The sequence below is a fragment of the Pseudobacter ginsenosidimutans genome (genome assembly GCF_007970185.1).
GTDB lineage: Bacteria > Bacteroidota > Bacteroidia > Chitinophagales > Chitinophagaceae > Pseudobacter > Pseudobacter ginsenosidimutans.
Window position 1 is genome coordinate 1903159 of record NZ_CP042431.1, and the last position, 115343, is coordinate 2018501.

Sequence of the window (115343 nt, forward strand, 5' to 3'; positions counted from 1 at the left end):
GTATCAAAGGAATTGGAGAGGGCGGAATACCTGGTATTGAAGTCGGGCGCTACCAGGTCCAGGTTCACCACCTGCTGCAGACCGGGATGGTTCCCGAATTGTTTCTGTAACAGGTGGCAATATTCTTTTCGCAGGTCTGTGGCTGTTAGAGTGAGGCCATGGTCAAGAAAAAAAGCAGACAGGTTGCCGATGCCGCTGCCAACTTCCAGTACTTCCCCGCGGCACCAGGGAGCAATGGCATCATAAAGCCAGCGGTTGAATTGTTTGGCCTGCGCAAATTGTTCCAGGGTTTCCAAACCTGCCGGGTCCGTATGCTGCAAATCTTCGAAACCTGTCATCTGCTGAACAGGTTATACTTCAAAATGCAATAGATGGCGCGGAACCCGTCTTTCCAGTTGATCTTCTTGCCTTCTGCATAAGTACGACCGTAGTACGAAATACCTACTTCATATATACGGATGTCTTTGATACGGGACACTTTGGCGGTAACTTCCGGCTCGAACCCGAATCGGTTTTCCTTCAATTTGATCGATTGAATAATGGGGGTACGGAACATTTTATAACAGGTTTCCATGTCTGTCAGGTTTAAATTGGTGAACATATTGCTGAGCATGGTCAGGAACTTGTTACCAATGGAGTGCCAGAAGAAAAGGATACGGTGTGAATTCCCTCCAAGGAAGCGGCTGCCGAATACCACGTCTGCATTTCCACGGAAAATGGGATGGATCAGCACATTGTATTCTTCAGGATCATATTCGAGATCGGCATCCTGTATGATAGTATAATCTCCGGTGGCATGTGCAATGCCGGTATGAAGCGCGGCGCCTTTGCCTTTGTTCACTTCGTGATTGATGAACCGGATATTCTGATCAGGGTGCGCAGACATATATGCCTGAACGGCTTCCACAGTATTATCCCTCGAACAATCATTAACGATGATCACTTCTTTTTCGATATCGTTCAATAGTTTTACTGCCGCGATCCGGTCCAGGATCAGGTGAATAGTGGCTCCTTCGTTGTAAGCTGGAATTACAATGGAGAGTTTTTGGAAGTTCATTTTTTCTCGTCAATGATTTAAGGTGATTATCAAAATGATGATAAATATTACAGGATAAACGATGGAATCATCGTCTATGGTATTCATGAGTTATTGAACAGGGAATTGGCAAAGGCGGCAATCAGGAACTGATACTGGAAGAAAAGCCAGAGGGCTTAAATCTATAAAATTTTTCTAACATAAAATATTCTCTATCTTTATTAATGTCTAAACGCTAAATCGAACCAAACATGAAAAAACTGGTTTTATCCGCTGCCTTACTTGCAGCTTCGGGCATTTTCTTCTCCGCATTCAGAAAATCTGCTCCAGCATCACTGACAACCACAAACGCTCAAAACGTTGCAACCAAATGGGTTTTGGATAAATCACATTCCAATATCCGTTTCACCGTTACCCATATGGTGGTTTCTGAAGCTGAGGGCTCATTTAAATCCTTCGACGGCACTTTCGTTGCTGAGAAAGCCGATTTTTCCGACGCGAAAATAAACTTTACAATTGATGTTAACTCCATCAATACTGATAATGAGAATAGGGATAAACACTTAAAAGGCGATGATTTCTTCAACGCAGAGAAGTTTCCCCAGATAAAATTTGAAAGCACCGCCTTCAAACCACAGGGTGGGAATAAGTATAAGCTCGAAGGCAATCTGACTGTTCGCGACATCACCAAGCCTGTTAGTTTTGATGTAACCTATGGTGGTACCATCGCCAGCGGACGTGGCGCCAAAGCGGGTTTCAAGGCCAAGACCAGCATCGACCGCTTTGAATTCGGTCTGAAATGGAACCGTATGACCGAAGCCGGCGGCCTGGCTGTAGGTAAAGACGTGGAAGTTACTGTGAACATCGAGCTCAACGAAGCAAAACAATAGTTTCGCAGCTGCTTCTTGCCCGCCTCCGGCGAGTGAGTTATTTTTTTATCGCCTCCGCCGACCAACCAGGAGTTACACCCGATTGGCTCGCCGGAGGCGAACTAATATTAGCCAGTCGCCGGGGACGAGCGACTGCTCCATGATATACGGTATCTTCGCAACTGCTTAACAAGCCAACTGTTTATTTTTTAATATATTAGAGCCTGTTTGATTATCGATACCATGAAAAAATTGTTGTTATCCTCACTATTGTCCCTGACCATAGCTGCTGCGTTTAGCCAGCAGGGTTATAATATCGGCCTCACCCTCAAGCCCTACAAAAATGAAAAAGTGTACCTCGGTTACTACTATGGTAAACTGAAAGCGCTGGCGGATTCCGCAGTGCTGGACGGCAATAGCCAGGGAAGCTTCAAAGGAACGACGGCCCTGCCCGGCGGTATTTACTTCATCGTTTCCCCTTCCAGGCAAATACTGTTTGAATTGCTGCTGGACAAGGAGCAGCAGTTCACCATCGAGGCGGATACCACACAGCTCCCGTCCGGCGTGGTTTTTAAAGGCTCAAAAGATAATGCGCTTTTTCAGCAGTACACCAGATTTGCCAACCAGACCGGCACAGCCATTCATAAGGCCAATGGAGAAATGGCCACTGCCACCAACAAGAAAGCAGTGGAAGACAAAGTAAAGAAGCTGAACGAAACCATGCAGCACTACCGCGACAGCCTCATTGACAAGCATCCTGAATCCTTGCTTGCTGCTTTGTTGCAGGCCATGAAGGAACCAGTGATCCCTCCCGCTTCAAAACATCCCGGTGGAAAATACGATTCCAATTTCGCCTATCGTTACTTCAAAGACAATTTTTGGGATGGAGTGGAATTCAACGATGATCGCCTGGTGCGCACACCCTTCTTTGAAAGCAAACTGGATAAATACTATGACAGGCTGGTATCACCCGATCCGGATTCCATCAAACCTGAAGTGGATTATATGTTGCTCTACGCCCGCTCGGGTAAAGAGATGTACAAATTCCTGATGGTGAAATTCGTGCAGCAATACATCAACCCCAAATACATGGGCCAGGATGCAGTGTTTGTGCACCTCTTCGAGAAGTTCATCAATACCGGCGAAGCTGATTTCTTTTCCAAAGAGTACAAAGAATATATGACCAAGCGGGCCTACAGTCTCATGGCCAATCAACTGGGGCTGCCTGCCGCCAATATGAAAATGGTAGATACTTCCGGCCGTCCTGCCAATCTCTATGATGTGAAAGGTGAAATGATCGTGCTCTGCTTCTGGGATCCTACCTGCAGCCATTGCAAGGAAGTAGTGCCCAAAGTGGATTCCATCTTCCAGGCCAAATGGAAAGCTCAGGGCATCAAAGTGTACGGCGTGATGGTGGATGGAGGAAAAGATCTCTGGACAAAGTACATCCGCGACAACAATCTTAAAGACTGGATACACGTTTACCAGTTGCCGGCGCAGCAGGAAGCCGAGCAGTCGGCCGGACAGCCGTCCTACCGCCAGCTCTACGATGTATTCCAAACGCCGATGCTGTACCTGTTGGATAAAGACAAACGGATCGTAGCCAAAAAACTTGACTACCTCCAGCTGAATGAAATCATCGACCTTAAACTAAAGAAATCAAATACCAACTGATCCAAATGAGACCTTCTCCGAAAGCCCTTGCAACCGCTGCCCTCATTATCGGCAGTACTGCTACCGGACTGGCGCAAACGATCTTCACCTTTGGTGGAAAGCCCGTAAGCAAAGAGGAATTCCTCAAGGCTTACAATAAGAACAATACTGCGGAACAGCCAACTGATAAATCCTATCGTGATTACCTGGATCTGTATACCCGCTTCAAACTGAAAGTACAGGCGGCCTATGATCAGCGCCTGGACACGCTTCCGGCGCAGCTGGCCGAACTAACCGGCTTCCGTAACCAGGTTGTGGACAATTACATGAATGATGATGCCAGCGTGAATATTCTCATCAAGGAAGCTGCGGATCGACTGAAGAAAGATATCTCAGTGGCCCATATTTTCGTGGCTGCCGATGAACATGCGTCTGCAGAAGTGATTGCCCGTGCAGAAGAGAAAATCAAAAACATTCAGCAAAGGTTACAGAACGGGGAAGATTTTGCTCAGCTGGCCCTTCAGGTTTCCGAAGACCCTGCCGTAAAGAGCAATAAAGGAACTATCGGTTATATCACAGCGCTGGTGTTGCCCTACGCAATGGAGAATGCCGTGTATGCTACTGCACCTGGTAAGACTTCTGCGATCGTGCGCTCTCAGATCGGTTTCCATATTTTCAAGAACCTGGCTGAAAGACCTGCCATCGGTAAAGTGACCGTTGCGCAAATCCTGCTTGGCTATCCTCCCGAAGCAACGGACCAACAAAAAGCAGCCAGTCGCAAAAAAGCGGACTCGCTGATAATCGTATTGAACAATGGCGCCGATTTCAAAGAACTGGCCCTGATGTACAGTACAGACAATACCACTTACCAGTCCGGAGGTGAAATAATGGAATTCGGCGTAGGCCGCTACGCGCCTGCATTTGAGCAGGCTGCTTTTGCGCTGGATAAAGACGGGGAGGTAAGCGCTCCCTTCGAAACCGACTATGGCGTACATATCATCAAAAGGATCAAACGCAGTCCGCTGCCCGGGGATCTGAATGATAAAATATTCCAGGAATCGCTTCGCACACAGGTGTTGCAAAGCGACAGAATGAATGTGGCAAAGAATATCCTCTATGATAAGATCAGGAAGGATGTACTTTTCAAACAACTCTCTACCGCTCCCATGCCGCAGGTGATTGCATATGGCGACAGCCTCCTGCAAAACAGGAATCCAAAAGAAGGTTCTTACCTGAAAGAAAATCCGGCACTCTTCCTGGTGAAGGATCGGGTGTACAGGTTCAGTGACTGGAAGGAATTCCTTGAATCCATGTTCCGCCTGGAGAATATGAGACACCTGCCAGCCAGTCAATTATTTGAAACATTCAGCGAAAGGACCATCTTCGACTATTACCGCGATCACCTGGAAAACTATAATCCTGAATTCGCATATCAGCTGCACGAATTCAAAGAAGGCAATCTCTTGTTCGAGATCATGCAAAGGAAGATCTGGGATGTGGCCAGCTCCGATTCGGTTGGCCTTCAACGTTACTACGAAACCAACAAGGATAAATACTGGTGGGAAGCGAGCGCTGATGCCGTGATCTTCACAGCCAACAGTGCAGCTGCAGCGGAAGACGCCAGGAAAAAACTGGAAACCAATCCCGGGGATTGGAAAGCGATTTCAGAAAACAGCAATGGCAACCTGCAGGCGGATTCCGGAAGATTTGAACTGGGGCAGATACCGGTTTTTGAGCGCACCAATTTCACCGATGGCCTGATAACAGCCAATGTGAAGAATGAAGCCGACAACACCATCACTTTCGCATATATAATAAAGGTATACAGGGATAAGAGTCCGCGCAGCTTTGCTGACGCCCGTGGATTTATCGTAAATGATTACCAGTTGATGCTGGAAGAGAAATGGATCAATGAACTGAAGAAGAAATACCCCGTTAAGATCAAAGAGAAGGTAGTGAGTTCGCTCCCGAGGCAATAACAAATAGCTGTTTTACATATAGGGCCGCAATGTAATGCATACATTGCGGCTTTTTGTTTGGAAATATCGCTGCAATACTGTCCCATTCCGGGTTTTTCTGTCTTCATGTTATTTTCATCTTCTGTTGTTTTTTTTGTACAGTTATAGCAACATCTTAAGCTTTGATTAAGTTAAGATTTGCTGGTTGGCACAGTTTTTTTTAAGAGAATGTTGTACTTAAATTTTAGCGTATGAAACGGATGAAACAATTGATCATTATTGTAGCTGCCTGTTCGCTCAGTATGGCTGCAATGGCACAACAGAGCAAAGTATTCGTAAAAGGCGGTTTGAACCTCGCCAACATTTCAAAGAATAACGACGGTGAAGTGGATGATGCCAACACATTGGCCAGCTTTCACGTAGGTTTAATGGCAGACCTTCCTGTAGGTCAGTTTTTTGCTATTCAACCCGGATTGTTGTTTACAGGCAAGGGTTCCAAGATCCAGAATGGTAATTCATCAGACAACAATTATTACAAAGCGACCACTAATCCCCTGTATGTAGAATTACCAGTGAATGCGGTGTTTAAGATCCCTCTGGAAACCAACTCACAACTCTTTGTAGGCGCAGGCCCATATGCGGCATTGGGTGTTGGTGGTAAAAGAAAGATCGAAGGAAAGGTGCTTGGAGTGGAATACAGTCGTAAAGACAATATCGAATTCAGCAATGACGATCCTACCACATTCAATGAAGAAGAAGGCGCCGGCCTTGGCGTGATGCGCCGTTTCGATTTCGGTCTCAATGCCACTGCCGGTTTGATCCTGAACAAATTCCTGGTGCAGGTTAATTATGGTTTAGGTTTAACCAAACTGCAATCTGGCGCAGACAATGGTGAAGACAACAAGAACAAGCACAGGGTGCTCAGTCTTTCAGTAGGTATTGGTTTATAGAAAAACTGTAAGAAATAATTGAAGAACCACGATGCAAAAGCAAAGGCTTCTGCCGGGTAAACGAATTACAACAATAGTGTTGTTATTCAGTTCCGGTAGAAGCCTTTATAGTATGAGCTATTTATTAAACGAGTTTTTTCACTGCGTTGTAGATCACTTTGGGCTTGCCGAGTGTGTAGTAATGCAGCACAGGAACGCCGGCCGCTTTCAGCTCTTTTGATTGTTGCAGTAACCATTCTGTTCCTACCTGTTCAACATCCGTATCTGTTTTGCATTTCATGATCTCGTTGCTGAAATCAGTTGGAATGTCTACATGGAAAGTGCGGGGGATCACACTCAGTTGTTTCTTGCTGGTGATGGGTTTCAGGCCCGGGATGATAGGAATATCGATGCCGGCTTCGCGGCAGGCTTTCACGAAATTGAAATATTTCTGGTTATCGAAGAACATTTGCGTTACCACATATTCAGCGCCGGATTCAACTTTGGCTTTAAGGTAAGCGAGATCCGTCTGAAGATTGGGGGCTTCGAAATGTTTTTCAGGATAGCCCGCTACGCCGATACAGAAATTGGTGCGGAAGCCATCGCGGATATCTTCTTCGAGGTAGATACCGTTATTGAGATTGATCACTTGTTTCAGCAGGTCGAGTGCATAACGGTTACCACCGATCTCTGGTTCGAAAGTGGTTTCATTCTTGGCTGCATCACCGCGGAGCACCAGCACATTGTCTACTCCAATAAAATTCAGGTCAATCAGGGCGTCTTCCGTTTCACGTTTGTTGAAACCACCGCAAATGAGGTGAGGGACTGCATCTACTTTATAATAGTTCATGATGGCGGCGCAGATGCCTACAGTGCCAGGGCGCTTGCGCACTTCCACTTTATCGAAAGTGCCATCGGCCTTCTTTTTGAACACGTGCTCGCTCCTGTGATAAGTAACATTGATGTATGCAGGCTTGAATTCCATCAGCGGGTCCAGGTGGTCGTAGATAGAATTGATGGTCTTCCCTTTCAAAGGGGGAAGGATCTCAAAGGAAATCAGGGTATCTTTAGCCTGTTTGATATGATCAATTACTTTCATGAGTGGTTAATTGGCCTGCAAACATATGTAAGGAAATCCGGATGGCAAATAGCTGTTAAATTCCGGTATGCGAAAGGTATTTGGATTGGGATGAGTATTTTTGTACAAATAACGTAACACTTGATCAGCGAAATTCACACTAAAGAACTGGTAAAGATCTATGGCGGCCGTACCGTTGTGAACCATGTATCCGTACAGGTTAAGCAGGGAGAGATCGTGGGTCTGCTGGGTCCTAACGGAGCGGGAAAGACAACTACCTTCTACATGGTAGTAGGTTTGATCAAGCCCGACGAAGGCCAGGTATTCCTCGACAATGAGGAGATCACGAAGCTCCCCATGTATAAAAGGGCGCAGCTCGGGATCGGTTATCTTCCCCAGGAAGCCTCTGTTTTCCGCAAACTGAGTGTGGAAGACAATATCAAGGCTGTACTGGAAATGACCAGGCTCACCAAAGCCCAACAACGCGAAAAACTGGAAAGCCTGCTGGATGAATTCCGCCTCCATCACGTACGCAAGAACAATGGAGACAGTCTCTCGGGTGGTGAAAGAAGAAGAACAGAGATTGCCCGTGCACTGGCTGTGGATCCTAAATTCATACTGCTGGATGAGCCATTCGCCGGTGTGGACCCCATTGCCGTGGAAGATATCCAGGGAGTGGTGGCACGCCTCAAGTACAAGAATATCGGAATCCTCATCACTGACCATAACGTAAACGAAACCCTGAGTATCTGTGATCGCGCCTACCTGCTGATCGACGGTAAGATCTTCAAACATGGAACTGCTGAAGAACTGGCCGATGATGAACAGGTGCGCAGGCTCTATCTCGGTAGGAACTTCGAGCTGAAACGTAAGGATTACCTTCACGAAGAAGCCCTCAGGTCTATCATTGGTGAGAATAAACAATAACAGCCTTGCTGAAACTTACCTGTCAATTCCTGTAAATTCTTTATTTTGCCGATGGTGAAACTATTGTCGCCTGCCATATCATCGCTGGCCCGCATGAGACTGTGGCGCATTGAAGGATGGAAAACCCATCCGCAGGACGCGCAAAGGGAAGTATTGCAGGACCTCGTAACTGCAGCGCAATACACCGAATTCGGCAAGAAATACAATTTCTCCACGCTCTTCAATATCCGCTCTTTCAAACAGACCGTTCCTGTGCATGAGTATGAGGACATGAAGCCTTATATCCAGCGCATCATGGAAGGTGAACAGAATATTCTCTGGAACACCCCCATCTACTGGTTTGCCAAAAGCAGCGGCACCACTTCAGACAAAAGCAAATTCATTCCCGTCAGCGATGAAAGCCTGGAAGACGGTCACTACAAAGCCGCCAAAGACGTGCTGACAATGTACTATCAGTTCAAACCCGACTCCGACCTGCTCACAGGAAAGGGACTGGTGCTGGGTGGCAGTCATACCATCAATCCTCTGAATCATGAAGCGCAATACGGAGACCTCAGTGCAGTGCTCCTGCAGAACACCCCATTCTGGGGTAACTGGCTGCGTGTACCTGATCTAAGTATTGCATTGATGGACGAATGGGAAAGCAAGATCGAAATGCTGGCCCAGAGCACGATCCGTGAGAATGTGACTTCTATCTCCGGAGTGCCTACCTGGACGTTGGTGCTGTTCCGCAGGATCCTCGAGATCACAGGAAAACAATCCATCGCTGAAGTATGGCCCAACCTGGAACTCTACATGCATGGAGGCGTTTCATTTACGCCTTACCGTGAGCAGTTCCAAAAGATCATCGGTAAGCCGATCAATTACCTGGAAATGTACAATGCCAGTGAAGGTTTCTTTGCAGCACAGGATATACCAGGTGAAGAAGGCATGCTGCTGTTTGTTGACCATGGCATCTTCATGGAGTTCATGCCGATTGAAGAATACGGAAAACAATTCCCCGATACCATCGGTCTCAGCGAAGTGGAGCTCAATAAGAACTATGCCCTCGTGATCAGCACCAATGGCGGACTCTGGCGGTATTTGCTGGGAGATACCATTCAGTTCACCTCTCTCGACCCTTTCCGTATCAAGGTCAGCGGAAGACTGAAACATTATATGAATGCTTTTGGGGAAGAAGTGATCGTAGACAATACCGATAAGGCCATTGCTGCAGCTTCTGCCGCCACCGGCGCCATCGTGAACGATTATACCGCCGCTCCGGTCTATTTCAGCGAAGGCAGTAATGGCGCTCACGAATGGCTGATCGAATTCGAAAAACAGCCTGATGATCTGGCTGCTTTCACCAGGGAGCTGGATGCCACACTCAAATCCCTCAACAGCGATTACGAAGCCAAACGGCATAAAGATATCGCCCTGCGCATGCCCATCGTGCATTCCCTCACCAAAGGAATTTTCAGCAACTGGCTTAAAAGCCGGGGCAAACTGGGAGGCCAGCACAAAGTACCACGCCTCAGCAATGAACGCACTCATCTGGAAGAGATCAAACAGTTAGCCGGGATCAACTAATTTGTTAGCGTGTGCCCAGTCGCATGCCGGAGGCGAGCGACTGCACAAACCCTGCACTGCCCCTGCATTCGCAGCCAAAATCCTTCCACCCTGCACAATAATTATTTCGCTCACGTATTGCATAAATTCACTTTATTTGTGCTCGTTTTATAAAAATTCAACCAACCATGAAACTACTCGACAATAAGGTTGCTATAGTAACTGGCGCGGCCCGCGGTATCGGAGAAGCGATTGCAGTGAAACTGGCCGAACATGGCGCAAGCATCGCCTTCACTTATGTAAGCGACAGCAGCGCAGACAAGGCAGCAGCGCTTCAACAGAAACTGGAATCACTGGGTGTAAAAGCCAAAGCCTATAAAAGCAATGCCGGCGATTTTGCAGCCAGCGAGCAATTTGTGAATGATGTGGTGAAAGAATTTGGCACTATCGACGTTTGTGTGAACAATGCAGGTATCTCCAAAGACAATCTCCTGCTTCGCATGACGCCTGAGCAATGGGACGATGTAATGAACATCAACCTGAAAAGCGTTTTCAATATCACCAAGCAGGTGATCCGCCCCATGATGAAAGCAAAGAAAGGAAGCATCATCAATATGAGCTCCATCATCGGTATCCGCGGAAACGCAGGCCAGGCAAGCTATGCAGCCAGCAAGGCCGGTATCATCGGATTTACAAAATCCATCGCGCACGAACTGGGTAGCAGGAATATTCGTTGCAATGCCATCGCCCCCGGTTTCATCGAAACAGATATGACGCATTATCTCCAGGATGGAGACGCCAGCAAGGCATTCCTGGAAAAAATTCCTCTCGGACGTTTCGGAAGTGGTGAAGAAATTGCCAACACTACTTTGTTCCTTGCTTCAGACATGAGCACCTACATTACTGGTCAGGTGTTGAGCGTTTGCGGCGGATTGAATATTTAGATCGATAAAAAACTATACTGAAGCAGGGCCGTTAACGAAGCCCTGCTTTTTTATTTGAAAGGTAGTCACTACCAGCCCTCCACTAATAAACTCGTCAATCAATGAAACTGCCTTATTGCCTGTTGCTTGCCTTTTGTCTCGGAGGGTTGTCCTGTGGTCTTTCTAATGTGAAACCAGATCCGGATATGATGAAATCCATGGAAGAAGTAGTGAACAGGTACCAGGGAAAAATAAGTTACACCTATGGAGTAAGCGCATCTTCATCGAAAAGGAAATCGAAATATTTTGAACTCACCCTTGAAGAAAGTCAACTGGTCAACTCAAGTGATGATGAATACAAGCAGGTGGCTGCCGAAGGATGGTGGCTTGTTATAGGGTCATACGCGATAAAAACAACCACTGGCTTGAACTTTACATGGATCTTTCCGGAAACCCGCCGAAGGTGACAGGAATGAAACACCTGGATTAACGGAGATACCCAATCGAAAAATATTCGGGAGCAGTTGCTCTTTATCTTATAGAGCGACTGCCCCCGGTCAATTGCTATTTTTTCACTTTCGCCTTGAATTCCTGAATTGCATTTCTTGTAAAGCTGCTCAATACCAGCTCTCCACTGATCTTTGCTCTCTCGATCAGTAACTGGTCCCAGTGTTCCGTCCCTTTCCACAAAACTTTTTTCAACTCATGCATGGCTTGTGGACTGGAGTGCGACAAAGTATGCGCCAGGCGTGCAATGGATTCATCCATATCGGTTACGCTGCTGTGCAGTTCTGCAAACAATCCTTTTCTTCTGGCCCAGTCTGAATTACGCCACATGGTGGCGTCGATGGCCAGATGTCCGAACCCGGCAGTGCCGATCTTTCTTTCTACTGCTGGTCCCACTACAAACGGACCGATGCCAACTGCCAGCTCACTTAATTTCACATCGGCGCCTTCCACCGCGATGGCATAATCAGCCGCAGCGGCAATACCTACACCGCCGCCCACGCATTTGCCATGGATGCGCGCGATAATGAACTGCGGGCATTTCCTCATGGCATTGATCACATGCGCAAAGCCGCTGAAGAAATCTAGTCCCTGCTCTTTATTCTGAATGGCAACCAGTTCATCGAAAGATGCGCCTGCACAAAATGCTTTATCACCTGCGGAGCGCAACACAATCACCCTGGTATCGCTTTCATTGCCTGCACCATGGATCACATGCGCCAGTTCTTCCAGCAGTTTGCCGGGCAATGAATTGCTCTGGGGATGAAAGAACTCGATTGTGGTAACTCCATTATGCGTTTCGGCCTTTACATGGCCCTGCTGAACTTCTTTGATCATAGATAAATATTTTATGAATTAGCCCTGATCTTTCTTTCTTACCATGGTCAAGATGGTGGCGATGGCAACAGGTTCTCCCAGTTGGTCCGTAACTTCCACCAGCCATTTCACGATCCCTTTTGCAATATCCTCTTCACTTTTCTTTTCCTGCTCCGTTTTTTCTTTACAGGTGAGTTGTACGGCGATGGTAGTACCTGCGTACACGGGTTTGAGGAACCGGCATTCTTCCAGTCCGTAATTCAACATCACGGGTCCTTTCTTCGCATCTACAAATAAACCAGCAGCTGCACTGAGGATGAAGTAACCGTGTGCTACAGGCTTTTCAAAAATGGTGCCTTCAAGTGAAGTATGATCGGTATGTGCGTAGAAATGGTCCCAGCTCACGTTGGCGAAGTTCACGATGTCCGCTTCAGTAACAGTACGCTTATGCGTGTGAAGGGTATCGCCGATCTGCAGTTCTTCAAAGTATTTTCTGAATGGATGTTTTTCATCTTCGTGAGTAGCGCCACCTTGCTGGTAAACGTTGGTGATGGCAGTTATGGCGGAAGGTGATCCCTGGATGGCAGTGCGTTGCATATAATGCTTCACGCCTCTTATGCCGCCCATCTCTTCACCTCCACCCGCGCGACCAGGCCCGCCATGCACCAGCATTGGCAAAGGAGAGCCGTGACCTGTACTTTCTTTGGCATCTTCGCGGTTCAGCACCAGGATGCGTCCGTGATGCGATGCTGCACCCAGTACAAAGTCTTTTGCAATTTTGTTATCGGCAGTCACCACAGAACATACCAGCGATCCTTTTCCTTTCTTGGCAAGTATGGTAGCTTCTTCCAGGGATTTGTAAGGCATAATGGTGCTTACAGGACCGAAAGCTTCCACTTCATGTACTTCTTTTGATTCGAAAGGTTTTTGGTTGAGCAATAACAGGGGGCTCATGAAAGCGCCTTTCTTTGCATCGGCGTCGATCACTTCAACACTGTCCAGCGAACCATAAACAATGGAAGAAGAGGCCAGCAGTTTCTGCACCTGCGCCATCACTTCTTCGCGCTGGCTTTGTCCGGCGAGAGAGCCCATGCGCACTTTTTCATTTTCCGGATTACCGATGGTGGTTTGGCTGAGCGCCTTACCGATCGATTTCCACACATCTTCCATCTTATTTTCAGGAACAAAAATGCGGCGGATGGCTGTACATTTTTGTCCGGCTTTGGTGGTCATCTCTTTTCTCACTTCTTTCACAAAGATGTCCCACTCGGGCATGTCCGGTGTAACGTCATCTCCCAGCACGATACAGTTCAGGGAATCTGCTTCCATGGTGAAAGGAACATTCTCTGCAAGTACACGTGGATGTGCTTTCAGCATTTTGCCGGTGGAGGCAGAGCCTGTGAATGTGATCACATCCTGTTCACTAACATGGTCAAGCAGGTCACCGGCCGAGCCCACCAGTAGCTGGAGAGCGCCATCGGGCAGAATGCCTGAGGCGATGATCTTTTTCACCACGGCTTCTGTAAGATAGGAGGTTACCGTTGCAGGCTTCACAATAGCCGGCATACCTGCCAGGAGGTTCACCGCTATTTTTTCCAGCATACCCCATACAGGGAAGTTGAATGCATTGATATGAATGGCTACACCTTCTTTGGGAACTAAAATGTGATGGCCCATGAAACTGCCGGTTTTACTGAGCGAAATCGGCTCTCCGTCAACAGCGAAAGTTTCATTGGGGAACTTCCTGCGCAGGGATGCGTAGGAGAATAGGTTGCCGATGCCGCCTTCGATATCCACCCAGCTATCTGCTTTGGTGGCGCCTGTCTGATAGCTCAGGCTGTATAGTTCTGGTAAATGTTCGCGGAGCATCAGTGCGAGTGCTTTGAGCATCAGTCCTCTTTCATGAAAGGTCATTTTCCGCAAAGCGGGATTGCCTTTCGTTCTTCCATATTCCAGTACTGAGGCAAAGTCAAGTCCTTTTGTGGAAGTGGTTCCCAGCGCTGCGCCGGTAACCGCATTGTATAATGTCTGCCCTTCTCCATCGCCGGAAATCCATTTGCCGGTCACGTAGTTTTCGAGTTTTATCATATAGCAAGTTAATATCACGAAAATACTGCAAAGCAATAAATCCGGCCGGAATTATCATTATTATTAACAGACATGTATTTTTGCCCGGAACGGCGGAAACTGGTAGATCTCCGCTGTGTAAAAAACACAAAGTATGATAAAAACAATTGCTTCGCTGGCAGTGATCAGTATGATGGTTCTGGCCTGTAACAATGCACAGGACAATGCTGCTGAAAGAAAAGACGGATATTCAACAGCGCCTAAAACAGAAACAGATTCGCTTTATCACCAGGTGATGGATGGCCATGATGTGGGAATGGCGAAGATGGGAGCTTTGAAAAAGTATAACGGTGTAGTGCAATCGAAAATTGACAGTACTCAGAAATTACCTGCTGCAAAGCAGGATAAAGCTTATCTCCAGGAAGTAATGACCCTTCAGCAGCAGTTGATCAATGCGGAGAAGGGAATGAATGAGTGGATGGAAGGTTTTAACCTGGATTCTGCTTCCGGGCCAACAGCAAGCATCAGTTATCTGAAGAGTGAGCTGCAGAAAGTGACCATCGTTCGTGATAATATCCTCAACAGCCTCAGCAAGGCAGACTCCCTGTTGAAAAAATAGAAAAAGCTAATAAAATATAAAAGCCTGCATTCATGATGAGTGCAGGCTTTTGTGCTTTTGGGATATCATGATCAGGCATTGATCAGCCCGAATTGTTTCAGATGGTGTTGAAAATGCTTGTACAACAATTGAACCTGTTCTTCGAAGTTGAGGTTGCCGAAGATAGGGTTCTCTATTCTCAGGCCGGGTGTGGATTCAAACACTTCGAAGAAATGGTCGAGTTCTTTTTGTACAGCTTCGATGGCCTGTTGCATGGTATTGTATTCCGTTGGGTTGGGTTCTTCCGGAAGCAATGGATTGATGGTATTCTCGCGGAAAGGTTTGTCTGTCATCAACCATGCATATGCTTTTGACATTCTTTCTTTATCGGGAAGGGCGGCATGATGTATGCGGCCGTTGGCAACTTTCAGCATTTCAGCCATGTGCTCCACCATTTGCTGTCCATTCATCTTGCCCCAGGATCCTTTGGCATCGGGCGCCAGGTGCTTCAGGTGGAAAACTGCTTCATTCTTCAGAAAATTCACTTGCTGCTGGTTCATACTATAGGTTATTTATAAATGGGCATAATAGCACAATTTACAGAAAAATTGGTGTCAGGCTGTCAGATAAACGGATTGGTTCAGCATTTGAACAGAACTGGTAATATGGAAAACGACTATCCTCTACAATTGGTTCAGCATGCTGACCAGGGTTTGCTGGATGCTTATTCCGGCACTATTACCCGCGTGGTGCACGAAACCGCAGAATCGGTAGTGCATATTGAAGTGATCAAATCGGCCACAGACCCCAGGACCCGCCAGCAGCGCGATGCGCCGGGCAGCGGCTCGGGCTTTATCATTTCTTCAGATGGTTTTATCGTTACCAATAATCATGTGATCGAACAGGCGAAAAACATCAGGGTTTCCCTCTCCGATGGCAGGAAAGTGGTGGCAGAACTGAAAGGAACAGATCCATCAACAGATATTGCTGTGTTGAAGATCTATGAGAGCAATCTGAAAGCATTGTCGTTTGCGGATTCTGCACAATTGCAACCCGGACAAATTGCCGTTGCCATCGGTAACCCGTTGGGCCTGCAGCATACTGTAACGGCCGGTGTGGTAAGCGCCCTGGGCAGAACACTGCGCGCCAGCAATGGAAGGCTGATAGATGATGTGATCCAGACAGATGCCAGTCTTAATCCAGGCAACTCCGGCGGACCACTGGTCAATTCTTCCGGGCAGGTGATCGGCGTGAATACCGCTATGATCCCCACTGCGCATGGGATCTGCTTTGCTGTTAGCTCAAACCTTGCAGCGTATGCTGCCGGTCGGTTGATCATGACCGGCAGAGTCAAGCGCGCTTACCTCGGTATTGCAGGGCAGCAGGTAAACCTTACTGAGCGGATGATGGCAGCCAATAAACTGCAAAAGCGGACCGGAGTGTATGTTTTTGAGCTGGAAGCAGACAGTCCTGCCTACAACCGTCAACTGCAGAATGGCGACATTATTGTAGCTATCGGTGAAACGCATGTTGGTTCCGTGGATGACCTGCACAAACAACTGACGGAAGCATTTATCGGTCAACGGGTGAAACTGGATATACTCAGAAGCGGGAGAAAGATAACAGTGGAAGTGATACCCGGAGAGTTGAAATAAATAAAGGCAGCATCCCTGCTAATCAGTGATGGAAGAGTGCAACTATATACAGGTATCGCGGTTAATAATAAACGAGAGAATAAGCATTACAGGGAAGAACTGATGAATTACCCTTTTCGGCTGATCATTGCAGAAAGTAAATCGGAAGAAGGCAAACAGTACTGGTTCCTGACCAATGATTTTAACTGCTCAGCCAAAGAAATTGCACAGGCATATAGAAGACGTTGGGATATTGAAGTATTCTTCCGTTTTTTAAAGCAGGAGCTTAATGTAAGCGATCTGGTCTCATTGAACAAGAACGGCATACAAGTGATCTTGTATATGACGCTAATTGCCGCTATGATGATACTGATCTATAAAAAAGCAAACAATATAGGATATAAAAAGGCCAAAAGACGCTTCGCTACGGAAGTAAGAGACCTTGCTATTGCCATGATCGTTGTACAATGCGGAGGTGATCCAGGACTGTTTTTCAAAACATAAAAAATGGTCGGAATTTTCTTCCGACCATGACTGGCATCCCTGCTGCCTTTTATAATGTTGATTATTCTTCTTCTGTGGATGCGGAGGGCCCATTGGATTTCACGGATTCGATACCGTTATCCCTGCCTTGCGCAGACTCATACATCTGGCTCTTGCCGATCACCTGGCTATTGGCGGCTTTCAGATTGAAATAGAATTTTCCGTTGCTGGATTCCAGCCTGTCGTAGTTGCCTTCATTACCGGCATTCTTTTTTACGGATTCGATACCGTTGGCGCGTGCAGCAGCCGTGGTGTATCCTTCACTTGAAAGTATCACCTGGCCGTTGTCTGCTTTGAGGTTGAAATAGAACTGGCCATCGTTTCCGGTCTTAGTGATGAACTTACCCATAGATGAATGATTTGGTTATAATAAATATAAAGGTTTACTGATACATAAAAACAAAAATCCCAGCCTGATGGCCGGGATTTTTTGAAAATTTAATGTCGTATACCGGGGATGCTTACCTGATCAGCAGCTTGGTGAGGTAGCTCTTGTTGTCGTGTTGGATCCTCAGCATATATACGCCGGTTGTGAGATGTGAGGCCTCGATGGTCTTATTGAACCTGCCCACAAATCCGGGGTAATTGTTCTCGAATACTTTTTGTCCGAGTGTATTCAGGATAGTGATATTGAGATCGGCTTTCCTGGTTACGGTGAAGTCGGTTACAAATCTTCCGCTGCTGGGATTGGGCAAAACTCTCAGACCGATGGCGGAAGGATCAATATTGGGAATGGAAGTAACCACAAAATCGATCTCATTGGATGTTAATGCGCACCCGAAACTGTTTGTAACAATCACTTTGTATTTGCCACTGGTGTTGGGCGTATAGTCTTTATCTGTGGCGCCAACGATGATGGCATTGCCATTGTACCACTGATTACCGGTTGCAGCGCTGCTGACCAATTTGTTGTTTGATACGCTGATTGTTGGCGCTGCTGCTTCGGTAGCGGTCACCTCGGTTCTTCCGGCGCTGGCGCAATTGATGAAGCGCAGCTTCATATCGTAGAAAACATAATAGAATTTCGCCGCATCATTAGAAGGAAGTTGTGAGTTGATATTACCTGTTAAGGTGAATACTCCGTTAACACCAGTGGGATAAGGGTTGGTGGTAAGATTGGTATTGCCGAAGAATGTGGCCGCATTGGCATTATCCTCTTCCTGATAGATCATAATTCCATGCGTTCCTGTAGTGGTAACGGGAAGGTTCACCTGAAATACGGCTCCATTGTCGCTTGCTGAATAAGTGGTGGAACCTGGCGTTGGATGCGTGGAGTACACATCGATCTCAGTGATCGCTTCAGGAGTAACCGAGAGCTGGTCGTTTTCATACTTCAGGTTCTTGCCAATCAATACCGATACTTTCCTGGAGGTATTCACTTTGCTGATATAAAGTTTCACGGATTCGATCATAACAGGCGCAGTGTTGGTGAAGGTCATCCAGTAAAGATTGTTTGGCCTGTAAGCTCCTGTTGTATTGAGTGTACCATTGGTGGCCGGTCCAACTTTGATATTGGCACTGTTCTTTTCAACAAAATACTTCTTGCCTGCCGTGATCACATTACTGGTGGTTTTGGAACCTGCAGCAATTGGCGTAGTGGCATTGGATGCATCATACCAGAAGTAGAGATCATTGGCGCTATTGGTTGTTTTGAAATTCACAATATTGCTATTACAGATCTCTGCCTGTGCTCCAGTTGGATTGGTACTGGCCTGCGCCATATTGATGGTGGCAACCGTTTTATTATTACTTGCATCCTGATCATTGGCCAGGGTGGTAGCGGCTTCTATTTCATAAGTGGCTCCGGCTTCGGGAGTGAATGGTGTTTGAACGGTGTACACCACATCGCTTTCTGGTTTTACTACTCCCGGGAAGCTGCCGGTGGTGTTGAGTACAGCAACCCCGCCTTTGGTGATCTTCAGTGTGAAAGGAACATTGCTTTGGTCCTGCGTGCCTGTATTGCGGATGCGGATAGACACATGCTGCGGACCTGTTGCGCAGTCATCATCGAAAGGAGAAATGATCTCAGATACACCTACCTCTTTGGAAGGTGTAATCACTTTCAGAATGAAGTCGTGCGTTTCACCTTTTGTATAGCCTGTGCAGGCTGTGATACCGGCAGCATTGCTTGTTTCAGACAATACAATCCTGGTGAGAATTGATTGGCCGGTTGTAATACCGGAAGGCAGGGGAAGACTGAAGTTGAATGTATGCGTAGGTGTACCGGGAGTAACGGCATTGCCTGTATATAATAATTCTGATGCATCGAAAGTGCCGTTGCTGTTCACATCGGCAAATACTTTGAAAGCGATTGCAGGGAGGTTCTCTCCGCCGCAGGTGCCTACAGTGAGGGTGGTAGGATAGGTTGTACCTGTTTCCACCGATGCAATGGAAGAAGTATTGTTTACATACTGTGTACAGGCACTGGTGTTGCTGGCTGTGAAGTTCAGGTTACTAATTTTGATGGCGTTGATGCGCGCTCCGTTGGCATCTGAGGGAGCGGAAGTAGCGCAGGCAGCAGTGCCGCCCACTCCGCTGACGATGAGTGAGAACGCCTGTGAGCCTCTTTCCAGTGTGCCCTTGTGCGTTACCTTGATGGTATAGGTCTGGCCTGGAACCGGATTGGCGATCTCGATCTTCTCAACATTGTCCAGTTTATTATCTCCGGTAGTTGCAGCAGCCGGCCTGTTGGTGGGATTGAGTATCCATGGGCTGAAGGTGTTGGTGGCTTGTGTTACGCGCAGGTCCAGGTCGTGCACCAGTTTGGGAGTTGCATCGTTCAGCGCATTGGCGCCCTGGATGCTGCCCTTGGGGTCTGTCCAGCTGATAGTCACCACCAGCGGTCCGCTGCCGGAGGCGATCACCGGAAACGTATAGGTATCTCCGTTATTGAGTGTTTCTTCCCTTATCACTTGTTTCTTTGGGATGCTGTTATCATCCTTTATTACGAGAGCGGCTTTGGCAACGTTCACAAGCCCCCATCCAAACATATAATCAGGGCCCGGATTGGGACCAGCTTCATCTGCTGTATGGATGGTGAGACCTTTCAGTGTGGCGGCGCGCATGAATGTGCCGGGATGCAGCTGAACGTAATATTCCTGCAACAGCAACAGGGAGCCGGTTACATTGGGAGTGGCCATGGAAGTGCCGCTATAGGTTGCATAAGCGTTGTTGGCAGCAGCAATGGATGAAGTGAGGCCAACACCATCAGCCACAACATCCGGTTTGATCCGGCCATCATCAGTAGGGCCCCAGCTGCTGAAGCTGCTCATCACTACATTGCTTGCGGATGAGTAACCAGTTGGAATAGGATTTACTGCGCCTACAGTGAGGATATTCTTCGCAGTGCCGTAAGAGGAAATGATATCGTAGCCGTTGTTGCTGCTGATCCCGGAAGGGCGTCCACCTGTGATCTTGGTCATGTCATTGCTTGAATTGTAGCGCCAGGCTTCTGCTCCAATAGCCGGACCATTTTCGTCCCTCTTATTCCCAGAAGATTTTACGATCAGGTAGTAAGGAGCATTGTAAGCGATGGAGTCCCACATCTGTGTTTCGTCTGTATACATGCCGAAGCGCGGATCTTCGTTCTGATTAAATGGTCCCCAGAACTCCCACCTGCTCTGCGTTTCATTATATTCCCATCCTGCTCTTTCTCCATAGGAGTGGTTAGACACCAGCAGGGTGGTGGCGGCATTGAGCATTTCTGAAATATGGTTATTGAAGTCGTACGCATTCATGGATTGCATCTTGTAGGCCATGCCTTTGGCTGCCGGGTTCTCACCTTTAGCCATCATGGTGCCGGCCACGTGAGTGGCATGGTCACTATTGGCAGTATTGTCGATATTGGTGATCCTTCCGGCGAGCTCTACGTGAGTGGCAAGTACCTTGCCGCCATCCCAAAGGCCCATTTTATTCTTCACTGCATTGGAGTTGCCGCTGAGGGTAAGACCGAGCGAACCTCCTTCCCATAGTTTGTTGGTGCCGATAGTGGCGGCCGCTACCTGGTTGCTTTCTGTAGTGAGATAAACCGGATTACCATAGCGGTCAGTTCCTGTAAGCAAAGCAATACCTCCGTTCTTACGACTAACGCTGACGGGCCAGTTCTTTTGTGCGGCCAGTTTCTGGAGCCTGTCGTAGCCGCTTCGTTCCTTTGCGGCCTGCTGTTCTCCGGCTTTTTGCAGCAGGTCTGTTTGCGTTCTTGTTTGAGAAAATGCCTGGCCGCTGGTCAATAACACTATCACTAATAGAGTAAATTTGTTCCGGGGCATGTAAAGTTTTTAATATGTACTGAAAAAACGATAATTTGGTTGGCGATGAGCCGATGCTCTGCCTAAATTTAATAATAATACATGGCTATGATGGGAAAAAAACTTGGGTTATCACTGCTGGCATTTTTAATGCTAACGGTCTTAAGTTCTTATACCAGCATCTTCTGCAAAAAAGGGGGGATAAAAGGCCTGATCTACCTGGTAAAAGGGAACCAGATGCCTTCACCCGGACAAATGCTTCCGCCTAAAAAGCCCTTGCAGACCACCCTGTATATTTACGAGCTGACCAATATTAACCAGGTGACCCGTGCAGAAGCCCATGCACCTTTCTACACGGCCATCAATACAAAACTGATCAAACAGGTAAATTCAGATACGAAGGGCGAATTCAAAGTGAAACTACCGCCCGGCCAATATTCCCTTTTTATAAAAAAGGACGACCGCTTCTACGCAAACCTCTTCGATGAAAAAAACAATATCGCTCCTGTAACCGTTGTCAAAGGAAAATATACCGATGTAGAGGTCCGGGCTGATTACGATGCCGTTTACTGATACGCATCCGTCATCCATCCTGCAAAGGGTATGCAATTTGCATGGCAGTTGTAAAGGATACAATTGTAAACACGTAAAGCGGATACAACGCAATGCGGCATAAGCTATTAATGAAAAAAGGATGGACACTCATGGCGCTGCTGGCCAGCTGTATTGCCGCCACAGCGCAACGAACGGCAAAGTATGACTCCGATTATTATGAATCTTTTACAGACCATGTAACAGGTCGCGTGTTTTTCTCTCAGAAATACACCAATCTTATTCTGCTTTCAAAACGCCGGGAGGATGATCTGCGTTACCGGCCCAATACTACCCTCAATTTCGGTGTGGGCGCCACTTATGGTTGGTTCACCCTCAACCTGGCCTACGGATTCGATTTCCTCAACAAGGGCGATGATTCCAAAGGCAAAACGCGTTACCTCGATCTGCAATCGCATGTATATACCCGTAAGATGAGCATCGATCTCTTCGGGCAATTCTATAAAGGATTCTATCTCTATCCCGAAGGAACAGCCGCACCTGCAAAAAACTGGTATACCCGGCCGGATATCAAGGTCAGGCATATGGGAGTGGCAGCATATTACATCCTGGATTGGGATAAGCTGAGTATGCGCGCCGCCATGCTGCAAACCGAATGGCAGAAGAAATCCGCCGGCAGTCTCCTGGTTGGAGGAGAAGTATATTATGGCGCCACCAAAGGCGACAGCGCCCTGGTGCCATCAGCCCTCGAAGCTATGTACGACCAGCGGGGCGTAACCAAATTCCGCTATTTCGATATCGGCCCGGGAATCGGTTATGCCTATACGTTCGTATGGAAGGAAAATTGGTATGCAATGGGCGGTATTACCGGCAGCTTCCCCATCAATTTCCAGAAAGATATACGATACGGAAATGCAGAGAAAAAGACCACCATTAGCCCTGACCTCATGTACAGGGCTGGCCTGGGATACAATAATGAAAGAATGAATATCAGTGTTACCTGGGTGAACAATTCCTTCCAGACCAGGGGTGAGTCCGGGAAATACAGGATCAATACCGGTAATGTAAGACTGAATGCCGCTTACCGGTTCATGCCTGGTCCAAGGCTGAAGAATAAGATCAAAATTTTCAGGTCGGATAGCTGATGGCTGGAAACTGTTAGGGAAGATGGAAGCTGTAAAAGAAATCACCCGTCAGATGTGACGGGTGACAACAGAATAAAACTTATGCAGATTGTTTTGCTTCGATCTCTCTGGTGAGTGAGTTGAAAATATCGTCGATACTTCCTTCTCCTTTCACACGTTTTACTTTTCCGAATTGGGCGTAATGGCCGGCAACAGGAGAAGTTTTGTTTTCATATTCCACAATGCGGGCGCGGATCACATCTTCATTGGTGTCGTCGCTTCTGCCGGAGGTCTTACCACGGTTGAGCAGACGTTGCACCAGTTCCTCCTGGCCCACTTCCAGTGCCAGAACGATGGAGATCTCTTCATTCAGCTCAGCCAGCAGATTATCCAACGCTGCTGCCTGCGCCACTGTACGGGGGAAACCATCGAACAGGAACCCTTTTGCATCGGGGTTGGACTTCAATGCGGAGCGGATCATACCGATCACTACCTCATCAGGGACCAGCTGGCCCTTATCCATAAAGCTCTTCGCTTCCAAACCCAGCCGGGTTTGATTGGCGATCTCTTCGCGAAGCAGGTTGCCTGTTGAAAGATGGATCAATCCATATTGGTCTATCAGCCTTTCTGACTGAGTGCCTTTTCCGCTACCGGGAGGTCCGAATAGAATCAAATTGAACATGGTACTTGCTACACTTGGTGAAGGGACAAATATAAACCATGATCGTTAGAAATCCTTTAACATCCGGGGGTTTCTAATTAAAAAAGCATTAGACAATCCGCTAACATCTGTTAATTTTCAATGCGGAAACATCCCATCAAACTTACACCCCGTAAATTTGTTATAAATACATGAACATGAAGCGAAACCTGCACAGGGCGCTGGTTCTGCCCCTTATACTCCTCATGCTGACTGCATTGCAGCAGTGCAGCTACTCTCAATCGTCACCACCCGAGAAGAAAAAAAACAATATGGATAGCACAAAAAAGAACAACCCGGCTTATTCCCGCACAGATTCCACCAAAGTGAACCTGACGGACGAAGAATGGAAAAAGATCCTGCCTTCCGAAGTGTATCACATCGCAAGACAGAAAGGAACGGAAAGACCCTGGAGCAGCAAATTCGAGCACTCCAAAGAGATCGGCACTTACTACTGTGCTGTATGCGGTAACCCGCTGTTCAAAAGCGATACAAAATTCGAAAGCGGTTGCGGCTGGCCGAGCTTCTATGAGCCTGTTACCAAGGGCAGCATCATTTATCAGCCAGACAATACCCACGGCATGAGTCGCACGGAAGTACTTTGCGGACGCTGCAAAAGCCACCTCGGTCACGTTTTCGATGACGGACCTCCTCCCACAGGCCTCCGTTATTGCATCAATGGCGTAGTACTCGATTTCGAAAAAGCCAAAGAAGCAGAGAAGAAATATAAGGAAGGACAGGAAGAGGAGTAGACCTATCTTTGCACCATGAGAAAGAAGAACATGGTATTGCAAAGCATTGCAGTTGAAGATTATGCGGCTGAAGGCAAGGCGTTATCGAGATTGGATGGAAAAGTGATCTTTATCGAAGGAGCCGTGCCCGGTGATGTGGTGGACGTGCGCCTGAGCAAAAATAAAAAAGAATGGGCCGAAGGTAAAGCGGTCCATTTTCAATCCCTTTCCAAAGACCGTGTGGATCCGTTCTGCCAGCACTTCGGCATATGCGGCGGCTGCAAATGGCAGATGCTTCCCTATGAGAAACAACTTTTGTACAAACAACAGGAAGTTACCCAGAATCTGAAAAGGATCGGTAAAGTGGCCCTCCCCGAAATGGAGCCCATCCTGGGTTGTGAGCAAACCTCCCGCTATCGCAATAAACTCGAGTTCACTTTCAGCAATAAAAGATACCTCACTACTGAAGAGATCAGCGCAGGCGCTGAACTGAAGCAGGAAGACGCACTCGGCTTCCATGTGCCACGCCTGTTCGACAAGATCATCGATATCGAAACCTGTCACCTGATGGAAGAACCGGCCAACGCCATCAAGAATACCATCCGCGCATTTGCAAAAGAACAGGGCTATACTTTTTACGATATCCGCGAACACAAGGGATGGCTTCGCACCCTCATCATCCGCGTTGTTACAACAGGAGAAGTGATGGTGAATGTCTGTTTTGGTTATGAAGATGCCAAAGAGCGGAAGAAATTGTTCGACCACCTGCTGGAGCAGGTGCCTTCCATCACTACCCTGCTCTATACCATCAACCCCAAGAAGAACGACACCATCTACGACCTGGAGCCCAAAGCGTATACTGGCAACGGTTATATCATGGAAAAACTGGAAGATCTTCGTTTCAAGATAGGCCCCAAGAGTTTTTTCCAGACCAATACCCGGCAGGGAGAAAGATTGTACCAGGTTACCCGCGAGTTTGCCGAACTAACCGGGAAGGAAACTGTTTATGACCTGTATTGCGGAACCGGCAGCATTGGATTGTTTGTGAGCAGGCTGGCCAAAAAGATCATTGGGGTGGAAGTGGTCAAAGAAGCGATTGATGATGCCCGTGAGAATGCCGCGCTCAACGATATCGGCCATGCCGAATTCTTTGCAGGAGATGTGATAGATATTTGCGACGATGCCTTTTTCTCCCATCATGGCAAGCCCGATGTGATCATCACCGATCCGCCACGGGCAGGCATGCACGAAAAACTGGTGCAGAAGATTCTGGACATGGAAGCGCCGCTGGTTGTGTATGTGAGCTGCAATCCCGCCACCCAGGCCCGCGATCTCAGCAGGCTCGGCGAGAAATACGAAGTTACCAGGGTAAGGCCCGTGGATATGTTCCCCCAAACTCACCATATCGAGAACGTGGTGCAATTGAAATTGAAAAAATAACCTTCATACAACAAGAAATCGATCCGGTTGTTAGCCCATTCAGGTAAACATGCCGATATTAGAGGAATCAAAAAGGAAACAGGAATATGGGAAATGTGAGATTTGGCGGCGGATTTCAACCATTACCGCCCGTTATCAAGAATCTGATCATTGTGAATGCACTGATGTGGCTGGCCGAGCTTACATTCAAAGATGCGTTGATAACGCCGCTGGCGCTTCACTACCAGGGCTCACCTGATTTCGGTGTATGGCAGTTGGTTTCCTATATGTTCCTGCATGATGCATCCAATTTCTTCCATCTCTTTTTCAATATGCTTATCTTATGGATGTTTGGTACACAGCTGGAAAACCGCTGGGGCGCCAAACGATTCCTGATCTTCTACCTGATCTGCGGCATAGGTGCAGGGCTGATACAGCTTATCGCCAACCAGGTGGAACTGAATATCGTGATGAGCAAATACAATAGCGGAGAGATGGCTGTCAATGTTGCGCAATACAGGGCCGCCATGATCCAGCTTATCCAGGTGGTAGGTGCATCAGGCGCCATCATGGGTGTAATGGCAGGTTTCACCTATCTCAACCCCAACCAGGAACTTTTTATTTTCCCCTTACCTTTTCCTATCAAAATGAAATATGCCATGGTAGCCTATGTGCTGATTGATCTGTTTGGAGGCATTAATCCCCGCTTCGGTGGTGGGGTAGCGCATTTCGCTCACCTTGGCGGTGCACTTTTCGGTTTTATTCTGGTGATCATTATGAACCGGAATAACCGAAGAACATTTTATTAAAAGCGGAAACATTACCAATTATCAAACGTTTAATACAATTAGCCGGCAGGTTCATGGTATTGATCTGACCGGCGTTTTGTAAATTCACGCAAAAATTAACTCCGTGCTGCGGGAAAACCGGTATAAGAAAAAGACGATTCTGGGTCAGGATGGGAATGCCCTGCTGATGTTGCTGGCGGTGATCGCCATTCTCTTCTGTATTTTCAAATTCCTCTTCCTGGTTTACAAGATGTCTGACTGGCAGGAGATTGAGTACTACACCAATATCCTGGACTGGTTCAGAATGCCAGGCAACTTCGGGTCTTTCCTTAGCAGGCCATGGACATTGGTCACTTACATGTTTGTTCATGATGGTGTGTGGGATCTCATCGCAAATGTTCTCTGGCTCTGGGCTTTTGGTTTCATTTTCCAGGACCTTACCGGAAATAACAAACTCGTGCCACTGTTCATTTACGGCGGACTTCTGGGAGGAGTGATCTTCCTCACTGTTGCCAATCTGATGCCGGCAATGGCTCCTGCACTTCCCGGGCTCAGACTCGAAGGCGCTTCCGCAGGACTGATGGCCATCGCCATCGCAACCACAATACTGGCGCCGAATTACAGGATCTTCCCCATGATCAATGGCGGCATACCGCTTTGGATACTCACACTCGTTTATATCGCACTTACATTTAGCCGCGGCATCAATATTCAGAATACACCCGTACTGTTCGCTCACCTCGGCGCAGCAGGAATGGGATGGCTCTTCGTTCACCAGCTTAAACGCGGGCACGACTGGAGTCTTTGGTTAAATGAAGCCTACGACTGGGCAACCAACCTCTTCAATCCCGATAGAAAAAACTGGAAAAAAACAGCCAAAGACGATCTCTACTACAATTCAAAAGGAACCCAACCTTACAAAAAGATCCCCAATATCACCCAAAAAAGGATCGACGAGATCCTCGATAAGATCAATCAGCAAGGTTACAGGTACCTCACTGAAGAAGAAAAAGAAATACTGAAAAGGGCTGCGGAAGATGAAGAGTTGTAAATTTAAGTAATGGCCATTCGAACCTTCGCGAGGCGTTTCTTCATTGTTAGCAATGTAATAACCGTAGCTGTTTTTCTGATGGCTTGCGCCAACGTATTCCTCCATCCTGATAAATGGTGGTTCATTGCGATCCTCGGACTGACTTTTCCCTTTCTCTTGTTGTTGACACTGATATTCCTGGTAGGCTGGAGCCTCGTCAGGTCCCGGTGGATCTTCCTTTCACTCGGTGCACTGGTGTTGGGTTATTCCAATATCCGCGCACTGGTAGGCTTTCATTTTGCTTCCGGCTTCCAGGAAGCGAAAAAGGAAAATACGATCCGCATCCTCACCTGGAATGTGAAATGGTTTGATGAACAAACCCGCGAAAATGGCCGTGAAAGCCACCGCAGGGAAATGCTTGAGTTCATCAGGAATGAAAATGCAGATGTACTCTGTTTTCAGGAATATTTTGAACCAGGTCCTCTTGGCCCTTACAGTAATTACAAAGAGATCAGGAAAATGGGTTATCCTTATTTTTACAGGGTGATCGATTATGGGAAAGAAGGAGCAAAAACAGAAATGGGCAGCGCTATCTTTTCCAAATACCCAATCCTGGATTCAAGCCGTACAATTTTCAAAGGACCTCCCCGATTACGCGGCGCTGAAAGTTTGATCTCATGTGATCTGGATGTGAATGGACAAACTATCAGGGTCTTTACCACCCATCTGCAGTCAGTGCTGCTTCAAAAGAAAGATTACAGGGATATTTCCATCATCCGTAACGCGGAAGACAGCATAGTGGAAGCGTCCAGATCGCTGATCCGCAAATTGAGAATGGCCTATTCACAACGCGGTAACCAGGTAGATATCGTTCGCAATAAACTTGACAGTTGCCCGCATCCTGAGATCATTTGTGGCGACTTCAACGACGTTCCCAACTCCTATACCTATTTCCGGATCAGGGGTAACCGCCGTGATGCCTTCATGGAAAAGGAAGGAGGTCTGGGCCGCACCTTCTCGAATATTTCACCCACCCTCCGCATCGATTATATAATGCCCGACAAGCAATTTGAAGTAGTGCAGTATAAACGAAAACTGCTTCCCTATTCGGATCATTACCCTGTAATTGCGGACCTCCGGCTGGGGTCCGGGAAATAAAATCATTATATTTGCCCGAAGACATACCTGTTATTGAACCTCTGCTGTTTTCGTATCAATAATTTTTTATGAGTGAGTTGAAAGTCCTTAATTCTTACACAAGGCAGAAAGAAGTGTTTACTCCCATCACGCCCGGTCATGTGGGCATGTATGTGTGTGGTCCTACCGTTAGTGGTGAGAGCCATCTGGGGCATGCCCGTCCGTTCATCACCTTCGATGTGATCTACCGTTACCTCCTGCACCTTGGATACAAAGTGCGCTATGTACGGAACATCACTGATGCAGGTCACTTCGAGGAGGAAGGAAGAGCAGCAGAAGACAAGATCTCCAGCAAAGCCGTGCTTGAAAAACTGGAGCCGATGGAACTGGTGCAGAAATACACCAATCTTTTTCATTGGGCCATGCTGCAGTTCAATAACCTGGAGCCAAGCATCGAGCCTACTGCCACAGGTCATATCGTGGAACAGATCGAAATGATCAAAGCCATTATCGAAGCAGGTTACGCATATGAAGTGAATGGGTCCGTATACTTCGATGTAAAAAAATACGCTGAACATTATCCATACGGAAAACTCAGCGGTCGTGTGCTGGATGAACAACTGGAAACCACCCGGGAGCTTGACGGACAGGATGAAAAGCGCGATAAAGCCGATTTCGCACTCTGGAAAGCGGCGCCGCCCGAACATATCATGCGTTGGGTAAGCCCCTGGGGAGAAGGATTCCCCGGCTGGCATATCGAATGCTCTGCCATGGCTACGAAATATCTTGGCGGTCAGTTCGATATTCACGGAGGTGGTATGGACCTTCAATTCCCTCACCACGAAAGTGAGATCGCTCAAAGCACCATCTGCAATAAGGAAGTGCCTGCACGTTACTGGCTGCATAATAATATGATCACGGTAAACGGCAAGAAGATGGGTAAGAGCTATAACAACCAGATCAAGCTCACCGAAATGTTCACCGGCACGCATCCCTTGCTGGAACAGGCTTACAGCCCAATGACCATCCGCTTCTTCATCCTGCAGACACATTATCGCAGTACACTCGACTTTGGCAATGAAGCCTTGCAGGCTGCTGAAAAAGGATTGAAGCGTCTCTGGGAAGCATATGAGAACCTCCAGAAGATTGAGATACCCGGCAATGATGCACAGCCTGATGTAGCACTCAATAAAAAAGTGAACGATCTCCTTTCCGAGATGGATGATAATATGAACGATGATTTCAATACCGCCAAAGTTCTGGCGAATATTTTCGAGATCGTTCCTGTGGTCAATTCCATTAAAGACAAACATATTCCCGTAACTGCACTCTCCATAGCTACACTCGAAAGACTGAAAAAATATTTACACGATTACCTGGAATCGATCTTTGGTCTGCGCAGTGAAAATGAAGCCGATAACGGCAAACTCAGTGGAGTGCTGGATCTGCTCATAGACATCCGCAAAGATGCCCGCTCCCGCAAAGACTATGCAACATCCGATAAAATCCGGAACCAGTTGCAGGAGCTGGGGATCTTGTTGAAAGATGAGAAAGATGGAAGCGTCGGGTATACGTTCCAGTAAGATGCAAGAATACAGCCCTGTACGCTCATCTTAAATTACCCTATGATGATTTTCCGAAAAGCATGGCTGTATTACGCCTTTGCTGGAATAATTCTGATGTATGCCTGTTCCGATAAGGAAAATGACTCGGATCTTTTGAATCCAAAATCTCTTTTTGCCAAGGGGTGGGATTCTGTGCATATCGGAACCAGACCCATTTATGATATTCAATTCCCCGACCCTCTAATAGGTTTTTTTGTTGGAAATGATGTTTACAAATCCATTGATGGAGGTAAAACATGGAATCAACTAAATGCTCAACCAACCTATTATGAAGGCTATCAATATGCAAGTTTTCCCAATGTTCTAAATGGCTGGGTTGTTGGTTACGATGGATCCATCATAAGAACCAATGATGGCGGAAAAAATTGGATGAAACTCCAGTTTTCCCCTAAGCTTTTGAAAACAGGTAAGCCTTTTCAAATCAGATTTCTGGATCAATATACCGGGTTTATTATTTGCGACTCAGGCCTTCTCAAAAGTTCGGATGGCGGAACTACCTGGGCGAAAGTTTGTTCAACCCTTGCTGGATCTGCTTTATTTTTTATCGATGAGCAAAACGGTTGGATAGCTGAAAAAGATGGGATATTAAGAACGACAGATGGGATCAACTTTACAAAAACAATTGTTGGCAAACGATTCCCTTCAATTTTTTTCCTGAACAAGTTGGACGGATTTGCTTTAGATAACAGTGGGACAGTGTTTGAAACGAACGATGGAGGTGTTACGTGGCGCCTAAAACACAAAGTAGATGTTGGGGAATTTGCTCAGGACATTCAATTCTTCGACAAGGATAATGGATATGTAAGTGGTACCGACGGAGTTGCGAAAATAAGTGGTATGAATGTAACTTCAGTTGTGCATGCTCCTGACCTTTGGCTGTATGAAATGTATTTCTTCAACCAGGACCGTGGATTTGTGGGGTCCGCCTTTAACACACTAATTCGCTTCAATGCACCCAAATAAACTCATGCTTTCCCCGCCCGCACCATTTCTCTTTTTCCCGGCGGGCCGGGAATTTTTTCAACTGTAAACCCTGCTGCCAGCATCGCCCTTCTTACATCTCCTTTGGAGCAATATGTGGTGAGAATACCGCCAGGATTTAATAGATCAAATAATTTCCGGAATACATCTTCTGTCCAGAGCTCGGGTTGTGCGGACGGTGCAAAGGCGTCATAGAAAATGAGATCAAACAATCCGGGGCTATTGAACTTTTCAAGGGTCGTATTTCTTTTTAGAAATGAAAACCTGTCTGTAACAGTATGTGTTATATCCCAGGCAGACTCATGTAACCGGAGAAACTGGGGTTGCAGCTCGGGCGCCTGCAGCTGATCGCAATAATTTAACCGGGTATAGACAACGTTTTCCAGCGGAAATGCCTCAATAGTTTCATAGTGGACAGATGAACCTGTACGGATGCTTTCCTGCAGTACCAGCAATGCATTCAGTCCGGTTCCGAAGCCCATTTCCAATATCCTCAGTGGATTATGCGTTATACCTTTCGCAAGTATATAATGCAGTCCTGCCCCAATGAATACATGCATGGATTCCTGAATGGCACCATGTTTGGAATGATAAGTTATTCCGGAGGCCGGAATGGAGATGGTTACAGACCCATCGGCAGTAGGTATGATTTGTCTTTCCATTGAAGCCGTAAAACTAGCAAGCATGCAGCAATGCCAAAAAAATAATATCTTCAATCCCTTAATGAATAATTGTATGGTGAATGGTTTTAAAGCCCTGCTTTTTGTAACAGTTACCGGAATTATGGCGGCGTCCTGCGTAAAAGGCGACAATCCCATTCAGCGGTATGAAGATCCCAGGAATCAGGGTCAGGGTGGCGTACCTGTTCTTGGTCCGGGCTGGTCTAAAGTGACCATCCCTTTGAACAGTTATGATGTTGTTTTCGTGAACGATACCCTCGGTTTCCTCGCATCATTCCGCGATGGTGTTTACAGATCCACCAATGGAGGTGAGACCTGGACCAGGACCAATGCACAGAAATCAGATTACGTTAATCTCTTCTTTCTGAACGAAAAATATGGATGGGCTGTTTCTGTCACAAAAGATATTGCCAAAACTACTGACAGTGGTAAAACCTGGGCTACTACAAACACGTCTTACGAATTCCGGGATGTTTTCTTTCGTGATGAAAACAATGGTTATGCTTCCACATACCAGGGGCTTATAAAAACAACCGATGGCGGCGTCACGTGGGCGCTCGTGCCCAATGCCCCCAAAGATGTGACTTCCGTTTATTTTATTGACGAGCAGAATGGATTTTGTGGAACCGAAGCCAATGGATATCGTCAAACAACCGATGGCGGAAGCAGTTTTACGCCTGTGAATGGCTTACCCAATGAAGTTTTTACCACGCAGTTCTTCAAGGGTACAGACGCCCAAAAAGGTGTTGTAGTTGGTAGTGACGGCTATGTAAATAAGACCACCAATAACGGCGCAACGTGGACGAAAGGGCCAAAAATAAAAGGAGATTATTTCGACTTTAATTTTAAAGACATCGATAATGGTTTTGTGATGACCATTAACAATGTATTCAAAGTGGAAGGAAATACCGTTACAAATGTCTTGTTCAGACCCGCGGCAGATAGAAATGTTCATTTCTGGGAATGTGATTTCAATGCCGATCTCACCCGAGGCTGGGTTGTTTATAACGGAGGAGAACTCTACCGCTACGTGAAACCATAAACCATGTCTTACACTATCCATCTCAGTAAAGACAAACGTTTCAAAAAACTCATGGATGGGCGGGAACCTTTTGTACTCAAAAAAAGAAAAGACATCCCTGTTTATCTCTGTGCCTCCATCATGAGCCAGCAACTGAGTACGAAAGTGGCGGATGTGATCTACAATCGATTTCTCGCTCTCTACGGAGGCAAAACTCCCAACCCGCAACAGATTATCGATACAAAACCGGAAACTCTCAGAAGTATCGGCCTGTCAAACGCAAAAGTGACTTATGTGCAGAACGTAGCCCGCTTTGCCATCGAGCAGGGACTGGACCTCAAAACGCTCAATAAAATGAGCAATGAGGAAGTGGTCGCTTATCTCACCCAGATCAAAGGCGTTGGCAAATGGACAGCCGAAATGCTGCTGATGTTCGCGCTCGGAAGAGAAGATGTATTTTCTCCCGATGATCTTGGATTGCAGAACGCAATGATCAGTATCTATAAACTCGACAGGGAAGACAAAAAAGCATTCCGCGAAAAACTCCTGAGCATCTCCGCAAAATGGAGCCCTTACCGGACTTATGCTTGTCTGCATCTCTGGCACTGGAAAGACAATACTCCACTGAAATAAAAAAACGGTACATTTTTGTACCGTTTTTTTTATGCATCACTCCAGAAAATTTATAATGTCTTCTTCACCACAACAGTGCCGGTGAGTGTATCATGCAAGGGTTCCATAAAGATGGCCAGGATGAATTCGAGTGGGATCAGGCGGCAAAGGCTACGAAGAATAACATTCTTCCAGGTAAGCAGACCACCGTCTTTCCTTACTGCCATCGTTCCTGAAACCAGTTTGCCAACTGTTCTTCCATTCATCATCTTCTCGAAAATAACATAATAACTCAGAAAGAGTCCAACCTGGATGACCCAGATAGCAATGGTCAGTCCTATCGGATATGTAAGATCGAAGTCGGATCCGGTTCTGATGTCGGAGATAAAAGCTGCGAAGATCATCATCTGGATCATGCCGCCTATAACGGAATTGATGATGGTCACAACGATCATATCGATGATGAAATTAACCAGTCGCATTCCTTTGGGAGCAGGCAAATAAGTGATCTCGTCTTCAAGGTCGTGTAGCAGGTCGGTTGTAGTGGAAGTTTCCATTTGATAGCTTTAGATTCAGCAAAAAAGCGAAAAATAATCTGGTTGGCAAATTAATAAAAAGAACAACCCCGTATGGCAGTATTGCTGACCATACGGGGCTGGTATAATTTAAGCGAAGCGGTGATTATCTCACCAGCTTCAGTTCTTTGATGATATTGCTGGCGCCACCGAGTTTATCGATGCACCAGAGCACATAACGAACGTCTACACAGATGGTCCTGTTGAATACAGGATCAAACTGGATCTTGTGGCTGAGAGCTTCATAGTTGCCATCAAATGCAAGACCGATCAGGTTTCCGTTTGCGTCGATCACGGGAGAACCTGAGTTGCCACCAGTGATATCGTTGGTAGTGATGAAGCCAACTACCAGGTCTTTACGAACCGGATCTGCATACTGTCCATAATCTTTGTTCTTCGCCAGTTCCATCAGTTTGGCAGGCAGGTCGAACTCATAATCGCCGGGTTTGTATTTTTCCAGCACACCTTTCATGGTGGTAACATAATCGTACTTCACTGCATCAGCGGGGCTGTAGCTTTTTACATTACCGAAGCTAACGCGCATGGTGAAAGTAGCATCGGGGTACATCTTTTTAGCTTTCACCGTATCCATTGCGAGTACACCTTTCAGGTAGAGACGGCCAAGTTCTGAATTCCTGGAATTGAACTGCATGAAAAGTGGAAGGTATTTTCCCTGCCAGTTCTTCATGAATGCGCTGGCCGTTGCATAAGCGGGATCGGCCTGCAATACGGTAGCGTCGGGATTGGATGTGAATGCATTCCATTTGCTGTCGTTCAGAAGCATGGTATTGTTGAACACATTGGCTGCATACTTTTTATAAGTGGCGTCGTCATCCAGACTGCCGAAGCTGCCTTTGACGCCATCATAGAATCCAATGGGGTGCTGATTCTTATCGATATTAGTATAGAACATTTTTAGCGCGGCGCCCAGAATGTTCTGATCAGATACCCGGTTTTCGCTTTTCAGGAATTCAGCCCTTGCTTCTTTTGCTGCTTCGATTGCTTTGGATATATCTGCAGAGCTTCCTTTTTTCACGATGGCATTCTCTACCTGTTGCAGGCTGGCTGCAAATCCCATGAGAGGTGAGCCCATGATACCTTCGTTGAGATAGATCTGGTGTTTGCTGTAAGGACGCCAGTTGTCGTACACTTTACTCCATTCGCTGAAGATGTTCGCGTATTCGCTTTTTCCATTTGCCCACTGCTGGAATTTTGCTTCAGCAGCTTTCTTTTGCCCATACACATCATATTTCAGCAATTGTTTGGCTTCACCGTCGAAGAATTTCCAATAGTTGGCGATGGATGCGTAGTCGCTGGCGAGAGCAAGGCGTGTGGCCGGGTCCTTCTTCATTTCTTCCAGCATATATTTCAGGCGCATATCGCGCAGGTTCACGATGGAAGGATTTGCGATATCTGTTTTTTGCTTTACACCCATAGAAGACTCGTAACGGTTGGTGCTGCCGGGATAACCATAGATCATCGCGTAGTCTCCGTCCTTCACGCCTTTGAGGGAAACGGGCAGGAAATGTTTGGGTTTCAGGGGAACGTTCCCGGGAGAATATTCCCCAGAAGCGCCGTCTTTACCCATGTATACGCGGAACACAGAGAAGTCGCCGGTATGACGGGGCCATTCCCAGTTGTCTGTATCGCCGCCATACTTACCGATGCTCTCAGGGGGCGCGCCAACAAGCCTGATATCATTGTAGCGCTGGTACACGAACACGAGGAACTGGTTGCCTTTGAACATTGGGCTCACCTTTCCGATAATATTTTTGGAAGCATCCGAGTAACGTTTGTTGATCTCTGCGATCACGGCATTCTGTTTGGCAAGACGCTCTGCTCCACTCAGGTCGCTCAGTGCGGCATTCACTTCAGCAGTAACATCTTCGATCTTTGTGAGGAAGTCTGCATACAGGCCGGCAGAAGGGATTTCCTGTTGTTTTGTTTTTGCCCAGAAGCCTTCTTTGAGGTAATTGGCAGTAACAGTGCTGGCTGTTGCAATGGCATCGTAGCCGCAATGGTGGTTGGTGAAGATCAATCCTTCATTGCTCACGATCTCTCCTGTACAAAATCCACCAAAGATGATGATGGCATCTTTCAGGGAAGCTTTGTTCACAGAATACAATTGTTCTTTCGTCAGTTTCAGGCCGCGTTTCACCATATCATTATAGACCTGCTGACCTAATAACATGGGCAGCCACATTCCTTCATCGGCCATACCGCGAAGTAACGAGCAACACAATACAATCGTTACCAGAAATTTTTTCATATAAGAATCTATTTTAAAGCGCAAACCTACTTAGAATTTTCTTATCCGGCTCTTAAAGACTGATTAATGCCGGGTTTCAGGGTACAGGCGGGAAACCAGGCCTGCAGGGGAATTTGTGTCCGGATTACGTTATTGCGTGCTGGTCAGTTCTTTGATCATTTTATTCAGGTTAGGTTGATTGGTGAGTCGATCGTCCATGCGGTTGAGGGTCATTTTAGAAATGAACCAGTTCATGGAATAAGGCGCTTCCTTCGATTTGTTTCCTTTCTTTCTATCTTCTCTTTTTTCCTCTGTGTCTTTGTACAGGTGGATAGGAATATATTTTGCTCCGGCACAGATCCCGTCATCACTGATATCGGTAAGAAAATTTTCCAGGCGTTTATCGTTCACCGTGGTCTGCATGTCATAAGCGCCCATGATGGTGAGCATGGGGCTGAGCAGATCGTTCCTGAGAGGAGGCACAGTGTTCAGGGCGGCAACGCCGGTAGGACTATTGGTGATGTGCAGGATAGTGAATTCGAGTTTCGCTACACGTTTTCTGAATGTACTGTCTTTGATGGTGGAAGATTGTAGGAGGATGGCGCGGATCATTTCCTGCACTACACCTGCTCCGGAGTTATCGAAATAACCGCCATCCACGAAATAATGGATCAGCATGCTGTCGTTCTGATTTACTCTTTGTTTACCGGGAATCACCTGATCAATCCTGCCTGCAGGACTGATATATGGAAAGCGGGCGCCGAGAATGGAAGCTGTGCTCAAACGCATGTCCAGCGTATCGTTCAGGGCTTCCAGTACATCCACGCGATTGTTGAAGATCTGTTTGCTCATTTTGATATTGGTAACAACACCCGGGTTGCCGTCCTGCATTCTGGTGGTGTTGATGCAAAGTACCGGTAATGGACAGGCGCTATCGCCGATGCTCAGCAATTCAGACATGGGTGTGGCCATGGATGGCTTCAGGGAGTCCGGTATATCATGCGAATCTTCTTCCAGTGTTTGTTCCAGCGCTCCTGCGCGATCAGGCAATGTGCGGTTGTTGATATGGAAGATGTATTTGAGATAATCAGGTCCCAGCATATGTGAGAGCGTGAAAGTGAGAAAGTCTTTTTCCAGGAATGACCTTGCGGAGCGGAGGTAGGATACATTCAGGTTGCTGTCCAGTTTTTTTCTTTCGTGCAATAAAGAAAAGAAAGTGGCAACACCCACGCCTCCTCCTGAAGTACCGGACAAACAAAAAAGATGTTTCGAGAATTGCGAGGGCAATCCTTCGGTAGTGTCTTCGAGCTTACCGAGTACTGATGCGGTCCAGTATCCTGATCGTGAAGCGCCTCCATTGGCGAGTACGAAATAGAGCGGGTATTTTCCTTTGGTGCTGTCGATTGCAGCGCCGCGGCTATTGACCCAGTTGGAGAAATACGTGAGAATGTCCTGCCGCTGGTGATAGATGCCTTTGTTGGCTGGGTTGTCGAATGATTTGGTGCGAACGAAATGCGTTTCCCGGGAGCCTACCAGCAATGCCACGAGGATCAGCAATACATGGAAATTGACACTGAGCTTTACACTGAAAGCCGCTACGATATTACCAATGCCACCCAGCACTGCAAATGCCAGCAATACAAAGGGGAATGGTCCGATCATCTTGGCGGTATGCAGGCTTATGAAAGCTGCGCAATAGATGCCGAGTCCTATGATGCAGATCAGGTTGAACCACTGGAAATATCCGATCTCTTTCCTGGGGATGCGCACCCAGTCCATGATCCGGAACATGAAGCGATGGAACATGGAATCTTTTTCATCTTCTCCATTTTCTTTTTTCCTGCTACGCAGGTTGATATAAAAAAGATAAACTGCATGCAGGAAGAGCAGCGCCCAGAGCAGATAAAGAATATCTGAACTGGGGATGATGATCACCAGCGCGGAAGCAAGCAGGAAAGCGGCAAGCAGGCAGTTGAAGACCAGTCGTTGTTTGGGACTGTTCTTCAGCGCAAATTTTTCAACGATCCTGTCGAGGCCAATTGAAATACCGATCCCCGGAAGAAAGTACCAGAGGGCTTTTCCGGGAGAGATGGCATTACTGCCCAGGGCGGGTGATTGCAGTACGGCCACTTCGATGGCTAACAGTCCGGCATAGCCGATGAGTTTGGGCCAGAGGTTAAGCCAGTTAACAGGCAGTTCGAAGTAGGTAACATTCTCTATCTTTTTTTCGGTCTGTGCGGAAGGGTGTGTTTTGATCAGTTTAAGCAGGTGTTCCTGTTGCTTTCTCAGTTTGAGGGTGGCGATGATACGGCTGGAGAACCAGGTAACATAGATCCAGAAGCCAATGGCAATCAGGAAGAAGGCTTTTGCTTCGTGGTTTTCAGAGAAAGCGATGATCAGGTCTTTCCCTTGTCCCAGTATCCAGAAACACCAGATAGCAAGTATAACGAAGATGATGCCCGGGAAGAAGAGCCAGAAGGATTTCAGCAGATGCGAGAGGAAAACGAGGAATCGTAATCCGATGTATTGCAGTCCGCCGGCGATACGTTTGATACGGTTCAACATGGAACAGGTTTTAATTCACAAAAACGCCCGTACATAATGGTACGGGCGAATCTTTTTACAAGATATAAAAACGAATTGAATCTACTAATTCTGCTGGGGTTCGTTGAGCGTTCTCCAGAGGAGGTCTTTGAGTTCCGACAATCCCTGATTGGTGGCGGCAGAGATGAACACATGCGGAACATTCTGCGGGAGCTCTTTGGATACGGCTTCTTTCAACTCATCGTCCAGCAGGTCGCTTTTACTCACAGCGATCACGAACTGCTTGTGAAGGAGCTCGGGATTGTATTGCTCCAGTTCGTTCAGCAATACCTGGAATTCTTTCATGTGATCATTGCTGTCTGCAGGCAACACGAAAAGCAGGATGGAATTGCGTTCGATATGACGCAGGAAGCGATGGCCCAGTCCTTTGCCTTCTGCCGCTCCTTCGATGATACCGGGAAGGTCGGCCACACAGAAGCTCTGGCTGCCGCGGTATTCCACCATTCCGAGCTGCGGAGTGAGCGTGGTGAATGCGTAGTCAGCGATCTTGGGTTTGGCTGCAGAGATCACAGAGAGCAATGTTGATTTGCCGGCATTGGGAAATCCAACAAGCCCTACATCGGCGAGCACTTTCAGCTCCAGCACTTTCCAGGCTTCTATTCCCGGCTCGCCGGGTTGCGCATGTTCCGGAGCCTGGTTGGTAGGAGTAGCAAAACGGGCATTGCCCAAACCGCCGCGTCCACCTCTGATCCAGACGATCTCCTGTCCGTCTTCGAGGATCTCAGCTTCCAGTTCATCGGTTTCTTCATCGCGGGCTACAGTGCCGAGCGGAACTTCGATAATAATGTCTTTACCGCTACGGCCGGTGCAGTTATTGCCACTGCCGCCTTCGCCGTTCTCGGCGAGTACGTTCTTATAATAACGAAGGTGTAATAAGGTCCAGAGGTTCTTATTCCCACGCAGGATGATATGGCCGCCACGACCACCGTCGCCGCCATCCGGGCCAGCCTGTGGGTTGAATTTGGTACGCATGAAATGCTTGCTGCCTGCGCCTCCATGTCCTGACCGGCAAAAAATCCTGATCTGATCTACAAAGTTTGACTTTTCCATTGAAGCCGCGAAGATACGATTATTGGGGTGGAGTGCGGCTTGTTATGGCCTTTGTTCATTTTTATAAAATGTTCACGAACCATGAATATTTTATAAAAATGAACATAAGATCTGAAATTGTCGTATCTTGTTCAAATAATACAAATGTTCATGGTTCGTGAACATTTTATAAAAATGAACAAAATGCGACCCGAAAGCATCCAGGCATCTAAAACTCTTGACACCGCCATTGCGGAATTGAAAAACATATCCGGCGCCGGTATAAGAAAAATTGCATCATCCAAAAACATGCATGGGAATCCGGATGCAGTCATAGAAATCAAACTGCGCAAGATCCATCAGGAATTTTTAGTTGAAATAAAGAATGAGATTCGTGAGCACATGATTGAACGATTGATAGAAAATATCGGAACAGAAAAAAATAAGTGGTTGATAGTAGCGAAATATATCCCGGGGCCAATAAAAGATTTCCTGAAAAAGCATGGTTATAATTATCTCGAAATGACGGGTAATTGTTTTATCAGCACGGATCATTTATTCATAAGTGTAAATGACAAGGGAGTAAAGAATGTATTAAAAACAGCGGAAGGGAAACTTTGGAAGGCAACAGGGCTAAAGTTCCTCTTCGTGATCCTGGAGGACCCTAATATGCTGACATATACTCAACGTGATATTGCCAGTGCGGCAGGAATTGCATTGGGGAACATCAGTAACCTGCTGGAAGAATTAAGGGATGGCGGTTATATCATTAATGAGGAAGGAGAAGAGAAACTACAACAAAGAGAAAAACTAATTGACCGTTGGGTTGAAGCATTCCATGTTACATTAAGACCAAAATTGCAAAGAGGGATGTTTCGATTCGCAAGACCTGATCAACAAAAAACATGGCGTGAGCAGAAGGTAAAAGATATCTACTGGACAGGTGAACCGGGAGCGGATTTGTACACTGATTTTCTGAATCCGGAAAATTTCGAGCTGTATTCTTCAAGAACTATAGCAGACCTGATGGTGAACATGAAAATGATTGTTGACAAGAATGGCAACATTCTTGTGCTGGATAAATTCTGGAATGACTGGAAAGCGAAAAATGACATTCCGGGGGCCGCCCCTTTATTGCTTGTATATGCTGATTTGAAAAACAGTCTGGATAGCAGGAACTGGGAAGCTGCAGAGAAAATAAAAAAACTGCTGTTGAATGCAAACTAGTATAATAGCCACGCCAGTACTTGATATGCTCAATGCATTTCAGAAAATAGTACAAAAGTTGGAGATCGATTTTTATATAGTTGGCGCAATTGCCAGGGATATCAGGCTGTCTGCTAATCAGGGGATGATGCCAAAGAGACAAACGAAGGATGTTGACATTGCCTTGTTTATTTCCAGTGAATCGCAATTCAATCAGTTAAAAGAAGAGCTACTGGCAACCGGAGAATTTACAGCTCATCCTACAGAAGCAATTAAACTATTTTTCAAACAATCCATAGAAGTGGACTTGCTTCCTTTTGGCGAAATCGAGAACAAAGCACGTGAAGCAAAGCTTGAAAAGCCGAGACTCTTTGTAATGGATGTTCCTGGCTTTTGGGAAATCTTGCCTTATGCTGAAGCATTTGATATCAATGGTGTAGAGGGGCTGAAGGTATGTACCCTGGAGGGGCTTGTGCTTCTTAAACTAATTGCCAATGACGATACTCCTTCGCGAATCAAAGATATCACAGACATTGAACATATTGTTTCCGTCTATTTTGAATTATGCATGGAGGATATTTTTTCTCACCACGCAGATGCGGCGGAGCTCTATCCTACCACGGCCAACAACTATATGGAACTTGCAGCATCAAGAATCATTGGCAGGAAGATCAGGGGTATTCTTGATCAGTCAGAAGATTTGCAGAAACGCATCTTGTCAATTCTTAATAAGAGAACAACAGGTGAATTGTGGCAGGCAATGGCTAATGGAATGCAGGATATAGAGTAGGTTTATTTCTTCAACTCATTCCAGGTCTTGTATAAACTCTCCTGCGAAGGTCTGTTGGCTGGTATTTCTCTCAACGGCTCCACTGCTTCCCAGCTTTCTCTCATTTCTCCCGGGAGGGCCTGATATAATGCGGTGCCAGTAGTTTTCCAACTGATCATTTCGTCACTCACTTCTTTGATCACTTTACCGGGATTGCCCACAATAAGACTACGGGCCGGAAATTTTTCGTTGGCTTTGATCATGGTCAGTGCGCCTACAATGCATTCGTCGCCCAGTTCTACATCGTCCATGATCACACTGTTCATTCCGATCAGGCAATTCTTTCCGATGCTGGCTCCGTGAATAATTGCACCATGACCAATATGCGCATTCTCTTTCAATAATACCGTTACTCCCGGGAACATATGGATGGTACAGTTCTCCTGCACATTGCAGCCATCCTCGATCACGATGCCGCCCCAGTCCCCGCGGATAGCGGCTCCCGGGCCAACATATACATTCTTTCCAATGATCACATTACCAGTAACGGCGGCCTGCGGATGAATAAAAGCTGATTCATGGATCACGGGGATGAAACCTTTGAATGCGTAGATCATGGTAAATGAATTATGGATGAAGAGGCTGCTACATTCCTTCGAACAAAACTTTGCCCGTTCTGAAGCAGGTTCCTTTGAACAAGGCGACCTGTTCTCCCTGTTGATTATGGATCGTGATCAGGTAAAGTCCTGTACTGCGGCCATTGTGTAATTCTTTGGCCTCTGCAATCAGTACATCACCTGCTTTGCTGGGCTTGAAGAAATTGATACTGTTGTCCTGGGCCAGTGAAAGATTGTTCCGGTTATTGCAGGAAAAAGCCAGTGCACTGTCTGCAAACGAAAAAACAATACCGCCATGAGTGATGCCGAATCCATTCAGCATTTCGGCACGAAGGGTCATTTGAAGTTTGCAGTATCCTTCTTTCACATCGATGATCTGAATACCGAGCCATTGGCTGAAGGGATCATTCTCCAATAATTTTTCTGCTATCTGTCTTGCCCTGATATCGTTGTTCATATTCGGATAGGCGCTTTGAAAGAATGAATGTCTTATTTCCCTTTGAAAACAGGAGGACGTTTTTCGATAAATGCGTTTACACCTTCGCGGTAGTCGTCTGTGTCACCGGCTTCCTGCTGGAGTTTGTCTTCCAGTTCCAGTTGCTGGCTGTAATTATTAGCGAAGCTCTGGTTGAGCGCCTGTTTGGTGAGTGCGAGTCCTCTGGTTGGCATTTGAGCCAGTGTGGTGGCCAGCTGCAGAGTGGCTGAGCCGAAGCCTTCGTCGGGGATCACTTTGTAGATCATGCCCATTTGTTCTGCTTCGGTGGCCTGGATCTTATCGCCCAGCATCGACAGTGCAGATGCTTTTTGCCAGCCGATGAGGCGTGGCAGGAAGAAAGTGCCACCGCTGTCTGGGATCAGGCCGATCTTGGAGAAGGCCTGGATAAAGGAAGCGGATTGTGCAGCCACAACGATATCGCAGCAAAGTGCAATATTGGCGCCTGCTCCGGCGGCAACGCCATTCACAGCGGCCACTACTGGTTTGGGGAGCTGGCGGATACGTTCCACTATCGGGTTGAAATGTTCGCTGAGGATCTGTTTCATGCTGAGTGCTGAAGCCCCAACGATCTCGGAGAGGTCCTGACCTGCACTGAATCCTTTACCGGCGCCGGTGATGTACACAGCGCGGATAGCGGGATTGTCTGCGCATTCGTCCAGCGTGTCCTGGAGGGCGAGACTCATTTCACGGTTGAAAGAATTAAGCTTGTCTGGCCTGTGGAGCGTTATAACACCTACTCCTTCATTGATAGTGAAAAGTATTGTGGACATGCGGATGATTTATGATGGATCAATGACACTTGAAATAGTCAAATGGTTCATGGCAGTCGTTACACTGGAAAAGACTTTTGCAGGCCGTAGAACCGAATTCGCTGATGCGGCGGGTATTCCAGGAACTGCAGTGCGGGCATTGAACGGCTTCGTCGTCGGCAAAGAGTTCCATGCTGCAAACGGATTGAGTAGGATTGGGCGGTGCTATGCCATACGCGCGCAGTTTTTCTTTTCCTGCTTCCGACATCCAGTCTGTAGTCCAGGCGGGAGAAAGAACCTGTGAGATATTCACTTGTTTGTATCCGTGAGATAACAATTGCATGCGTATACTCATGCTGATCACGTCCATGGCAGGGCAGCCGGAATAAGTGGGGGTGATCACTACGGTTACCGTACCGTTTTCCACTTTTACATCGCGAACGATGCCCAGGTCCAGGATAGTCAGTACCGGAACTTCGGGATCAGTCACTGCTTCCAGCAGCTCCCATACCTGACGGGTTGATATGTCGGTTACGTTAGACATGTTATATTACCAGGTTGCATTGGGATAGGCGCGCTGGAGGAATTGCATTTCCGCCAGCACAAATCCAAGATGCTCTGAGTGTTTTCCTTCTTTGCCACCTGTTTGCATCCAGCGTGGAGCCGGCACCGTGAGGGTGGCTTCCTGCAGGATCTCAGTAACTTTCTGCATCCAGGCATCTTTGAGGCTTACCGGATCGATGCCGAAACCTGCTTCTACAGCGGCTTTCTCAAATGGAGCCGGTTCAAAGATTTCGCCGGTAAAACTCCAGAGCTCTTCCAGGGCTTTGGTCATCTTGTTGTGACTTTCTTCCGTGCCATCACCTAAACGGATCACCCATTCGCTGCTCCAGCGCAGATGGTAAGTTACTTCTTTCAATGATTTTTCAGCAATAGCTGCGAGTGTTTGATCAGAGCTGAGCTTCATTTGCTGATACAGCAAAAATTGCCAGGAGCTGAAAAAGAACTGGCGGAGGATTGTTTGGCCCCAGTCCCCATTCGGCAGTTCAGTGATCAGGCAATTCCTGAAGTTGTACACATCGCGGAGATACGCGAGTGAATCTTCAGATGCCGGTGTAGCAGATGGATTGTCTGTGTTGATCAGTTGGGCTGCGTATTGATAGAAGCTCCTCGCCTGCCCCAGGAGATCAAGGGAAATATTTGTTAAGGCGATATCCTGTTCCAGTATAGGTCCATGTCCGCACCATTCTGCATTGCGTTGTGCGAGGATCAGGGAATTGTCTGCCAGGTACAGGCTATAGTTGATGAGTGTTTGTTGCAAGATGTGATCGGTTAATAGTGGCTTACATATGTTTCACTTCATCCGGCAGATCGTAGAACGTTGGATGGCGGTATACTTTATCATTGGCCGGTTCGTAGAATGCTTCCGCATCATCGGGATTGGAAGCGTGGATGTACTTGCTTTCCACCACCCAGATGCTGATGCCTTCCATACGGCGGGTGTATACGTCGCGGGCGTTTTCGATGGCCATCTGTGCGTCGGTGGCGTGCAGGCTGCCTACATGTTTATGATCGAGGCCCTGTTTGCTGCGGATGAACACTTCCCATAAAGGCCAGTTGGCAGAGCTTTCGGTTTGAGCAGCATTGCCGCCTCCCTTTTCCTCAGGGATATCGCCGTAATAATATTTTGTGATATTGATATTCATGATTGTTGATGCGTTTGATTGGAGTGATTAGGCTACCTGCTGTTGTTGTTTGCGTGCCGCGCGCTTTGCAGCATGTGCCTCAGCGGCTGCTCTGACCCAGGCGCCATTCTCATGCGCTTTACGACGCGTATCGAGCCTTTGCTTGTTGCAGGGACCATTCCCTTTTACCACATTCCAGAATTCGTTCCAGTCGATCTCTCCAAAATCATAATTCTTTGTTGCTTCATTGTATTTAAGATCAGGATCGGGTAAGGTCATACCGAGGATCTTCACCTGCTCTGCGATCATGTTCACGAACTGCTGACGCAGTTCATCATTGCTCTTGCGTTTGATCTTCCAGATAGTGCTCTGCTCCGAGTGAGTGGATTCACCATCTTTCGGACCGAACATCATCAGAGATGGCCACCACCAGCGGTTGATGGCATCCTGGCAAATGGCTTTCTGTTCGGGTGTTCCCTGGCTGAGCACCAGCAGAATCTCGAAACCCTGACGCTGGTGAAAACTCTCTTCTTTACAGATGCGGATATTGGCGCGAGAATACGGACCGTAACTCGTGCGACATAACATTACCTGGTTCAAAATAGCGGCTCCATCAACGAGCCAGCCGACGGCGCCGATATCGCCCCAGGTCAATGTAGGATAGTTGAAAATAGAAGAATACTTGGCCTTCCCGGAAATAAGGTCGTCCATCGTCTGTTCACGGCTGGTGCCAAGTGTTTCAGTGGCGGCATAGAGATAAAGACCATGACCGGCTTCGTCCTGCACCTTGGCCAGCAAAATTGCTTTGCGCTTCAGGCTTGGGGCGCGCGTGATCCAGTTGCCTTCCGGCAACATGCCGATGATCTCGCTGTGAGCGTGCTGACTGATCTGGCGTACCAGCGTTTTGCGATAAGCATCCGGCATCCAGTCCTTAGGCTCAATCTTGATCTCCTGATCGATCTTCTGCTGGAAGATTTTCTCCAGTTCCTGAACAGACATAATGATACATTTTAGATGAGAACCCAAAGGTAACAAAATTTCTCCACGAATGCTAACAATCGTTAGTGGTATTTCGAGGAAAAATGGCATACGCTGAATTTCACGAATTCTTAATACTTTTAGGGTACCCAAAAATGAGCTACGCGCTATTAATGCCTGCCTGTACAGGCAGTTCCCCACTGTAATGCAAACCGATGGGGCTCCTTCCGGTTCTATTTATCATCTTAAACAAAATGCACACAATGAAATTTTGCATTCTGACAGTCGTAGTATTGGGTATGGCTTCCTGCCAACAGAACAGTCAGCCCCAGGAAAAAAAGACCGGCGGAGATTCCAGCACTATCAACATGGAAGGTGTACGGGCTACTGTGTTCACCACGGCAGACAGCTCAAATTTTCGCTTGTCCGTAACTGATACCATTGCCTTCAAAGCTTTCGGACAGCCGTTGGAATCACAGCCCTGCGTGTTTGTGGATCCGTCTACTTCGTTTCAAACCATGGTGGGCATCGGCGGTGCGCTCACAGACGCTTCTGCTGAAACATTCGCCAAACTGCCGAAAGACAAACAACAACAGTTCCTCACTGCTTACTTCAGCGATAAAGATGGAATCGGTTATACCATGGCCAGAACCAATATCCATAGCTGTGATTTTTCTTCCGCTCCATATACTTATGTGAAAGAAAAAGACAGCAGCCTGTCTTCTTTCAGCATCGCACATGATCTGCAATTCCGGGTACCATTCATTCAGCAGGCCATTGCGGCTGCCGGGGGCAATCTCCCATTGTTCGCAAGCCCCTGGAGCCCTCCCGCCTGGATGAAGGATAATAATGATCTGCTTCACGGAGGCAAATTATTACCTGCCTACTATCAGTCATGGGCAAACTATTATGTGAAATTCATCCAGGCATATGAAAAGGAAAAGATACCCATCTGGGGATTGAGCATTCAGAACGAACCAATGGCAAGGCAGCGCTGGGAAAGCTGTATCTACACTGCAGAAGAGGAAAGAGACTTTCTGAAAAACTATCTCGGGCCCACACTTGAAAAAGCAGGAATGAATGATAAGAAGATCATCGCCTGGGACCATAACCGGGATCTCCTCTATCAACGCGCCAGCACTGTGCTCAATGATCCCGATGCTGCGAAATACTTATGGGGTATCGGTTTCCACTGGTACGAAACCTGGACTGGTGGCGATCCGCAGTTCCTCAACCTGCAACGCGTACACGAACAATATCCTTCCACCAATCTCATTTTCACTGAAGGCTGCAACGGCCCATTCAACAGAAATCAGATCAACCAATGGCAATGGGGCGAGATCTATGGCAGGAACATGATCAATGATTTCAACAACGGTACCTGCGCCTGGACCGACTGGAATATCCTGCTGGATGAAACAGGCGGCCCCAACCATGTACAGAATTTCTGTTTCGCTCCTGTTCATGCGGATACAAAAACTGGAGAACTGATTTTCATGAACGCTTATTACTATATCGGGCATTTTTCCAAATTCGTGAAGCCCGGCGCCAAACGCATTATCAGCTCCAGCAGCAGAAGTGAATTGCTGACCACAGCATTCAAAAATGCTGATGGAAAAATGGTGGTAGTAGTGATGAACGATAGCGGAAAGAGAATTCCCTATCACCTGTGGATAGGGGGCAAAGCGGCAGAGCTGGTGAGTTTGCCGCATTCGATCGTAACGATCCAATGGTAAAGAACTTCGTCTCTAACATTCGTGGCTAATGCCGCGTAGCAATCATAAAACAGCCGGCATGTTCTCATGCCGGCTGAGCTATTTCAGAAGAAAATTTTATCTGGCGTCGAAATCTACGATCACTTTCTCTGAACGAGGATGACTTTGACAAGTAAGAACGAATCCGCCTTCCAGCTCATCGGGTTCCAGTGCATAGTTATTGTCCATGCTCACGGCGCCTTCCACTACTTTGGCGCGGCAGGTGGCGCATACGCCGCCTTTACAGGCGAAAGGCAGATCAGCGCCCTGTTTCAGAGCTGCGTCCAGCAGCGGATCTCCGTCATAGGGAAGATCGAAATCGAAAGCGATACCATCCACTTTAACGGTCACTTTGCTCACTTTGCCGGTGAAGGCTGCTTTCTCTTCTGCTGATTTTTGTGTGCCTGCTTTTTGTCCGGGTGTAGTGAACAATTCGAAATGCACTTTCTTTTTATCGATGCCTTCCTGTTCCAGCCAGTCCTTCATTTCGAAGATCATTTCTTCCGGACCGCAGAGGAAGAAATCATCGATCGCATGTATATCGATCAGTTTTGCTGCCAGCTGCTTTCCTTTTTCTGCGTTTATACGGCCATAGTTGATAGCGGCATCTGTTTTTTCACGGCTGAGGATATGATGCACTACAAAGCGGCTCATGAATACATTCTTCAGGGCTTCGAGTTGTTCCTTGAAGATGATGCTGCCACGGTTGCGATTGCCATACACCAGAGTAAAGCTGCTGTTGGGCTCGATGGCCAGCGTTGTTTTGATGATGCTGAGAATAGGCGTGATGCCGCTTCCGGCAGCAAAAGCGAGGTAATGCTTTTTATGCGCGGGATCCAGCTCAGTATAGAACTTCCCGGTTGGTGGCAACACTTCCAGGATATCTCCTTTTTTCAATGTAGCATTGGCCCATGTGGAGAAGCGGCCGTCCTGCATTTTCTTGATGGCGATGCGAAGCTCTTTATCGCCGGGACTGCTGCAGATGGAATACGAGCGGCGAAGCTCTTCTCCATCCACCACCGATTTCAGGGTGATGTTCTGTCCATGCCGGAAACTATAGGCTTCCTTCAGGCTTTCGGGAATATCAAATACTACAGAGATACATTCGGGGGTTTCTTTTCGTATGTCTGCAATCGTCAGGGAGTGAAAATGTGTAGCCACTTATTATCTTTCTTTTGATTGGTTCAATTGTGAAGGCTAAGGTTTCTGCAAGCCGCCTACCAGGATCTCCACCATGGAGTTCTCCAGCTGGTCGCCCTCGATCTTCCTTTTGCTTCTGTGCCAGCTTTCGATCCCGCTCACTGCGTGGAGCATGATCAGTACGGCAGTTGGCGCATCGATCTTTTTAAATTCTCCTTTGGCAATGCCATCTTCGATGATCTTGCCGATACGCTGGCGGTAAGCGCGGCGCTGCCCCTGCATATTGGAGAGATAAGGATCGGTGAGGTGTTTCCATTCGCGGTCGCTCACGTAAACTTCTTCATAACGCTCTACCATCATTTTGATATGGTAGCGGAGGATGGCTTCGATCTTTTCGATCTCAGTCTTTTTACTTTGCTCCACCTCTTCGATATGCGACATGAAATTGGTAGCTACGCGGAAACAGATCTCCTGGAGGATCTCGGCTTTGGAGCTGATGTGATTGTACAGGCTGGCTGCTTCTACGCCTACATGCTCGGCCAGGTCGCGCATGGAAGTGGCGCTGTATCCTTTTTCGCGGAAGAGGATGGCTGCCTTGGAAATAATCACGTCTTTACGTGTGCTGGTGCGGTTGCTTTTAATTTTTGCCATGTGTTATTAAAGTCAAAGATAAATAAAAGCTAACAATCGTTAGGAGGAAATCTGTAGGAAGTTACAAAAAGTATCAGGAAATCCACTAACAACATTATTTGCATATATGGTGGGCCCGGAGATGTGGCGGGCGATTCAGGTTTCTGATGATGCGAAAATTCCTGTACGTTTGCGAAATTTTTTGTTCTAATTCATTAATAGTAAATCCAAATTATGTCATTGATCGCAGTAGGCACCATGGCCTTTGACGCTATAGAAACTCCCTTCGGTAAAGTGAACCAGATTGTGGGTGGTTCCGCCACCTATGTGGCTTATGCCGCCAGCAATTTCGTTCAGCCGATTCAGCAGGTTTCCATCGTGGGATTCGATTTCCCTCAGGAAGAAATGGACAGCCTCACCAAAAGAGGAGTTCAGCTCGATGGCGTGGTAGTTGTGCCGGATAAGAAATCTTTCTTCTGGAGCGGACGTTACCATATGGACATGAATTCGCGCGATACCCTGGTAACCGATCTCAACGTACTGGCTGATTTCGATCCCGTACTGCCTGAGAGCTACCGCGATGCAGAATTCGTTATGCTGGGAAACCTTCATCCGATCATCCAGAAAAAAGTGATCGAACAAATGAAAGTTCGTCCAAAGCTCATTGCCATGGACACCATGAACTTCTGGATGGAATCAGCCATGCCTGAACTGGAAGAAGTGCTCAAAATGGTGGATGTACTTATGATCAACGACAGTGAAGCACGTCAGCTCAGCGGACAATTCTCTTTGGTGAAAGCAGCCAAGACCATCATGAACATGGGCCCGAAATATCTGATCATCAAGAAAGGTGAGCATGGCGCTCTTCTCTTCCATGAAGACAAGGTCTTCTTCGCACCTGCACTGCCGCTGGAAGATGTTTTCGATCCCACAGGCGCCGGTGATACTTTCGCCGGAGGTTTCATGGGACATATCGCCCGCACAAAAGACATTTCTTTCGAGAATATGAAAACCGCTATCATTGTAGGTTCTGCTATGGCTTCCTACTGTGTGGAGAAATTCGGCCCCGAGCGTCTGAAAGAGATCACAGCTGAAGATATCCATACCAGGATCGAGCAGTTTGTGAACCTGGTGAACTTTGATATCGAGCTGGTATAACCAGTATCAATATACGAATGCAGAAGGGCTGGCCCGTGGTCAGCCCTTCTGCATTTTCGGGGCTCTCCACTATTGCCTCATCAGTGCTACTGCCTTCTTCCACCTCCCTGTTCCTCCCTCCTGATTGAACCATTGCACCTGTATGATATAGATCCCTGAAGGAAGCGGTTGTTTCGTTTCGCTTAATCCATCCCAGGCCCAGTGGCCGCTGGCGCCCATCAGCGCATTGGCCGTCAGTTGGCGTACCGGTTTCCCATCCAGGTCAAAAATGCGTACAGAGCCTGCTGTGCCTGGTGCAGTGTTTTGATAGCGGATCAGCAACAGATCATTGCGGCCAGGGGAAAAAATGGATGAAGACAATTGAAACTTTTCATTTCCGGGCGAAGCAGGTTTGAATTGCGAGTTGATATATCCGGGCGTACCGCCACCCGATGTACCGGATGCGGAAAGCCAGTTGTGTTTGTCTTGCGCCGGCAGCAGAGGATCGATGCGTTCCAGGGAAACAGCCTCCGGCGATGACAACAAGGGAAAATGCCAATCAGCAGAATAATGCAATTCGTCCAAAACAACATTCGTGATATCGCTTAGAACATAACTTCCCTTTTCGTTGGGAAGTGAAGGCAGTGGGCTTGTTCTGATAGCCTGTTTATCAATTATTGTATAATGATTTTGCACCCAATCAGGGTTTTCTGTGAGCAAAATATATTCACCTGGAAAAAGCAGGTAGGGTGTGGAGCTGATACGTTTTGTGTTGATCAGCTGGCCGGCATCATTTCGGTTACTGCTGTATAAGTTTTGCAGGTTGATGATCCTGCTGCTCCGGTTGAAGAGCTCCACGTAATCTGCACCTTCCGGTGGCGGATCAAAAAGGATCTCATTGATGATGATGTCACCAGGAGACGCAGCAGATGCCATTCCGGCTTTTGCTGTGTGCATTGTTCCGATATTGTTGCCGGCACAATCTTTCACCTGTTGTACGGTCAGCAGCTGGACTGCGTTTGTTTCCAATGGCTGCCGGAATTGTAACCGGACCATGTTGAATGCAGGAGGCAAAGTCTGACAGGAGGCTGGTGTCAGATTCAAATTGCCCAACCGGTAGTTCTTCGGTTGTACGGCGCTGTTACTATCCAGTGGCTCGTCGAATACAGCTACCAGTTTGGTATTATCGACAGCATAAATGTGTAACAGGGAAGGCGGGTGATGGTCTGCTTCCCCGGGAAGCTGGCTGTTGGCATGGCCCGGCGTGCCTCCGGTGGGAGAAAGACTCGCGGCCCAGTTGGATCCTCCCGCACAGGGCGTGGAAGTATTGATCATTTCCAGACTCCAGCCGCCTTCAGCTTTACTATTGCTGCGATACCAGCCAGCCTGGTATTGAATGGCATGAATGATATTGTTCTCAGGAGAGATCAGTTGCACCATATCGCTCTCATTAGCGAGGGAAGGGAAATTGGAAAGCCCGATGCAGGCGCCGAATGCTTTGAGCTGTGCAGCTGCAGTATTGGAGCAGCAGATCAGGAAACTGTCGGGTTGAATGATGATACTGTTGTTGAAACTGGCAGCGCTGCTTTCATCTCCCAATTTGAATCCTTTGAGGTCGATAGGTTTGGATGAAACATTTTTCAGCTCGATGTATTCATATTCGGGTAATCCTGCAGGCGGCGATGGATCCGCCATGATCTCAGTGATGATTATCTGGTATCGGCTGATAAGTGATTGAAGCTTTACCGGTGCAGGTTTTGAAAGAGGGAGGCTATGGTCAGTTTTGCTCCATTGAATATCGTTCAAAGGATATGGAGTTGGGCTTCGGAACAGCCGGTAACAGGGAAGAAAATAAATGAACGGAATGCAAATGAGAAGAGGAGTGATGAAAAGAAGGAATCGCATGAGGAACTTTTTTACATGGACAAAATATCCGGGTGAGAGAATATGGTTTATTCTTTCGGTTGTCCATGTACGTTGCAAAGTGCCTATTGAAAGATACGGGGAGGAGGAATGATTGGATTTGCGATGTCAATAGTTTTTGATGGGAAAAACAAACGAGCGTTAATGGAAAGCAGGCCTGGCACCCGGCTTACCGGTTTCAGGGTCTTCAAAAAAAATATTTGCTACAACAACAATTGCGAACTATTTTTGGCTCCTCATGCAAAACATTATGAAGTATACAAAGCGTACGAAGAAGCGTCCCAATAACGGGAAGGTTTCAGGATAGTTTTGTGTGCAAACTAAAAATATCAAAAGGCCTTCCCCCCGGGAAGGCTTTTTTTATTACAAATTCTTATAAACAGTCATCACCAAAAACAATCAGAAATAACAATGAAAGTTGCAGTTGTAGGCGCCACTGGCCTGGTAGGCACCAAAATGTTACAAATCCTCGCAGAAAGGAATTTCCCCGTTACTGAGCTCCTTCCCGTAGCCTCTGAAAGGTCAGTAGGCAAAGAAGTTACCTATAAGGGAAAGGCATATAAGGTGGTAAGCATGACAGACGCCATTGCTGCAAAGCCTGATGTGGCCTTGTTTTCAGCCGGCGGCAGCACTTCCCTGGAATGGGCGCCCAAATTTGCCGAAGCCGGTATTACTGTGATCGATAACTCTTCCGCATGGCGTATGGACCCCTCCAAAAAACTGGTGGTTCCTGAGATCAATGCTGATGCACTGGGTAAAGACGATAAGATCATCGCCAACCCCAACTGCTCTACCATCCAGATGGTAGTAGCACTCAATCCCCTCCACAAGAAATACCAGGTGAAACGCGTGGTAGTGTCCACTTACCAGAGCGTAACCGGTACAGGTAAGAAAGCAGTTGATCAGTTGATGGGTGAGCGCGACAAAGCCGTTAAAGGCAGCAATGGCGAATATCCCATGGCTTATAAATACCCCATCGATCTCAACGTGATCCCGCAGATCGATGTATTCCTCGACAATGGCTACACCAAGGAAGAAATGAAGATGGTGCTCGAAACCAAGAAGATCATGCGAGATGACAGCATCCGCGTTACTTCCACCACCGTTCGTATCCCTGTTATGGGTGGCCACAGCGAAAGCGTGAACGTTGAATTCGCAAACGACTTCGATCTGAATGAAGTGAAAGAGCTGCTGAAATCTGCTCCCGGCGTGATTTTGGTGGATGACCCTGCTACAGCACAATACCCTATGCCCAAAGATGCGCATGAGCGTGATGAAGTATTTGTTGGAAGATTGCGCAGAGATGAAACGCAGCCCAATACACTCAACCTGTGGATTGTGAGCGATAATCTCCGCAAAGGCGCCGCTACCAACGCTGTGCAGATTGCAGAGTACCTGGTGAGCAAACAATTGTTGTAATCAGCAATGCATTCATAAAATGAAAGATCCCGGTCATTTGAACCGGGATCTTTCATTTTATGAATGCTTAAGCGGTTGATCAGTCATGCTCCAATGGCCTGTTGAGGAATTGAAGGAATGGCTGCATCGTTTCAAAAGCATCAGTCACCTTTTTCAGGAAATCTTTCGATGTAACATCTGCATCACTGAACTCACGGCTGGCTAGCCAGCTTTTGAACTTCAGGTATTCGGCAGCGGGATTGTCTTTCTCAAATCCCTGTGGCACTTTCACGAGGCTCACATCTTCTCCGCGGTATAATCCTCCGAACTGGTTGACGAATTTTTTAGCAGTGACGATCTTGTTGAATTCATCGTAGCAGTAATCGATCTCCTGTCTTATTTTTTTGAGATTTGCTGCTTCAGGCATCCAGATGCCACCTGCCACCATCGTTTTGCCATCAGGCTCTATATGCACGTAATAGCCTGCGAGCGGAGACTTCTTTCCGCCTTTGGTGATGCCTGCGGCCTGGTGTGTCTTGTACGGTGTTTTATCTTTTGAAAAACGAATATCCCTGTTGATGCGATAGAGACAGCTTTTGGCGGTGAGCCCTGCTATATCAGGATCCTTCTTCCCATGTTTATCGATCACTGCCTGCAGGAAATCCTCTATGTTTTTCCGCGCTGCCTCATACTGTGCACGATGTGCATCAAACCAGGTCTTGTGATTGTTCTTCCGCAACTGGCGAAAGAAAGTGAGGGTAGATGATTGTATCATAGAGTGCAAAAATAAAACCCGCTCGCGAGCGGGCATAAAAAAAGTGGTGTGACAGAGCGCCGTCTCCATTCACACCACTGTAATGCAGTTGGACCTGGTTAGTTTTTAATGCGTCCCCAATTTTCACCGCTCTTGATACGATACATCGTCATTTCACTGACGCCGTATTTCTCAGCGAGCTTTTTGATGGTGAGTTTCCGGTTCTTGTCGGTAAGGGTTTTCTTAATAGCTTTCACCTGGCCGGCATTCAGTTTCAGTCCTTCTGTGCGGTTTGCCTGCACTTTCTTGTAGGCAATTTTCGCCGGACTGTTTTGCTGATGCTCGATCATTTGCTCAAGTGTAGCCCATCTCAGATTCTTCACATTGTTGTCGAGCTTGTTGTGATTGTCGTGAATCACATACTTCGCTTTCAGTGAAGCTTTTTTTAAGAAGAGCCGTGCAATTTCACGATGTATGTACAACGTGCCATTGTTGCCTGGACGGTGCAGATTGAGCGTTCTGTAACCAGTGGTCAGAGAACCCTGCAATAATTTTCCGTCTTCAACCACGTCTTCTGTATAGCTGGCTATGCGACCGTGAGATGACAGCGCATACTTTTTACGGAGGTGTTTCCAGCCCGGAAACTGAAGTGGTTTCCACACCTCGTTTGGAAGTTTTTTTATCATCGCCTTTTCCTTTTGGCTAAAGTTACAAAAAAAGAGCTGCGAATATCAAAAAACAATAATAAGATTCGATCAGCGGTTAACCATTTGCAGGAATTCCGCCTCTGTGATAATCTTAACAGTTGCTATCTTTTTGGCCTTTTCCAGCTTGGATCCTGCGTCTTCCCCCACTACCAGGTAACTGAGCTTGGAGCTAACGGACCCCAGTATCTTACCACCGTTAGTTTCCACCATCTCCTCAGCCTCACTGCGTTTCAGCGTTGGCAAGGTTCCCGTGAACAAGAACGTTAGTCCCGTCAGGTTGCCCTCCGCCGTTAGATTGCTCCTGTCATTTTTCAATTGCAATCCGAGACTTTCGAGCTTTTTCAGCATTTCCAAATTGTCCCAATTGTGGAAAAACTGGTACACGCTTCCGGCCACTTTCGGACCAATATCTTCCAAAGCCTGGAGGTCTTCCATTGAGAGGTCCGCCATCTCCGGCAGGTATTTGACGGCGTTAGCAAGTGTTTTTGCCGTTGTTTCCCCCACATGCCGGATACCCAGTGCATAGATCAGACGATGCAATGGCTGTGCCCTGGAGGCCTCGATAGCGGCTTGTAAATTGGAGATACTCTTCTCGCCAAACCCTTCCCTGGCGCTGATTTGAGCAAATGGCAGTTCATAAATGCCGGGAACATCGTGCAGGAATTTCAGTTCATAGAATTTACGGATAATGGCATCTCCAAGTCCCCTGATATCCATGGCATCCTTACTGGTGAAGTGAATGATGCGTTCCACCACTTGTGCCTCACAGTTAATATTGTTGCAGCGCCATACAGCTTCATCCACGGGCTTTACTAACGGGTCCCCGCATACGGGGCAATTGGTAGGGAACTCGATCCTCTTTTCCGATCCCGTTCTCAGTTCTGCCAGAGGTTTCACGATATAAGGGATCACATCTCCGGCCCTTTCCACCAGCACAGTATCTCCCAGCATGATGTCTTTCTCACGGATCACATCTTCATTGTGCAAAGACACGGAACTAACGGTAACACCACCAATTGCTACGGGATCGATCTTGGCCACAGGCGTGATACTGCCGGTGCGGCCTACCTGGTATTCAACGGAACGCAGCTTGCTGGTAGCCTGGCGCGCTTTGAATTTGAAGGCGATGGCCCAGCGCGGGTGGTGCGTGGTCATACCCAGCTGGTCCTGCATATCGATACTGTTCACTTTGATCACCATTCCATCGATCTCATAAGGGAGATCATCACGGTGAGCCTCATACTCGCGGCAATATGCTATCACATCTTCGATCCCCTTAAATACTTTTTTCTCTTTCATGGGACTGCGGAAACCCAGGTTCCACAGCATATTGAGGTTGCCGCTATGAGTGTGCAAAGATTCATCGAGCGTTTTACCAGGCAGCGTAGTGTAATAGCTGACGTGGTAGAGGAAGGCTTCGAGATTTCGTTTACCTACTTCCTTCGGGTCTTTGATGCGAAGTGTACCGGCAGCCGCGTTGCGGGGATTGGCCAGTGGCGGCAGGTTCTGCTCTATCAGTTGTTCATTGTATTTTTTGAAATTGTTCTTATTGATCAGCACTTCACCCCTGATCTCGATCTGCTGGATACCGTAATCCGAAAACTTTGCGGAGAGCGGCACAGAGCGGATCTGTTTGATATTGGTAGTGATGTCGTCACCAGCAACGCCATTGCCACGGGTGGCGCCGCGTTGCAGCAGATCATTCTCGTAGATCAGTGAAATGCTGGCCCCGTCGAACTTTGGCTCGATACAGTATTCAATGTTCTCCGATTTGGCCAGTTCGCGTACGCGGCGATCCCAGTCGCGCAGGTCTTCTTCATTATATGAATTGTCCAGGGAAAGCATCGGCACCAGGTGCGGTGCAGGCGGGAAGTCTTTGGTGAGGCCCTTGCTCACGCGTTGTGTGGGAGAATCTGAAGTGATCAGCTCCGGATGCGCCTGTTCCAGTTTTTCCAGCGATTTGAAAAGCTTATCGTATTCCTGGTCTGCCACCAGCGGGTCATTCAAAATATAGTACCGGTGCTCATGGAACTTTAGAACATCACGGAGATTGTCGATCTCTTTGGTGGTCACAGGATGCTTGTCGTCCTTCTTCAGCAGGCTCTCTGTCAACTGCTGCAATGCTTTTGTTTGATCTGGGGAGTACATATAAAATATAAGGTAAACAAAATTAGTTCAACAGCTTCGGATACAATCAGTCAACATAAAATTCAGTAACTTGGAAGTACTTCAGTAGTATCATAATTGGTTTACAAACCTTAACGGCGTTGGTTCAGCACTGATTTTCAGCTACAAGATTTTTTTGGAAGAATAAGAAATTAAACTAAATTGTGTACAATTTACACATTTTGTATTGTGTAGATTGTACGCAATTTCAACAAAAACTAAAAGAACGATTGTTTATGCCACATCGACTGCTTGTGGGGATCCTATCTCTGCTTCTGGCGCTACCCTCTGCTACATGGGCGCAAAACAAAACAATTACCGGTAAGGTTACGAATGAAAAAGACGGTGCCCCGCTTCCGGGCATTTCGGTTACACCCAAGGGTGGGTCCGGCGGAACCTCCACCTCTTCCGAGGGAACATTTTCCATTACAATTCCGGCTAATACCAACATCCTGGTGTTCAGTGGTGTGGGGTATGAGAGTGCGGATGTGAACATTGCTGATCAGCTGGTGGTGAATGTAAGTCTGAAACCATCTTCTGTGAACATGAATGAAGTGGTGGTGATCGGCTATGGTACGCAACGCCGCAGGGAAGTAACAGGCGCTATTGCCAAGGTCACATCGGATAAGATAACGGCATTGCCTACACCGAGTTTTGAAGCTTCCCTGCAGGGAAGGGCTCCGGGTGTACAGGTGGTGCAGGGAAGCGGCCTGGCAGGTTCGGGATCGGTTGTGCGTATCCGTGGTATCGGATCCATAAGTGCGGGTGGTGATCCATTGTATGTGATCGATGGAGTGCCCATCATTGCCGATCCCTTTCAGCGCGGCAACAGCGGTGGGCAGAATCAGAACCCTCTTGCCACCATCAACCCCAATGATATCGAGTCCATAGAGATCCTCAAAGATGCAGGCGCAGCAGGCATCTACGGCAGTCGTGGCGCCAACGGTGTGGTGCTCATTACTACCAAAAAAGGAAAGGGCGGTAAACCTCTCTTCAATTATAATAACCGCTTAGGTGCCACTACCTGGGCGCTGCGTCCCAAATTCCTCAATGGTCCTGAATGGCTGCAGATGCGCCAGGAAGCCTGGGAGAATGATGGCAATATGGGCAAAGCCCCGTTACCTGGTGGTCTAACCTGGGAGCAGGCCGAAAAGAATAATACTGACTGGTGGAAAGAATTGACCACTACAGGTTTCATCAATCAGCACAATGCCAGTATGACTGCCGGCAACAAATGGCTGAAAAGCTATGTAGGCGCCAGTTATGCAAAGGATGAAAGCTATATCAAAGGCAATGCCTATGAGCGTTTGGGAGCGCGCGCCAATCTCGATTTCCAGGCGCTGAAGAATCTTAAGTTCAACCTCAATCTTTCCTGGAACAATGGTAACAACCATCGCGTTCCTGCTGCCTGGGCAGGAGGTTTAGGAGATGCTATGTCTGCTGCATTACCGATCTATCCAATCTACAACGATGATAAAACGTATTACCGGCTTGGTGCAAATCCGGTCTTGCGCCGTGATCAAACCAAATGGCGTAACACAGAGAACAAGTACTGGGGTAGTGCAGGAGCAGAATGGCAACCCATCAGGGATCTTACTATCAAAGCTGTTGGAAGTATCGATTACCTCACTTCCTTCGACGACCAGTTTGAGTCTGCCATTTATTTGAATAATGACAGACCGGGTATTGCTAAGCGTTATGTGTTCCATAATACGAACATGAGCGGTACAATTACTGCAAGCTACAACTGGAATCCGCTTGATGACCATCGCTTCAGTTTCCTGGCAGGTTCAGAGATCCAGGAGTTCACAAAGGAAAGCTTTAAGGATGATATATACTTTTATACAGACAAACCCTTCTGGGAAAACAAATCGCTCTACAAACATGTAAGGGACTCCATGGTCTCCAACGGTATCAAGAAAATGGAAGAAAGCGATGCATTCACTTTTGTATCCTTTTTCGGCAGAGTGAATTACACTTTCAAAGACCGTTACGTATTGCAACTCTTAGGGCGTATTGATGGCTCTTCCAAATTCGGTCCCAATAACAGGTATGGTTTCTTCCCCGCAGCATCTGCCGCCTGGATCATCTCCGAAGAGGATTTCGTAAAAGATATCGACTGGATCCGTTTCCTGAAAGTCCGCGCCAGCTATGGTATTGTGGGTAATTCGGATATCCCTTCAGGAGCATACTACTCCAAGATCTCCAGGGGAGGTCAACCATTTGCGTTTAATCCCACCTTGTTCCCTGATAATATCGGCAATCCCGATCTTAAATGGGAAACCATGCGCAACTTCGATCTGGCGCTGGAATTTTCTCTTAAGAACAATCGCATCAGTGGAGAGATCGCTTATTATAATAAGACTACTGTTGATCAACTGGTGGAAGGTGCCATCCAACCCAATTCCGGATTCTCAAATGCCTGGAGAAATCTGGATGGTGGCAAGATAGTCAACCGCGGTATCGAATTAAGTCTTACAGCCAAAGTGATCGAAACAAAAGATCTCAGCTGGACTGTTGGTGGAAACATCAGCAGAAACTACAATGAAGTGATCAGCCTCGGTAAGCTGGGTGCTGATGCATTGAGCGGAGGTTCCAACGATACGCGTATCATTCCCGGTTACCCGGTGGGAACCAATTACCTTGTACGTTTTGCTGGCGTTGATCCGAATGATGGCCTTCCCATCTGGTTAGATCTCAACGGTAAAAAAACCAAGACATTCTCTCTTGATTATCGTATGCCTGTTGGTAGTGTGATCCCCGATTATGTTGGAGGCATCAACAGTAATCTTTCCTACAAAGGTTTTGATCTTGGCGTGCTCTTCACTTATGCGATCGGTGGCAATCTTTATGATGGTTCTGCAAAACGCCAGGATGGTGTGATAACAGATTGGGTGATCCGTGAAGATCTGAAAGACCGCTGGCGCAAACCAGGAGATATTGCAAAGTATCCAAGGTTGACAATGAATACATCAACCTATAACGGTCTTTCAAGTGAATGGCAATACAACTCAACCTTATTCTTGTACGATGCAGATTTCCTGCGTCTTCGTGAACTAACGCTTAGCTATACACTGCCATCAGATCTTTTCAAATCTGGAAGGATCCGCGGTGTGAAAGTGTTTGCAACAGGTATGAACCTGCTCACCTTTACAAAATATCCGGGAGGAGATCCTGAAATTGCCAGGGATTTTGATAAAGCGCAGGACAGGAATATGAGTCCGAATGTAACTTATCTCACACCGCCACAACAAAAGGCATTCACATTCGGCGTAAACGTGAACTTCTAATCCATAAAGTATTGTCAGTTATGAACCATATCAAAAAATATATCGTAATACTGATCGCCATCGCTGGTTTGGGCGTTACGGGTTGCAAGAAATTCCTGGAAAGGCCACCTGCCGGTAAACTGGAAGAAGGCACAACCTTAACCCAGAGCGATAGTCTGATGTCTTTCCTGAACGGATGCTACACAACCATTGGCGGAGATGTGCTCTACGGAGGAAGGATGTGGGTGATCAAAGAATTGCTCGCTGATCATTTGTATGGCACGCTGCTTACAGAGGATAATGGCGAGATCTGGCGGCGGAAGACGGCCATCTTTGGTGCTTACAAAAATGATTTTTACAAGGAGTGCTATCAGATAATGTACAGGGCCAATAAAGTATTGGAATACCTGCAATATGCAGATGAAAATAAAAAAGCGAGAGCTGAAGGAGAAGCCAAATTCCTGCGTGGACTGATGTTATTCGAAGTAGTGCGTTTGTGGGCGCAGCCTTACGGAAGTACAGCAGACAATGCTCAGGCTGGTGTTCCGGTTCGTCTTGTTGCAGATATCAGCCTGCTCGGAAGAAGTTCAGTGAAAGATGTCTACTCGCAGATACTGGCTGACCTCAATGATGCAGCCAATCTCCTTCCTCCGCAAAATGGCGAATACCCTTCACAATACACGGCCATGGCCATTCTTGCGAAAGTGTATTTCCAGATGAACGATTTTGCCAAAGCATATGAATTCTCCAACAAGGTGATGGAGCAGGCTGAAACCGGAACTGCATTCAGCTTTGATGAAGATGTGATGGACCGATGGACCCTGGGTGGAAGCCATGAAGGCATTTTTTCCATCAAGAGCAGGCCCGGAAATATAGAGCCTGGCGGAGAGATCAGGGGCAGGTTCCGCAGCGACAATAATGCTAACCCTGTAATGAAGTACACGCCGCAAACAAGATCGCTTTTCAGCAGGCCGGGTGATGTAAGAGCTGCCTGGCTCACCACCGCTACAAGCCCCGACTTTTTCCTGCTCACCAAATACAATCTCACCAGTTTCGATCTGCAGATCGTTTCCGTTACGGAGATCAAACTGATCCGTGCAGAATCCGCCGCCGAATTAGGAACAAGTGATGAACTGGATGTGGCAAGAAAGGACCTGGATGATATTCTTGACCGTGCAGGACTTTCGCAGGATCTGACCAGCGCTACAGCCGCCCTCCTTATCAGTATTGCACGCAGAGAGCGTGAACTGGAACTGATCGGCGAAGGAAACCGCCTCGATGAGATCAAACGAATCGGTGTAAGGAACAATCAGAATATCGACCGGCGAGGTTCTCCCTACAATTGCAACGGTTTCATCCTTCAGTTCCCGGATATTGAAAAAGCGGGGAATTCAAGTTTCATCAACAATCCTGAAGGAGGATGTTTCTAATCAACGATGTAAAAATGCTAAATATGAAAACAAAATTCATCATATTATTCGCTCTTATTGCAACCATCGTTGGTTGCAAACCAGAGTCGCTTCCTGATATCGGCGAACCATTGAATAAGGTTCAGCTCATTCAGGGTAACTGGCAATTGGATAAAGTAGTGCAGTCTGATCTCAATGCAGTGAAATACAATTTTCCTTACAAAGAACTGGATGTAACGTCTGTTGCTCCGTTCACGCAGTTTAAGCTGAATCTGAATCTGAATGGAGATCAGCCAGGGGCTTTCACTACCACACCCGGCTCATCACCTGTGATCATTCCGCTTGCGGATGGAAAATGGGAATTGGATGATGCCAATATCCCAAAGCAATTCAACCTCATCAAGGGAACCGATACAGTGAAAATGATGATGGGGTCTTACAATACTTTGAATGCCGGAAAGCTGCACCTGCGCCTGGTGAAAGGTGATGGTTCAAAACAATTGCTGCAGTACGATTATTATTTCAAAAAGATCTAAACGAATTGCAATGAGAAAAATATTCATTCTAACAGTAAGCTTGCTTTGCGCAAACTGGTTGCAGGCGCAATTCAATACAGTGCAATTTCAACCGAAGACTTACACTGCCGAAGATCAGATTACATTTACGATAGATGTGAGTACTGTAGCGTCGTTGGCCGGAAAAACTGATCTGTACATCTGGTTATGGGCAAATGATAACGCCCCGGGATATACGAAAGTGGACGGTGTTACCAATGGTGGCGTGTGGGGCTCTTCCAAACCCGAAGCCAAAATGACCAACAAGGGCAACAATATATTTGAATTCAAATTCCTGCCAACTTCCATGTTCGGTTTTGAACCGGGAAAACTCCTGCACTGGCAGTTCCTGGTTAAGAACCAGGATGGCACTGCACAATCAGGAAATTCTCCCAACTATGTTTTCGAGCCCATCGTTTTCATACCTGTCCCGTTCCGCGTTTTTCCCAACAAGCTCAGCCCTTCAGATGTAGCTACAGTTTATTTTCATCAGGATCTGGCAACTTCGGTGGCAGAGCAACGCATGACACCTAAAACGGTTGTAGTGTCTTTGTACGATGAAGGCGGCACACAGATCGGAACTGCAAAAACATGGAACCTGAAGGCCGAAGGCAACCAGGTTTGGTCATATTCTTTCATTCCGAATATTGCCTGGACCATCCCTGCCGGAAAAACCGCATCCAAATTCACTTTCAGATTTGATGGAACAGGAAAGGATGTGAATGGGAATAATGTAAATATAACCGGAACAACTACTGAAAAAAATATTGATGCTTTACAATAAGCATCTCACTTCAATAACTGACGTGTCATGAGATCAATACAAATTGCCTGCCGTTTGATCGTTTTCAGCTTGCTGCTGGCTGCTTGCCAGAAAGTAGATTATGACAATACCGTAACAGGGGAAGGGATTGAAACGGGAACCTTTCGTATTCAGTCGCCCACCACGGCCTCTACTATCGCACTGAATGCAGCAACTCCTTCAGCTCCGCTGATAATCAGGTGGACAGCCGCCAGGCCCGGTGTTGACAAACCGATCACTTACAAATGGATTGCCGTAAAGAAAGGAGAGGATATCAGCAAATACACTTATGAACTTCCTGCAGACAATAACGGTACTGCCACCACGCTTACCATCACACAGGAAAAACTGGATCTGTATCTTTTTTCAAAAGGTGTTCCCAACAAAGGTTCCGTAGAGCTTATCTGGTCCATTCAGGCTTCTAACGGTGAAACACAGGTGCTTTCACAGGACCAGTTCCAGCTTACACTGACCAGGTTCACGGATGGAGCAACTCCTTTCACACTTTATGGACCTGAGCCTATCATCACTACGGCTACTGTAGATCCCACTTCCACTACGGACTTCTATCAGTTCAAATGGCAAAAGTCTGTACCTGCTACTGGCGGTCCGGCAGTGAAATACCGTGTGGTATTCGCTTTGGAAGATGGTGATTTTTCCGACCCGCTTTTCAGCGTCGCTTCTGATAACAATGGATCTGATTCCGCGCTCAAGATGACCTACAAGCAACTCAGCGATTCCCTCGACGACAATGAACAGGACGATCTCTCCAAAGAGAACCGCCTGAAATGGGCCGTACAGGCCATCTCCGGAGATTGGGTGCAGTGGTCCAACGTAAATAATACTATGAATATCCTGCGCCAGGTCCGCTTTTATGTTGTAGGAAAGATAGATGGATGGTCAGAATGGAAAATCGACGACCCCATGCAGATCATTCCCGACAAAGCCGCCGGACGTTACGCAAAAGTGTTCTACGCTTATCTGAAATTGAAAGCCGGTAACGAATTCAAATTCTTCAAAACAAAAGGAGATTGGAACAGTGGATACGGACCCATCAGCGGATCCAACGGAGAATATGAAACAGGCTTCAACCAGGGATCAGGAAACTTCAGTGTTGCTGCCGATGGCGTATATCGTGTTACCATCGATCTTTCAAAGAACAAAGTATATATCCAGAACAATCAGCCAGGAGTAATTGGTGAAGTTCAACAACCAACATGGGACGTGAATAATATCCTGAGAGGATACCCGGTTGCTCATAACAAATTCATGTTCCTGGTGAACTCCGATGGCACCAAAAAATTCAAGTTCAATGATGGCAATAACTGGAATGATGCAGAACCAAATCAAACCAGGATCTTCGGAATGGATGGAGAGAAACCGGGAATGCTGGTGAGCCCGGGAGGGGATATCACTGCAGCCGGATCGCCAGTATCCAGGCTGGTTTGGGATGGCAGCGATCCGCAATCGCTCAAATACACTACGGAAGCTGCTCATATGTATCTCATCGGAGATGCAACTGCAGGTGGTTGGGATAACGCAAACGCCAATCTTCCGGAACTTACCTACCAGGGCAATGGCATCTGGAAAGGAACAAATATTCCGCTCACAGGTACCAAACAGTTTAAATTCCTGCTGAAAAAAGGAACCTGGGATTTCAACTATGGTAGTACTGCTGGTGAACCCGCTCCGCTCACCGGTGATATCAAAGAAGGTGGAGCCAATATCGGTGTGGCCACCACCGGCAATTACACCGTTGAGATAGACGAATACAAACGGACTTATAAAGTATACTAAAAGTCAACAGGAATCGCTATACTAAAAACAGGGGTGTATCATAACGGGGATACACCCCTGTTTTCCTTCCCTCTTTGAAATAATTATCCTTACCGGAACAAATGGCTTGCTATGATCAGGAAAAAATTGTTGTTGTTTATCTTTCTGCTGCCTGTATTGCCTGCATTGGCGCAATTGATCTCTGTTGCTCCTGCATTTCCGAAAGAAACAGGACAAATAGAAATCACACTTGATTGCACACAGGGCAATAAGGGCCTGATGGATTATGCCAACCCGGATGATATTTACATTCATATCGGCCTCATCACCAGCGCCAGCACCAATAACGGCGACTGGAAACATTCAAAATTCGACTGGGCCACAACCCCACCCGAAGGGAAACTGACCTCACTCGGCAATAACAGGTACCGCTATACGATCAATAACCTGCGCACCTGGATGGGCGTTCCCGCAGGCGAAACCATCTCCCATATCGTTTTCCTGTTCCGCAACGGAACTGGAAGCATGAAGCAATGCAATGCCAATACCTCTGTCAACGGAGGCGATATGTACCTGAAGGTCTATGACAACAATCAATATGCTTCCTTCATTCAGCCTTCATACGAGCCTTACTTTACACCTTCGCTGGCTCCCATTCAAAAGCAGACAGGCGATAATCTGCCTGTGAAATTTGCCGTGAACCAGACCAGCGCACTGGAGTTGCTCTTCAACGGAAACAGTATCGCAACAGTTGCCTCGGGCATGGAGATCACTGCCAGCCCTGCTATCACTGCTTCCGGCAACCAGGAGTTGGTAGGGAAATATGTTGAAGGCGGCGTTACAAAAACACAAACCATCAATTTCTTTGTATCACCTCCTGTTACCGAACAACCTTTACCTGCAGGTGTTCGCGATGGCGTCAACTACGATCCCGCTGATCCTGCATCCGTTACGCTGGTGCTTTTCGCCCCCAACAAAACAAAAGCCACGGTACTCGGAGATTTCAATAACTGGACGGAGAACGCTGCCGCGCAGATGTACAAAACGCCTGATGGACAAAGGTTCTGGAAGAAGATCACAGGCCTTGCATCCGGCACGGAATACGCGTATCAATTCGAAATAGATAATACGCTTCGCATTGCCGATCCTTACACGGAAAAAGTACTTGACCCCAATAACGATCAATACATCTCTGCTACCACCTATCCCAATCTCAAACCTTATCCAACGGGCAAAACGAATGGGATCGTGAGTGTGCTGCAAACCAATGCCCCTGCATACAACTGGCAAAACAATAATTTCACCCGACCGGATAAGCGAAATCTCATCGTATATGAATTGCTGCTGCGCGATTTCGTGGCCGCGCACGACTGGACCACATTGAAGGACACTATCAGCTATCTCAAACGCTTAGGAATAAACGCTATTGAATTATTGCCCTTCAATGAATTTGAAGGTAATCTCAGCTGGGGTTACAATCCATCTTTCTATTTCGCCCCCGACAAATATTATGGAACGAAGAATGCGTTGAAAGCATTTATTGATGAGTGTCACAAACAAGGCATTGCCGTGATCATGGACATGGTGCTGAACCACTCATTCGGCCAGAGCCCAATGGTGCAGCTCTACTGGGATGCCGCTAATAGCAGTCCATCTGCCAATAGCCCCTGGTTCAACCCATCCGCGAAACATCCTTACAATGTTGGCTACGATATGAACCACGAATCTTCCGCCACACATTATTTTGTGAGCCGCGTTACAGAGTTCTGGTTGAAAGAATACAAGCTGGATGGTTTTCGCTTCGATCTGAGTAAAGGATTTACACAGAAGAATTCCTGCACAACAGGCGGCTGCAGCTCACAGCAGGAAGTAGACAACTGGAGTAAATACGATGCTTCGCGCGTGGCTATCTGGAAAGGATATTACGATACCATCATGAAGCATAACGCTGGAGCCTACGTGATCCTGGAACATCTTTCAGAAAACAGCGAAGAGAAGGAACTGGCCAGTTACGGAATGTTGTTTTGGGGAAATCTGAATTACAACTTCAACGAAGCTACCATGGGCTGGATGCAGAATTCCGATTTCAGCTGGGGCCTCAGCACAGCGCGCGGCTGGGACAAGCAGCATCTGGTGATGTACATGGAAAGTCACGATGAAGAAAGACTGATGTACAAGAATATCAACTTTGGAAGAACCAGTGGCACTTACAATATCAAGGATCCCAACACAGCTTTGAAGCGAAACGAGCTCGGTGCTGCATTTGGAATGTTGATGCCCGGACCGAAAATGATCTGGCAGTTCGGGGAACTGGGATATGATTTCAGTATCAACCGTTGCGGCGATGGAACTGTGAAAGATGAATGCCGTACTGACTCCAAGCCCATCAGATGGGATTACCAGACAGTACCCGCCAGGAAAAACCTGTATGATGTGTATGCGAGACTACTTGGTCTGCGGCAACATTTCCTGTATAAGGATATTTTTGCGGGAGGCTTGCTGGATAAGGATTTCAGCGCAGGCTTCAAATGGATGAAAATCACCACAGACACGAGTTCCCTGGTAGTGGTGGGGAATTTTGAAGTGAGCCAGCAAACCACCGGTGTTTCCTTTCCGCGCACGGGTACCTGGTATGAATATTTTGGCGGACAGCCATTAATTGTTTCCGGAAACGTACAAAGTATTACCTTGCAGCCCGGCGAGTACCGGGTTTACATCAACCGGAATATTGCCTCTAATCCTACCCCAGTTCCGGAGATACCTACTATTAATCAAAATTTCCGTTTGGTTGTATATCCCAATCCTGTCAGCAGGTCAGGCCAGATCGAGTTCGAATTACCGGCCGGATCTTCAGTGTCATTGAGTCTGACGAATATGTATGGGCAAAGAATCGCGGACCTGTATAGCGGTGTAAGAGCTAAAGGTGTACACCGTATTCCATTAGGTACTACAGGATTTGAATGGGGAAAGCTTCCAAAAGGAATGTATTTTTTACAGCTTTTAATGGGTGATAAAAATTGGTTCGTCCTTTGATGGTTGAATGATTCAGTCCATCCAGGGCCAATGGTAGTATATTCAAAACCACAATCATAATTCTGAAATAATGGGAACCGCTTTGCAGAAAACGATTCAGCAATTAAGATCCGAAAACAGGGAATATTTCCAGATAGCCATTTCCGTGGACTGTGTGATCTTTGGATTCGACAACAACGAATTGAAAGTGTTGTTGATCAAATCTGACCTCGAAGAATTCCAGGACCAGTGGTCATTACTGGGAGACCTGGTGAAGCCGGATGAAAATCTCGACAATGCATCTTACCGCGTACTGAAAGAGCGCACCGGTCTGGATGATGTATATCTGGAACAGGTGTATACTTTCGGAGAAGTGAACCGCCACCCTGCGGGAAGGGTAATCACCACCGCTTATTATTCTCTCATCAATATCAAGGACCACCAGTTGAAGCTGGCCCATAACGAACTGCACTGGCACCCCATCCGGGAGATCTCTACACTGGCCTTCGACCACCAGCAGATCCTTGACACCTGTCTGAAGCAGTTACAGAGCAAGATCAATGAACACCCCATCGTGTTCAACCTCCTGCCGGAAAAATTTTCGCTTCGCGAATTGCAATCCCTGTATGAAGCCATTCTCGGTGTAAAAATGGACAGAAGGAATTTCCGCAAGAAATTCTTCCTGATGGGATGGCTCGAGGATGTAAACGAACTGGAACAGGATGTGCCGCACAGACCAGGCAAGCTCTATCGCTTCGATCCTGACTGGGCAAGCAAACCCAAAAGCGACAACAAACTCACAGAAGTAGAGCAGTAAATCAAAAGATCAGAACATGATCCGGGAAGCCCCGCATCATGAGCCTCATACAAAACAGACCGGACAGCAAGCGCAACCATGCGTTCACTGACCGGTCTGTTTTTTACGATACATTCCTTTGATTATCGATAATGAACTGTATTATCTCTTCCAGCGGGATATCGATACGCGAAAGCGCATCGGCAATATCATCCCTGTTCACCTGCGCGGCAAAGGAAGCTGTTTTCAATTTCTTCATTACGCTCTTCACGTCCATCCCTTCATAACGGGTGGGACGGACCAATGCGCTTGCATGAATAAAGCCCGAGAGCTCATCAAACACATAGATCATCCTGTCCATTTTGTTATTGGGCTCCACACCAAAATAACGTGGTCCATGTGACGCGATGCAATGGATCACTTCAGGATCAACATTCCTTTTTTCCAGTTCTTCGATAATAACACGGCAATGATCATTGGGATATTTTTCCCAGTCGGCATCATGCAGCAGGCCCGCCTGCTCCCATTTGCGTGCAGTTGCATCGTCTGCGCCTTCACGTTGGATAGCCCATGCCTTCATTACGGCGGCCACCTGTTTCATATGGAGTTGCAGCCGTTCATTCGGCACCCATTCTTCCAGTAACTGATTGGCTTCTTCGTTTGTCAGGAGATGGCCTGCATTTGCGGGATCTCCGAATTCAGAGCGGTTGAGTAGTAGCAATGACATCCTTCAAGTTACGCCAGACTCGGGATATGAAAAATACGGCTGCTGAAACAAACCGGCGCGGGAGGATATTTTGTGGGCTTTGGTAGGGAGAGATTTGGCTATTGTAGGTCTACGGAGCTGTATCGCTTATGTTTCAGAGGCCGTTTTTTCATACCCCTCGCCGGCAATGTGGCCGCGGGTGCATTAGTCCTGATGGAAATGAATACAGAGGATTCTGAGTTGGCTTGATGCTTTAAATGGGAAATAATGCTGTGAGAATATTTGCTATGATAAATGAGAATATACCAGATTGCAATTGAGAAAAATGGAATGAACGGCTTTTGAAATGAGTTACTAACATGAAATGAAAGTGTCAAAGGATGTTTTGTGATAAATAAAAATTGTGATAGCGTGGAAAATACAAGGTTTTTATTTGAGAATTGCTTTGGAAAAATGTATGCCGGAAAAATATCGGGCGAAACTGCTGCACTATCGGGGAAGTAAGGCAAAGGTATGTGCATAAGCGGTCTTCGAAATATAAGCGAAGCAGTCCGGAACATATTCCCAAGCTCCATCTCTCCCTGCAAAAGCTCAAAAAACATCCTCCCGCGCCGGTATATTTCACAACCGCGTTGCACATCCTTTGCCGAACCGCAGCCTTTATCCTGTCTGTTTTGCCCGGGATTCTCCCGCACCTGCAGCAGCTCTTACAAAAACACGTCAAAATTTTTATTGAAAATCAATTAATTACAAAACATCCTTCCAAAATATCTTCTTCATTTCTTGTTTGTTCGAAGAGGATTTTGGTACCTTTGCGACCCTGTTTCCATTTTCCCCAGGTTGGTGGAGGAAAGAAGCAGGATAGTTTTCACAATTAACATTTTTACAAATGAGCAAACTTCATTTCACTACAAAACATGCGAATGCGGCTACCGTACAACGCAACTGGTTTGTTGTTGACGGTACCAATCAAACCGTGGGACGCATGTGTGCCAAAATTGCTTCTGTTCTTCGTGGTAAGAACAAGGCATATTATACGCCACATGTTGACACCGGAGATTATATTATCGTGATCAATGCAGACAAGGTTAAATTCACTGGCACCAAGATTGACGACAAGGAATACCTGACTTTCTCCGGATATCCTGGTGGTCAGAAAGCGGAAACTGCAAGGGAACTGCTGAAACGCAGACCTGAGCAGGTGGTTGAGCGCGCTGTAAGAGGCATGCTTCCCAAGAACCGCCTCGGCCGCAAGATGATCAAGAAATTATTTGTGTATGCCGGCGCTGAGCATCAGCATGGAGCACAACAACCCAAAGAATTGAAATTTTAAGTAACGGATCTGAAAGTGTGAATCCATTCAGATTTTCAACTTTTCAAATCGTCAAATTGAATTCATGGAAAAGCAAAAAAATGCAATTGGTCGTCGTAAAGAAGCTGTGACAAGGGTTTTCCTGAGCAAAGGAACCGGTAAGATCACAGTGAACGACAAGGACTATAAAGAATATTTCGCTCTCGCTTACCTGCAAAACCAGGTGGAGCTTCCTTTAAAAGCCACTCAAACTGCTGATAAGTATGATGTGAAGATCAATGCTGCCGGTGGTGGAATGAAAGGTCAGGCTGAAGCTGCAAAGCTCGGTATCGGCCGTGCGCTGCTGGAACTGAATGCTGAATTCCGTCCTGCCCTCAAGGCTGCCGGTGTTCTGAAACGTGATCCCCGTTCTGTTGAGCGTAAGAAATTCGGTCACAAGAAAGCACGTCGTAGCTACCAGTTCAGCAAACGTTAACAGTAGCCTAAACAACATTTTTCAAATCATAAGGCTAATGGCCGCGGCCTGATAGCTAAAAGACAAATAAAAAATGGAAAATAACACTTCATTACAACAGCAATTACTTGATGCAGGTGTACACTTCGGTCACTTGCGTAAGAAGTGGAATCCCAAGATGCTGCCTTATATCTTCGCTGAGAAGAAAGGTATTCACATCATCGACCTGAATAAAACCACTGAACATCTGCAGGAAGCTGCAGCTGCTCTGAAGCAGATCGCACGCAGCGGTAAAAAGATCATGTTCGTTGGTACTAAGAAACAAGCGAAAGAGATCGTTACTGAATGCGCACGCAGAGTGAACATGCCTTACGTTACTGAACGCTGGCTGGGTGGTATGCTCACTAACTTCAACACCGTTCGCAAGAGCGTGAAGAAGATGCAGAGCATCGACAAAATGCTGGGAGATGGCAGCGCAGAAAGCCTCACCAAAAAAGAGCGCCTCACTTTAGGCCGTGACCGCGATAAAATGGACAAAGTACTGGGTGGTATCGCTCAGCTGGGCCGTGTACCAACTGCCCTGTTCATCATCGACATCGGTCATGAGCATATCGCGCTGGCTGAAGCAAAACGTCTTGGCATCACTACCTTCGGAATGGTTGACACCAACTGCGATCCAAACAAAGTTGATTTCGCTATCCCTTCCAATGACGACGCTACAAAGTCTATCGCAATCATCACTCAATACATCACTGCTGCTATCGCAGAAGGTCTGGCTGAGCGTCAGGCTGCCAAAGACGAAGACGTTGAAGAAGTAGCAGATGATGAAAAAGAAAAGAAAGCAGCACGTATCCAGGCTGAGGCTGAAGCTGAAGCAGGACGTGGTGGTGCTGGTCGCAGGCCAGGTGGTAACAGCGGCGGTCATGGCGGCGGTCAGAAACGCCGTGTAGGTGGCCCCGGTGGTGGTGGCGCTAACCGCAGACCAGGTGGTGGCAGATAATTATGTCTGACACAGTGAGGATCTCATTTTTTCAACTATCAATCTAATTATATGTCAACTGTTGCTATTACAGCCGCTGATATCAATAAGCTCCGCCAAATGACAGGCGCTGGTATGATGGACTGCCGCAAAGCCCTCACCGAAACCAACGGTGACTTTGAAGCAGCTATCGACTGGCTCCGCAAGAAAGGCGCTAAAGTGGCCGCTCTCCGTGGCGACCGTGAAGCAAAAGAAGGTGTGGTGATCGCTCAAACAACTGCCGACAACAAAACCGGTATTGCTGTTTGCGTGAGCTGCGAAACTGACTTCGTGAGCAAGAATGCCGACTTCGTTGCCTTCGCTCAATCCATCGCTGACGCTGCCATTGCCAACAACGTAAAAAGTGCAGACGAACTGAACAATGTTACGATCAATGGCGCCAGGATTTCTGACCTGGTTAACGATAAGCTCGCTTCTATCGGCGAGAAGATCGGTATCACCAAGTTCGAACGCGTAGACGCTGATTATGTTGCTTCTTACATCCACGGTGCAAACCGTATCGGTGTACTGGTAGGAATGAATCAACCTGCTCCTGATGCAGGCAGAGACGTGGCTATGCAGATCGCTGCCATGAACCCTGTAGCAGTAGACGCTTCTTCTGTTCCCCAGTCTACTATCGATCGCGAAAGAGATATCGTGATGGAGCAGATGAAAGCTGATCCCAAAATGGCCGGCAAACCTGAAGAAATGATCGCCAAGATCGCTGAAGGTAAACTGAACGCCTTCTTCAAAGAAAGCACCCTGCTCAACCAGGCTTTCGTGAAAGACAACGGTAAATCCGTTGCTGACTTCCTGAAGAGCGTGAACGCTGACCTGAAGATCATAGAATTCAAACGCGTTGCTTTAGGATAAGCTCCGCTAATGAAATAGAAAAAGGGAATCGAAAGATTCCCTTTTTTATTGCCCGGAATTTTGCTAACCTTGACAAATGCAACTACTTACCAGGGCCTCGAAAAAATTGACTGCCATGCCTGTACGGCCCGTCATTTTTTTTCTGCCATTCCTTTTCCTGTATGCTGCCATCGTAATTGTAATGGCCAATGATGAGCTCACTGTGGATGAACCAAGCTATCTGCAGCTTGCCACCAATCTTCTGAATGGCTCCTATTCTCCGCCTCCTCCTGATATCGATCTCTGGCATGCACCCGGCTATGCATTGACGTTAGTGCCATTCCTGGCAATGAAAATGCCCTTGCTGGTACTGCGTTTACTCAATGCCGTTTGGCTCTACGCTGCTGTTTGTATCTTTTATGATTTGCTGCGAAAACTGGTGAGCCCGTCAAATGCCCTGGCTGGAGCGCTGCTCCTGGGCTGTTACTGGCTTGCCTGGAAAGGTTTGCCTGTGATCATGACGGAAACCTTCGTTTTCTTTTTGTTCACTGCTACCCTTTGGGCGGCACATAACTATTTTACAACACCCGGCAAAGCTGTAGGGCCATTACTCTTACTGGCTTTTCTGCTTGGGTATGTCTGTATTTCCAAACTGCTGTTCAGTTACGTGTTGCTGGCGCTCACCCTCATCTCCGCTTTCTTTGCATTGCGCGGGAAACCTCAGTACATAAAGGCTTTGACTGCCGTGCTGCTGGCATGGATCGTTGTAATACCTTATCTCGTATACACCTATTCTTTGACCGGTCGTGTTTTCTATGTAGGGAACTCAGGCGGGACCACTCTTTACTGGATGAGTAACCCTGTTAAGGGAGAATATGGAGATTGGTTCAATGAAAACCTGGAACCGAATTGGTCCGTAGATGGTGTTCAACCGGGAGCGGAAGCGGCCCTGAAGCGAAATCATGAACAGGAAATTAGTAGCATCAGGTCTTTGACCAGCGTGGAAAAGGATGATGCCTTTAAACGAATGGCGCTCGAAAATATCAAGGCCCATCCCGGCGCTTATTTTAAGAACTGGCTGGCTAATATCTGCAGGTTGCTTTTCAATTTTCCCTATTCCTACAGGAAAATCGGACCCGGACTTTTGTTCAACGGATTGCCTCATCTTTTGATGATCATCTTTGCTATACATTATTGCTGTTCGTCCGGAAAAATCGCATACAGCCCCCGTTCTTTATCCGGTTCCTGCTGCTGTTTGTATTGATATATTTCCTGGGGAACACTCTGCTGAGTGCGCATATAAGGATGTTGTACGTGGTTTTCCCTGTGATAATCCTGGCCCTCGTCTGGATTTGGGACCAGCGCAGCCGGAAAGTTTAAAAAAAAATCTTTTCTTTGCACGAACATTGATACCGGGATGGTATCCTTTACCATCTTCCGCCGGTAGTGCAGAAACGAATTTTTTTATTCAGAAATCTACAATTTATTACATGCTGCCAAAGTACAAACGTGTTCTGGTGAAGTTATCGGGCGAATCATTAATGGGAGATAAAAATTTTGGCATGGACCCGGTGATCATAGAACAATATGCGCGGGACATCAAAGAAATTGTAGAGCTGGGCGTGCAGGTAGCTATTGTGATCGGGGGAGGTAATATCTACCGTGGAATGAATGAAGCAGAAACCGGCATCGAGAGAGCTCATGGAGATTATATGGGAATGCTGGCAACCGTGATCAATGGAATGGCTATGCAGGCCATGCTGGAAAAGATCGGTGTGTATACACGTCTTCAGAGCGCCATCAAGATGGAACAGATCGCAGAGCCTTACATTCGCAGGAGAGCTATCCGTCACGTGGAGAAAGGAAGAGTGGTGATCTTCGGAGCAGGAACCGGTAATCCTTATTTCACCACCGATACAGCAGGTTCGCTCAGGGCCATCGAAATTCAGGCCGATGTGATCCTCAAGGGAACAAGGGTTGATGGTATCTATACAGCAGATCCCGAAAAAGATCCCAAGGCTAAAAAGTATGAAACCATCACTTTCCAGGAATGTATCTCACAAAATCTGAAGGTAATGGACATGACCGCTTTCACACTTTGCATGGAGAACAATCTTCCCATCATCGTGTTTGACATGAACAAACCCGGGAACCTTCGTAAAGTGATCTGCGGAGAGAAAGTTGGAACACTGGTAAAGGGCTGAGGGTCAACGGATGAAAAATATTAAGTCAGCTATTTGCATATCTGAACTGATCGCACTAATTTAGGCAGATGAAAAACCACCATATTGGTGGTTTTTTCATTCTTCCCCATCCGTTCAAGTCCATTGAAAGACGTAAGTCTGCTCCGAAAAAAACCAACCCGGCCTCCTGGCCCTCTGAACCATTATTATGAATGAATTGATTGTCATCCTGGGATATCAGATCTCTGTGGGCATATGGGAAATCCTCATATTCCAACTGGGCGCCATGGTGCTGGGATTCTTCATTCATTTCTTTATCATCAGCCGCAAATCTGTAACTCCTTCCGCATCGGAACCTTCTGTACTGGCAGATACCGCCATCGATCCCGGTGAATGGAAACTCAAATACCTGGAAGATCAGGACGTTCAGAAAAAAATCTTGGACGAGCTCAAAAGAGAACTGGCAGCCGCACAGGAAAACGAAGAGCTCCTCAATATAGAACTGGAAGAACTTAAAAAGACCATCGAAGAATTGCAGAACAGGCCTGTGCCCGCAAAGCCTGCCACCACTGCGGTTCCGGACTATCTGCTTCCCGAGCAGCATCAACGCATCGCACGTATGCAGGAACAACTCGATGCAGCCCGGGAGAATGAAAGGAAATATGCAGAGATACAGTCCATGAATGATCAACTATCTGCACAACTTCGTGAATGGCGCAAGATCAATATCGAACAGGAAGCACTGATCAAACAACTTCGCCAGGAACAGATGTTGGTGGGTGAATTGAAAGATAGACTCTCACATACGCAGGAAGAGTTCATGAATATGCAGGAGAAGCTGAAGAAAATGGAAACCTGGCTTGCCCAACCCCATTACAGGAATTTCGAGTATGAAGATCTGCAGCAAAATTACCTGCGCCTCACCAAAGACCACGATGAGCTCCGCTTCAAACAAATGACCATCCTGGAAGAGAACCAGCGCCTCACCAGGTTGATGGCCGATACGGAAGACAAACTCCGTGAAGCCAATTTCCAACGTCAGGGACTCCTGAAAAAGATCACATACCTGGAAGAGCTGACCTTTGATCTGCAGCAAATCAGCGGACACAATAAAAAACTCGAAATGCAGTTGAAGCGCCTCAGCGAAATCGAGAGCCTTATCAGCAAATCCACTACAGGCCGCAAATCTGAAGGATAATTTCTCTGCAACTGAGGCGGTATATTCCCATGTTTACACAAAGTTTATCCCCATCCCCTGAATCGGGTATTGTTTACATATGTGGATATATGTACATTTATTGAAACAATTATCACTATGAACCTAATTCAACGCGCCAAAAACATACTGCTCACTCCTAAAACAGAATGGAATGTAGTGACAGGTGAAACGGCAACATTGGGATCCCTGCTCACAGGTTATGTACTCCCTTTATCATTGATTCCTGCAGTTTGTTCTTTCCTGGGCATGATGCTTTTCGGTGGAATGATCCTGGGAATCACGGCAGGCATTGTAATGGCTGTAGTGTCTGTTGTAGCAACCATCCTGGCCTATGTGATCGGCACTTACATTATCGATGCACTGGCTCCAAGTTTCAAATCAGAGAAGAACCTTGGCAGGTCTGCTCAACTGATGGCGTATTCCGCTACAGCAGTTTGGGTAGCCGGAGTTCTGAGTCTGGTGCCATTATTGGGATGGCTGGCCATCATCGCAGGCGCAGCTTATTCGATCTACCTGATGTATCTCGGTCTGGGCCCTGTTAAGAAAACACCCGAAGATCAGCGTGTATTGTATGTGATCATCGCCATTGTGGTGTACTGGGTAGTGAACCTCGTGATCTCTACACTTATCGGCGGCATCATCATTACCAGCATCTTTGCTGCAGGTGTGGGTATGATGGGAGGCTTCTGATCTTACAGCATATAATTTTGATCAGCACCGTTTATGATAACGGTGCTTTTTTATTTGTACGAATTGAAGGAGTTTTGCTGAATAAACTATTCCGATGAGTACCATTGCAGCAATCAGAACAGAGTACCGTCAACGTTCCCTCTCAGAAAAAGATGTACAGGCAGATCCCATTGCTCAGTTTGGTAAATGGTGGGAAGAAGCTGTATCCGCGCAGATCGAAGAAGTGAATGCCATGACGCTGGCCACAGCTTCCGTGGATGGACTGCCGGCAGCGCGTATCGTTTTGCTGAAAGAGTTCGATACACGTGGCTTTGTGTTCTTCACCAATTATGAAAGTTTCAAAGGACAACAGTTGCTGGAAAATCCACGAGCCTGCCTGGTTTTCTTCTGGAAAGAACTGGAAAGACAGGTGCGTATTACAGGATTGGTAGAGAAAGTACCTGCTGCAGAAAGCGATGCCTATTTCAATAGCCGTCCTGAGGGAAGCCGCCTTGGCGCCTGGGTTTCACCACAAAGCCAGGTGATCGAGAACAGGGAATGGCTGGATATCGAAGAAGCAAAGAAGAAAGATGAGTTCAGCGGAAAAACGATTGTACGTCCTGCAAATTGGGGTGGTTACCTGGTAAAGCCCGTGATCATTGAATTCTGGCAGGGACGCCCGAGCAGGTTACACGACAGGATCCAGTATAGTTTGAATGAAAAAGGAGCCTGGCAGATCGAGCGTCTGGCTCCATAGGAAGAAGAAATAAAAAGATGGGATAAGTTGAAAAGTTAACGGCTGGATACCTGATCCTGCTGATAACTTTTCAACCTCTTATCGCAAGCCTATTTGCTGTCGCCTTTAGCGGCAACTTTTTTTGTTCTTGCTGGTCTGCTTTTTCCGTAAGATCCTTTGAAGATCTTTCCTTTCTTGGTTTTTTTATCACCTCTACCCATGTTGAAAAGAATTTGTAAATGAATAAATGTCGAACAGCAAAAATACCAAAAAAAAAGTCCCGATACCAAGAGTATCGGAACTTTCCGTGCAGTTGATGCAGCTTTTATAATTTAGCTTGCAGCTCTTTACCTGCTTTGAAACGGGCAACTTTCTTCGCCTTGATCTTAATCACAGCGCCAGTTTGGGGATTGCGACCGTTGCGGGCAGCTCTTTTGGAAACGGAGAAAGTTCCGAAACCTACCAGAGTTACTTTACCACCACCTTTCAGGGTTTTGGTAACTGCTTCTACGAAAGAATCCAAAGTAGCGTTAGCTTGTGTTTTAGTGATACCTGCATCATCAGCAAGCTTGGCAATTAATTCAGCTTTGTTCATAGTGTAATGTTTTAAATATGCAGGAACAAATTTAGCCGCTTTTTGTTTCCAACAAAATTTTTCTCTGCTAAAATTATCAAATGAAAAATTGGCTGCAAACCGCTTGGGACAAGGATTATAGGAAAAGTACTATTCCCGGGGTAACCCTTTTTCACAAGATTTATCCTTTGAAATCCGCCACCAGACTGTGTTTCACGGCGTCCGGCTGAAATGCGGTACAGCAGCGGGTTTGAAAGGAATATACAATAAATTTTTACTCTTCGCTGATTAAAATAATCTTATCCACACTCAGTTCACAATCTCCATTACACTACGAAATGCAATGAAATTATTCCCCCATTTATTGTATCCATCATCACGCAAAGTCTGTGAGTGCTGGTTGATATAGCGTTCATAATCGGAGAACTCATTTGCGTAATATTGAGCTGCATAGGTTGGTCCTTCTTCTTCATCCAACTCCAGTACTTTTACCAGTTGGTTCTTTGTAAAGCAGCCGGTTGCCATCACATCCGGCATATGTGTTTTGATCATCCACTCCACCCACGCGTCGTGAATGGCCCAGCTTACTTTGATTGTTACATTATAAATGATCATGAACTATTGATTTATGCGAGTTCGAGGAAAACCGGACAATGATCGCTTTGCTTCACATCAGGATAGATAGCAGCAGCTTTCACGAGCGGGGCGAGGCTTTCAGTAACGTTGATATAATCGATCCTCCAGCCTTTGTTCTGCGCGCGAACCGTTGGGAAACGCTGGCTCCACCAGGTGTACCAGTGAGGATCCGGATTGAGCTTGCGGAATGTATCTATCCAACCGGTTCCATAGAATTTATCCAGCCACAACCTTTCTTCGGGCAGGAACCCGGAAGATTTTTTGTTGCCCTTCGGATCATGGATATCTATTTCTGTATGTGCAATATTGTAATCGCCACAGAGTATCAGGTTGGGTTTGGTCTGTCTCAGTTCAGACACATATTCAAAAATCTCATCTAACCAGGAGTATTTGTAGGCCTGTCTTTCATCGCCGGAAGTACCGGAAGGGAAATAGGCGTTGATGATCCGGATATCGCCGAGATCGATCTGCAAAACCCTTCCTTCATCATCACTTACCTGGTGGCCTGTTCCATAAACTACATTATCTGCTTTCTGTTTGGAGAAGATGGCCACGCCACTGTATCCTTTTTTTTGAGCGCTGAACCAATAGTCGTGAAACCCAAGATCTGTGAACTGCTTGTAGTCCACATTATCGCGATGGGCCTTGGTTTCCTGCAGGCAGATCACATCGGCGGGATCGGTTTTCAACCAATCCATCAGTCCCTTATTCATTGCAGCCCGGAGGCCGTTCACATTATAACTGATGATGCGCATGGGAATATTCTTTAATTTGGCCGGCAATTTACACCTTTGGTATGGAAGCAGCATCAGCAAAAAAACGACAGGTAGTACCCATCATCCCTCCAAAAGAGCATGTGTACCTCGACGGGCCGAAGAGCCGCGGATATGAGCTCAAATTCATCTGGAAAGTGGCGATGCAGTTCCTGAAATCCTTCAGGACCCTGCACTTTGTGGGACCCTGTATCACAGTATTCGGATCAGCCAGATTCAAGGAAGATCATCCTTATTATAAAGTGGCGAGGGATTTCGGGCAGCGTATCGGCGAACTGGGATTTACCACTATGACCGGTGGCGGACCTGGCATCATGGAGGCCGCCAATCGCGGAGCATTCGAGCATGGATACCAGTCTGTGGGTTGTAATATCATGTTGCCTTTCGAACAACATGCCAATCCCTACCTGCATAAATCCCTGATGTTTGAACATTTCTTTGTGCGCAAGGTGGTGATGGTGAAATACTCCTACGCCTTTATCATCCTTCCCGGAGGATTCGGCACCATGGACGAATTCTTTGAAACCCTCACATTGGTACAGACCCAAACCATTACACAGTTCCCCATCGTATTATTTGGAAAAGTGTACCACCAGGAACTCTGGGATTACCTGGAATTCATGGCGGAACAGGGAACCATTGCAAAGGAAGATCTCAACCTGGTACTGCTTACAGACGATATGGACGAAGCCATGCATCATATCCGGTCCTATATCACATCCAATTTCAAAGTAAAACCACGGAAACGTCAATGGTGGCTTCTTGAGAAAAAGTAAGCGTCTCACCGTCACCAATAACCTACATCCTGACCGGCTACATTGATCCAATTTTGTGTTAACTTCGGAACGACCTTCACTCGTACCCGCAGTTTACTTCTACTTTTGCTGCCTTTTAATTTTAAATAACTCCAACTCACCGTTATGCGTAAGTGGCTGTTGAAGCGCTTGATGATTGCAGGATGTACGTTACTGGGATTAATTCTGATCACTTTCCTCCTGCCTTATTTTTTCCCTGAGTTCGTGGCTAAAAAGATCAAGATCTGGTCAAACAAGGCATTGGCCACTGAAGTGAATTTCTCTAAAGCCAGGTTAAGTTTCTTTAACCATTTTCCATCGCTCACACTCACCCTGCACGATTTTACCCTGAAAGGTTCCGCGCCATTCAGTAATGCCAATCTCGTAGCAGCCGATGAAGTGGCGCTGGGCATCGATCTCCGCTCTGTTTTTGCCAGCCAGATCAATATCAACCAGATCTTTCTCGACAAAGGCAAGATCGATATCCAGATTTCTGAAGATGGACAACCTAACTACAATGTATATAAGGCGGAGCCCGATACTGCTACGGTTACTACCAATGTAGATTCTGCGGGCGCCTCCCTCAAGCTCGAAAATATCCACCTGGATGAAACAGAGCTGGTGTACAATGATCGCTCCCTGCCACTAACGGTAACGGCCAAGGGATTCCATTATACCGGTTCCGGCGATCTCAGCAAGGCCATCTTCGATCTCCATTCCGAAATCAAGGCCGATAGCTTCAAACTCAGCTACGGTGGAGAAACTTATATCACAGACAAAAAACTACAGGCCGATCTGATCACCAAGATCAATACCAACTCGCTGACCTTGTTGTTTGAGAAGAACGATCTGCTGATCAATCGCCTCCCCGTTCAATTACATGGAATTTTCGAATTCCTGAAAGATGGATACAATATGGACTTCAACCTCCGTTCCAAAGAAACGGACCTCCATGATCTGATCACCGCCCTACCACAGGAATACCTTAAATACTTCGACAATACCGAGATCAAAGGCCACACGGAAATAGAAGCATCGCTCAAAGGCAATTACAGTGCAGCCACCAATGATATGCCCAGCCTGCTTTTCAAGATGATCGTGAAAGATGGATTCGTATCGCATAACAAAGCAGCCCTACCGGCAAAGAACCTCCGTCTCAACCTGGATGCAAGGCTTCCAAAGCTGAATACAGACAGCCTCTATATCAGCATCGATTCTTTCTTCTTCAATATCGAAAAGGATTATTTCAACTCTGTGATCCTGGTGCGCGGATTGAATGTACCCTATCTGAAATCCAGCCTCCAGGCCGATATGGACCTCGGGAATATGGCCGCAGCATTCGGATTGAAGGATATGGAATTCAAAGGCAGGTATAAGCTTAATTTCAATGCAGACGGCGCTTACACAACAGGACAAAGAAAAGGCAGTCTCCGTAAAGACACCGTGATCACCAGCATTCCCAAATTCAACCTGGAATCATCGCTCACCAATGGCTTTATCAAATTTGCAGCATTGCCACAGGGAGTGGAGCAGATCAGCCTTAAACTGAATGCTTCGTGTAAGGATGGTATTTATGAACACACGCAACTGAATGTTGAAGACATCAATGCCAAGGTTCTGTCGAATTTCATCAAGGGCCATTTCAAGGTCACCAATGAAGCAGATTTTCCGTTGGAAGGCCAGTTGCAGACCGTGTTCCATCTCTCCGACATCAAACAGTTCTATCCGCTCGACAGCCTGGATTTGAATGGAGATCTGAATATCGATATCAATACCAAAGGCAGGTACAACCCAGCCAAAAGTCTGTTCCCTGTTACTACTGCTTCGCTGAAACTCGACAACGGATCGATCAAAACCAAATACTATCCTTCGCCTTTGCAGAAGATCAATGTAGATGCTACCGTGATCAACAACACTGGTAAAATGAATGACCTGAAAGTGGAGCTGAAACCGGTTTCCTTTGAACTGGATAATCTGCCCTTCACCGTGCAGGCTTCCTTACAGCAGTTCAGTGACCTCCGTTACGCCATCGCGTCCAAAGGCACGCTGGACCTGGGTAAGATCTATAAAGTATTTGCCATTGAAGGATACAATGTGAATGGTTTCATTCAAACTGACCTCTCGCTCCGCGGCCGCCAGAGCGATGCCACAGCAGGCCGTTATGAAAGGCTCTTCAACAAGGGAACAATGAAGGTCCGCGACATTGCCCTCACCACGGAAATGCTGCCCAAGCCTTTCTTCATTAACAACGGCCTTTTCCGATTCGACCAGGATAAGATGTGGTTCGATACTTTCAAAGCCAAATATGGTAATACCAATATGGTGATGAATGGATATCTCTTCAATGTGTTCAACTACGCATTCAAGCCAAAGGAAGCGCTCAAGGGCAAATTCGAACTGAGCACTCCGCGTTTCTATGTAGACGAATGGATGGTGTTCTCCGGTACTCCTGATGCTTCCTCTTCTGGCAGTAGCAGTGCTTCCGGTGTGGTTGTGATCCCCGCCAATCTCGATCTCAATTTCACCGCCAGTGCCGGCAAAGTACTGTACCAGGGCATCGAGCTGTATGATTTCAAGGGCGGGCTTACTGTTGCCAATGGCGAACTGGCCTTACAGGAAACAGGTTTCACACTGGTGGATGCACCCATCGTGATGGATGGCACTTACAAAAGCAATTCACCTTACAAAGCTTATTTCGATTATCATGTGAAAGCTGAAACCCTGGATGTGAAGAAAGCATATAATGGTATCGATATTTTCCGCCAGATGGCTCCGGCGGCAGCGAAGGCTGAAGGACAGATCTCCCTGGATTATAGTCTCAGTGGCCGTTTGAACGCAAGCATGATGCCGGTCTATCCTTCCCTGAAAGGCGAAGGCGTGATCTCCGTTCAGAAAGTGAAGATGAAAGGATTTCGATTGATGAATGCCGTTAGCGATGCCACCGGCAAGGAAGGCATCAAGGACCCGGACCTTTCCAAAGTGGATATCAAAACGAAGATCGCGAACAATATCATTACCATCGAGCGCGTGAAAATGAAAGTGTCCGGATTCCGTCCAAGGTTTGAAGGACAAGTGAGTTTTGATGGCAAATTCAATTTGCATGGACGCCTGGGCCTGCCGCCATTCGGCATCATTGGAATTCCGTTTTCGGTTACTGGAAACAGGGATAATCCGAAAGTGAAGCTGAAGAGAGCGAAGGAAGGGGATGAATTGGAAGAGGAAAGGGATGAGGAGGGAGAAGAGGTGAAAATGACGGATTCTACTAATAATCAGTGATTTAAGATAAATTCATCCTTGCTAATTTAAAACATAATTTTAAATTAGCAAGGATGATTAAACGCAAAGTTGAAAAAGAAATAATGCAATTGCTGAAACAGTTTCCGGCAGTTGGCTTATTGGGAAATTCAAAGAGTGCCTGAAATCTTTGCAACTCTTCGGGGAGTCATTGACCGGCGAAGAAAAAGTGGACATCGGACAGGGCAGTTCCTTATTCTTGGTTCTGCAGCTTTAGATCTTCTGAGGCAATCCTCTGAAACCCTTGCAGGGAGGATAGCTTATAAAGAGTTAACTGGCCTTCTAATAACCGAGATAGATAAAGATAAGCTTGATCAACTCTGGCTTCGTGGAGGCTTTCCTGATAGTTTCCTTGCAAACTCTGATGAAGACAGCTTCCGTTGGAGAGAGAATTTTATCAGTACCTATCTTGAGCGTGATGTTCCCCAGCTTGGTGTTCGAATACCTGCAACCAGTCTTCGATTATTATGGACAATGCTAGCGCATAATCAGGGCGGACAAATAAACATTTCTCAATTGGCTGCTAATCTCGGCATAACATCACCTACGGCAAAGAAATATGTTAAACTTTTAGAAGATTTACTTCTGGTCAGGTCTTTGAGGCCATGGGCTGGAAATGTAGGTAAGCGACTTGTAAAAGCTCCAAAAATATATATCCGCGACAGTGGTCTTACACATGCCTTATTAGATATTGACACGTTTGACAAATTATTAGGTCATCCTGTAATAGGAACTAGCTGGGAAGGATTTGTGATTGAAAACATACTTTCCATTTTGCCCATGGCGTCAAGTGCCTGGTTTTATAGAACAAACGCTGGGGCAGAAATTGATTTGATCATAGAGAATGGCCCTAAAAACAGGATCGCTATCGAAATAAAAAGATCCCTGGTTCCTAAAGTCTCTAAAGGATTCTATCTTGGCTGCGAAGACATTAAAGCAACTCGTCGATTTGTTGTCTATCCGGGAAATGAGAAATTCCCCATTGGTGATAATACAACCGCGATTTCCTTGCTGGAAATAATGGATATAATTGAAAGGAAGAATTGAAAGTGACTACTATCAGTCTCAATTCTTATTTGGTAACCACAGCTATGTTAAAATAAAATACGGCCTGGTAAGAGAGCCGTATTTTATTCAATTTGTTAATGATTTTCTTACGCTTCATATTCCAGCACGGGCCTCAGCCAGCGTTCCACATCTTCGATACTCATTCCTTTACGTTTCGCATAGTCCACTACCTGATCTTTCTGGATCTTACCGATTCCGAAGTACTGGCTCTGCGGATGTGCAAAGTACCAGCCACTCACGGAAGATGCGGGATACATCGCCAGCGATTCAGTGAGCGTGATGCCTGTAGCGGCTTCACCACCCAGCAGATCGAAGAGTTTGTATTTCTCGGTGTGATCAGGACAGGCAGGATAACCCGGGGCCGGACGGATACCGGAATATTTTTCGGTGATCAGTTCTTCATTGGTGAAATGCTCGTCAGATGCGTAACCCCAGTATTCTTTGCGCACGCGCTCATGCAGGTATTCTGCAAAAGCTTCCACTAACCTGTCTGCCAAAACCTGCACCATGATCTTGTTGTAATCATCGTGCAACTGAATAAATCTTTCCAGGTGTGGTTCGATGCCTTTGATGGTAACAGTGAATGCGCCCATGTAATCGGCAAATGGCTGAGCAGCGATGGACGCGGGTTTGATGAAGTCTGCCAGGCTGATATTCGGTTGATCGGCTGCTTTCTTGATCTGCTGGCGGAGGAACTCCAGGTTCACTACCTCATTGCCGTTCTTCAGCTCTACTGTATCGGGAGCGGTCTGCTGCGCTGGCCAGAAGCCGATCACACCTTGTGGCGTAAGCCATTTTTCATCGATGATCTGTTGCAGCAGTTTATTGGCGTCATCATATAATTTGGTGGCTTCTTTTCCTACCACTTTATCAGTGAGGATGGCCGGGAATTTTCCATGCAATTCCCAGGCGATGAAGAAGGGGCCCCAGTCGATATACTTTGCAATGTCTGCCAGTGGCACATCCAGGAACTGCCTGGTGCCGGTGAAAGTGGGAGCGATGGGCTGGAAGGAAGGCCAGTTGATCTTCACAGGGTTTTGCTGTGCCTGTTCGAAAGTAAGATACTGCTTCACGGTTTTCTTACTGGCGAAATCTTCCTTGAGCTTTACGTACTCTGTTTTTATTTTATCGAGGTAAGGCGCTTTCTGTTCTTCACTCAGCAGGGAGCCGGCAACGGTAACACTGCGTGATGCGTCCAGCACGTGTACTACACCCAGGTCATATTCGGGAGCAATTCGCACTGCGGTGTGCATGCGAGATGTGGTGGCGCCTCCGATGAGCAGTGGCTGCTTCATGTTGCGGCGTTTCATTTCACGGGCTACGTGCACCATCTCATCCAGTGAAGGAGTGATAAGGCCGCTGAGACCGATGATGTCCACTTTTTCTTTTTCTGCTGTTTCCAGGATCTTATCGGCGGGCACCATCACACCGAGGTCGATGATATCATAGCCATTACAGCCGAGTACCACGCCTACGATATTCTTACCGATATCATGCACATCGCCTTTCACTGTGGCCAGGAGGATCCTGGCGGCACCGCCCTGTTGTGCATTCGGATTATTTCTTTTTTCTTCTTCGATATAAGGAGTGAGGATGGCAACGCTCTTTTTCATTACGCGCGCGCTTTTCACTACCTGCGGGAGGAACATCTTTCCACTTCCGAAGAGGTCGCCCACTACGTTCATGCCGTCCATCAATGGTCCTTCGATCACTTCGAGGGGCGTGCATATTTCTGACGCGCTTCTTCCGTGTCCTGATCGATAAAATCTGTGATACCATTTACCAGGGCGTGTTTGAGGCGTTCTTCCACGGAGTTGCTGCGCCAGGCTTCGTCCTTAACTTCCGTCTTGTCTTTTGCTTTTACCGTTTCTGCGAAAGTGATAAGACGATCGGTAGCGTCCGGGCGTTTGTTGAAGATCACATCTTCACAAAGTTCCCTGAGCTGTGGTTCGATCTCATCATACACTACCAGCTGTCCGGCGTTTACGATGCCCATGTCCATCCCTGCCCTGATGGCATAGAGGAGGAATACGCTGTGCATGGCTTCGCGTACGGGCTCGTTGCCACGGAAGGAGAAGGAGATATTACTTACACCTCCGCTGATCTTGGCCAGTGGCATGCGTTGTTTGATCACACGCGTGGCTTCGATGAAGTCGATAGCGTAGTTATTGTGCTCTTCGATGCCGGTGGCGATAGCGAAGATATTGGGGTCAAAGATGATGTCCTGCGGATCGAAGCCTACTTCTTCTGTGAGGATCTTGTAGGCTTTGGTGCAGATGTTGACGCGCCTGTCGAATGTATCGGCCTGTCCCTGTTCATCGAAAGCCATCACTACCACGGCGGCTCCGAACATGCGGCAGATCTGTGCTTCGCGAATGAATTTCTCCACTCCTTCTTTCATGGAGATGGAGTTCACGATACATTTTCCCTGTACGCATTTGAGTCCTGCTTCGATGATCTCGAACTTGGAGCTGTCGATCATGATGGGGATCTTGGCAATATCCGGTTCGCTTTGCAGGAGATTGAGGAAGGTGGTCATGGCTTTGACGCCGTCCAGGAGGGCGTCGTCCATGTTCACGTCCAGGATCTGTGCTCCGCTTTCCACCTGCTGGCGTGCAACGCTGAGGGCTTCTTCGTATTTGTTTTCGCGGATGAGCCGGGCGAATTTCTTCGATCCGGTTACATTCGTTCTTTCACCTACGTTTACAAAGAGGGTTTCAGGACGGATCACCAGTGGTTCTAATCCTGATAAACGCATGTATGGCTTGATACTAACGGTGTCGCTCATTTCTAAAATTTAAGGAGCTGCTTTTACAGCAGGTCCGGCTTCTTCAAAGATGGATCGATACTGCCCGGGCTTCTCAGAGGGAAGGCTCCAGTACCGGCAGCTCTCTTGGTTTAAATGATTTCACATGTTCAGCAATATGACGGATATGGTCAGGCGTAGTGCCGCAACATCCGCCTACGATGTTCACAAACCCCTGCTGGGCCCATTCTTCAATGAAGTGGGCAGTTTGCTCAGGTTGTTCATCGTATTCTCCCATGGCATTGGGAAGCCCGGCATTGGGATAGGCCGATGTATAGCAGGCGGCGATCTGGCTTAGCTCTTCGATATGCGCACGCATATCGTTGGCGCCGAGTGCGCAGTTGAGGCCGATGCTGAGCGGCCTTGCATGCATTACGGAGGTATAGAATGCTTCCAGGGTTTGGCCGCTCAGGGTTCTGCCGGATGCATCGGTAATAGTACCGCTGATCATGATGGGCAGTTCCGGGAGCTTTGTATCGTGGAAGAATTTCTTGATGGCGAAGATGGCCGCCTTCGAGTTGAGGGTATCGAAGATGGTTTCGATCAGCAGCAGGTGAACGCCGCCTTCCACCAGGCCTTTGACCTGATCATAGTAACCGTTCATCGCTTCATCGAAAGTGAGGGCGCGATAGCCGGGATTGTTCACATCGGGAGAAAGGCTCAGCGTTTTATTGAGCGGTCCGATGGCGCCGGCAACATAACGGGGTTTGGAAGGGTCTTTGGCTGTGTATTCATCGGTAGCTTCGCGTGCGATGCGCGCTGATGCAACATTCTGTTCGTACGCAAATTCCTGCATGCCATATTCACCCTGCGCAATAACGGTAGCAGAGAAAGTATTCGTTTCAATGATATCGGCTCCTGCCTCCAGGTATTCGCGATGAATGGCCCCGATGATCTGGGGCTGTGTGAGGGAAAGGATCTCGTTGTTTCCTTTGATGTCTGAGGGCCAGTTTTTGAAACGCTCTCCGCGATAGTCTTCTTCTGTGAGCTTATACCGCTGGATCATGGTTCCCATGGCTCCGTCGATGATAAGGATGCGTTTTTTCAGCTCATTTCTAATGTCCATACCTTACAATATTTAATTGTACAACAATCCGGACTATATGCTAACTGCATACGCCGTCAATCAAAGTAGAACTGGTATAAACGTTGGGAAATTATGAGGTGTTTTTCCTTGCGTTCATTAGTTCCGTTTTTTATGTCCTGCCCGCGATGGCGGGAGACAAACAGGCCGAACAATAAACAAATCCGCCTGTGAATTTTACAAATTTAAGGTATCCCTGCTTAATAACAAAGGGCATGCCATCAGCGGTTGCTGACGTAGCTTTCAACGGGTAAGCGGTTGGAGATGGATCGTGCCAGGGTCATTTCATCGGCATATTCCAGTTCACCTCCGAAGGAGATGCCACGGGCGATGGTAGTGACTTTCACCGGCAACGAGGCCAGTTTCTTCTGAATATAGTAAATGGTGGTATCGCCCTGGATATTTGGGTTGAGGGCGAAGATCACTTCTTCAGGCTGGTCATTTTTGATACGCTGCACGAGGGCTTCGATATTGAGCTGGTCGGGTCCGATGCCATCCAGCGGGGAAATGATCCCTCCGAGAATATGGTAAGTGCCGCTGAACTGCTGGGTGCTTTCGATAGCAATCACATCCCTGATACTTTCCACTACGCAGATGAGGTTCTGCTTGCGAAGGGGATTGGAGCAGATGGCGCAGATATCTGTATCGGATACATTGAAGCAGCGCTGGCAGAATTTGATCTCCTGGCGCATGCGCACAATGGCTTCTCCGAAGCTTTCCACTTTTTCTGTTTCTGTCTTGAGTAAATGCAATACCAGCCTGAGCGCGGTCTTCTTACCGATGCCCGGGAGCCTGGCAAATTCATTCACTGCATTCTCTAATAATTCGGACGAAAATTGCATAGTACAAAGGTACGCATTTGATGCCTGCCTTTAGTGGAAATGAAGCTATAAAGTGATGTCGATCTCATTGTCCCAATTAGCCTTCACCGTTACTTTCCGCGGCACTGAGATCACTTTCTCAGGTTGGATATGTTTGCCGAAAAATTCGCCGGGATCGTAAATGCCGTTCTTATTGTCGTCGAAAAGGATACGGAGGTCATAATCGCCAGGCTGGAAGAGTTTGGCATAGAAATCACGACTGGTGAATGGATAGGAGAATTTCACTGCATTGTTCTGTACAAACAGGAGAACAGGGTTCTTGCTGAGGTCCAGGTTGATGAATCGAAGTCTTACCATCCCGTACTCACTGTTCTTCCTGGTGCGGAAATTCAGTGTGTCGGATTTGAGTACTTCTTTGCCGAGTGTGTCTGTGGCAAAGCCGGGATAGAAGAGCATTTTGTAAGCAGTGTTCTCGGTCCAGGGATAATAGATCGAAACGAATTTATTGCTGGTGTCCCGCACGATGGTGTAGCCTTCCAGCGGTTCGTTCTCTTCATTGGCGAGGACCAGTTTGGTGGAATCATAAGATTGCACAGGAGCCTCTCTGAACGTGAGTCTCAGCGTATCCAGCAGATCGAATGAGCCACCGGATGCATTGACATCGAACTTCAGTCTTTTGTCTTTGGGATCTGATTTTGCCGGTTGTTTTGCAGGCGGCGCTTTTTTAGGCTCAGCGGTATCTTTCTCTAAATATGCGTAGAGAGTGATATCGCTGGGCTCAGTTGTTTTGACGGGCTTGTCTGCAAAAGCAAAGAGCTGTGCATTGCTCATGTATTTTCTCTGTCCGCCTTCATCCTTCAATGCAAAAAGATTGAAAGTGCCGGGAGGAAGATGATGGAAAGTGAATTTTCCTTCTTTATCCAGTCGGGCCACGTAGCGCGGACGATCCTTGATCACAGCGGAATCCTCCAGGCTGCTGTGCAATACCACAATCAGTGTTGAATCCGGCATACCCGTTTCAGCAAGGATCACATTACCGCTGACGGTAAGTGAATCCAGTGTTGTGCCCGTGGTAAATACGTAAGTGAAGTTCTTATATACGTTGCCCTCATTGATGTCTTTGACGGCATTGCCGAAATCGAAGGCATAGGTGGTATTGGGTTCCAGTGTATCCTTGATGGTTACGGTAATTGTTCTGAGCTTATTGGTAACCGTAGGGTTGATCTTGGGTGTAGGTGATACCAGGAGATTTTCCTGCACATTATCCACTTGTACATATTCATCAAATTCGAATACTACTTTCTTGCTGTTGAAGTTGCGGGAGGAATCACCGGGCAATGCTCTTACCAGCCTGGGAGGAAGAGAGTCCCTCGGTCCACCGGTGGGTGGAGCGATGTTAGCACAACCTGGACTGCTTACCATACTAACTGCGATAGCGAATACTACCAGCGCAGCAACAAACAAATTATTGATCTTACGCATATATCTGGGATACAGTCTGCAAACTTAGTTGGTTTATTGATAAGATTGTGCTAAACATCGGAGGGTTGGCAGTGATTCATCGGAGGGTTGCCAGTCGCGGGGAGGCGAGCGACTGCCAGCACCTTGCTATTCCAGTTCATCTTCCGTCTTAAGCTCATGCAAGGCAATGGCGAGATTATTGGTTTTTACAAAATTGCACCAGTGGCAATCTTCTTTACCACACCCGGTATAGAAATCGCGCGCATGGATCTTGTCCCACACGGTTCTGATCTGTTGTGTAACGGTAGTGATGTCTTCCGGCCTGATCACCACAGTTTCCTTATGGTATCCTTTTTTCTTTTTGCTGGGCTCGATAAAATCGAATTCAGTACTGACCACTGTCCATTCTTTCTTATCGTAATTATCCACCAGTAATTTGTAGAAGACAGCCTGACGCCAGTAATCGCCGCCGTGCGGGCTTTTATCGGGCTTCTCACCGAAGCGCAGGAACTTATCTGCGTTCTTATCAGGATCACCCGTTTTATAGTCCACTACATTCACTTTCTTGCCGTCGAATTCCATTTTATCCAGCTTCCCTTTGAGGGGAACGCCTGCCACTACCACATTGCGGATATTTTGTTCGATGGTTACCACTTTGCTCCAGCGGAAGATGTATTCATCGTAATAATTGCTGAGCACTTCAAGGCCGTATTCAAATCTTCTTTCGAATTGTTCACGGGTGAAGCTTTCGCGGTGGCGGTTCATGTACCATTTGAAGTCTTCCAGGAACACTTCTTTGAGCGGGAACTGTTCTCCATTAGCTTTCATCTTGCGGAAGAACTGTTCCAGCGCATGGTGAACGGCCGAACCGAATTCCGTGTTCTCATTCTTCGGCGCGGGAATGCGCACCAGGTTCTTGAAATAGAATTCCAGCGGGCATTTCAGGTAATTGTTGAGGGCGGTGAGGTTCATCACGAAAGCATTCAGTCTTTCTGAAATGAACCCTTCTTCCAGCTCTCCTATTTCCGGGGCTGCATTCCTGCTAAGCAATAGTGCCTGGAACTCGGCCTGCACTTCATCGCCCACAAATACTTTTTCTACCGGAATATCATGGTGCTCCAGGATCTCGGCAATGAACATGGAAGGCTCCAGTTCACGGCCATCCGATTTGAAGCGACTATACGAAACAGTGAGGTATTGCTCCGCGCGCGTCAATGCTACGTAGAAGAGGCGTCGCAGTTCTTCGTCGTCACCTGCTTCCTCTTTCACCGTGGATTGCGACGTGGCTGTGAAGATGGTATCCGGCAGTTTGTAACCGCCGCCCGGTTTTCTTTTCTTTTCCCAGAAGGCGGCATTGGCACCTGCAATGAATACATGTTCAAACTCGAGGCCCTTGGAGCCGTGTGCTGTGAGGAGGTTCACGCCTTTATCGCTGCCGCTCACGCGAACGAGTGGTAAAGGCAATCCTTCGCGTTCCATCAGATCGATGATATTCACGAATTGCTGCACAGACATATTTGGCTGGCGTCTTCTTTCTTCCTGTACAAAATCGAAAAGGCCGGTGATCACCTGCAGTTCCCAGATCTTTTCCTCGCTTTCCATTACACGGGCCAGTACACCGGCTTCGCGGATGATCAGCTCGAACATCTGTTGTAAAGTAAGATTGGAAATACCACGCACCATCTTCTCAAGGATCATGCTGGCCTGCTTCAGGTGCGGGTCTGGCGCAACAGTGAAAAGATCTTTCGGTGGGCGGCTTGTTCTCTCGAACAGCAGCCTGCGGAGGGAGATCTTCTCGCTGGTGAATTGTTTATCGGCTACTTCCGAACTGAGTTTAGCAATTTCGATGGGATGGATATTGAACCAGTCGAAGTGCAGGATCTCGAAGAGCATTTCATCCCCGCTGTAGGGAATATCATGTTCGGTGGCCAGGTAGCGGAGCAGGAGCATCAGCTTATTCACCAGTGGCAGTTCGAGAATATTGATATTTCGTTTACTGTATACCGGTATATTCTGCAAAAGCAGGTAAGTGGTGAGCTCTTCTCCGTATTTGTTCTCTTTATAGATCACGCTGATGCGGCCGGGCTGAACGCCTTGCAGCAGGAGCGTTTTGATCTCTTTGGTGATGCCGATCATTTCCTGCCGCTGCGATTCATACTCCTTGATGGACGGCATATGTTCCAGCCCCATCATTTCAGGATGCGAAGCGCGCAATTCCTTGGTGAGGCCGGGGATCTGTCGGATCAGTCTTTCATTGTTGCGGTTGATGAGCGATTGTGCTACATTCAGTATCGGCTGGGTGGAGCGGTAGTTCTTGGTGAGCACCACTTTCAGCAGATCATCTTTATAGGTATGCGCCAGGGATAACATGTTTTCCACGTTGGCGCCCTGGAAGCGGTAGATACTTTGGTCATCATCGCCCACCACAAAGATATTGGGTGTATCCCAGAAGCTGAGAAGCAGTTCCACCAAACGGTTCTGCGTACCCGAAGTATCCTGGTATTCGTCCACGAGGATGTAAAGGTATTGTTCCTGGTAACGGGCCAGCAGGGTCTTGTTCTCTTCGAAGCTGCGGATCACCCAGTTGATCATATCATCGAAGTCGTACCGGTTGCGGGCGCGCATGAGTTGTTGAAAATTGTCGAACTCCATCACGGCTGCGCGGAGTTTTTCCATTTTTTCTGTTTCCTCATCGATCCTGTTCTGGTTGAGATCGCCGGGCTTATGTTGTTTGTAAGCGCGTTTGTAGGTGAAGCCATCGCGATTGGGAAGATCTTTGAGGTATTCATCGATCTTTTCAATAATGAAGGCGGAAGTCCAGCCTTCCTTTTTCATCGTACTGAAAAGACTCTGAAGGTTTTTTATTTCGAAATACACATCGCCACGATATCTTTTCAGCGGGTGTGCCTTGGGGAAAGCATCGATCAGTTGCGTGAACATTTCGATCCTCTCCAGGTCAGACACCGGATCCAGTGCCGTTTTCTCGAACAATGATAAATTCTCCTGGATGATATCGTTACAAAAAGCGTGGAAAGTATAGATGTTCACTTTGTAGGCGTCCGACCCGATAAATCTTTGAAGTCTTTTGCGCATAGCCACCACTCCTGCCTCCGTATAAGTGAGACAGAGAATATTCTGTGGTAAAGAGTCAGTTTCCAGCAGGATCTTTCCGATGCGGCTGGCCAGGATCTGTGTTTTTCCTGTGCCCGGGCCGGCAATCACCATTACGGGGCCTTCAATAGTATCTACTGCCAGTTTCTGCTCTTCGTTCAGATGGGCGTATTCTGCCTGGAATTTTTCCAGGAGTTGCTCTCGGCGTATGGACATATATTAACAAAGATAGGTAGAATCGATTGTTACATAGGCGATTCCAAAATCTGGTGGAAAGCATGTGCTTATTGTAGGGATCACATGGTTAAATATGACTTCAACTAATTGAATTCCAACGCAGAGATTTTTCTAACAATTGATACCAAGTAGCTTACGATTGAAAATTTATGCTTATTTTAGAAAAGGGAAAGATTCTAATTCCGGGAATATTTTCCAGCCTTTTACGTTTATTGATCAGTTAATCCAACACAATGAAAAATCAGAACGCACTCAGGATCTTTATCCTTGAAGATGATCTGTGGTACGGTTCTATGCTGCAGCATTATCTTTCATTGAATCCTGATTACGAAGTAAAACGATTTGACAAGCCAGGAGATCTTTTCAACCAACTGCACGAGAACCCCGATGTTATTACCCTCGACTATTTCATGCCTGATATGGACGGCAGTGTGGTATTGAAAAAAATAAGGGAGATCAATCAAGACATTAAAGTTGTGATCATTTCAGGTCAGGAAGACCTGCGTACTGCTGTGAGCCTGGTTACGGGCGGTGCTTTCGATTATATTGTAAAAGATGAAGACACCAAAGACAGGCTTTGGAATGTATTGCTGCACCTGAAAGAGATTGTGGGCCTGAAGAAAAAGATTGCTGTGCTGGAAGAGGAAGTAAGTAAAAGGAATGATTACTCGAAGTACCTGATCGGCAAAAGTGAATGCATGGAGAAAATTTTTGCGTTGATCGGTAAAGCTTCCGGCTCCACTATCACTGTGTCTGTTACAGGAGAAACAGGAACGGGTAAAGAGATGGTGGCCAAGGCCATTCACTTCAATTCCGATCGCAATAAGAAGCCATTCATTACCGTGAATATGGCAGCCATTCCCCGGGAGCTGGTGGAAAGTGAACTTTTTGGTCATGAAAAAGGTGCTTTCACGGGCGCGGTTACACGAAGAATCGGTAAATTTGAAGAAGCGCATATGGGAACGCTGTTCCTGGACGAGATCGGTGAGCTGGATATCAGTCTGCAGGCGAAGCTGCTTCGGGTATTGCAGGAGCGCGAGATCACCAGGATCGGAAGCAACGAAGTGATCCCAATTAACGTAAGGATAGTGGTGGCTACCCACCGCGATCTGATGGAAGAAGTGCAAAAGAAGACATTCCGGGAAGACTTGTATTATCGTTTGATCGGTCTTCCCATCAAGATGCCGCCGCTGCGTGAGCGGGGCAATGATATCCTGATATTGGCAAAGTCTTTCCTCGATCAGTTCTGTGATGCCAATAAAATCTCAAGAAAGAACCTCTCTCCCGAAGCCGCCAGAAAGCTGGTACAGTATGAATTCCCGGGTAATGTGCGTGAACTGCGTTCTATAATGGAGCTCACGGCCGTGATGTCTGAAGGTGATACTGTACAGCCGGATCATATCATGATCAACACGCCACCGGTGGCGGTACATCCGATGAATGGAAAAGAACGTACGCTTCGCGAATATGAAGTGCAGATCATCCAGCATTTTTTAGACAGGTACGACAAAGATGTGTTGCTGGTGGCGCGCAAGCTGGAAATGGGAAAATCTACGATCTATCGAATGATCCAATCCGGAGAGCTGAGAACCAAATAACAATCCATAATCCATGTTGCAGGAAATCAACTACCGTAGCCTGGGCAAGCGAAAGATACTGGTAGCGGAAGACACCAGCGTTAACCAATTCCTCGTACGCAGGATCATCGAGGGCTGGGGACTTGAAGTGGATATCGCCAATAACGGGCAGGAAGCACTATCGATGGTGCAGGAAGGTGAGTACGACCTGGTGCTGATGGACATCCAGATGCCCATTATGGATGGCATTGAAGCCACCAGGCATATCCGGCAGTTGCCGCAAAGTATCAAGGCCACTATTCCTATTGTGGCGCTCACTGCTAATTTTCTCAAAGGTGATCGGGAGAAATATCGCGCAGCGGGCATGAACGATTTCTTGCCAAAGCCATTCAATGAATCAGCCTTATTTGTGGTGGTATCCAACAATCTGCAGCAGCAGGGTGTTCCTATCAAACCGAAAGTACCGATCCTTGAAGAGCGCCCTGCAACTAATGATCAGCTTTATGATCTGAGCAGTCTGAGAGGAATGAGTGGCGGCGATGAAGGGTTCGTGAACAAGCTGGTTCAGTTGTATATCACGCTCAGTTCTGAATCGCTTTTGTTGATGAAGGAGGAGTTGAGGTTGGAGCGGTATGAAGAAGTAAGTAAACTGGCGCATAAGATGAAAGCGCCTGCAGGCACCATGCGCATCAGTTCGATCAAGCATATCATCTGTTCCATTGTTGACCTGCCTTTGCAGGATGCACCGGCAAAAATGCCGGAACTGGTAGAGCGGCTGGACACAGCCATGCAAAAATGCCTGGATAAGCTGCGAATGGAATTCCCTGACTAATTATATGGCCCATCATTCTATCAAGGCGGTTCAGCGTATACCCATCAGCGTTGATGAAGCCTGGCGATTTTTTTCCGTACCGGAGAACCTGGTGCGGATCACTCCTGCAGATTTTTCTTTTCAAATTATTTCCCATCATCATGGCGGGCAGATCTATCAGGGGCAGATCATCGAGTATAATGTGCGTCCGCTCTGGAATATCCCCTGGTATTGGATGACGGAGATCACACATGTGCAGCCTCAGCAATACTTTGTTGATGAACAACGCTATGGTCCGTTTGGGATCTGGCATCACCAGCACCATTTTGCTCCGGTAGATGGTGGTGTGGAGATGACGGATATTGTACATTACAGTGTGCCCGGTTGGTGGTTCGGTAGCCTGGTGAACAAATTGGTGGTGGGGAAGAAATTGGAAGCGCTGTTCAGGTACAGGTTTGGTGAGATAGAAAAGATGTTCGGGAAATGGGAAGGACAATCTTGTAATGTAAAAATGTACTAGCTGTATAAAAGAAAACCCGGCTGATGAGAGCCGGGTTTTCTTTTATACATTTTGGATGGGGTTTTATCCCGGGATCCTGGCGATATATTTTTCGATTTCTTTGATTTGTCCAACTACTTCCGGGTTGGTAGGTTTTAAGGCCTTTGTTTTGCGGAAGAATTCTTTGGCGGCACGGAACTCGCGTTTGTTCATCATGATATTGCACATCTGGAGATAGGCAACAGCTTCTGATTCTTTATCGTTGATACCTGCGCGGAGTGCTTCGCGGATATATTTTTCACCTTGTCTGAAATCACCTTTTTGGAGAGAGATCATGCCCATCTGGAGGAAGTTGGCTCCTTTCATGTCGGCAGTCATTTTGGTGGTGAGCGACATACCTTTTTTCATGCTGGCTTCGGCGGCATCGAAATTCTGGTTGGCCATTTCGAGCTGTCCTTTTATGGTAAAGTAGGCGGAGCGGACAGGTTTGATGAGGAGTCCGGGGAATTTCACGGAGTTCACTACACGCTGCGCGCCTTCGATATCACCGGCTTCCATGTATTCCTGCACCAGCCTGAGCGGTCCGATCAGGAAATGGCTGAGGAGGAGGATCAATCCAACAAAATATAATGGGAATGCGGGCCAGAACGAAGAATACACATTGGCGGCCACGCCTCCGAGAATCAGAATAATTCCGACGTAAAATCTATAACGGATAATCCAGGAGTAAAACTTCATAATCTATGCTTGATAAATGGGCGCCAAAGATAGGCCAAAGAAACATAGGTTTGACGGGGATTTTCAGGAGGTTAGGCTGGATTTTTTACAGAAGATTCTGAAAGAGTGTAAGATATGGTAGGAGCGAATGCCAGAAAACATTACTTTTGCGGAAATTGATCCGGAGAGGTAGATTTCCGGGGATATTTTTGGTCCTGTAGTTCAATGGATAGAATAGAAGTTTCCTAAACTTTTGATACAGGTTCGATTCCTGTCAGGACTACCATACCGGAAAGCAGCAAATTTTTGCCTGTTTTCCGGTTTTTTGTTTTGCTGAAACCCGCGTCCAGCATGCATATCCGCGAAACCACTTCATTGAGCCGAAGAGTTCGATGTTGGGTTCCGTCAAAAATGAGTTTTCCGGGGAACATCGAACTCACGATGTTGCGTTTTTCAGGGATGGTTCCGTTGATGTAAGCCTGGTCAATGGCAATTAAGTTGTGAATCCCCTTCTGGAGCAGCCCTTCAATTCCCTTCTCCCGTTCAGGAAGTTTCGATAATTGTTTCTCCAGCTCGGTTATCTGCTTGGTACATTCCGTTTTGACAATCTGGAAGTCTTCATAGGAGAATTGGTTATCGGCTGCTTTGTTCCGGGTGGTGTTGATGCGGGTGGTCAGCTCTTCGATTTGAGAAAGAACTTGTCTTCGTTCTATGCTCATACTGCTGGTTTGTTGCTTATATGCTTCGTGAAGAAGTTCTGCATACAGATCGCAGTAAGCTGGATTGGGTGCATATTTCTTTAGTTCTTCGATGAAGCGTTCATTCGCATCTTCAGCTTTGAACCTGCATCCGCAGGAGGAATTACAATGATAATAATAGTAAACACTGTACGTCCCTTTTGAGCCACTTCCGGTAAGCATTTTGCCGCAGTTAGGGCAAATGAGAAAACCACGAAGGGGAAGCTGATCTGGAACAATCACTTTGGTTCCGGGCCTGCTTTTACGGTTCTTTCCGCAAAGAATGTCCTGCACTTCGTAGAACAAACTTTCAGAAATGAGTGGTTCATGTTGCCCATTTACTGTTATCGGATCTTCATCTTTGAATTTAGGAATTTGAATTTTACCACAGTAGACCGGGTTCCGGATCACATTCCAAAAATTACTCCTACTGCACTTCAATCCCTTCTTGTTTGCTTCCTTTCGAATCTGATCGGCGGCAAAATGCCCTTTGGCAAGCTCTTCAAAAACCCTTCTAAGAATAGTGGCTGCTGGTTCTTTTGGCGCAATATATTTCCGACCATCTTCGGTTATCTTGTTGGCATAGCCTATCGGTGCAGTTGCCATCCATCGTCCCTCCTTTTTTGCTCTGCGCATTCCGTGGAAGACATTTAAAGCTCTCCTGTCATTCTCGACTTCCGGCGCGGCGAGATAGAAAGCAAGCATCATTTTGTTTTCAGGAACGGAAAGATCGAGCGGCTGCTCAACAGCCTGCGGCTCAACTCCCATTCTTCGCAATGTGCTGATCATTTGGTAAGCATCGCCGGCATTGCGGCTAAAGCGATCCCATTTGCTGAAAAGAACAAGATCACTTTTGCCTTTTCTCTTGCTGAGGTCGCTCAATAGTTTTATCCATTCAGGGCGATTGAATGTTTTAGCTGAGTGGTCTTCAAAGACTGTTTTCCTTACTTGTATGTTATTGACCCTACAATAGTTTTGTAGCATTTCTTCCTGGTTGCGCTGTGAATAGCCTTTGTCAGCTTGTTCATCAGTACTCACCCTGATATACAAATCTGCTATTTTCATATGCAATGTTTTATTTGTTTTCCTCTCGTAGATATTGGGCAACTACAATGTTTGCTAGTGCCCGGAGAAATGAAATAATAGCGGTTGCTTCCTCGATTGTTAGCTCTATTCCTTTCTTCTGGAATAAGGCAATCACCTTTTGTGGAGTTAGAGAACTTTCCTGCATTTCACCTCTTGTTTCATTAGCTGCAAATCAATGCTACAAAGCATCTTGGCAATACCAATGTACAAAACAGTGATAGCGGGAATTCACTAAACGTCCCCTTTAGTGAAAAATTGAAGTCAATGAAACTGAAAATGTCTGAAGGAAAACTGACGAAGCAAATGCGGATATAATGCTATAATAAACCTTGTGAAAGTTACGGCAATTTTCAAATGGAGGATGGAGAAACTAACCTATTTCTTTTTCTGTGTTCTTTCTTTTTTGGCTTTTGACAGTTCAAGTTTGTAAGATGTAATTTGGCTGTCGGTGATATTGTCGTAGATTTTTCCGAAATCGGAAAGAGAAAGATCGAAGGCAGCAAGAATCGCAGCAACTGAAGGAAACTCTGCTTTTCGTTTAGCTGAAACGATATCAACGATCGTTGCCTTCCGTAAGCCTGTGTTGGTTTCCAGCTTTCCAAAGCTGGAGATAAGGTTAGGGTCTTTAATACCTTTCTGCTTATTCTCTTCAGCTATGGCTTTGTTCTTGTCAAGGATGGTTTTCAGCGCCAATCCTAGCTTGTATTTGGCTGCTTCTGATTCTTTCTTGTCAATCATAGCAACAAGAACTCGAATTTTTCAAAATTTATCGGTACGATATATCGTACCGACTCAAAATAATCCTTATATTTACACTGTCCTTCGCTTTGCAACCTGCAAAACGGAGGGGAAACTGAAGTAATGCGTTTATAATTCTCGCCAGACAAATCTGACAAATTTCAACTGAACACGAGAGTAAGTAAGCGCCCGGTCCCTATATTGCACTATAGGGTTGGGCCTATTTACATCCTAACGTTCAGCAGTCGCAAGACTGGGGCTTTGTCAGAGCCTGTCTGGATAGGGGTAGGTAGGTTTCCAACCCTATAGTCTTTTTATTACCCCTCCGCCTACCTGCCTTTTTTACCTGTTCAAAACTAAGTGTGGCATGGCCATGACTTAACCATTTCTTATACGTTTAAATCTTTCTTTATGGTGAACAAGTCAAAAACAGATCAAGCTTTATCAGATTGTATGATGACCTCTGAAATGCAATCCGATCCATTACTTGCAATTAAGCAGTTCTTCAATGGAGATCCGATTGAGAAAGTTCGAGCGGATCTTGAAAATCTCCGCGACACTACGATTACTGAATCTTTTGGTGATTTGGATAAGAATGATAAGTGGCTTTTGGTTGAATTTCTTCAGCGAATTTCTGGATTGGTCGAAGCTGCGAATGTGATCAATAGTAGTCAAGCGGCATTGGGTTAAAACTACAATATCTTAAATCTCCCTTGAGTTTTTGTGTTAGAAGATGGACTGCCATCAAGGTGGTTGTCTGCCCATTCCCTTTTAATTATTGCTTTGAATGTGTGATGCCAGGTTGATGTATGGCTAAGGAATGTTCATGTAAATAACCTGATTGGCCACCATTTGAAATAAATAGGTAGGAGTCTCTATGCGGGTAATGACATTTAGAACTCAAATGAAAAAGAGTAAGTAAAATGGAACTCCATCCAGCATTAATTGAAATTGTCAAGGTGATTTTGGGTGTGAATGCTTTGTCGCCTGATAGAATTATTTTACTCGGTTATATCAACGCTGAAGGGCAAAGCTTTTCAATCTTAAACGGCTTCTGCGAAGAGGTAACAGATTTTGTGGATGTAAATCTGCTGGTAATCTCAGAAAATGCTAATGCAGATAGGCTACGATACATTGATATGATCGAGCAACGATGCAAGCCTTTTGCCAGGATTATCTGCATTATTTTATCTCGCTCGGATATCCAAAGTCAGATGGAATACGGAAATCGTTTAGCGATAATTGCGCTTCAATCGGGCAAGGTTTTATATCAAAAGTGGGAAACGGCACCACATATTCAGAAAGCCATTTATGAGGCCGTAATTAAGGAAGGAAAAGAAGTTGAGCTGGTTTCTTGGTATAAACGGTCACATTTATTCCTTCAAATGGCAAAGGTCCAATTCAATTTAGGAAACTGTGGTATGGCTGCTTTTTGTATTCATCAGTCTTTAGAACAGGTACTAATAATGCTTATCATCTCTGTCTGTGGTTATAGGATGGGCATTCATAATCCAGATCGATTGCTTAGAATGTTGCGCTTTCATAATGATGCGGTTGCTGACATATTCCCTAATAAAACAGCAGAAGAAAAAGGACGGTTGTGCTTGTTAAAGAAGGTTTACATTAATTACAGGTATCGAGTCGAGCTGGAGGTTACTGAGGACGATATTCGATATTTTTTCACGGAATTGGGAAAGCTTCACGCAATGGCAGATCGGATTATATACCCTAAAATCACTGCACCGATTCTCATTTGATGTTGTCCAAAAGATGCGAACTAAAGCAAGTTGCATTGAGTAATGTTGCCCTATGTTGCTGCGCAGGCTTGCACAATTCGACCAGATGCTTTTGCGACTGTAGAATAAGTCTCAGCTGCAACAGAAAAGCATCTGTTCAAATTGCGCCAGACTTTCTAAAGTCCGGCAACTCTATTCCATAAATCTGACTGAATGCGGTTGAAGGATACTGCAGGCTGTATCCAGCAAGTAATACCGTTGTATGACAACGGGGAAGAACATTTTATGAAACCTCTATTTCTCCGAAGTCGAAATAGAATAGAATCTTGAATTCTTGCCCACTTCTATTTTTTGGAATTTTTCTCAAATCACGAATTATTAAACCAAGTAGGAATAGATATGAGGTACAGGAGAATTACTAGAGTGTTAATAGTAGTACAGATAGGAATGCAGGACTTTCAGGTGCTGTTTATTTGGGCCTTATTTTCGCCTATCACCTCGCTTCTCTTTCACCAAATGACCATTGATTTGTTTTGGATTTAATGATAGCTTTTCCTTTAAAAAAAATTGCATGGCTAAAGCAACAGCCTGTGCCATAGGAACAGGTACTCCATTACCAATCATCTTAAATTTCTTAGACAAAGGTAGTTCTGGGGGCAAAATATATTCTTCGGGAACGCCTTGTATCCTAAGAGCTTCTCGGACAGATATTCTTCTGTGCTGATAGGGGTGTAAATGCACTTCATTGTTACCATAACAAGCTGTTGGACTAAATCTAAACCTATGCAGCCGCTTGAATGAGGGACGGTTAGTTTGACCTTCCTGTATTTTTGCTAATTTATCTTTATCAGAATATAAATTAAAATATTCCTTTGCGTTTGCCACCTTATTTAAATCATTGATGGGCACAAGACAGCTTTCAACGCATAATTCTATCGGGATTTTCTCGGAATTTACTAACTGTTTGCCAAAATCATCAGCAATTGGCCAGTTATATTTAGTAAAAGCATTTTCATATTTGCTGTTGACAGGCCACGTAAACCAATGACCATCCTTCCTTTTTTTAACGGAATCTTTATTGACATTATCCTTCTTTATCCCAGTAAAAAACACACGTTCACGGAATTGCGGCACCCCAAAATCAAGCGCATTTAAAGTTTTGTAATCAATGTGATAGGTTCGTTTTACCTTCCGTAAGAGTTTAATTAAATACTCTTTGTTTGATTTTTGCTTTATCAGGCCAGTGACATTTTCCATAACGAAAAATGTTGGTTGCAATTCAAGGATTTTATTAAAGAACTGGATTGTAAGCTTTCCTCTTTCCCCTTTAAATCCCCCCCTGTTTCCGTAGACGCTAAAGTCTTGGCAAGGAGGGCCTCCAATAACGCCAAACTTTTCCGGCTTTCCACTGGGAAAAGCTTCCTGTATTATGGACGGCACTGTTATATCAACTATGGATTTGCTATTGAAAATTTCCGCCCTGATGCCATTACCTTTTGATTTCCTCCAAGAAGTAATACCAGCAGAATGAAGCTTTGCAAAAAGTTCATTATTTTCATTTGTCCAAACAATTTCAAAGCCAGCCTGCTCAAACCCCATATCAAGGAAGCCTCCTCCTGAATAGAACGAAATGACGGGGATTCTATTTTCCTTCTTCTTACTCATAGATGATAGTAGTCTTAGTAGCTGTATAAATATTCCCTGACATACTTTTATTTAAATTAAAGATGTTCAATGTCTTCCCCTTGCAAAGGTTTAAATAATTAGATTTTTCTTCTCCAAACCCCGTTATAGTTATTTTTTCACCATTACAATCCAAATCAATTGAGATGTTTCCATTCATGTATGTCACCGTATTAGTAACTACACCTGTCACGTCATTAAAACTTTTATCAATTTTAAGGTATTCAATATAATAACTGCATGCCGGTCGGAATAAACAAAACCTGCAATTTTGGGCAGAGGGATTTGCAATCGTTTCAAAGCGGAGTTCGCTGATCGTTAAATTAATCTTATCTAAAAGGCCTCGTGCTTCTTGATAAAGAACCGAGCACTCTTCTGGTGTAAAATCTACACTGTACTTTTGCTTTGCTAAATTGACGAGATTCAACTTCAATGAAGTTCTTTTTGTAGATTCTGAATATAAAAAGGCATATAATTTTATTTGTTCCTGGTATTCTTCTTTGACATGATAAACAATCTCGCCATCGTCATCTAAACTTTCCATAGTAATGGAGCCTGTCTTGAAATCTATGATTTCTGTTTCATCATTGTCTTCTATGATCAAGTCTATCTTTCCTCCTAAAACTCCATCAGTCGTTTGAAACCATTTTTCAGAGATATACTTTTTATTGGCTACAAATGTACCCGTAGGCAGAGTCAATAGGTATTTTTTAAGTTGAATCTTTTTTATCCCAAAATCCTTAACATTGTTTTGCAAAGGCGTATAAAAGCCATTCCCTTCCAAAATTAATTTCTCTTCCATTGTTTGGAGTTCCGCAGAAAATCTTTGGTTCAACTCATCCTCCGTCTTTATTTGATGTCTAGTAATTTGCTCGAGTAATTTATGGAAGAGGGTCCCCAAATACGCATTAGGGGATAAGGGCAAAAGATATCTTTTGTCAAACGCTTCTGCCAGCACAAGCTTATAGGCGCAATTTTTCATTGCGCTGAATTGACTTGGCGAAATTCTTTTTATTTGATTATATCTTATTGAGGTAATTTTATTCATTATTTCATGATGAGTTTTTCGTAACACCACCCTGGTCGCCTGTGCAGGTTGAAGGAATCTATAATGCTTAATCGCCCTCCTGATGTTCTTATATAGTCGTCAATTTCCATTTTTATTTCAGCTAACCAGTTATCCACCCTTATATTCTTAAGATCCCAGAAAGGGTGAACAAACATTATAACATTTCTTTTTCTTGCCCCCCATTTAAGTACCGGCAAGCCGTTGAGTTCTTCGCACGATCCTAGGTCAAAACTTGAGGCAAAAGTGTTTCCTGCTTTTTGAATAAAAATAAGCCAGTCATTTAATTCCGTAAAAGGAGAAAATCTTTGGTCTGTACCGCATTTATATTCAGAATTGGTGAATAACCGTAAAAGGCCCAGTCCTAATCTCCAATCAAGCAAACTGTGATAGTTCATATTCCTGTAAACCTTCAAACATTCGTAACATGCATCACTACAATTATCCTTGTGTCTTTGTGAATGGATTTTTCCTGTGTAAGATGATATGTTTGCAGGTGAAAGTGCGTCATTTACAATTGAGCTAAAGTTGTCAAATAGATATCTAACAAAACCAGAGCCGTTGGGTAATTCATCAGTAAGAACGATTTCTGCGGTTCTTCTATCTGTACCGTCATCCACTTTCTTTAAGGTGATGTCAGCAATTTCAATTTCTGTCGGGTCAATGTCCAATTTGTCAGCAAGTATGCGCTGTATCAGAAAAGCTGCAGAGTAAAAAGCCGATCTCACACCGTATGACTGAGCCTTCACATGCATTTCATCAGTGTCTTTTGCAAACATATTCAGGTCCAATTCCAGTGGTACGGTTAACGGGGACAATCGAAAAATTTCAGTGGTCTTATTATTGGCCAAGGCGATTTGCTGTTCCTGCGAATTGGGTAGCGGGCTAAAATAACTTGAGTATCCGTTATTGTTAAACCCATTTGCTAGGTCGCTCAATATCCATTGATTATTGAATGAGAAAGTTTGGCCAGTAGGGAATCTGTTATTGGTGTTGAACATTTTACCATAATAGAAACGATCCGAATTGGTATTAATCCTCCAAGTGACATCCTTGTCAGAAAGGATTAAGACAGCGTTATCTACTAACTTGTTAGCGTCCGGATTTGCTGGATCTTCTACTTTTTCAGCAAAGACTGGTGGCCTGGAAATCATTAATTCTGAATCGTCTTTGACATCGCTTCCTAGGGAAAGGTTAGTTCTGTAGGCCCTTGGAGTTTTAATCATGAATTTGGCAAAAGTTGATGTGTTTTGGTTGCCACAATTAGGGCAAGCATCACTTTGAGGCTCATTATCTTCTGAATAAGTCTGATTAAACCCACATGATTTGCAGCGTACCATCCACCGATTTAAGGAGAAAGGCAATGCGTTTGAAGTTGCCACATTTGTCACTGTTTCAACTCCAGCTCTTCTGGTTTTGATAAAGTTGCTTGTGAAGCCAATGACTGTATGAATGGCCTTATCTTTCGTTTTTTGCGATCCCGGCGCAAACTCATATATAGCCATAGCTTGCGGCCTATCAATTGCAAGAAGCCCCAATCTTTCATTTATACCGTGATATAAATTCTTAACGGTTGTTGGCATACCGAACATCGGGAGGATGCCGCCTTCAGCAAGCTTTTCCGAAATGTCATTTGTGGCTATTTCATCATTATTTACTATAGTATTTATTTTTCCAATAAATCCACTTGCCGAATTAAGGTCACATATCCAATCAACAAAATCACTTTTGTTGATTAACAGGATTGGGGTTATGAGAGTGTCAACTGTACTTTCGATTTTTTTCCTGTTATTAGTGACCCAAGCTCTTAATTGTATTTCGTAATTGGGCCAATTATCAATTTTGCCAAAGTCTCCGTGAACGCTCGGCTTTTCCTCATCATTATTCACATTTGTTTCAATTGTCAAAAATGCTTTTCTAAGAATTTCCTTTGACAACAGTCGTCTGAATATTCGCGGCTGTCCCATAGTAAGAAATGGTGTAGGCGGCGCATCTCCGGTAATCTTTTGAGGATTTGAAAAATAGTACTCGTCATGACTACGGCCTCGGCAAAACGTCAGGATGACGGAATATGCTTGGCCCCTTCTTCCTGCACGCCCGACACGTTGCTGATAGTTAAACCTCTGTGGAGGCATATTGCCAAGCATCACAGCTTGCAGAGCACCAATATCAACACCGACTTCAAGGGTCGTGGTCACGCTTAACAGGTCAATGATCTTGACCTTCTTATATCCTTCATCAGGTAAAATAATATTTCGAAAATGCCTTTGCCTAGTGAATTGGTCATCTGTTTGCCCGGTCAACTCCTCACAATGTAAGCGGATAGGTGGTCGTTTTTCGATTATTGCATTATAAGATAAATAGTTTTGTTCCCATATATTTTGACATACTTTGTCATTTGAATTATTCAATACAGTCAACGAGTAAGTACATATACCACCAGAGAAATGTAAGTGTGGCCGATTACCCCTTGGACTTGTCCAAACTGGGTCATTTGATGTAGCGATCTTAATAAAGAGTTCCTCGATAATAATTCCCCGGTCACCTCGCAACACGCCGATTCCTGATAATGTATTAAAGCAGGCATCACCTAAAGCAGTTTCGTCTATTCCGTTTCTCTCAGCTACGCGCTTGATAAATTTCTTTAGATGACTTGGCAGTCTAGTAAAATCTGTGAAATTAAATGGGTCGGTGTCATCACTGTAATTATGTTTGTATTTATCGCCTAATATCCTGATACAGGAACTTAAGATTTGTGTGAACATTTCTTTGGAAACTCCTAATGAAGAGGCTTCATCTACGATTCTTTGACGTTTTGCATCAATAGTAATATAACCTAAAGCCGATGACTCAAATGAGTAAAACAATGAGCGGAAAAATATATTTGCAAGGTTTGAAAATGTGCCACTTTTTATGTCGGCAATATATGTGGAGTCTGCACCTGAAGCCCATCTAAAATTGGGGAAGTCAATAAGATCATACCATGGAACAAATTGGTTGTTAAGAAGCCTTGATTGGATAGAAAGGTCTTGCCCTCCAGGATTAATCCCCAAAAAAGCAAAACGTCGTATTAGTGGGGCGAGGTTTATTGAGTTTGTAATATCAACAAGTTCCCTGGCATTAATGATCCTTGCCCTGTATTGATTCAGAGCGGTTATCGAATCTGCTTTTTCACGAAGCTTCGTTGTATTTGCTTCGGAATAATTTGATTTGTCAAACAAATCTTCAACGTCATCATATACTTCTTCATTTTGAGCACGCAACAATGCTTTTTGGGACTCATTATTAGCATCTAGTGCTTCAATAACCTGAAAACGAAATAAAAGATTAGAATGTAACTCTGTTACTAAAATCTCTCTAAGTAAATCTATAAAATGATTACGTTCTATACCGTTTGCTATTTGAGCTGCGTCCTCCCTGCTGTCAGAAAATACAATTAATTTTCTTTCTTTTTCACCAGCGGGCAAACGATACATTAGTTCCTTTGCAAAAATTTGGGTCGTTTTGGCGAAACCTGTCCTAAATCCTCTGACAGGACTTGTTTTTGATTTTTGATGATCGTTTTGCCGCTTTTGATGATTAATTCCGCAAGCAGGGCAAACACAGGGTAACCCGCGGTGCGTTTCCACCATGTTACCGGCAAGTGCCGGAATATTTGCAATATCATTTTTTGTACCATCCTTGACAACAAATAATCTTCCTTTTACCCATTGATCTGGTTCCTGTTCAGCCTTTTCATTACTCATATAGACATCACCTGAAAAGACATTTAATGAAGCAGGTTCCCAATAAGCCTCGAAATTTGCTTGATCAATTCCACCGACCGTGGTTTGTCGCCAATAGCCACTAGGCCAGTCTTGTGGGACATATTCCTGTTGGCCTTGGGGCCAAAAAACAGCAAATTCCTGATAGCTTCTTTTCTCAACAAGTTTGCCAGGGGTCTTTTCAGGTATGCCTTCAATATTAGGGCTGATAGGTAACAGTTCAAATGAATTATTTACGCCAGTCAGCCTGCTTCCACCAAAAAAAGTTGTTCCGCAATTATCACAATACAAAAGTTCCAACACCCTATATCCTTCGTCCGATTTGATTCTTGTTGCTGGGTATAATCTACCCGCCGTCCTTTGGATATCCGAAAACGCGTTTTCGGTTTCATTTGCTTTGACCGAAGCCCAAATACCTTCAATGTTCCTGAAAAAATAATGAAAACGGAAACGTGGCAATTTGGTAAGTGGATGCTTGGTTTCTATGTGTTTATAAGCAGGTTCATCCAACATTGCTCTTGAAATCAATAGACCTCTTAAAGCTTTTCGAACCATATGTTGGTCTAGGCACTGTTCAAAAACCGACTCCGAAAAATATATTCCTTCTCCAGTGTCTCCCATTGCACGTATTGTACAGACTGCTCTGAAAATGCCGTCAATCTTACACGCCGAATAAAGTCGCTCCCTCAATTGGACTGACGGATGAATAAGAGTTTGTAAAAGCCGGTGTGCTCCGAATTCGGTTGATGCTGGTATTCCTAATGTTAGTGACAACTCATTTGCACTTTGTTCGCATATAGCTATGAAATGCTCATCATTTACATTCTCTCCAGCTCGATCATAAGAATCAGCGATGCTTATGAATGGGGCCAAAGGTAATTTTTGTTCTGCTTCTGTAATTTCATTCACCGGATTGTTCTTGCCAGATACAATCTTGAATGGCTTCACATTGTTGTCAACTCCAAAAAAATCTTGTAAAAATTTTACACTTTCTTCTTTCCCTGGCTCCAATGAAGCACTCGACGCCAATATCCTAAGCTGAGGATGATGCGGATGCAAGCCAATTCTGTCCAGAACGAGTTTCAGTAGGTAGGCAACCTCAGTTCCTTGAGTACCCCGGTATAAATGCAATTCATCGATAATGAGATGAAAGACTCTTTTTTTCTTCTCCTGCTCAACGGCTGCATGTGGTAAATCCTCGCATGCGAGCCATGATTTCGTCTGTTGAAAGATGCCAGCGTCTACATCCCTCATTAGCATAATACTTAACATTGAATAATTAGTAATAAAAATGTCTGGTGGCGAAACTTGCATATCAAAACGACATCGCATTTCACCTCCATCCAAACGCTGAAAAAATGATTTCAATTCAATTGCTTCATTACCGGTAATTCCATTTTCTTCGATATACTGCGCAACTCTGGTGGCATCCCTCTCGATAAATTGAAGTTTGTCTTTGAGTTCGTTTATTTTATTAAGATTAATTCCAACAGACCCATCATCTTTGGTGACTTTTAACTCACCAGGAATTGGTGTGTCGCCATTATATCTGCCGAAGTAAATAGAATTTCCTTTTGCTGATTCGTTCAGCCACATTCTGGTTTCGTCCGAGTCCAGTGCCTTACGGAGCCTTGACATTTGGTCTTCTACCAAAGCATTCATTGGGTATAATATCAACGCACGTATTCCGGCAGGCCGTGTCTCATGGCTTCTTTGTTGAGCATTAGTCGAAAGCTTATAATCATTTGTGGGGTCTGCTATCTGTCTTGGAGTTAATTGATTCCACCAATTATCTGTATTGGCACCTTTTACCCCGGAAGGGCTCCAAGAGGTTAACTCCCTAGCAAGTTGAGCAAATAAAGGAAGGAGAAACGATTCTGTTTTTCCCGAACCTGTTCCGGAAGTAATAATACAATTATGGCCTGCTAATGATTCTCGCAACATTTCTGTTTGGTGGTCATATAGTTTACCATCAGCTGGGAATAGCCCTTTTTTTACCAACTCTTTAAAACAAAACAGTTCTTGTTCTGTCAGGGCATTTGACAGGTCACCTATGGTTAAGTCATCTATTACTTTATCACTCGATAAATAGTCTGGAAGTGGTTCTATCCAAGGTTCCCTATATAAAACTTTATCGAAATTCAGTAGATGATATCTTTCATTTTCAATACCTGTGAACTTTGTTCCAAAAGCTGTTTTTACATATCTTATGAAGTTTTCCTTGATTATGTCAAATGAGCCTACTGGATCTTTCATCATGATTGTATTTAAAGTGATTTCAATTCTACGGTTTGACCAAGTTTCATAAAAAAGTTTTGAATAAAAATACTTGGCACATTCTCATGTAAAACATACCACAATTGCCGACCATCGAGGTTAAGAGATTTAGTTAAGGGCATTCTTCCGCTAAGTAAAGCGACTGATTCTGCAAATAACCTAGGTAAAGGCAAGGAAGCAGGAATCGCCACTATTTGTTTTGAAGAATCATAAAATATTACTTGTCTGCCGGCCCACTTAATTGCCATGTACCGAGCCCAGTTCTTATCAACATTAAAGCATTTTCCGTTAACCCAAAGCTTGTGATAATATTCCCATTCCCTCAATTTATACTCAACTAACGTATAGCTTGTGTCAAAATCAATAGAGCTTTCTTTTTCAAACCTTAAAGTTTGTGGATTGAATATCTTTCTCGCCCAATTGTAATCTTCTGGAAAAGTTTCATTATTTGTAAATACGAACCGTTCGTATTCATCAATGCTAGCGGAAAATTCTTGCAACCCAAATTGCACAATCTCTTGTGAGTTGAAAATGATTCTTAATTCATTACACAAAGTTTTGAGCTCTCTCACTCCGTAACCTGTTTGTGGAGGCATACTTGCTGAAATGGTGATTGTATCTGGAATCAGAAATAAAGAGTTAGCTTCCTGTTGCTGATATATATCAACTACTAGGCCTAGTCTGGATGCCTTGCTTATTATTTTATCAATAAATACTTTATCTCTTCCTCCAATTAATAAGGTCTTTCTTCCTTGTTTTGTAGGAATAAGAATCAGTTGTGGTGGATTAACAACAATTCTATTGGACTGGTAATCGTAATCGAGGTATCCGAGAAAATCATAAAGGCTAAGCGAAATTCTTTTTATCCGGGAAGGATTAATTGAATATTCTGCTTCATTTCCTGTTAATCCTATGCCATTTATATTTTCAAATACATCGTAAAATTCAAGGGTAGTAGCTTCTTTTTTTACCGTTAGATAGTTTAATAAGAGGTTTCCCCTTTCATTGAAGTACTCGGAAGCGGTAGGCATTGTTGAGGAGGGAAGCGAAATTGGCATGAAGTCAGGGACAAAACCCTGTTGCATTTTCCAGTTTATCCCAAAAACGTTACTTCCTTCAGCATATAGCTGCGTATTTCCATTGATAACTCTTCCAAATAAATCTCTTTTAGACAATAAGGAAGAATCCAAGCTCATGCATGCATTGTTGGCATTGATCACAGAATATGCGATCTCGGGTCCAGGTAGAATTTCCTTTTGAAGGCGGATATAAAACTCTGCTTCAAGTTCGATGTCGTCAGGTAATTGCCATTTGTTTTCGTTAGTGATTTTTTTGCCAAGGGTTATTCTATTTCCAGATTGTCGGAATTCAATATAAACTTCCTCATTGCCATCTGCATTTATCAACTCCACTTCTGGCAGATTTAAATTCAGATAAGTCCTGAATCCAACCCGTAGGCCGCCAGCTAATTGTATTAATTTTCCTGAAGGTATGCTAAGTTGGTATATCTCAGGATGGCTTTTGGGTGGATATTGAAAAAAGAACAATTCATATCCATCCGGTAATCCTTCAATATCCAATTTCTCAAAATTGCTTGGTTTGAAGCATTTACCCCATTCGGTAATCGAATCGCCTAACTCTGTTCTGCATAATAAATACATTTTATCAGTCTTTGACAATACATCACTTTCAACCCAATATTGATTACTTAATTGGATACTTGCTCCGCTTCTAAAAAGGCGAATTTCTTTAGAGGGAAACCTGGCAATCCATCTATTAAATTCATCTTTTAACTCAAATTTTTCTCGGAACGGAAGCTTAATGGTTTTAGACCATCCTCGAGTTTCATAAATATTTTCAAGCCCATCGAACTTTAAGTCTACTGGGTAGTCATTGGAAGAATAGAGCCTGTACGAGAAATTTATTGTTTCTGTATTTTGATGTATTTCAAATTGAAGAAATAAGGGAGCAACGGTATAATTTCGTTTGATCTTTTCATCAGCCCCATTTTGTATAAGTTGATGGGATTCTCCTTTCCATTTTTTGTACTCTCGGCTTGTTATTTCAATTATAGAATGCCCCAATTCATTTCTTTCATCATTTAGTAGGCGTAAAGTGCTATCATTTACTCCTAAATATGTTTTTCCAAATTTCAGGAGTATCTTTTTTATCTGTTCTTCTGAATAAGTTGAACCAGGAACTAAGCCGGCCTCCAAGAATAACTCAGGTAACTTTCTAATCTCTTTGGGTGAAAAAAGACATTGTGAAAGAGGTTTGCCAACATATATCCAATTTGGATTGCCAAACTTTTTTAATTCAAAAATTCCAAGGTCGCAATTCTTTGTAATTATAGACCATTCTTCCAAGTTGTTCCATAGGTGGGAAATTTTTTGAAAATTGACGGAGGTTATTTTTTTTTGGACACGCTCGTTTAATACCCCGTTTTTCCTAAGAAATTCGTTTATCCGGCCATAATAATTGTTAGAATTGAAATTGCCGTTGTCAGATTCGGTCAAGGGGATAATATATAAAACCAGATAAGCGATATATGGAGGGAAAGATTGCCCGTCCCAACTTGCTGCAAGTTGTAAGGGACGGTCAATAGGAGAATAAGGCGATTGGGTTGTGCTAACGTGCTCATCGAATTTTATGGCATTTATGTAATCCTCCCAGATATCAGTATCATTGTTTTCTGGAAGATATTTCCTGCCAAGGTTTATCAAGTCAGACTTTGTTAAATAGAAATGTATATTCTTCCCTGCATTAGCAAGGGAAAAAAAATATCGGCTGATACAATCGTTCCAATCAAGATATTTCATGGTAAGGTTCGAAGGATAGTTAATGGAACTAGTAAGTTAAGGATTTTTTGTATTGTTTTAATAATCAAGTGCTTGAAGACTTCAGCTTCTTAAAAAAATCAAATTAGTC

General features: G+C 46.0%; 95 protein-coding genes, 1 tRNA gene and 1 pseudogene (1 of these 97 running past the window's edge). 52 read left to right on the forward strand and 45 right to left on the reverse strand.

The features are described from left to right. Both FSB84_RS07800 and FSB84_RS07805 read right to left on the reverse strand, forming a co-directional pair. Positions 1-338 carry the start of a class I SAM-dependent methyltransferase gene (locus FSB84_RS07800; protein ID WP_130542093.1) on the reverse strand. 403 nt of this gene lie to the left of the window's left edge, so 338 of the gene's 741 nt are visible here — the first part of the coding sequence; it begins with the start codon at positions 336-338; the stop codon falls past the left edge of the window. Beyond that, a complete protein-coding gene (locus FSB84_RS07805) occupies positions 335-1057 on the reverse strand; it encodes a glycosyltransferase family 2 protein (protein ID WP_130542092.1) in 723 nt (240 codons plus the stop codon). The genes FSB84_RS07800 and FSB84_RS07805 overlap by 4 nt, the downstream gene beginning before the upstream one ends. A gap of 230 nt (positions 1058-1287) precedes the next feature. On the opposite strand from FSB84_RS07805, the gene FSB84_RS07810 reads away from it, so the two are divergent. The 4 genes from FSB84_RS07810 to FSB84_RS07825 all read left to right on the forward strand — a co-directional run bounded on the left by FSB84_RS07810 (position 1288) and on the right by FSB84_RS07825 (position 6466). Further along, entirely contained in the window at positions 1288-1926 is a 639-nt protein-coding gene (locus FSB84_RS07810) for a YceI family protein (protein WP_130542091.1), read from the forward strand. Between the two features lie 222 nt (positions 1927-2148). Beyond that, on the forward strand, positions 2149-3579 hold the full coding sequence (locus tag FSB84_RS07815; protein ID WP_130542090.1) for a redoxin domain-containing protein: 1431 nt from the start codon (positions 2149-2151) through the stop codon (positions 3577-3579). A gap of 5 nt (positions 3580-3584) precedes the next feature. Beyond that, positions 3585-5537 (forward strand): peptidylprolyl isomerase, encoded by a 1953-nt coding sequence (locus FSB84_RS07820; RefSeq protein ID WP_130542089.1) that lies wholly within the window; start codon positions 3585-3587, stop codon positions 5535-5537. Between the two features lie 230 nt (positions 5538-5767). Beyond that, on the forward strand, positions 5768-6466 hold the full coding sequence (locus FSB84_RS07825) for a porin family protein (protein ID WP_130542088.1): 699 nt from the start codon (positions 5768-5770) through the stop codon (positions 6464-6466). Positions 6467-6590: 124 nt separating this feature from the next. Here the strand turns inward: FSB84_RS07825 and FSB84_RS07830 are convergent, their stop codons facing one another. Continuing rightward, positions 6591-7544, reverse strand: a complete 954-nt coding sequence (locus FSB84_RS07830; RefSeq protein ID WP_130542087.1) for a methylenetetrahydrofolate reductase — start codon at positions 7542-7544, stop codon at positions 6591-6593. A 120-nt stretch (positions 7545-7664) separates the two neighbouring features. Between FSB84_RS07830 and lptB the strand changes: the two genes are divergently transcribed. The 4 genes from lptB to FSB84_RS07850 all read left to right on the forward strand — a co-directional run bounded on the left by lptB (position 7665) and on the right by FSB84_RS07850 (position 11388). Further along, positions 7665-8450: an LPS export ABC transporter ATP-binding protein gene (gene lptB, locus FSB84_RS07835; RefSeq protein ID WP_192909904.1), complete on the forward strand. Its 786-nt coding sequence runs from the start codon at positions 7665-7667 to the stop codon at positions 8448-8450. Positions 8451-8501: 51 nt separating this feature from the next. Beyond that, positions 8502-10019: a GH3 auxin-responsive promoter family protein gene (locus FSB84_RS07840; protein ID WP_225980007.1), complete on the forward strand. Its 1518-nt coding sequence runs from the start codon at positions 8502-8504 to the stop codon at positions 10017-10019. A gap of 167 nt (positions 10020-10186) precedes the next feature. Next, on the forward strand, positions 10187-10942 hold the full coding sequence (gene fabG / locus FSB84_RS07845) for a 3-oxoacyl-[acyl-carrier-protein] reductase (RefSeq protein ID WP_130542086.1): 756 nt from the start codon (positions 10187-10189) through the stop codon (positions 10940-10942). A 185-nt stretch (positions 10943-11127) separates the two neighbouring features. After that, a complete protein-coding gene (locus FSB84_RS07850; RefSeq protein WP_130542085.1) occupies positions 11128-11388 on the forward strand; it encodes a hypothetical protein in 261 nt (86 codons plus the stop codon). Between the two features lie 97 nt (positions 11389-11485). Here FSB84_RS07850 and FSB84_RS07855 read toward each other — a convergent pair whose 3' ends face one another. Together FSB84_RS07855 and paaZ are read right to left on the reverse strand one after the other, a co-directional pair. Further along, the gene (locus FSB84_RS07855) at positions 11486-12265 is read right to left on the reverse strand and encodes an enoyl-CoA hydratase/isomerase family protein (protein ID WP_130542084.1); all 780 of its coding nucleotides are present in this window, start codon (positions 12263-12265) and stop codon (positions 11486-11488) included. An 18-nt stretch (positions 12266-12283) separates the two neighbouring features. After that, on the reverse strand, positions 12284-14332 hold the full coding sequence (paaZ, locus tag FSB84_RS07860) for a phenylacetic acid degradation bifunctional protein PaaZ (protein WP_130542083.1): 2049 nt from the start codon (positions 14330-14332) through the stop codon (positions 12284-12286). Between the two features lie 133 nt (positions 14333-14465). Between paaZ and FSB84_RS07865 the strand changes: the two genes are divergently transcribed. Then, positions 14466-14930 (forward strand): viral A-type inclusion protein, encoded by a 465-nt coding sequence (locus tag FSB84_RS07865; protein WP_130542082.1) that lies wholly within the window; start codon positions 14466-14468, stop codon positions 14928-14930. Positions 14931-15001: 71 nt separating this feature from the next. Here the strand turns inward: FSB84_RS07865 and FSB84_RS07870 are convergent, their stop codons facing one another. Continuing rightward, positions 15002-15469 carry a hypothetical protein gene (locus tag FSB84_RS07870; RefSeq protein ID WP_130542081.1) on the reverse strand — a complete coding sequence of 156 codons (468 nt, stop codon included), beginning with the start codon at positions 15467-15469 and terminating at the stop codon, positions 15002-15004. Between the two features lie 105 nt (positions 15470-15574). On the opposite strand from FSB84_RS07870, the gene FSB84_RS07875 reads away from it, so the two are divergent. Together FSB84_RS07875 and FSB84_RS07880 are read left to right on the forward strand one after the other, a co-directional pair. Beyond that, on the forward strand, positions 15575-16564 hold the full coding sequence (locus FSB84_RS07875) for a S1C family serine protease (protein ID WP_130542080.1): 990 nt from the start codon (positions 15575-15577) through the stop codon (positions 16562-16564). 36 nt (positions 16565-16600) lie between these two features. Next, the gene (locus FSB84_RS07880; protein WP_207234278.1) at positions 16601-17047 is read left to right on the forward strand and encodes a transposase; all 447 of its coding nucleotides are present in this window, start codon (positions 16601-16603) and stop codon (positions 17045-17047) included. Between the two features lie 61 nt (positions 17048-17108). Here the strand turns inward: FSB84_RS07880 and FSB84_RS07885 are convergent, their stop codons facing one another. Continuing rightward, positions 17109-17435: a YegP family protein gene (locus FSB84_RS07885; RefSeq protein WP_130542079.1), complete on the reverse strand. Its 327-nt coding sequence runs from the start codon at positions 17433-17435 to the stop codon at positions 17109-17111. A gap of 112 nt (positions 17436-17547) precedes the next feature. Beyond that, positions 17548-21354, reverse strand: coding sequence for a S8 family serine peptidase (locus FSB84_RS07890; RefSeq protein ID WP_130542078.1), 3807 nt, complete (start codon positions 21352-21354; stop codon positions 17548-17550). Between the two features lie 87 nt (positions 21355-21441). Here FSB84_RS07890 and FSB84_RS07895 point away from each other — a divergent pair, with 87 nt between their 5' ends. Next, positions 21442-21906 carry a hypothetical protein gene (locus FSB84_RS07895; RefSeq protein WP_207234277.1) on the forward strand — a complete coding sequence of 155 codons (465 nt, stop codon included), beginning with the start codon at positions 21442-21444 and terminating at the stop codon, positions 21904-21906. Positions 21907-22016: 110 nt separating this feature from the next. Further along, the gene (locus tag FSB84_RS07900) at positions 22017-23030 is read left to right on the forward strand and encodes a DUF4421 domain-containing protein (RefSeq protein WP_158643813.1); all 1014 of its coding nucleotides are present in this window, start codon (positions 22017-22019) and stop codon (positions 23028-23030) included. 79 nt (positions 23031-23109) lie between these two features. On the opposite strand, the gene FSB84_RS07905 is transcribed toward FSB84_RS07900, so the two are convergent. Then, positions 23110-23691 (reverse strand): adenylate kinase, encoded by a 582-nt coding sequence (locus tag FSB84_RS07905; RefSeq protein ID WP_130542076.1) that lies wholly within the window; start codon positions 23689-23691, stop codon positions 23110-23112. Positions 23692-23867: 176 nt separating this feature from the next. Here FSB84_RS07905 and msrB point away from each other — a divergent pair, with 176 nt between their 5' ends. The 7 genes from msrB (at position 23868) to FSB84_RS07940 (ending at position 31402) form a co-directional block, all read left to right on the forward strand. Then, a complete protein-coding gene (gene msrB / locus FSB84_RS07910) occupies positions 23868-24461 on the forward strand; it encodes a peptide-methionine (R)-S-oxide reductase MsrB (protein WP_225980008.1) in 594 nt (197 codons plus the stop codon). Positions 24462-24476: 15 nt separating this feature from the next. After that, complete coding sequence (rlmD, locus tag FSB84_RS07915; protein WP_130542075.1) at positions 24477-25880, forward strand: 23S rRNA (uracil(1939)-C(5))-methyltransferase RlmD; 1404 nt, start codon at positions 24477-24479, stop codon at positions 25878-25880. Positions 25881-25966: 86 nt separating this feature from the next. Continuing rightward, positions 25967-26668, forward strand: a complete 702-nt coding sequence (locus FSB84_RS07920) for a rhomboid family intramembrane serine protease (RefSeq protein ID WP_130542074.1) — start codon at positions 25967-25969, stop codon at positions 26666-26668. A gap of 103 nt (positions 26669-26771) precedes the next feature. Beyond that, complete coding sequence (locus FSB84_RS07925) at positions 26772-27698, forward strand: rhomboid family intramembrane serine protease (RefSeq protein ID WP_130542073.1); 927 nt, start codon at positions 26772-26774, stop codon at positions 27696-27698. Positions 27699-27707: 9 nt separating this feature from the next. Then, positions 27708-28835, forward strand: coding sequence for an endonuclease/exonuclease/phosphatase family protein (locus tag FSB84_RS07930; RefSeq protein WP_130542072.1), 1128 nt, complete (start codon positions 27708-27710; stop codon positions 28833-28835). 68 nt (positions 28836-28903) lie between these two features. Beyond that, on the forward strand, positions 28904-30397 hold the full coding sequence (gene cysS / locus FSB84_RS07935; protein ID WP_130542071.1) for a cysteine--tRNA ligase: 1494 nt from the start codon (positions 28904-28906) through the stop codon (positions 30395-30397). A 42-nt stretch (positions 30398-30439) separates the two neighbouring features. Next, complete coding sequence (locus FSB84_RS07940) at positions 30440-31402, forward strand: WD40/YVTN/BNR-like repeat-containing protein (RefSeq protein WP_130542070.1); 963 nt, start codon at positions 30440-30442, stop codon at positions 31400-31402. Positions 31403-31404: 2 nt separating this feature from the next. On the opposite strand, the gene mnmD is transcribed toward FSB84_RS07940, so the two are convergent. Continuing rightward, positions 31405-32082, reverse strand: coding sequence for a tRNA (5-methylaminomethyl-2-thiouridine)(34)-methyltransferase MnmD (mnmD, locus tag FSB84_RS07945; protein WP_130542069.1), 678 nt, complete (start codon positions 32080-32082; stop codon positions 31405-31407). Between the two features lie 22 nt (positions 32083-32104). On the opposite strand from mnmD, the gene FSB84_RS07950 reads away from it, so the two are divergent. Together FSB84_RS07950 and FSB84_RS07955 are read left to right on the forward strand one after the other, a co-directional pair. Continuing rightward, positions 32105-33142, forward strand: a complete 1038-nt coding sequence (locus tag FSB84_RS07950) for a WD40/YVTN/BNR-like repeat-containing protein (RefSeq protein WP_158643814.1) — start codon at positions 32105-32107, stop codon at positions 33140-33142. Between the two features lie 3 nt (positions 33143-33145). Then, a complete protein-coding gene (locus FSB84_RS07955) occupies positions 33146-33754 on the forward strand; it encodes a DNA-3-methyladenine glycosylase family protein (protein WP_130542067.1) in 609 nt (202 codons plus the stop codon). A 50-nt stretch (positions 33755-33804) separates the two neighbouring features. On the opposite strand, the gene FSB84_RS07960 is transcribed toward FSB84_RS07955, so the two are convergent. The 4 genes from FSB84_RS07960 to obgE all read right to left on the reverse strand — a co-directional run bounded on the left by FSB84_RS07960 (position 33805) and on the right by obgE (position 40210). Further along, complete coding sequence (locus tag FSB84_RS07960; RefSeq protein WP_130542066.1) at positions 33805-34290, reverse strand: RDD family protein; 486 nt, start codon at positions 34288-34290, stop codon at positions 33805-33807. A gap of 124 nt (positions 34291-34414) precedes the next feature. Further along, on the reverse strand, positions 34415-36577 hold the full coding sequence (locus FSB84_RS07965; RefSeq protein ID WP_130542065.1) for a S46 family peptidase: 2163 nt from the start codon (positions 36575-36577) through the stop codon (positions 34415-34417). A 129-nt stretch (positions 36578-36706) separates the two neighbouring features. After that, the gene (locus FSB84_RS07970; RefSeq protein WP_130542064.1) at positions 36707-39121 is read right to left on the reverse strand and encodes a hypothetical protein; all 2415 of its coding nucleotides are present in this window, start codon (positions 39119-39121) and stop codon (positions 36707-36709) included. Positions 39122-39205: 84 nt separating this feature from the next. After that, a complete protein-coding gene (gene obgE, locus FSB84_RS07975; RefSeq protein ID WP_130542063.1) occupies positions 39206-40210 on the reverse strand; it encodes a GTPase ObgE in 1005 nt (334 codons plus the stop codon). Positions 40211-40354: 144 nt separating this feature from the next. Here obgE and FSB84_RS07980 point away from each other — a divergent pair, with 144 nt between their 5' ends. Next, positions 40355-41416: a type IV toxin-antitoxin system AbiEi family antitoxin gene (locus tag FSB84_RS07980; RefSeq protein ID WP_130542062.1), complete on the forward strand. Its 1062-nt coding sequence runs from the start codon at positions 40355-40357 to the stop codon at positions 41414-41416. Beyond that, on the forward strand, positions 41406-42185 hold the full coding sequence (locus tag FSB84_RS07985) for a hypothetical protein (protein WP_130542061.1): 780 nt from the start codon (positions 41406-41408) through the stop codon (positions 42183-42185). Before FSB84_RS07980 ends, FSB84_RS07985 begins: the two co-directional genes overlap by 11 nt. Positions 42186-42187: 2 nt before the next feature. Here the strand turns inward: FSB84_RS07985 and FSB84_RS07990 are convergent, their stop codons facing one another. From FSB84_RS07990 to paaA, 7 genes are read right to left on the reverse strand one after another with little or no spacing between them, the layout of a single operon-like run. Beyond that, on the reverse strand, positions 42188-42781 hold the full coding sequence (locus FSB84_RS07990) for an acyltransferase (protein ID WP_130542060.1): 594 nt from the start codon (positions 42779-42781) through the stop codon (positions 42188-42190). Between the two features lie 28 nt (positions 42782-42809). Next, positions 42810-43238, reverse strand: a complete 429-nt coding sequence (gene paaI, locus FSB84_RS07995; protein WP_130542059.1) for a hydroxyphenylacetyl-CoA thioesterase PaaI — start codon at positions 43236-43238, stop codon at positions 42810-42812. A gap of 32 nt (positions 43239-43270) precedes the next feature. Continuing rightward, positions 43271-44047, reverse strand: a complete 777-nt coding sequence (locus FSB84_RS08000; RefSeq protein ID WP_130542058.1) for an enoyl-CoA hydratase-related protein — start codon at positions 44045-44047, stop codon at positions 43271-43273. Between the two features lie 19 nt (positions 44048-44066). Continuing rightward, complete coding sequence (paaD, locus tag FSB84_RS08005; protein WP_130542057.1) at positions 44067-44570, reverse strand: 1,2-phenylacetyl-CoA epoxidase subunit PaaD; 504 nt, start codon at positions 44568-44570, stop codon at positions 44067-44069. 6 nt (positions 44571-44576) lie between these two features. After that, the gene (gene paaC, locus FSB84_RS08010) at positions 44577-45347 is read right to left on the reverse strand and encodes a 1,2-phenylacetyl-CoA epoxidase subunit PaaC (RefSeq protein WP_130542056.1); all 771 of its coding nucleotides are present in this window, start codon (positions 45345-45347) and stop codon (positions 44577-44579) included. A 22-nt stretch (positions 45348-45369) separates the two neighbouring features. Then, complete coding sequence (paaB, locus tag FSB84_RS08015; RefSeq protein ID WP_130542055.1) at positions 45370-45732, reverse strand: 1,2-phenylacetyl-CoA epoxidase subunit PaaB; 363 nt, start codon at positions 45730-45732, stop codon at positions 45370-45372. Positions 45733-45759: 27 nt separating this feature from the next. Then, complete coding sequence (gene paaA / locus FSB84_RS08020; RefSeq protein WP_130542054.1) at positions 45760-46710, reverse strand: 1,2-phenylacetyl-CoA epoxidase subunit PaaA; 951 nt, start codon at positions 46708-46710, stop codon at positions 45760-45762. A gap of 242 nt (positions 46711-46952) precedes the next feature. Here paaA and FSB84_RS08025 point away from each other — a divergent pair, with 242 nt between their 5' ends. Further along, the gene (locus tag FSB84_RS08025; RefSeq protein WP_130542053.1) at positions 46953-48425 is read left to right on the forward strand and encodes a glycoside hydrolase family 30 protein; all 1473 of its coding nucleotides are present in this window, start codon (positions 46953-46955) and stop codon (positions 48423-48425) included. Between the two features lie 96 nt (positions 48426-48521). On the opposite strand, the gene paaE is transcribed toward FSB84_RS08025, so the two are convergent. Both paaE and FSB84_RS08035 read right to left on the reverse strand, forming a co-directional pair. Further along, entirely contained in the window at positions 48522-49604 is a 1083-nt protein-coding gene (gene paaE / locus FSB84_RS08030; RefSeq protein WP_130542052.1) for a 1,2-phenylacetyl-CoA epoxidase subunit PaaE, read from the reverse strand. Between the two features lie 36 nt (positions 49605-49640). Further along, the gene (locus tag FSB84_RS08035) at positions 49641-50234 is read right to left on the reverse strand and encodes a TetR/AcrR family transcriptional regulator (protein WP_130542051.1); all 594 of its coding nucleotides are present in this window, start codon (positions 50232-50234) and stop codon (positions 49641-49643) included. Positions 50235-50447: 213 nt separating this feature from the next. On the opposite strand from FSB84_RS08035, the gene FSB84_RS08040 reads away from it, so the two are divergent. After that, positions 50448-51371 (forward strand): PfkB family carbohydrate kinase, encoded by a 924-nt coding sequence (locus FSB84_RS08040; protein WP_130542050.1) that lies wholly within the window; start codon positions 50448-50450, stop codon positions 51369-51371. 69 nt (positions 51372-51440) lie between these two features. Here the strand turns inward: FSB84_RS08040 and FSB84_RS08045 are convergent, their stop codons facing one another. Further along, on the reverse strand, positions 51441-53255 hold the full coding sequence (locus FSB84_RS08045) for a lamin tail domain-containing protein (protein WP_130542049.1): 1815 nt from the start codon (positions 53253-53255) through the stop codon (positions 51441-51443). Positions 53256-53684: 429 nt separating this feature from the next. Between FSB84_RS08045 and FSB84_RS08050 the strand changes: the two genes are divergently transcribed. Beyond that, a complete protein-coding gene (locus FSB84_RS08050) occupies positions 53685-54692 on the forward strand; it encodes an aspartate-semialdehyde dehydrogenase (RefSeq protein ID WP_130542048.1) in 1008 nt (335 codons plus the stop codon). A 79-nt stretch (positions 54693-54771) separates the two neighbouring features. Here the strand turns inward: FSB84_RS08050 and FSB84_RS08055 are convergent, their stop codons facing one another. The 3 genes from FSB84_RS08055 to ligA all read right to left on the reverse strand — a co-directional run bounded on the left by FSB84_RS08055 (position 54772) and on the right by ligA (position 58280). Continuing rightward, the gene (locus FSB84_RS08055) at positions 54772-55446 is read right to left on the reverse strand and encodes a DUF2461 domain-containing protein (RefSeq protein WP_130542047.1); all 675 of its coding nucleotides are present in this window, start codon (positions 55444-55446) and stop codon (positions 54772-54774) included. Positions 55447-55544: 98 nt separating this feature from the next. Beyond that, positions 55545-56087, reverse strand: a complete 543-nt coding sequence (locus FSB84_RS08060; protein ID WP_262713798.1) for a helix-turn-helix domain-containing protein — start codon at positions 56085-56087, stop codon at positions 55545-55547. A 93-nt stretch (positions 56088-56180) separates the two neighbouring features. Beyond that, positions 56181-58280 carry an NAD-dependent DNA ligase LigA gene (gene ligA, locus FSB84_RS08065; RefSeq protein ID WP_130542046.1) on the reverse strand — a complete coding sequence of 700 codons (2100 nt, stop codon included), beginning with the start codon at positions 58278-58280 and terminating at the stop codon, positions 56181-56183. 254 nt (positions 58281-58534) lie between these two features. Between ligA and FSB84_RS08070 the strand changes: the two genes are divergently transcribed. The 7 genes from FSB84_RS08070 (at position 58535) to FSB84_RS08100 (ending at position 69937) form a co-directional block, all read left to right on the forward strand. After that, positions 58535-61588 (forward strand): SusC/RagA family TonB-linked outer membrane protein, encoded by a 3054-nt coding sequence (locus FSB84_RS08070; protein ID WP_130542045.1) that lies wholly within the window; start codon positions 58535-58537, stop codon positions 61586-61588. A 20-nt stretch (positions 61589-61608) separates the two neighbouring features. Continuing rightward, positions 61609-62997: a RagB/SusD family nutrient uptake outer membrane protein gene (locus FSB84_RS08075; RefSeq protein WP_130542044.1), complete on the forward strand. Its 1389-nt coding sequence runs from the start codon at positions 61609-61611 to the stop codon at positions 62995-62997. A gap of 23 nt (positions 62998-63020) precedes the next feature. Continuing rightward, positions 63021-63512, forward strand: coding sequence for a DUF5004 domain-containing protein (locus FSB84_RS08080; RefSeq protein WP_158643815.1), 492 nt, complete (start codon positions 63021-63023; stop codon positions 63510-63512). Between the two features lie 10 nt (positions 63513-63522). After that, positions 63523-64314: a hypothetical protein gene (locus tag FSB84_RS08085; RefSeq protein ID WP_130542042.1), complete on the forward strand. Its 792-nt coding sequence runs from the start codon at positions 63523-63525 to the stop codon at positions 64312-64314. A 27-nt stretch (positions 64315-64341) separates the two neighbouring features. Beyond that, positions 64342-66129 carry a SusE domain-containing protein gene (locus FSB84_RS08090; protein WP_130542041.1) on the forward strand — a complete coding sequence of 596 codons (1788 nt, stop codon included), beginning with the start codon at positions 64342-64344 and terminating at the stop codon, positions 66127-66129. 111 nt (positions 66130-66240) lie between these two features. Next, positions 66241-69141 (forward strand): alpha-amylase family glycosyl hydrolase, encoded by a 2901-nt coding sequence (locus FSB84_RS08095; protein ID WP_147122095.1) that lies wholly within the window; start codon positions 66241-66243, stop codon positions 69139-69141. 70 nt (positions 69142-69211) lie between these two features. Beyond that, positions 69212-69937: an NUDIX hydrolase gene (locus FSB84_RS08100; protein ID WP_130542039.1), complete on the forward strand. Its 726-nt coding sequence runs from the start codon at positions 69212-69214 to the stop codon at positions 69935-69937. Positions 69938-70040: 103 nt separating this feature from the next. On the opposite strand, the gene FSB84_RS08105 is transcribed toward FSB84_RS08100, so the two are convergent. Then, on the reverse strand, positions 70041-70643 hold the full coding sequence (locus tag FSB84_RS08105) for a hydrolase (protein ID WP_130542038.1): 603 nt from the start codon (positions 70641-70643) through the stop codon (positions 70041-70043). An 868-nt stretch (positions 70644-71511) separates the two neighbouring features. Here FSB84_RS08105 and rplM point away from each other — a divergent pair. The 9 genes from rplM (at position 71512) to pdxH (ending at position 79086) form a co-directional block, all read left to right on the forward strand. Beyond that, entirely contained in the window at positions 71512-71955 is a 444-nt protein-coding gene (rplM, locus tag FSB84_RS08110) for a 50S ribosomal protein L13 (protein WP_130542037.1), read from the forward strand. A gap of 64 nt (positions 71956-72019) precedes the next feature. Beyond that, positions 72020-72409 (forward strand): 30S ribosomal protein S9, encoded by a 390-nt coding sequence (gene rpsI, locus FSB84_RS08115; protein ID WP_130542036.1) that lies wholly within the window; start codon positions 72020-72022, stop codon positions 72407-72409. Positions 72410-72482: 73 nt separating this feature from the next. Beyond that, a complete protein-coding gene (gene rpsB / locus FSB84_RS08120; protein ID WP_130542035.1) occupies positions 72483-73388 on the forward strand; it encodes a 30S ribosomal protein S2 in 906 nt (301 codons plus the stop codon). 51 nt (positions 73389-73439) lie between these two features. Next, complete coding sequence (gene tsf / locus FSB84_RS08125) at positions 73440-74279, forward strand: translation elongation factor Ts (protein ID WP_130542034.1); 840 nt, start codon at positions 73440-73442, stop codon at positions 74277-74279. Positions 74280-74355: 76 nt separating this feature from the next. Then, the gene (locus FSB84_RS08130) at positions 74356-75522 is read left to right on the forward strand and encodes a hypothetical protein (RefSeq protein WP_147122097.1); all 1167 of its coding nucleotides are present in this window, start codon (positions 74356-74358) and stop codon (positions 75520-75522) included. 226 nt (positions 75523-75748) lie between these two features. After that, a complete protein-coding gene (gene pyrH / locus FSB84_RS08135; RefSeq protein ID WP_130542032.1) occupies positions 75749-76462 on the forward strand; it encodes a UMP kinase in 714 nt (237 codons plus the stop codon). A 187-nt stretch (positions 76463-76649) separates the two neighbouring features. Then, on the forward strand, positions 76650-77639 hold the full coding sequence (locus FSB84_RS08140; protein WP_130542031.1) for a hypothetical protein: 990 nt from the start codon (positions 76650-76652) through the stop codon (positions 77637-77639). Between the two features lie 117 nt (positions 77640-77756). Next, the gene (locus FSB84_RS08145; RefSeq protein ID WP_130542030.1) at positions 77757-78350 is read left to right on the forward strand and encodes a Yip1 family protein; all 594 of its coding nucleotides are present in this window, start codon (positions 77757-77759) and stop codon (positions 78348-78350) included. Positions 78351-78444: 94 nt separating this feature from the next. Next, a complete protein-coding gene (gene pdxH, locus FSB84_RS08150) occupies positions 78445-79086 on the forward strand; it encodes a pyridoxamine 5'-phosphate oxidase (RefSeq protein ID WP_130542029.1) in 642 nt (213 codons plus the stop codon). Between the two features lie 89 nt (positions 79087-79175). On the opposite strand, the gene FSB84_RS31650 is transcribed toward pdxH, so the two are convergent. The 4 genes and pseudogenes from FSB84_RS31650 to FSB84_RS08170 form a co-directional block, all read right to left on the reverse strand. After that, positions 79176-79286 (reverse strand): 30S ribosomal protein THX, encoded by a 111-nt coding sequence (locus FSB84_RS31650; RefSeq protein ID WP_130542028.1) that lies wholly within the window; start codon positions 79284-79286, stop codon positions 79176-79178. A gap of 104 nt (positions 79287-79390) precedes the next feature. After that, positions 79391-79708: pseudogene (locus tag FSB84_RS08160) on the reverse strand (HU family DNA-binding protein); the annotation flags it as partial. Between the two features lie 240 nt (positions 79709-79948). Next, on the reverse strand, positions 79949-80254 hold the full coding sequence (locus tag FSB84_RS08165) for a DUF4286 family protein (protein ID WP_130542027.1): 306 nt from the start codon (positions 80252-80254) through the stop codon (positions 79949-79951). Positions 80255-80265: 11 nt separating this feature from the next. After that, a complete protein-coding gene (locus tag FSB84_RS08170) occupies positions 80266-81057 on the reverse strand; it encodes an exodeoxyribonuclease III (protein ID WP_225980009.1) in 792 nt (263 codons plus the stop codon). Between the two features lie 14 nt (positions 81058-81071). Between FSB84_RS08170 and FSB84_RS08175 the strand changes: the two genes are divergently transcribed. From FSB84_RS08175 to FSB84_RS08185, 3 genes are all read left to right on the forward strand, one after another. Further along, complete coding sequence (locus FSB84_RS08175; protein ID WP_130542026.1) at positions 81072-81824, forward strand: LOG family protein; 753 nt, start codon at positions 81072-81074, stop codon at positions 81822-81824. A gap of 144 nt (positions 81825-81968) precedes the next feature. After that, positions 81969-85118, forward strand: coding sequence for an AsmA family protein (locus FSB84_RS08180; RefSeq protein ID WP_130542025.1), 3150 nt, complete (start codon positions 81969-81971; stop codon positions 85116-85118). A 135-nt stretch (positions 85119-85253) separates the two neighbouring features. Beyond that, on the forward strand, positions 85254-86183 hold the full coding sequence (locus tag FSB84_RS08185; protein ID WP_207234276.1) for an ATP-binding protein: 930 nt from the start codon (positions 85254-85256) through the stop codon (positions 86181-86183). 107 nt (positions 86184-86290) lie between these two features. Here the strand turns inward: FSB84_RS08185 and FSB84_RS31795 are convergent, their stop codons facing one another. The 6 genes from FSB84_RS31795 to FSB84_RS08210 all read right to left on the reverse strand — a co-directional run bounded on the left by FSB84_RS31795 (position 86291) and on the right by FSB84_RS08210 (position 95703). After that, positions 86291-87916 carry a vitamin B12 dependent-methionine synthase activation domain-containing protein gene (locus FSB84_RS31795; RefSeq protein ID WP_225980010.1) on the reverse strand — a complete coding sequence of 542 codons (1626 nt, stop codon included), beginning with the start codon at positions 87914-87916 and terminating at the stop codon, positions 86291-86293. Next, positions 87913-88992 (reverse strand): dihydropteroate synthase, encoded by a 1080-nt coding sequence (locus FSB84_RS31800; RefSeq protein ID WP_225980011.1) that lies wholly within the window; start codon positions 88990-88992, stop codon positions 87913-87915. The genes FSB84_RS31795 and FSB84_RS31800 overlap by 4 nt, the downstream gene beginning before the upstream one ends. A gap of 73 nt (positions 88993-89065) precedes the next feature. Beyond that, positions 89066-90076: a homocysteine S-methyltransferase family protein gene (locus FSB84_RS08195; protein WP_130542023.1), complete on the reverse strand. Its 1011-nt coding sequence runs from the start codon at positions 90074-90076 to the stop codon at positions 89066-89068. 239 nt (positions 90077-90315) lie between these two features. Next, entirely contained in the window at positions 90316-90936 is a 621-nt protein-coding gene (gene recR, locus FSB84_RS08200; protein ID WP_130542022.1) for a recombination mediator RecR, read from the reverse strand. Between the two features lie 45 nt (positions 90937-90981). Continuing rightward, positions 90982-92397, reverse strand: coding sequence for an Ig-like domain-containing domain (locus FSB84_RS08205; protein WP_130542021.1), 1416 nt, complete (start codon positions 92395-92397; stop codon positions 90982-90984). 126 nt (positions 92398-92523) lie between these two features. Beyond that, a complete protein-coding gene (locus tag FSB84_RS08210) occupies positions 92524-95703 on the reverse strand; it encodes an ATP-dependent helicase (RefSeq protein WP_130542020.1) in 3180 nt (1059 codons plus the stop codon). A 254-nt stretch (positions 95704-95957) separates the two neighbouring features. Between FSB84_RS08210 and FSB84_RS08215 the strand changes: the two genes are divergently transcribed. Genes FSB84_RS08215 through FSB84_RS08225 form a run of 3 tightly spaced genes read left to right on the forward strand, consistent with a single transcriptional unit; the run spans position 95958 to position 98632 of the window. Next, the gene (locus FSB84_RS08215) at positions 95958-97322 is read left to right on the forward strand and encodes a sigma-54-dependent transcriptional regulator (RefSeq protein WP_130542019.1); all 1365 of its coding nucleotides are present in this window, start codon (positions 95958-95960) and stop codon (positions 97320-97322) included. A 13-nt stretch (positions 97323-97335) separates the two neighbouring features. Continuing rightward, complete coding sequence (locus FSB84_RS08220) at positions 97336-98133, forward strand: response regulator (RefSeq protein WP_130542018.1); 798 nt, start codon at positions 97336-97338, stop codon at positions 98131-98133. 4 nt (positions 98134-98137) lie between these two features. Then, positions 98138-98632 carry an SRPBCC family protein gene (locus tag FSB84_RS08225; protein WP_130542017.1) on the forward strand — a complete coding sequence of 165 codons (495 nt, stop codon included), beginning with the start codon at positions 98138-98140 and terminating at the stop codon, positions 98630-98632. Positions 98633-98695: 63 nt separating this feature from the next. On the opposite strand, the gene FSB84_RS08230 is transcribed toward FSB84_RS08225, so the two are convergent. Next, complete coding sequence (locus FSB84_RS08230) at positions 98696-99349, reverse strand: tetratricopeptide repeat protein (protein ID WP_130542016.1); 654 nt, start codon at positions 99347-99349, stop codon at positions 98696-98698. 190 nt (positions 99350-99539) lie between these two features. Between FSB84_RS08230 and FSB84_RS08235 the strand changes: the two genes are divergently transcribed. Then, a tRNA-Arg gene (locus tag FSB84_RS08235) sits at positions 99540-99614 on the forward strand. On the opposite strand, the gene FSB84_RS31660 is transcribed toward FSB84_RS08235, so the two are convergent. Both FSB84_RS31660 and FSB84_RS08245 read right to left on the reverse strand, forming a co-directional pair. Further along, on the reverse strand, positions 99574-101130 hold the full coding sequence (locus tag FSB84_RS31660) for a recombinase family protein (protein ID WP_130543190.1): 1557 nt from the start codon (positions 101128-101130) through the stop codon (positions 99574-99576). The genes FSB84_RS08235 and FSB84_RS31660 overlap by 41 nt on opposite strands. 396 nt (positions 101131-101526) lie before the next feature. Then, complete coding sequence (locus FSB84_RS08245) at positions 101527-101889, reverse strand: hypothetical protein (RefSeq protein WP_130542015.1); 363 nt, start codon at positions 101887-101889, stop codon at positions 101527-101529. 411 nt (positions 101890-102300) lie between these two features. Here FSB84_RS08245 and FSB84_RS08250 point away from each other — a divergent pair, with 411 nt between their 5' ends. Both FSB84_RS08250 and FSB84_RS08255 read left to right on the forward strand, forming a co-directional pair. After that, complete coding sequence (locus FSB84_RS08250) at positions 102301-102579, forward strand: hypothetical protein (protein WP_130542014.1); 279 nt, start codon at positions 102301-102303, stop codon at positions 102577-102579. A gap of 233 nt (positions 102580-102812) precedes the next feature. Beyond that, complete coding sequence (locus FSB84_RS08255; RefSeq protein WP_130542013.1) at positions 102813-103646, forward strand: HEPN domain-containing protein; 834 nt, start codon at positions 102813-102815, stop codon at positions 103644-103646. Positions 103647-104105: 459 nt separating this feature from the next. On the opposite strand, the gene FSB84_RS08260 is transcribed toward FSB84_RS08255, so the two are convergent. Genes FSB84_RS08260 through FSB84_RS08275 form a run of 4 tightly spaced genes read right to left on the reverse strand, consistent with a single transcriptional unit; the run spans position 104106 to position 115234 of the window. After that, the gene (locus tag FSB84_RS08260) at positions 104106-105290 is read right to left on the reverse strand and encodes a DNA cytosine methyltransferase (RefSeq protein ID WP_130542012.1); all 1185 of its coding nucleotides are present in this window, start codon (positions 105288-105290) and stop codon (positions 104106-104108) included. Continuing rightward, the gene (locus FSB84_RS08265) at positions 105283-106356 is read right to left on the reverse strand and encodes a PD-(D/E)XK nuclease family protein (RefSeq protein WP_207234275.1); all 1074 of its coding nucleotides are present in this window, start codon (positions 106354-106356) and stop codon (positions 105283-105285) included. The genes FSB84_RS08260 and FSB84_RS08265 overlap by 8 nt, the downstream gene beginning before the upstream one ends. Then, positions 106356-112397: a DEAD/DEAH box helicase gene (locus FSB84_RS08270; protein ID WP_130542011.1), complete on the reverse strand. Its 6042-nt coding sequence runs from the start codon at positions 112395-112397 to the stop codon at positions 106356-106358. Before FSB84_RS08270 ends, FSB84_RS08265 begins: the two co-directional genes overlap by 1 nt. An 8-nt stretch (positions 112398-112405) precedes the next feature. Next, positions 112406-115234 (reverse strand): hypothetical protein, encoded by a 2829-nt coding sequence (locus FSB84_RS08275; RefSeq protein ID WP_130542010.1) that lies wholly within the window; start codon positions 115232-115234, stop codon positions 112406-112408. Between the last annotated feature and the right edge of the window lie 109 nt (positions 115235-115343).

Bases quoted from the DNA above. Each gene is read 5' to 3' on its own strand.
- FSB84_RS07980 (WP_130542062.1), top strand. From the start codon at position 40,355: ATGTTCATGGTTCGTGAACATTTTATAAAAATGAACAAAATGCGACCC.
- FSB84_RS07810 (WP_130542091.1), top strand. From the start codon at position 1,288: ATGAAAAAACTGGTTTTATCCGCTGCCTTACTTGCAGCTTCGGGCATT.
- FSB84_RS07970 (WP_130542064.1), bottom strand. From the start codon at position 39,121: ATGTTGAACCGTATCAAACGTATCGCCGGCGGACTGCAATACATCGGA.
- FSB84_RS08050 (WP_130542048.1), top strand. From the start codon at position 53,685: ATGAAAGTTGCAGTTGTAGGCGCCACTGGCCTGGTAGGCACCAAAATG.
- FSB84_RS07990 (WP_130542060.1), bottom strand. From the start codon at position 42,781: ATGATCTACGCATTCAAAGGTTTCATCCCCGTGATCCATGAATCAGCT.
- FSB84_RS08105 (WP_130542038.1), bottom strand. From the start codon at position 70,643: ATGTCATTGCTACTACTCAACCGCTCTGAATTCGGAGATCCCGCAAAT.
- FSB84_RS31650 (WP_130542028.1), bottom strand. From the start codon at position 79,286: ATGGGTAGAGGTGATAAAAAAACCAAGAAAGGAAAGATCTTCAAAGGA.
- FSB84_RS07865 (WP_130542082.1), top strand. From the start codon at position 14,466: ATGATAAAAACAATTGCTTCGCTGGCAGTGATCAGTATGATGGTTCTG.
- FSB84_RS08245 (WP_130542015.1), bottom strand. From the start codon at position 101,889: ATGATTGACAAGAAAGAATCAGAAGCAGCCAAATACAAGCTAGGATTG.
- FSB84_RS07940 (WP_130542070.1), top strand. From the start codon at position 30,440: ATGATGATTTTCCGAAAAGCATGGCTGTATTACGCCTTTGCTGGAATA.
- FSB84_RS08140 (WP_130542031.1), top strand. From the start codon at position 76,650: ATGAATGAATTGATTGTCATCCTGGGATATCAGATCTCTGTGGGCATA.
- obgE (WP_130542063.1), bottom strand. From the start codon at position 40,210: ATGGAAAAGTCAAACTTTGTAGATCAGATCAGGATTTTTTGCCGGTCA.
- rpsB (WP_130542035.1), top strand. From the start codon at position 72,483: ATGGAAAATAACACTTCATTACAACAGCAATTACTTGATGCAGGTGTA.
- FSB84_RS07825 (WP_130542088.1), top strand. From the start codon at position 5,768: ATGAAACGGATGAAACAATTGATCATTATTGTAGCTGCCTGTTCGCTC.
- FSB84_RS08220 (WP_130542018.1), top strand. From the start codon at position 97,336: ATGTTGCAGGAAATCAACTACCGTAGCCTGGGCAAGCGAAAGATACTG.
- ligA (WP_130542046.1), bottom strand. From the start codon at position 58,280: ATGTACTCCCCAGATCAAACAAAAGCATTGCAGCAGTTGACAGAGAGC.
- FSB84_RS08070 (WP_130542045.1), top strand. From the start codon at position 58,535: ATGCCACATCGACTGCTTGTGGGGATCCTATCTCTGCTTCTGGCGCTA.
- FSB84_RS08230 (WP_130542016.1), bottom strand. From the start codon at position 99,349: ATGAAGTTTTACTCCTGGATTATCCGTTATAGATTTTACGTCGGAATT.
- fabG (WP_130542086.1), top strand. From the start codon at position 10,187: ATGAAACTACTCGACAATAAGGTTGCTATAGTAACTGGCGCGGCCCGC.
- FSB84_RS07885 (WP_130542079.1), bottom strand. From the start codon at position 17,435: ATGGGTAAGTTCATCACTAAGACCGGAAACGATGGCCAGTTCTATTTC.
- FSB84_RS08145 (WP_130542030.1), top strand. From the start codon at position 77,757: ATGAACCTAATTCAACGCGCCAAAAACATACTGCTCACTCCTAAAACA.
- FSB84_RS07870 (WP_130542081.1), bottom strand. From the start codon at position 15,469: ATGAACCAGCAGCAAGTGAATTTTCTGAAGAATGAAGCAGTTTTCCAC.
- FSB84_RS08090 (WP_130542041.1), top strand. From the start codon at position 64,342: ATGAGATCAATACAAATTGCCTGCCGTTTGATCGTTTTCAGCTTGCTG.
- pyrH (WP_130542032.1), top strand. From the start codon at position 75,749: ATGCTGCCAAAGTACAAACGTGTTCTGGTGAAGTTATCGGGCGAATCA.
- FSB84_RS07890 (WP_130542078.1), bottom strand. From the start codon at position 21,354: ATGCCCCGGAACAAATTTACTCTATTAGTGATAGTGTTATTGACCAGC.
- FSB84_RS07895 (WP_207234277.1), top strand. From the start codon at position 21,442: ATGATGGGAAAAAAACTTGGGTTATCACTGCTGGCATTTTTAATGCTA.
- cysS (WP_130542071.1), top strand. From the start codon at position 28,904: ATGAGTGAGTTGAAAGTCCTTAATTCTTACACAAGGCAGAAAGAAGTG.
- paaD (WP_130542057.1), bottom strand. From the start codon at position 44,570: ATGTCTAACGTAACCGACATATCAACCCGTCAGGTATGGGAGCTGCTG.
- FSB84_RS08055 (WP_130542047.1), bottom strand. From the start codon at position 55,446: ATGATACAATCATCTACCCTCACTTTCTTTCGCCAGTTGCGGAAGAAC.
- FSB84_RS07930 (WP_130542072.1), top strand. From the start codon at position 27,708: ATGGCCATTCGAACCTTCGCGAGGCGTTTCTTCATTGTTAGCAATGTA.
- FSB84_RS08275 (WP_130542010.1), bottom strand. From the start codon at position 115,234: ATGAAATATCTTGATTGGAACGATTGTATCAGCCGATATTTTTTTTCC.
- FSB84_RS08035 (WP_130542051.1), bottom strand. From the start codon at position 50,234: ATGGCAAAAATTAAAAGCAACCGCACCAGCACACGTAAAGACGTGATT.
- FSB84_RS08210 (WP_130542020.1), bottom strand. From the start codon at position 95,703: ATGTCCATACGCCGAGAGCAACTCCTGGAAAAATTCCAGGCAGAATAC.
- FSB84_RS08175 (WP_130542026.1), top strand. From the start codon at position 81,072: ATGGAAGCAGCATCAGCAAAAAAACGACAGGTAGTACCCATCATCCCT.
- FSB84_RS07905 (WP_130542076.1), bottom strand. From the start codon at position 23,691: ATGTTCAATTTGATTCTATTCGGACCTCCCGGTAGCGGAAAAGGCACT.
- FSB84_RS08205 (WP_130542021.1), bottom strand. From the start codon at position 92,397: ATGCGTAAGATCAATAATTTGTTTGTTGCTGCGCTGGTAGTATTCGCT.
- FSB84_RS07850 (WP_130542085.1), top strand. From the start codon at position 11,128: ATGATGAAATCCATGGAAGAAGTAGTGAACAGGTACCAGGGAAAAATA.
- FSB84_RS08260 (WP_130542012.1), bottom strand. From the start codon at position 105,290: ATGAGTAAGAAGAAGGAAAATAGAATCCCCGTCATTTCGTTCTATTCA.
- FSB84_RS07820 (WP_130542089.1), top strand. From the start codon at position 3,585: ATGAGACCTTCTCCGAAAGCCCTTGCAACCGCTGCCCTCATTATCGGC.
- FSB84_RS07920 (WP_130542074.1), top strand. From the start codon at position 25,967: ATGGGAAATGTGAGATTTGGCGGCGGATTTCAACCATTACCGCCCGTT.
- FSB84_RS08130 (WP_147122097.1), top strand. From the start codon at position 74,356: ATGCAACTACTTACCAGGGCCTCGAAAAAATTGACTGCCATGCCTGTA.
- FSB84_RS08215 (WP_130542019.1), top strand. From the start codon at position 95,958: ATGAAAAATCAGAACGCACTCAGGATCTTTATCCTTGAAGATGATCTG.
- tsf (WP_130542034.1), top strand. From the start codon at position 73,440: ATGTCAACTGTTGCTATTACAGCCGCTGATATCAATAAGCTCCGCCAA.
- FSB84_RS08195 (WP_130542023.1), bottom strand. From the start codon at position 90,076: ATGGACATTAGAAATGAGCTGAAAAAACGCATCCTTATCATCGACGGA.
- FSB84_RS08040 (WP_130542050.1), top strand. From the start codon at position 50,448: ATGTCATTGATCGCAGTAGGCACCATGGCCTTTGACGCTATAGAAACT.
- msrB (WP_225980008.1), top strand. From the start codon at position 23,868: ATGAAGCGAAACCTGCACAGGGCGCTGGTTCTGCCCCTTATACTCCTC.
- FSB84_RS07960 (WP_130542066.1), bottom strand. From the start codon at position 34,290: ATGGAAACTTCCACTACAACCGACCTGCTACACGACCTTGAAGACGAG.
- FSB84_RS07965 (WP_130542065.1), bottom strand. From the start codon at position 36,577: ATGAAAAAATTTCTGGTAACGATTGTATTGTGTTGCTCGTTACTTCGC.
- FSB84_RS08000 (WP_130542058.1), bottom strand. From the start codon at position 44,047: ATGTCCACAATACTTTTCACTATCAATGAAGGAGTAGGTGTTATAACG.
- pdxH (WP_130542029.1), top strand. From the start codon at position 78,445: ATGAGTACCATTGCAGCAATCAGAACAGAGTACCGTCAACGTTCCCTC.
- FSB84_RS07830 (WP_130542087.1), bottom strand. From the start codon at position 7,544: ATGAAAGTAATTGATCATATCAAACAGGCTAAAGATACCCTGATTTCC.
- FSB84_RS07840 (WP_225980007.1), top strand. From the start codon at position 8,502: ATGGTGAAACTATTGTCGCCTGCCATATCATCGCTGGCCCGCATGAGA.
- rpsI (WP_130542036.1), top strand. From the start codon at position 72,020: ATGGAAAAGCAAAAAAATGCAATTGGTCGTCGTAAAGAAGCTGTGACA.
- rplM (WP_130542037.1), top strand. From the start codon at position 71,512: ATGAGCAAACTTCATTTCACTACAAAACATGCGAATGCGGCTACCGTA.
- FSB84_RS08265 (WP_207234275.1), bottom strand. From the start codon at position 106,356: ATGAATAAAATTACCTCAATAAGATATAATCAAATAAAAAGAATTTCG.
- FSB84_RS08250 (WP_130542014.1), top strand. From the start codon at position 102,301: ATGGTGAACAAGTCAAAAACAGATCAAGCTTTATCAGATTGTATGATG.
- FSB84_RS07805 (WP_130542092.1), bottom strand. From the start codon at position 1,057: ATGAACTTCCAAAAACTCTCCATTGTAATTCCAGCTTACAACGAAGGA.
- FSB84_RS08025 (WP_130542053.1), top strand. From the start codon at position 46,953: ATGAAATTTTGCATTCTGACAGTCGTAGTATTGGGTATGGCTTCCTGC.
- FSB84_RS07900 (WP_158643813.1), top strand. From the start codon at position 22,017: ATGAAAAAAGGATGGACACTCATGGCGCTGCTGGCCAGCTGTATTGCC.
- FSB84_RS07955 (WP_130542067.1), top strand. From the start codon at position 33,146: ATGTCTTACACTATCCATCTCAGTAAAGACAAACGTTTCAAAAAACTC.
- rlmD (WP_130542075.1), top strand. From the start codon at position 24,477: ATGAGAAAGAAGAACATGGTATTGCAAAGCATTGCAGTTGAAGATTAT.
- FSB84_RS08255 (WP_130542013.1), top strand. From the start codon at position 102,813: ATGGAACTCCATCCAGCATTAATTGAAATTGTCAAGGTGATTTTGGGT.
- FSB84_RS08270 (WP_130542011.1), bottom strand. From the start codon at position 112,397: ATGATGAAAGATCCAGTAGGCTCATTTGACATAATCAAGGAAAACTTC.
- FSB84_RS08080 (WP_158643815.1), top strand. From the start codon at position 63,021: ATGAAAACAAAATTCATCATATTATTCGCTCTTATTGCAACCATCGTT.
- FSB84_RS08045 (WP_130542049.1), bottom strand. From the start codon at position 53,255: ATGCGATTCCTTCTTTTCATCACTCCTCTTCTCATTTGCATTCCGTTC.
- FSB84_RS08100 (WP_130542039.1), top strand. From the start codon at position 69,212: ATGGGAACCGCTTTGCAGAAAACGATTCAGCAATTAAGATCCGAAAAC.
- recR (WP_130542022.1), bottom strand. From the start codon at position 90,936: ATGCAATTTTCGTCCGAATTATTAGAGAATGCAGTGAATGAATTTGCC.
- FSB84_RS07950 (WP_158643814.1), top strand. From the start codon at position 32,105: ATGCAGCAATGCCAAAAAAATAATATCTTCAATCCCTTAATGAATAAT.
- FSB84_RS07985 (WP_130542061.1), top strand. From the start codon at position 41,406: ATGCAAACTAGTATAATAGCCACGCCAGTACTTGATATGCTCAATGCA.
- FSB84_RS08225 (WP_130542017.1), top strand. From the start codon at position 98,138: ATGGCCCATCATTCTATCAAGGCGGTTCAGCGTATACCCATCAGCGTT.
- FSB84_RS08095 (WP_147122095.1), top strand. From the start codon at position 66,241: ATGATCAGGAAAAAATTGTTGTTGTTTATCTTTCTGCTGCCTGTATTG.
- FSB84_RS31660 (WP_130543190.1), bottom strand. From the start codon at position 101,130: ATGAAAATAGCAGATTTGTATATCAGGGTGAGTACTGATGAACAAGCT.
- paaZ (WP_130542083.1), bottom strand. From the start codon at position 14,332: ATGATAAAACTCGAAAACTACGTGACCGGCAAATGGATTTCCGGCGAT.
- FSB84_RS07875 (WP_130542080.1), top strand. From the start codon at position 15,575: ATGGAAAACGACTATCCTCTACAATTGGTTCAGCATGCTGACCAGGGT.
- mnmD (WP_130542069.1), bottom strand. From the start codon at position 32,082: ATGGAAAGACAAATCATACCTACTGCCGATGGGTCTGTAACCATCTCC.
- paaA (WP_130542054.1), bottom strand. From the start codon at position 46,710: ATGTCTGTTCAGGAACTGGAGAAAATCTTCCAGCAGAAGATCGATCAG.
- FSB84_RS08075 (WP_130542044.1), top strand. From the start codon at position 61,609: ATGAACCATATCAAAAAATATATCGTAATACTGATCGCCATCGCTGGT.
- paaB (WP_130542055.1), bottom strand. From the start codon at position 45,732: ATGAATATCAATATCACAAAATATTATTACGGCGATATCCCTGAGGAA.
- FSB84_RS08085 (WP_130542042.1), top strand. From the start codon at position 63,523: ATGAGAAAAATATTCATTCTAACAGTAAGCTTGCTTTGCGCAAACTGG.
- FSB84_RS07855 (WP_130542084.1), bottom strand. From the start codon at position 12,265: ATGATCAAAGAAGTTCAGCAGGGCCATGTAAAGGCCGAAACGCATAAT.
- paaI (WP_130542059.1), bottom strand. From the start codon at position 43,238: ATGAACAACGATATCAGGGCAAGACAGATAGCAGAAAAATTATTGGAG.
- FSB84_RS08165 (WP_130542027.1), bottom strand. From the start codon at position 80,254: ATGATCATTTATAATGTAACAATCAAAGTAAGCTGGGCCATTCACGAC.
- FSB84_RS08180 (WP_130542025.1), top strand. From the start codon at position 81,969: ATGCGTAAGTGGCTGTTGAAGCGCTTGATGATTGCAGGATGTACGTTA.
- FSB84_RS07815 (WP_130542090.1), top strand. From the start codon at position 2,149: ATGAAAAAATTGTTGTTATCCTCACTATTGTCCCTGACCATAGCTGCT.
- FSB84_RS31800 (WP_225980011.1), bottom strand. From the start codon at position 88,992: ATGAGCGACACCGTTAGTATCAAGCCATACATGCGTTTATCAGGATTA.